Consider the following 111,855-nt stretch of genomic DNA (forward strand, 5'->3'; position numbering starts at 1 on the left):
TGAACACGCTCAGTGACCTATGCGGGGTTCTTTGAGGGCGATGGGCAGGGTGATCTCCGGGACTTTGCCGGTCTCTTCCTGTTTGCGCTTGAGGTAATCCAGGGCCACCGCAGCCGCGGCGCGTACGTGGTCGACGCAGGCCTGGTGGGCAGCGAGCGGGTCGCCGCTCTTGATCGCCTGGACCATGCGTTCCATTTCCTGGTTGCTGGTGCCGCGACGGTTTTCCTGGGACACCGAGGTCGCGCGCAGGTAGCTGATGCGCGCCTGCAACTGGCGCAACTGCGTGGCGGCCACGTGGTTGCCAGAGCCTTCGAGCAACACGTCGTAGAAGCCCTGCACCGAATCGATCACCTGTTGCAGCTCGCCGTCCTTGAGGGCCTTGCGGTTTTCCTCGAGGGCTTTTTCCAGGGCCTTGATGTCCTTGGCCTTGGCGCGCAGGGTGAACAGCTGCACGATCAAGCCTTCGAGCACGCAGCGCAGTTCATAGATATCGACGGCATCCGCCAGGGTGATGATTGCGACCTGCGGGCCCTTGGCATCGGCGAATTCCACCAGGCCTTCGGACTCCAGGTGACGCAAGGCTTCGCGCACCGAGGTGCGGCTGACGCCGAGGCGGTCGCACAGGTCGCGCTCCACCAGGCGGTCACCCGGCAACAGCTGGAAGTTCATGATGGCGCTGCGCAGTTTCTCCAACACGATTTCGCGCAGGGTGACCGGGTTGTGATTGACCTTGAAGCTGTCGTCGAGTGGCAGGCGTTTCATGGGGTCTGCTCTGAATGTAGCGGTTAACTGGAGGCCTCGGCATCGGCGTCGGCGAACGCTTCCCGGGCCAGTCGGAAACTGTCCACGGCGGCGGGAACCCCGCAATAAATGCCGACCTGAAGCAGAATTTCGCGTATTTGTTCACGACTCAGCCCGTTACGCAAGGCGCCGCGCACATGCAGCTTGAGTTCGTGGGGCCGATTGAGGGCCGAAATCATTGCCAAGTTTATCATGCTGCGTTCTTTAAGCGACAAACCCTCACGGCCCCACACGTGGCCCCAGCAGTACTCGGTGACCATCTCCTGCAGCGGCCGGGTGAAATCATCGGCGTTGTCGATCGAACGCTGCACGTAGGCCTCGCCCAGCACCTGGGTGCGGATCTTCAGGCCCTGCTGGTATTTTTCAGTGCTCATCAATCAGCTCCTCAGGCCAGGGTGGGCAGCGGGCCCAGCTTGCCTTTGTGATAGATCATCGGCGTGACCGGCTGCGCGGGCAGGATCAGGTTCTTCACCGCGCCGACAATGATTGCGTGGTCGCCGCCGTCGTATTCGCGCCACAACTCGCATTCGATGATCGCCGTGGCCTTGGCCAGCAGCGGGTTGCCCAGCTCGCTGAGATGCCACTCGATGCCCTTGGCCTTCTCCTTGCCTTTGCCGGCGAAGGCATAGGCCTCGGCGGTCTGGTCGGCGGACAGCAGATGAATCGCGAAACGCTTGCTGTCGCGCAGGATCGGGTAGGTGTCCGACGCATAGTTGGGGCAGAACAGCACCAGGGCCGGGTCGATCGACAGCGCGCTGAACGCGCTGGCGGTGATGCCGACGATGCCGCCGTCCGGGTCGAGGGTGGTGACCACCGTGACGCCGGATGGGAAGGAGCTCATGACGTCTTTGTAAATGCCGGGTTCGATCATGGTCGGGGTCTCTTAACGCATCACAAAAGGATCAGGCATCGGCGCCTGGGAGAGGTTGATCCACACCGTTTTCAGCTCGGTGTAGGCCAGCACCGAATCGATGCCGCTTTCGCGTCCGTAGCCGCTGTTCTTGAAACCGCCGATGGGCGCCATGGCCGAGACCGCGCGGTAGGTGTTGACCCAGATGATCCCCGAGCGCACATCCCGCGCCAGGCGATGGGCGCGGCCGAGGTCGCGGGTCCAGATGCCGGCGGCGAGGCCGAACTGCGAGTCGTTGGCGATCGCCAATGCCTCGGCTTCGTCCTTGAAACGGATGACCGAGGCCACCGGGCCGAAGACTTCTTCCTGCATGATCTTCATCGAGTTGCGGTCGCATTCGAACAGCGTCGGCTCATAGAACCAGCCTTCACCAAGATTCTGCGGGCGCTTGCCACCGGTGCGCAGGCGCGCGCCTTCGGCGATGGCATCGGCCACCAGGCCTTCGACCACGGCCAGTTGCTGCGCGGTGGCCATGGGGCCCATTTCGCTGGCGTCGTCCTGCGGGTTACCGATGCGGATGCGTTGGGCGCGCGCCACCAGGCGCTCGACGAACTCATCGTAGATTTCATCCTGCACCAGCAGGCGCGAACCCGACACGCAACTCTGCCCGGACGCCGCGTAGATGCCGGCAATCGCGCCATTGATGGCGCTGTCGAGGTCGGCGTCGGCAAAGATGATATTTGGTGACTTGCCGCCCAATTCCAAAGACAGCTTGGCGAAATTCTCCGCGCTGCTGCGCACCACATGCCGGGCCGTGGCCGCGCCGCCGGTAAAGGCAATCTTGCGCACCAGCGGGTGGCGGGTGAGGGCGGCGCCGGTGCTGGGGCCGTAGCCGGTGACCACGTTGACCACGCCCGGCGGAATCCCGGCTTCGAGGGCCAGGCGCGCGAGTTCGAGGATGGTCGCCGAGGCGTGCTCCGACGGCTTGATCACGATGGTATTGCCCGCCGCCAGGGCCGGTGCGAGCTTGATCGCGGTCAGGTACAGCGGGCTGTTCCAGGGGATGATTGCTGCGACCACGCCCATGGCTTCGTGCACGGTGTAGGCGAACAGGTCGGGCTTGTCGAGGGGCAGGGTGCCGCCTTCGAGTTTGTCGGCGAGGCCGGCGGTGTAGTGGAAGAACTCCGGCAGGTAGCTGACCTGGCCGCGCGTCTCGCGGATCAGCTTGCCGTTGTCGCGGCTTTCCAGCTGGGCCAGTTGCTCTTTGTTCTCGGCAATCAAATCGCCCAGGCGACGCAGCAACTTGCCGCGCGCGGTGGCGGTGAGGCCACGCCAGGCCGGGCTGTCGAAGGCAGTCTGCGCCGCTTGCACGGCGCGCTCCACATCCGCTTCGTCGGCGTCGGGCAGTTGCGCCCAGGGCTCGGCCAGGGCCGGGTTGAGGCTGTCGAAAGTCTTGCCGGACAGGGCATCGACCCATTCACCGCCGATGCACATCTGGAAGCGTGCGAGTGTCATGCAACGATCCCCTTGATTGGATTGTTTTGGGCGTACACCGTGTCGAGGAAGCCCAGCAGCAGCTGGTTGACCAGGCGTGGCGATTCTACCGGCATCATATGCCGTTGTTCGGCCAGCACCGCAACGGTGGCGCCGGGAATACGATCGGCCAGTTGCCGGGCCATTTCCGGGGTCGAGCCCGGGTCGAGTTCGCCGGTGGCGACCAGGGTCGGCACGCGCAACCCCTTGAGGTCGTCGGCGCGGTACATGTCCTGGGTCGCGAACAGTTCGTAGGTGGTCAGGTAGCCCTGGGGGTCGTTGCCCGCCAGGGTTTCACGCAGCGCGGCGATCTGCGCCGGGTTGGCCGCCTGGTATTCGCGGCTGAACCAGCGCGACAGCGCGGCCTCGGCATTGGCGTCCGGGCCATGTTCGGCGGCCTGGGCGGTGCGTGCGATCACGCCGGCGCGCTGTTCCGGGCTGCGGTTGAACACACTGTTGAGCACCACCAGGCCTTGCAGGCGCTGCGGGTAATGCAGGGCAAACGCCCGGGCGACCAGGCCGCCCATGGAAAAACCGATCACCGTGGCCTGAGGCAATTGCAGGTGGTCGAGCAGTTCCAGCAACTGGTCGGCATAACCCAGCAGCGGCGTGCCGGCGGCCGGGCGCGGGCTGGCGCCATGGCCGAGCATGTCATAGGTGATCACGCGGTAATTCGTGGCCAGGCCAACGACTTGCCCGCCCCACATTTCTTTGTTCAGGCCCACGCCGTGGATCAAAACCACAGGCTGGCCTTGGCCGGTCGCCAGATAACTGGTGCCAGCCGGGGTGCGTTCAGCGGTGAGCCGAATCATGGAGCGCTCCTGCATACCTTTTTATTAGGGTGTTAGCCGCCGGGATTACTGGGCCTTTTCGGCGGCCAGTTCTTCCAGGTCGATATAACGGTTGCCGATCCGTGGGTGCAGGCGGCCGCCATCGGCGCAGCCCAGCACCACGACGATTTCGTCGGCACGCGGGGCGTCTTCGATCTGCATTTCCAGGGTGATGTAGTGCGAGCGCAGGCCTTCGTCGTCCTTGTGCATCATCGGGATCTGGATCGAGGTGCCAGGGCCGCCGCGCTTGTTGGTGAAGCTCAGGTAGCTCTTGGCCTTGACCGCTTCACGGTAGTGATTGCCGAAGCGCAGGGTATGGATGATTGCGCTCGCGTGTTCGATCTCGCCATCGGCGCCCACGACGGCGGCCTTGCCATACGCTTCGATCTTCTCGGCGCCGCCGATGATGCCCACCAGGCGCTCGACCATCAGTGCGCCAAGGTCGGAGCAATTGGCGCGGATCTCCGGCTTGAGGTCTTCGACGAAACCGCGACCCAGCCACGGGTTTTTCAACACGACGGCCAGACCGACCATGGTCACCGGCGTGTCCGAGGCCTTGCCGCCTTCAATGAAGGTTTCTTCTACGTAACTGACGATCTTGCGGATTTCGAAACTCATGGGCTGCTCCGTCTGAGGTAAGTGGATCTGTGTATGATGGTATACCATAATATGACAAGTGCAAGCGCCACAAGATCGGGTCGGCAAACGGTACAGCTGGGTGATGCGTTTTTTTGATCTGGATCAATCGTTGCGAGATGCTCATCTGGTAAAAACGCCCCCTTTTTTAAACTTGGCGCCGCTTCTAGCCTGGCAAGGCGAACTTGCCGTGTTACGCCATACTCACCTCCAGCTGTGGCATACAGCGCCTGGCTCTATGCCGCTACCACCGTGCCGTCTTACGAGACCGGACTTTGAACCTATGCCCGAACGCAACTACAGCTTGATTCGCAAGCTCGCCAGCACGTCCCTGCGCCTGAATACCGTGCTGATCTGCGCGCTTTTTCTTAACCTGTTAATGCTGGCCGCCTGCTATTGGGCGTTGAGCAAGGTGGTTGCCGAAGAGCGCAACAAGGTGATGCTGCATTTCAACCGATTGGTGGGTGATATCCATCAGCACGAAAAATTCATCGACAGGATTGCGCAACACGGCAACCAGGCCTCGCAGAACCAACCGACGTCGGGTCTGACGGTACAGAGCCAAATGCGTGTCGACACGCCAGGCGTGCGGATCTTTGAGGCGGCGCAATATACGTTTTCGATGCCGTTTACCCTGGCGCAGCAGCACGTAACGTCCGGCCCGCATCCGGGCAATTTCGCCTTGGGGGTGATGCTGGCGAATTTTTACAGCCGTTTCTGGAGTACCTCGGTGTACCCGGCACCGCAGGTGTTCGTCATCGGCGCGCTGGGCAACACCAGCATGGCTGTGCCTGCCATCGACCGGTTTCCGGGGCGTGCGCTGCTGACAACGGAGAACTACCTGGCGGCAGTCGAGCGGATTTACACCGCGCTGCCAGTCGGTAAAGACTCGACGGGGGGAGTCCACGTGCGCTGGGCGCCAGCGCAGCATTTCATTGCCGGCGAGTCCCGTGAGCTGTTGGGTTATCTGGATTTCAGGCTGCCCGATGCGCTCTGGTGGACACCTGAGGTCAAGCGTCGGATCTTCATCGTGACCCTGTTGGATCTGGAGCGCATCAATGATCCCGAGCAATTGTTCGAGCGGCCGATCTACGACCGCTTGCAACTGTTGTCTCCCCAGGGCGACTCGTTGATAGATGCAGTCGGTGTAGCGCAGAGCTATCGGCAGGGCCTGAATTTCACTGCGCAAGGCCTGCTGTTCAAGATGGGCGGCCCCAGTGCCGGTGGTTGGGTCGCGTTGTACGAACTGAATTATCAAAGCTTTTTCGGCTACGCCAAGTGGCAGTTGCTTGGCGGCATTGGGCTGCTGCTGGCCAGTATGTTGAGCAGTTGGGTGGCGATTCGCTGGTACGCGCGCAAGGTGGTTTCGCCCGCGCGCCAGGCCCATTTTGAGATCGTCGAAAGCGACACTTTCAGCCGTACGGTAATCCAGACTGCCCCTGTGGCACTGTGTGTGCTCAGGCGCGCGGATCGGCACCTGATCATGCAAAACCCACTGGCCGAACGAATGCTGGGGGATGCCCAGGCGGTGACGCAGTTGAGTGAGCATTGGGGGCTCAATCCTGCCCCGGCGCAACCCGACGGCGATGTGATTTTCCACAGCCGCCACGGCCACACATTGCACGGCAGTTTCGCCTCAGCCCGCTATCGCGGCGAGGCGGTGGTGCTCTGCGCGTTCAGCGACATCAGCGCACACAAGGCGGTGGAGCAGAAGCTCGCCGAGGCCAGCGCCGCCAAGTCGCGGTTCCTGGCGACCATCAGCCATGAGATCCGCACGCCACTCTATGGCGCGTTGGGTACCCTGGAGTTGCTGGGGCTCACACAGTTGACCGAGCAACAAAGCAACTATCTGCACATTATCGAGCGCTCCTCTTCAATGCTTCTGCAACTGGTCAGCGATGTGCTGGACATGTCCAAGATCGAAGCGGGGGAGATGGCGCTGGAGTCGGCGGATTTCAGCCCCCTCGCGCTGGCCGAGGAGGTCGTCGCCGAATACAGCGGCACCGCACAGGGCAAGGGCGTGCAGTTGCGCTTGAATGTCGATGCCGGTGTACCGGTTGGGGTGCATGGGGATGCGCGGCGTATCCGGCAGGTGCTCACCAATCTGCTCAGCAATGCCCTCAAGTTCACCGAGCACGGCGGTGTAACGCTGCAGTTGAGCGCCGCGATTAGCGACGACAGGGCTACGCTGACGTGGCAAGTCACCGACACCGGCGTGGGTATTGCGGCCGAGCAGCAGGTTCATCTGTTCGAGCCGTTCTACCAGGCGCACCGACATGCGCATACCGTTGCTGGCACCGGGCTTGGCCTGTCCATATGCGCGCAACTGGCCCAACTGATGGGCGGTCGATTGAGCGTGGCCAGCGAACCCGGGGTGGGTAGCTGCTTCAGTTTCAGTGCCAGCTTTGCCTTGGGGCAGCAGGCACCGCCGACCGCCGTGCGGGCCCGCTTGTCTCGGCATCCCGGTAAGTTGGGCCTGAACCTGCTGGTCGCCGACGACAACCCGATGAACCAGGCATTGATCAAGGAGCAACTCGAGCAGCTCGGCTGTCGCGTCACCCTGGCAAGTCACGGTCTTGACGCATTGGCGCGCTGGTCGCCGGATTTCGATGCGCTACTGACCGACATCAACATGCCGCAGATGGATGGGTTCGAGTTATTGAGTGCGCTGCGTCAGCAGGGCGTAACGCTTCCGATCATCGCCATCACCGCCAGCGCCCTGCAGGAAGAAACCCTACGCTTCGTCGCAGCCGGCATGGATGCCTGGCTGGTAAAGCCCGTGAGCCTGAGCGATTTGTACGCAGTGTTGCGACGCTGCTGCCCGCCCGCGCAAATACTTGAGCCGCAGGAGGAAGAACTGCCGGCGTTCGTGGCGCTCTCACCGCGACTGCATGAACTGTTTGTGAATATCACGCGCGCAGACCTGAAAATCCTGCGCGATGCCAGCCAGCAACACAACGTAGCTGCCATGGTGCCGCAGTTGCATCGGCTGCGCGGCTCGCTGGCGGCGGTGCAGGCGAAGCAGCTGGCAGACGCGTGCAAAGCGCTGGAGCAGCAACTGATCGCCACGCACAAAATTCCCAAGGGCGTTATTGAACTCATGGACGGTATAGAGCGACTACTGGCGGGCCTCGCGCCGAATACGGACGGCGAGCCCCCTACATCCAACGACTGAGACTGGAATACAAACCATGAAAAAGACCACTGTGTTGATAGCCGACGACCATCCGATTGTGGCGATGGCGGTGCAGGAAATAGTCGAGCGCGATGACCGCTTTGAAGTGGTGGGTATCGCCAAGGGGCCTACTGAATTGGTGCAGATGCACCAGCAGTTTTCGCCCGATGTCGTGATTGCCGACTACAGCATGCCCGGCGACGGAATTCATGGCGATGGATTGCAGATGATCGAGTTGCTGTGCCGGCGCTTTGGTGACACCCGCATCCTGGTATTCACCATGCTGTCCAATCCCCTGATTCTCAGCGGTCTCTATCACCTGGGTGTGTGGGGCGTAATATTGAAAAGTGGTGATTTCAATGAGATTGCGGTAGCACTGCAGGCGTTGTCGCAGGGACGCAAATACCAGCCACCAGTGCAAGCGCTGTCGAACAGTGACAGCCAGATGCAAGCCAGGGCCGCTCGGCTGACGATGCGCGAATACGAAGTGCTGCGGCATTTTGTATCGGGCTTGAGTGGTCGTGAAATCGCGGCACTTTTGCATAGAAGCACCAAGACAGTGAGCGCACAAAAGGTCTCGGCGATGCGCAAGTTGGGCGTCGAAAATGATCAAGCGTTGTTGGCCTTCTGTGCGGACGCGCAGCTTTTCCTGTAAGTCGTGCCAGCGGTTTACGTGGGCTGAACCGAAAGACAGTTCTCGCCCTGGGCCTATTTTCAGTTTGATCTTAAAGACAGCCACCGAGTCGGCTCGCATAATAGCGCCCACAGCGTCAGCCCGCACCTCAATAGACTAAGTCACGCCACCTACCTGTAGCCGTGCTGGTTGAGTTGCACTAGAAAAGAACCGTTTCTTATTGCAGTTGTGCGCAACAGTGCACTTCAAGGCAGCGGGTCACTGTGCGCCCGAAAAAGGATTAATTACGAAGTCAGGAGGTGGATACCCAGCAACTCGTGAAGTGAAGTGCGGCCCTGTGATGCGTTATTAAAGTAACGCCAATGAATATAAACTTGAGAGATGATGAAGTATGAAGAAACAACGTTTACTGCCTGTGCAGGCGGCGCTCCTGAGTGTGTGTGGTGGCCTGATGTTGTCCACTACTGTCAACGCCGCGGAAGCCGGTACTATTACTTTTAACGGTAAAGTTACGGATGAAACTTGCCAGGTAACCACCGGCTCGTCGGGCGATTTTACCGTGGACCTGGCCACCGCCAAAGTGGCTGACCTGGCCCAGGCCGGTGCTACCGCGATGCCGTCCAACTTCCGTATTGCGGTCAATCAATGCTCGCCGACCGTGACCAATGTACGCGCGCAGTTTCTCTACGATGCCAACCTGGTCGACGTCAGTTCGGGCGTGCTGAAAAACCAGTTGAGCGGCGATACCTCCGCCACCAATGTGGGCCTGCAGCTTTACAACTACGCAGACAACTCCGTGATCAAGCCAGGCGACGCTGGCGCTGCCAAGAGCTTCACCGTGCAAGACGGTGCGGCTGAAATGATCTACGGCGTGCAGTACTACGCGACCGGCAAGTCCACGGCGGGCCTGGTGAAGAGCCAGGTCAAATACCAATTGAGCTATAACTGAGAACGTCCCTCTGCGCGGACATCGCGCAGAGGGGACTACCCTGACTATGCGGATATATCGTCTATTAACAGGTTGCCTGCTCATTTATTTAATGAGCTTCGATGCTCGCGCCAATATCGTTTTGGGCGGCACTCGGTTGATCTATCCAGGCGGCGAACGTGAAGTCACGCTGCCCCTGTCGAACAAGGGCGCGACCCCGGCACTGGTGCAATCGTGGATGGATGACGGCGCCACCGACTCTACGCCGGAGAACAGCTCCGCGCCGTTCCTGATCATGCCGCCGCTGACCCGTATCGAAGGCCAGGCCTCGCAGACCCTGCGGATCCTGTTCAATGGAACAGCATTGCCGCCAGACCGTGAATCGCTGTTCTGGCTGAATGTACTTGAAGTACCACCGGTGCCGGAAAAGTCGAGAAACAAGAATAACTTGTTATTGGCTGTTCAAAGTCGAATTAAAGTGTTCTATCGACCCGCGACACTCCGCAGCTCCTTGCATGACGCCGCGAAGCATTTGACGTGGCAGGTGTTCGGCGACGGCGCACAGTTGAAGTTGCGCTGCACGAATACTTCGCCATTGCATGTCTCGTTTGCCGATATACAGGTGAAGTGGGCGGGCAAGACACTCAGTAATACTGACGGTAATCATATGGTTGCCCCGGGCGGCGAAGCCGTGTTTGAACTGCACCCGCAGACCGCGCGCCTGCCTGAACTAAAAGCCCAGGGCATACAGTTTAATTATATTAACGACTATGGCGCCTTGAAAACCGTGAACGCGCAGTTCGACTAAGTTCAATTACCCTTTCGTTAAAAGTCTATGAACCGTTTTGATCGATCGATATTACGCAGAAAAGTGTTTCTGGCGGCACCGTCATGCTCAATCGTTCGTTTCTGGGCGGTCGTGTGCCTCGTGTTCAGCACGGCAGATGACAACGTGATGGCGGATGAGCCGGTGCTGCCGGCGGCCGCTGCACAGGTGGACTTCCAGGATGCCGAGTTCACCAGTTCGTTTCTGGTGGGCAATGCCAAGCGTACGGATATGTCGCGTTACCAGAAGGGCAACCCGGTATTGCCAGGAAATTACGATTTGGACGTTTACATCAATGGCAAGCAGGTGACGCGCGCCAAGGTCGAGTTTGCAGATGAGGCCAACAGCAATATCGCGCAAGCCTGTTTCACGCTCGCAGCGCTGAAACGGCTGGGCATCGATACACAGCCATTGGTGCCGTTCAACGGTTGTCGCAAGCTCAAGGCGGTGCTGCCCAACACGGTCTCCTATGCCGACATCGGTGAGCAGAAGCTCTACCTGCAAATCCCCCAGGCCAACTTGCGGCGTACCCCGCGTGGTTATGTAGAGCCCGAGTACTGGGACGCGGGCATTACCGCGGCGAAACTTGATTACAATCTGAACTATTTCAGCACACAGAACGACCACTACGGCAGCACCGACTCTGCCTACCTGGGCTTGCGTGGCGGGTTCAATTTTGGCCTTTGGCAGTTCCGACATAACGCAAATGTGAACTGGACCCAGGGGGGCAAAGCCGAATGGACCCGCATGTCCACCTACCTTCAGCGGCCAGTGGCGCAGCTCAAGAGCCAGGTGACCCTGGGCGAGATCAATACCAAAGGCGTGGGGTTCGACAGCATCGCTGTGCGCGGTGTCAGCCTGGCCTCGGACGAGCGCATGTTTCCCGATTCACAGATCGGTTTCGCGCCGGTGATCCGCAGTTTCGCGCGCAGCAATGCGCGAGTGGAGGTGTGGCAGAACGATATAAAGCTCTATCAGACCACGGTCACGCCCGGCAACTTCGTGATCGACGATCTGTACCCCACAGGCTATGGCGGCAACCTGAATGTCGTGGTTACCGAGGCCGACGGAAGTGAGCGGCGCTTCGATGTGCCTTATTCGTCGATCACCAACCTGATGCGTCCGGGGCGCGCCAAATACGACCTGGTGGCTGGCCGGCTGTATAACCAGAACCTGGCCAGCGATGCCCATCTGTTCCAGGGCACGTTGTTCTATGGTCTGAACAACAGCCTGACCGGCTACGGCGGGTTCCAGGTCAGCGAAGGCTTTCACGCGGGGCTCGCGGGTGTCGGACTGAACACCTCGCTGGGGGCGTTTTCGGTCGACCTGACCCAGGAGACCACCCAACTGGGCGCTCGTAGCGGTTCGGCTTCGGGGCACAGCGTCAAGGTGGCGTACAGCAAGTTGCTGAGCGAAACCCGCACTAACTTTACCCTCGCTGCCTACCGCTACTCGTCGTCCAAATACATGACGCTTTCCCAGGCGGTCGATGCGCGTGAGCGGGTCAAGACCCCGGGCTATCAGGATGAATGGCTGTGGTATGGCAATGAGCGTGACCGCTTCGATATCAGCATCGATCAGCCGGTAAGCACTTATGGCTCGCTGTTCCTGACCGGTAGCACCAGCAAGACCTGGGGGGGCTCGGGATCCTCGAGCCGGCAGTTTGAAGTGGGCTTCAACGGCAGCGTCGGAGATGTCAGCTACAGCCTTTCCGCCAGTCGCAATAACGATGAGTTCGTCGGCGCCCAGACCCAGTACTTCCTGAGCCTGAATATTCCATTGGGCAGCGGCGCCAAGTCACCGACGCTGAGCACGCAGTACACCGGCGGGCGCGGGCAAGGCAGCACGCTGCGCAACTACTTGAGCGGGGTGGCCGATGACGAGGGGCGCCTGAGCTACGGGGTCGCCCACGCGGCGGACACCAACACCTCAAGCTCGGGCAGCGTCAATGCTCAATACCGCGGCGACCGCAGCACCGTTCGCGCGTCGTACGAACAGGGTGGGGACTACAAATCCACCTCGCTGGGCAGCGATGGCAGCCTGGTGGTGCACAGCGGCGGGGTGACGCTATCGCCGAATACCGGCGACACCATTGCACTGGTCTCCGCACCGGGCGGCGAGGGCGCGAGCATTGGTGGATTGTCCGGCCTGGTCATCGATAAAAACGGCTATGGCGTGATGCCGTATTTATCGCCCTATCGCATGAACAATATCAACCTGGACCCCAAGGGCAGCTCGATGGATGTCACGTTCCAGAACACCACGCAACAGGTCGCACCCTTTGCCGGCGCAATTGTCCGCGTCGATTTCCAGACCCGGGTCGGGCGGTCGGCGGTGATCCATATCACCAATGGCAGCAACCTCAAGTTGCCGTTCGGCGCGGATGTACGCGACGAGCGTGGCAATGTGGTCGGTGTGGTCGGCCAGGGCAACAACCTGTTTGTCCAGGGCGTTGAAAACAACGGCGCACTGAGCGTGAACCTGCCGGACGAATCAACCTGTCAGGTTGCATATCGATTCGGCGAGAAAACGGCGAGCGGCACCAAGGGGCTGCTACAAACGCAAGCGCCGTGCCTGCTGCGCGAAGGTACCCGTCTGAGCAGTCGATGAAAATGACCAGACTTATTTATGCAGTGTTTCAGGTGTGTGCCTGGCTAATGGTTTCAACGTCGGCTTATGCGGTGTGCGGGATGATGCCCAACTATCAGGAAGGCGCGGTAGTCGATATAACCATGGGCCGCATATCGGTACCTTCGGGGGTTGCCGTGGGTGACGTGTTTTACAGTAAGGAGTTTCCTATTGTTGGCAGTTTTTTCGCCATTGTTTCTTGCAAGCCGGGTGATACAACGCAATGGCGAGTCGTACAAGGCACTGCCACTACTATCACTAACGTCTACACAACTAACATTGCCGGTGTCGGCATGCGTACCAGTTGGATACCCGCACAATCGGCTTCACCGTTTTATGCTGGAGAACAGACCACCTGGAAACTTGGGATGCCCGGTGTCAGTGGCTCGGCGGCGCAAAACACCTTGGTCTTCAATGTCGGCGGAACAGTTGTCGTTGAGTTGATCAAGCTGAGCGACACCGTCGGTTCCGGTGCATTGGCGGGTGGTACCTACACCAACAACACGGCGCAGAGTGTTTACCCGTTCAACAGTGGTGTGTTCCTGACCACGCGCATCACCGGTGGCGGCAGTGAAATCGTGCCGGAAACGGGTACCTGCTCGATCGGCGACCTGAGTGTGGATCTGGCTCCGGCGCCATTCGGCCGCTTCACCGGGCAGGGCTCCACCACGGGCGACACACCTTTCAACGTGCCGTTTACCTGTTCCGGAGCCAACGGCGCAGTCACCCTGACCCTGGACGCAGACAAGTTCATGCCCGACGGCAGCCTGGGCCTGATCAAACCGCAGGCCGGCGTGAACAATGCCTCTTGCGTGGCGCTGCAAGTACTCGATGCCTCCAGCGGGCTGCCCGCGATACTCGGGGCGACTCAAGTCGTGGGCACGGTGTTTAACAATTCGACAAGTTTCAACTTGCCCTATTTAGTGCGTTATTACCAAAGTTCTGGCGGCACTAATTGCGTCACACCCGGGCTTGTAAAAGGTACCGCAACGGTCACTGTGAAGTATCAATAAAAGGCGCTTTAAAGGGTTTGCTACGCCCTCTCTGACTGGGGGCATGGCGGGCATTCTGTTGCCGAGCGCTTTTGTTGGATGACAACTAACGTCAAGGATTGGATTAATGAACTCTGCGAAGAAACCCCTCAGTTTTGCAATCAGTTATGCCCTCTTCGTTGCACTGGCGCCGGTGCAGGCGGCCACTATCGGGCCTGTTGACGTATCGTCCGAGGCGGGTGACCTGCTGGTACTGGATAATGACCAGGTTTCGTTCACCGGCAAAGGTGCGGCCGTTCGCGTTGTGGGGGGGCAAAATGAATTCATCGGCACGACCATGGATATCCACGCGACCGCCGGCGGGCCTAACGATGCCGTGACGGGGCTGCAAGCGCAGGGCGGTGGGCGGGGCACACTGCAGGGCTCAACCATCAAGGCCAGCGGCTATTTCGGCGACGGTGCCAGCGCCAGCGGTGCAGGCTCGCATGTGCAACTGGGGCAGACCGACATCACCACCGACGGCGCCCGTGGCCGTGGGGTCATGGTCAATCAGGGCTCCAGCGCGCAGATCATCGGCGGCACGGTCACCACTACAGGGCTTATGGCCGACGGGCTCTCTGCCATGGGCGCCGGTTCGACCATCAGCGCCAGTGGCACGAGCGTATCGACCGCCGGCAATGCGGCCTACGCAGTGCGGGCGCAACAGGGGGCGCGCATCAAGTTGAACAACGTCAGCGCCACCGCCCATGGCCAGACTGCCGCGATCGCCATCACCGGTACGGACAGCGTGGTCACCGCCGACGGCGTGACCGCACAATCCGACGGCGCCCAGGGCGTGGAGATGCAAGAAGGACGTCTGGAGTTCAGCAATGGCAGCATCCAGGCCAAGACTGACGGCATCCTGATCCGGCCGAGTTCTCCCAACGGTGGGGGGACGGCGGTAGTACGCAATTCCCAGGTCCTCTCTCAAACCGGCAACGGCATCAACCTTGATGCCAAAGGTGCGTCCCTGGAACTGTACGAGTCCCAGATCAGCGCCAAAGGGGATAATGGTTCGGCGATCTGGATGCCCGGCAGCGACAGCCACGCCGACGTGCACGACAGTCATCTGGAAACATGGGGCACACAGGCGGCCGCGGTGGACAATCGCGCCGGTATTTTCCAGATGGACGGCGGCCGCGTGGTCACCCACGGTGACTCGTCCCACGGGCTCTATGCATCAACCGACGTGATCGGTGGCCAGTCGGGGGCGCCCAGGGCGACGTTCGATGTGACGAACGTGGTGATCGAGACCTTTGGCGTCGGGTCGGTCGGCGCCTTAGCCCGGCTGGGCGGGACACGGATGGTGTTGTCCGACAGCCAGCTGTTGACCCACGGTGATCTCAGTCATGGCCTACTGGTTTCAGGCGATGATGCCAGCTTGCAGACGACTCGCACGAATGTGGTCACCGAAGGTAACTCGGCGTATGGCCTGTCGGTCAGCAACAATGCCACGGCAGACCTGACCGACACCCACATCGAGACCGCTGGAGAGAAAGCCTACGGGCTGGTGAGCCAGGCAACCATCGCGGGTATCACCAACCAACTCGATCTCACTGACAGTACGGTACTGGCCCACGACAGCAGTGCCTTGCGCGTCTCCGGCGGCAGCTTGCTCAGTCATCTGACCCACAGCAGCCTGGTGGGGCGCAGCGCCGATCAGCCCGCGACGGCAGTATGGATTACCGACGGCGCCAATGGGCTGGCCGCCGACCTCGTCCGGCTGGACAGCGATCACTCGTTCATCGATGGCGATGTCCTGGTCGAGGGTGGCGCGCTGCAGTTGAGCCTGAACAATCAGTCACGCCTCGAAGGTGCGGTGAACGATACCCCTGGCCATTCCAGCCTCAGTCTGGACGACAGCAGCACCTGGCTGATGCGGGGCGACTCCAGTGTCGGCCAACTGACAAATAAGGGCAGCGTGGAATTCGCCACGCCGGCAGCGAGCGATTTCATGCGCCTGAAAGTCGCCGGCGACCTTCAGGGCGACGGGCAGTACATCATGAATACTGATCTGGGCGCGCTGCGCGGCGACCGGCTTGAGGTGGGCGGCCAGGTGACCGGTAATAACCAGTTGCTGGTGCGCAACAGCGGCACCGAGCCGTCGGGCGGTGGGCAGAAATTGCTGTTGATCGACAGCCAGGGGGGCGTCGGCGACTTCACGCTGGCCAACCGTGGCCAGGAGGTGGATGTGGGCACCTACCGCTACACCTTGCAACGTGACGACAGTGCGAGCGGCCAATCGCAGTGGAGCCTGGTCAACATCACCGAGCAACTGTCCACCGCCGCCAGCGCGGCGATCAACAGCAGCGCGTTGGCGACCCTGCGTGACACCTGGGATGCTGAACGCGGCAGCCTGATCCAGCGCCTGGGCGATGTGCGCGGCGATGGCCACGACGAAGGGGTGTGGATGCGCAGCTATGGTCAGGAGCAGCAACTGGATAACGGCGCAGGGCGGCACTTCACGCAGAACCTCAACGGCGTCCAGGTGGGTGTGGATGGCCGGATGGCGCGCAGCAACGGTTCGCTGATCCTCGGCGGCCTTGCCGGTTACAGTCACGCCAATCGCAGCTTCAATGGCGAGGGCAGCGGTAAGCTCGAAAGTTACTACATCGGTGCCTACGCCACTTACCTGGACGATTCGGGTTGGTACACCGACAGCCTGCTGACACTCAATCGCTGGTCCACTCGGTTCGACGTGGACGCTACCGACGGCAAACGCGTCAGCGGTAAAACCCACAGCAACGGCGCTGGCCTCTCGGTGGAAACCGGCAAGCGCCTGGATTTCTCCCATGGCTGGTTTGTCGAGCCCCAAGCGCAGTTGTCGGCGTTGTACGGTGGCGGTGATCGTTACCGGTTGAGCAACGACATGCGCGTCGACGCCGACGATGGCATTTCAACCCAGTTGCGCGGCGGCGCGCTGGTTGGGCGCCAGATGCGGTTGGAGGGTGATTTTGCGATCCAGCCGTACCTCAAGGCTGGCTGGATCCAGGACCTGTCAGCGCGCAACCAGGTCAAGACCAACGACGTCAGCAGCCACCCCGACGGCAATGGCGGTGGCTGGTATGCCGGGGCAGGTATTACTGCGGCCATGGGCAGGAGCCAGCATCTATATGCCGATGTCGAGACCAGTGACAGTTCTACCCAAAAGCGCCCGTGGGCTTTGAACATTGGTTACCGGCTGGCGTGGTAAATCGGCGGCGACCAATGTTAATAAATGTTAAATCGAAAAATAACTTCACATAATCCGTTCATTGGTGGATGATCGACTGCAATTCCAATGCGGCTCGCCGGTGTAGCGCGAGCCGCCGTTTACCCCTGGAGTACCCCATGAATAATAAGAATGTCGGTGTGATCGGTCTGGGCGCGATGGGGCTGGGCATTGCCCGTTCGCTGTTGCGCGCAGGCTTTAATGTGCATGCCTGTGATGTGCGCGACGCGGTGACCCAGCAGTTCGCCAGCGAAGGCGGGGTGGCGTGCGCGTCGCCGGCGCTGATGGCGGATGCCTGTGATGTGATCATTACCGTGGTGGTCAACGCCGAGCAGACCGAAACCGTCCTGTTCGGTGAAGGCGGCGCGGTGGCGGCATTACGCCCGGCGAGCCTGGTGATCGGCTGCGCCACCGTGGCCCCGACCTACGCCGTCGAGCTTGGCCAGCGCCTGGCGGACCAGGGCCTGCTGTACCTGGATGCGCCGATCTCCGGTGGCGCGGCCAAGGCGGCGGCCGGCGAAATGACCATGATGACCTCCGGCCCGCAAGCGGCCTACGCCAAGGCCGAAGCCGTGCTGGCTGGCATGGCGGGCAAGGTCTACCGCTTGGGCGATGTGCATGGCCTGGGCTCCAAGGTGAAAATCATCAACCAGTTGCTCGCCGGGGTGCACATTGCCGCCTCTGCCGAAGCCATGGCCCTGGGCCTGCGCGAAGGGGTGGATGCAGACGCCTTGTACGAGGTGATCACCCACAGCGCCGGCAATTCCTGGATGTTCGAAAACCGCGTGCCGCACATTCTCAAGGCCGATTACACGCCGCTGTCGGCGGTGGATATTTTCGTCAAGGACCTCGGCCTGGTGCTGGATACTGCCCGCGCCAGCAAATTCCCGCTGCCGCTCTCGGCGACCGCGCACCAGATGTTCATGCAGGCCTCCAGTGCCGGTTTTGGCCGTGAGGACGACTCGGCGGTGATCAAGATTTTCCCCGGCATCGACCTGCCGACTGCCAAGCCTGAGCCTGTGTGAGGAACGCCGCATGACTAACCCAACGGCACGCCCCTTGCTGGGCTGCATCGCTGACGATTTCACCGGCGCCACCGACCTCGCCAACATGCTCGTGCGTGGCGGCATGCGCACGGTGCAAAGCATCGGCATTCCCAGTCGTGAAGTCGCGGCCGGGCTGGATGCGGACGCGATTGTGATCGCGCTCAAGTCACGCACGACACCGGTCGCCGAGGCGGTCGAGGAGTCCCTGGCCGCACTGGCCTGGCTGCGCGAGCAGGGCTGCGAGCAGATTTTCTTCAAGTACTGCTCGACCTTCGACTCTACCGCCGCCGGCAATATCGGCCAGGTCAGCGAAGCTTTGCTCAAGGCGCTGGGCAGTGATTTCACCTTGGCTTGCCCGGCGTTCCCGGAAAACGGCCGCACGATTTTTCGCGGGCATCTGTTTGTGCAGGACCAACTGCTCAACGAGTCGGGCATGCAGCATCACCCGCTGACGCCGATGGGCGACGCGAATCTGGTGCGCGTGCTGCAAAGCCAGACCCAACTGCCGGTCGGGCTGCTGCGCTATGACAGCATCGCTGCCGGCGTCGAGACCACGCGCAACAAGATTGCCGAACTGCGCGCGCAAGGCGTGGGCATTGCCATCGCCGACGCGCTGTCGGACCAGGATCTCTACACCCTCGGCAGTGCCTGCGCCGACTTGCCATTGCTCACCGGCGGCTCGGGCCTGGCGTTGGGCTTGCCGGGCAATTTCCGTCGCGCCGGCAAACTGCGTGACTTCGACGCGGCGGCGTTGCCAAGCATCAGCGGCGGCGAGGTTGTGCTGGCTGGCAGTGCATCGGTGGCGACCCTCGGCCAGGTTGCCGCCTGGTGCGAAGCGGGGCGCCCGGCGCTGCGCATCGACCCGCTGGCGCTGGCCGCCGGTGAGCCGGTAGTGGCTCAGGCGCTGGCGTTTGCCCAGGGCAGTGCACACACCGTATTGATCTACGCCACCAGCACCCCGGACGAGGTCAAGGCGGTGCAACAGCAGCTCGGCGTCGAACGCGCCGGCGCGCTGGTGGAGAATGCCTTGGGGGCGATTGCGGCGGGCTTGCGCGAGCAAGGCGTGCGACGCTTTGTGATTGCCGGCGGCGAAACCTCCGGCGCGGTGGTCAAGGCGCTCGGGGTCAACCTGCTGCAGATCGGCGCGCAGATTGATCCGGGCGTGCCGGCCACTGTCAGCAGTTCTGCCGAGCCGCTGGCACTCGCGCTTAAATCCGGCAACTTCGGTGGCCGCGACTTCTTCACCAAAGCCCTCGCACAATTGGCCGGAGGTGCGCAATGAGCGGCACCGACGAGCAGGCCCTGCGCGAAGAAATCTGCGACGTCGGCCATAGCCTGTACCAGCGCGGCTACACCGTGGGCAGTGCCGGCAATATCAGCGCGCGCCTCGACGATGGCTGGCTGATCACGCCGACGGATGTGTGCCTCGGTCGCCTGGCGCCTGGCGCCATTGCCAAGGTCAACCTGAAGGGCGAGTGGGTGTCCGGGGACAAGCCGTCCAAGACCCTGGCCCTGCATCGCCAGGTCTACGACCGCAACCCGAGTGTCGGCGGTGTGGTGCATACCCACTCCACTCACCTGGTGGCGTTGACCCTGGCCGGGGTGTGGCGCGCGGACGATATCTTGCCGCCGCTCACGCCATATCAGGTGATGAAAGTCGGGCACATTCCACTGATCGGCTATCAGCGCCCGGGTTCGCCCAAGGTCGCCGAGCAAGTCGCGCAACTGGCCAACCGCGTGCGCGGGGTGATGCTTGAACGCCTCGGTCCGGTGGTCTGGGAAAGCTCGGTGGCCAAGGCCAGCTACGCGCTGGAAGAGTTGGAAGAAACCGCACGGCTGTGGTTGATGAGCAACCCTCGGCCGGCGCCGCTGGATCAGGCGGCACTGGATGAATTGCGCGAGACGTTCGGCGCGCACTGGTAACCCGCAAGACACACCGCAAGTGCTGCCCGAGCGTCTGGTTTGACGCTCGACGGACCCGGCTTGCTTAAAAAAACAATAACAACAGGACTTACCCGCATGAGCCCATTGATTCTGATGTTAACCGCCGGCGCGGGCATCGCGCTGCTGCTGTTTTTGGTACTCAAATACAAATTCCAGCCGTTTGTGGCGCTGATGCTGGTCAGTATCGTGGTCGCGCTGGTGGCCGGGGTGAAACCGGCTGACCTGGTCGCGACCATCGAAGGCGGCATGGGCAAGACCCTGGGGCATATCGCGATCATCATTGCCCTGGGCGCGATGATCGGGCGGATTATCGAGCTGTCCGGCGGTGCCGAGGCCCTGGCGAAGTCGCTGATCGAGCGTTTCGGCAATAGCCGCACGCCGCTGGCCTTGACCATCGCCGGGTTCATTATTGGGGTGCCGGTGTTCTTCGAGGTCGGGGTGATTATCCTGATGCCGCTGGCCTATGGCGTGGCCCGCCGCGCGCGCAAGCCGCTGCTGGTGTTCGCCTTGCCGATGTGTGCGGCGCTGCTGACCGTGCATGCCTTCCTGCCACCCCATCCCGGTGCCGTGGCTGCCGCCAGCCAACTGGGTGCCGACCTGGGCCGCGTGCTGATGTTCGGCCTGCCGATCACCGCGTTGCTGTGCTACATCGGCTACCGCGTGGCGGGGCGCATGACCCGCCGTTTCTACCCGATGACCGACGATATCCGCGCCGAAGTGTACGGCCCGCACGTGACCAATGAAGACTTGCGCGCCTGGACCAACGGCAACTCACAGGCGGTGCAGCAGAGTGCCGTGGCCGAGTCGCACATGGGCCTGGAGGAATCCACCAGCGCCATCGCCGCCAAGCTGCCGGCGGCGCCTGCACCGGGTTTCGGCTTGATCGTCGGCCTGATTTTGCTGCCGATCGTGCTGATTCTGCTGGGCACCCTGGCGACCTCGTTGCTGCCGATCGAGTCGACCCTGCGTGGGGTCATGACCGTGCTCGGCGCGCCACTGGTGGCGCTGCTGATCGATACATTGCTGTGCGCCTGGCTGCTCGGTTCGCGCCGGGGCTGGAGCCGCAGCCAGGTGTCCGACGTGATCGGCTCGGCCTTGCCCGGTGTGGCCATGGTGATCCTGATCGCCGGTGCCGGCGGCGTGTTCGGCAAGGTGCTGGTGGACACCGGCATCGGCGCGGTAGTCTCCGACATGCTGCGCACCACCGGCCTGCCGGTGCTGGCGCTGGGCTTCTTGTTGACCATGCTGCTGCGCGCGGTGCAGGGTTCGACCACCGTGGCCCTGGTGACCACGGCGGGGATCATCAGCCCGCTGATCGTGACGCTCAACCTCACCCCCAACCACATGGCGCTGCTGTGCCTGGCCATGGGCGGTGGCGGGCTGGCGATGTCGCATATCAACGACGCCGGCTACTGGATCTTCACCAAGCTTGCCGGGCTCAACGTCGCGGACGGTTTGCGCACGTGGACGGTGATCACCACGTTGCTCGGTACTTTGGGTTTCCTGATAACCCTGCTGATCTGGCCTTTTGTCTGAATCCTGGGAGCTTTTATGCCTCGTTTTGCTGCCAACCTGAGCATGCTGTACCCGCAACATGATTTCCTCGAGCGCTTCGCTGCGGCGAAGGCCGATGGTTTTGACGCGGTGGAATATCTGTTTCCCTACGACTACAGCGCCGAGGCACTCAAGCAGCGCCTGAGCGACAACGGCCTGGAGCAGGCGCTGTTCAACGCGCCGCCAGGCGACTGGGCCGCCGGGGAGCGCGGTATCGCCACGCTGCCGGGGCGTGAGGCCGAGTTTCGCAGCGGCTTCGACCGGGCGCTGGACTATGCCGCGGTGCTGGGCAATTCCCGTGTGCATGTGATGGCCGGGCTGTTGCCGTCGGAGTCCTTGCGCGAGCGTCATCACGCCGTGTACCTGGAGAACCTGGCCTACGCCAGCGCGGCGGCGGCCAAGGTCGGCGTCACAGTGCTGCTGGAGCCGATCAACACCCGCGACATGCCGGGGTTTTTCCTCAATCGCCAGGACCAGGCGCAGGCCATCTGCCGTGAAGTTGGCGCGAGCAACCTCAAGGTGCAGTTCGACTGCTATCACTGCCAGATTGTCGAGGGTGACTTGGCCACCAAGTTGCGCCGCGACTTCGACGGCATCGGCCACATCCAGATTGCCGGTGTGCCTGACCGCCATGAGCCGGACCTGGGTGAGGTGAACTACGCGTATCTGTTCGAGCTGATGGATCAACTGGGGTATGACGGTTGGGTCGGCTGCGAGTACCGGCCGCGGGGCGATACGTCGGCGGGGCTGCAGTGGTTGCGAGACTGGAAGGTGCGTTGAGCTGGAGGGGCGGCAGGTGAGGGGGGGGAGGTAGATTTCTAGCGCCTATGCCGCCGTCTTCGCGGCCTCGCTGGGGCTCGACGGCTCCCACAAGGGGGGCGGCGGGGACTTTGGGGGTTTTTGTTTGGCAATGGAGATCACCAGGTGGGCGCTGGGTTGCTGGCGAGGGGGGTAGGGCAGGTAGATTTCTAGCGCCCATGCTGCCGTCTTCGCGGCCTCGCTGGGGCTCGACGGCTCCCACACGGGGGGGAGGGGTGACCGTGGGGATTTTTGTTTGGCGATAGAGATCACCAGGTAGGGGCTGGGTTGCCGGCGAGGGGGTGGGTCAGGCGGGCGGCGGGTCGCTGGGTAGCATCAGTTCGATGCCACGCTTGCGGATGCCATCGGCGGCAGCCGGGGCGAGGGCGTCGTCGCTGATGATGATGTCGAACGGCTCCAGCCCGGTGATGCGGTACATGCTGAAGGTGCCGTATTTGGAGCTGCTCGCCACCAGCACGACCTGGGACGCAGACTGCATCGCCACTTGCTTGACCTCGACCTTCAACGCCGAGGGCGTGGTGATGCCGCGGTGCAGGTCCCACGAGCTGGTCGACACAAACGCGATGTCCGTGACCACCTGGCGCAGGGTGGCCACCGCCAGGCCGCCGACCGAAGAATGATTGTCATGGTCGAGTTGCCCGCCGGTGTGGATCACCGTCACCTGCGGCGCGTCCATCAAGGCCTGCACGATCCCGAAATCGTTGGTCACCACGGTCATCCCCGACAGCGCCTTGATGTAGGGCACGATCTCCAGCGTGCTGGTGCCGGCATCCAGGTACACCGTCATGTCCGCGTGCAGCAGCCGCGCGGCCAGTCGCGCCATCGCCTGCTTCTGCGGCAATTCGACGACGGCCTTGGATTGATGGCTGGGCTCGCTGTGCAGCTGGCTGGCAATACGCACCCCACCGGTCACCGAATACGCGCGGCCGTCCTGTTCCAACAGGGCGATGTCGCGGCGCACGGTCATGTGCGAGCAGTCGAACATCTCCATCAACTGATGCACGCTGAGCACTTGATGCTTGCGCAACTGGCGCAGGATCAACTCACGCCGCTGCTCGGGAATCATCGGGGCGCTGCTGTCGGGGGCAGTGTCCTTGGGGTTGGGCATTGAGGCTCCGGATCGATCTGACTATGGGCGGGCAACTGCTGCACATAGTAGCGAATACGCGCGGCGTTCGCCTGCTCCCTGCAGGCGAACGCCGTGCATGGCCGGTCAGAACTTGAAGCGTCCCACCAGGCCCTTGAGCTGGCCGGAAATATCGGTCAGGCGACCCGAACCGGTCTGCGCCGAATGCGCAAAGCCTTCGACCAACTGCGCGTCGGCGTGGATCTGCGCGATGTGCCGGTTGATCTCCTCCGCGACCTGGTGCTGTTCCTCGGCGGCGGTGGCGATCTGGGTGTTCTGGTCGCGGATCGAATCCACAGAGCCACGGATCTTGTCGAAACTGTCGCGCGCCTGCTGGATGCGCTCCACGCTGGTGTGCGACACCAGCAGGCTGCCTTGCATCTGCTGGGTGACTTCCTGGGTGCGGCGGGCGAGGTTGCCCAACAGGCTGTCGATCTCGCCGGTGGAGTCGGCGGTGCGCCGCGCCAGGGCCCGCACTTCGTCGGCAACCACCGCGAAACCACGGCCCTGGTCACCGGCGCGCGCGGCTTCAATCGCGGCGTTCAGCGCCAGCAGGTTGGTCTGTTCGGCAATCGAGCGAATGGTGTCGAGGATGGTGTTGATGTTTTTGCTGTCCTGCTCCAGCTGCTGCATGGTCTGGGTCGAGCGCTGCAGGTCTTCGCTGAGCTTGAGCACGCTGCCGGTCGCTTCGCCGATATGCTGCTGGCCGTCGTGCACGTCGCGATAGCCTTCATCGGCGCTGGTGGCGGCGGCGCTGCAGGAGCGCGCGACTTCGTTGGCGGTGGCCACCATCTCGTTGAAAGCGGTGCTGACCAGCTCCACCGCTTCGCGTTGACGGCCGGCGGCCTGGTTCATGTTGTGCGCGACTTCGCTGGTGTCGGCGGCGGCGGTCTGCAGGTCGGAGGAGGCATTGCCGATACGCTGCACCAACTGCGCGATCATGCCCAGGAATTGGTTGAACCAGCCCGCCAGGGTGGCGGTTTCGTCCTTGCCCTGCACCGTGAGCTGGCGTGTCAGGTCGCCTTCACCTTCGGCGATCTCCTGCAGGCCGTTGGCGACCCCGCGAATCGGGCGCACGATCACGCTGGCAAAGCTGGCGCCGACAATGGCGAAGATCACGGCGAGTGCTGCCGCAATCGCAGCGATCAACCACGTGAGGCTCGTCGCACCGGCCATCACTTCGTCGCGCTTGATCAGGCCAATGAAGCGCCAGCCCAGGTCCTTGGAGCTGACCACGTTGGCCATGTAGGCCACGCCATCGATGTCGATCTGGGTCACGCCGTCGCCGCGCTTGGCCAGTTCGGCGTAGTTGGCGCCGAGATCGGCGAGGGGCTTGAAGTTGTGCTTGGCGTCGCTGGGGTCCACCAGCACGTTGCCGTTGGCTTCCACCAGCATCAGATAGCCGCTGTCGCCCAGCTTGATGTTGCGCACCAGTTCGGTGAGCTGCTTGAGCGACACGTCCAGGCCGACCACGCCGAGGATGTTGCCGGTGGCATCGGCCACGGTGTGCACGGTGCCGATCAATACCACGTCGTCCGGCGCCCAGTAATACGCACCGGTGCGCACGGTTTTGCCCGGCGCGGCGATGGCCGCCTTGTACCAGGGGCGCACGCGCGGGTCGTAATTGTTCAGTTTGGTGTCGTCCGGCCAGCTGGCGTAGCCGCCGTCGCTCAGGCCCAGGGACAGGTAGGCGGTGCTGGGATGGCTTTTGGCGAACTGGTCGAAAATATCCAGCAGGTCTTTGTTCGTGGGGGTGAGGGGGATTTGCGCGGCGTCGGCGCCGGCGTAGTTCTTGAGGTCCTTGGCCGCGACAACGCGCGGGTCCTTGGCCACATAATCGACGTTCTGGCTGATGCCATCGAAGAACTGCTGCATGCCATTGTCGATCTGGCGGATCTCGCGGCCGCTGCTGTCGAGGAAATTGGCCAGGGCCCCCTCGCGCACATTCAGCACCACCAGGACGGCCACCAGGATGACCGGCAGGCACGCGATGGCCGCAAAGGCCCAGGTCAGCTTCTGCTTGATATTCATGACTTCACCCGCGGGTATTTATAGTTTTGGCAAGGGGAAAACAGTAGCGTCGAGCGTCGCATGTGTTGTTATCGGGGAGGTGCTGCCCATGCGTACCCCCTGTATATCGACTGCGCGGGCACGCACTTGAGGACGAAGTGGGCGGTCAACCGATCCGGTCGCCACCCAGCGCATCACGCTGCATGGACTGCAGGTTTTTCTCGATGGTTTCGCAGATGGTTTCCATCTGGATCTGGTGCTCGCTGGAGTTGAATGGGCTTTGCAGGTCGGTGCCGATGCGCTCGATGGCCAGCAGCATGAAGCCCACCACCGTGGAGGCCAGCGGTGTGAACCAGCCCAGGGATTCGACCAGGCCCACCGGCACGATCAGGCAGAACAGCGAGATAAACAGGCGCGGAAAATACACGTATGGGTAGGGCAGGGGCGTGTTGGCGATCCGTTCCATGCCGCCCTGGGCGTTGGACAAGTCCACCAGGGTCGATTCCAGCCGCGCCAGGCGGATGCTGTCCAGGTGCCCGGCCTTGTATTCCCTGGCCAGCAGCGCCGCCGAGCCGGTCAGGATGTCATTGGCAAAATTGTTGGTGGCGCCGTTGCGCGCGAACTCTTCGGACGGGATAAACGCGCGTACTTCTTCAGGGCACGGCTCGCCCTTGAGGTGCGCGGCCAGGCAGTTCACGTAAGCCACATGGCGACGCAACAGCGTTGCTTTGACCGGATTCACTTCGCCGTCGGGGTCGTCCAGCAGGGTCAGCACCTGGCGGGCGAAACTGCGCGAATTGTTGACCATCGCCCCCCACAACGTGCGGGCTTCCCACCAGCGATTGTAGGCGCTGCTGTTTCGAAAACTGATCAGCACCACCAGCGCCGAACCCAGCAACGTCAACGGCATCAGCGGCAGGTTGATCTTGGTGGTCAGGAACAGCATGAAGTCCACGGTGACGGCAACGTCCCACAGCAACAGCCAGAACAGGGCCCAGCCCACGTAGCCCATGGTCTTGATGATCAGGCGGTACTTTTTGATGATGGCGGCTTTCAAACGAGAACCTCGCGGCGGCGGTCGGCAACAGTGCCTTAGCTCGGACGCCGGCAGGGGGGTAAGGTTCGCACGGGGACTGAAACGTTTAAGCCGGCTCGGGCTGATTCGGCCTGCCTGGCCGCGGTTTTCGAGCGTGCTATCGCTTTTTGGGTAAATGTCACAAGAGTTGTCCACCCCATCCAGCGGTTGGAACAATTTTGGTAGGAATGCGGTCCGGTACTTCATTCAGGATAAATTGCGACCGAGGCAAAACGCCATTACTGGTATCTATTCTGTCGTGAGTTGTTGTGAGACCTGGTTGCAGAAAGTCTGCAATTGAAATCAGTGAATTCAGGTTGTTTGATCAGGGCTCTTTCTCATGTGCAGTCGTTCGTTGAAGTTGGCGCTGGATGATTCGGCGCGCGTGGTTGAAAGTCATGTTGAGTTTGAGGTGTGCATTCGCACGCATTACGCCTTGTTGCTCGAACCCTATTCAAAGCGACCGTTTTTTTACAAGACGGCGTTGAAGTTCAACCGCTTGATGGTGTCTTTTGCGCTACTGAGCGCCTATTTTTCCCAGGCGGTGCCGTTACTCTCCAAAGTCAAGGCGCTGTGCGTGGCGCGCGGGTTTTGTTCGCGCAATGGCTTGGAATCAATATTCCTGCTGTTCAGGGCGCTGGGGTTCATGAAGGTAGCGGGGCATCCGGACGACAGCCGTCTGCGGGTCTTCAGCCCGTCGTCCCAGGCATGCCGGGAGGTCAGGTCGATGCTCGCGTGCGTCGTCGAGCCATTGGGCATGCTGTACCCGCAAAACAGCCTGATTCGGCAACTGGGCGAGTTGGATGACCGCGCGTTCCTGGCGGTTTATTTCAAGGGGTTTGCGAGAATGTTCGAGGCTAACGTGACCCTCGATCAACTCCTGCCTGAATGTTATTGGCTGGTGAATCGGGATGCCGGGCACCTGTTGATGTTGGCTATCTATAACGACGCGTGTGCGCTGGACAAGACCGGGGCCGGTTTTCGCTCTTCTTCCTATCTTTCATTGGCCGAGCAATTGTCGGTGTCCAAGACGCATGTCATTCGTTTGGTTCGTGAAGGGGCGGACAGGGGCTACTTTAAGATTCATTCCAAGACCCAGCTTGAAGTGCTGCCGCCGTTTGTCGTGTTGGTCCGACGTTTTATGGCTTATTCATTCGCGATCAGCCTGCACAGCCTGCAATCGGACCAGGCTGCTGGCCTATAGGCAATTCATGCACAGGGAATGAAAGGATGCCGGCTAATTTGAAGCTGCGGCCACGGATGCAAAGGCTACTGTCACCGGCGATCTCACAGGCCGAAGTCATCGGCGTTATCGCCTGGTTGGGCGTGTTGATGGCTGACCCACTGGTGACGTTCGGCCTGGATAAACTGCTGATCACGCTGTGCCTGCTGGTGGTCTGCAGGCTTCACAGCGTGGTGTCCAATTTTTACTTGTGGCGACTGCTCGGCGTTGCCTACATGGTGTTGCTGAGCGTTGGCTTTGCCTATGTGATGCGCGCCAACCTTGAGCTGCAAGTGTTTGCCTTGCCGCTGGCACTGACCCTGGTGCTCAGCAGCGCCATACTGTTTATCACGGCCCAGGACTTTCTGACGTGCGCAGCCCTGGTCTGGATCGTGATCTGGCCCACTGTGCCCGTGGGGTTGTACGCGGGCATCGAGATTTACCTGTTGATTTTTTGCCTGTCATCCGTGTCTGTTGGCTTCATCCTGAGCTACTCATACTTGAATAATCTGCGTTCGGTGCTGCTGGTCGAGAGTGAGTTTCGCGAACTCGCACACACCGATTACCTGACGTCTCTGTTGAACCGACGCGCCTTTATGGAGAGCTTCGCCAAAGTGCTGGCAGCCGGTGAGACCGGTTACTTCATGATGTTGGATATCGACAGTTTCAAGTTGAAGAATGACCAGTTCGGCCATGACGTGGGCGACCGGATCCTCTGCGCGATGGCCACCTGCCTGAAATCCACCCGTGGCAGCCACAGTTTTGGCAGGATTGGCGGCGAGGAGTTTGGCGTCTTGCTGGTCGGCGATGATCCTTATATCGCCACTGACTATGCCCTGCGCCTGCTGCAGGCCATTCGCGACAGTGTCGCGCCGCCCCATGACTACACGTGCAGTGCGGGCATGACGCGCTTTACCGCCGGCGCCGATCTGTCGGCGGTGCTCAAGTGCGCCGACCACAATCTGTATGCCTCCAAGCGCAATGGCAAGGACTGCGTGCACCTGGATGGCATGCCTGTTTGCCACGCATCATGGCTGTCCAACCCCCAGGAGGTTCCATGAAAGTTGGCGTGATTTCCGATACCCACGGCCTGTTGCGCCCTGAAGCCGTGGCGGCGTTGCAGGGATGCGGGCAGATCCTCCATGCCGGTGATATCGGCAGCCCCGAAATTCTCGCGCAACTGGCGCGCATCGCGCCGGTTCATGGGGTGCGCGGCAACAATGACCAGGACGCAGCGTGGGCGGCGCAGGTGCCCGACCATCTGGTTATCGACTTGCTGGGCTGGCAGACGCTGGTGGTGCATGACATCGCCGACGTCCCCGCGTTGCTCGAGGCCCACACGCGGCTGGTGATCACCGGCCACTCGCACAAACCGTTGATCGAATGGCGTGGCACAACGCTGTATGTGAATCCGGGCAGCGCCGGGCGACGGCGGTTCAAGTTGCCGGTGACGGTGGCGGTGCTGGAGGTCGGGGTGGCGGCTATCGAGCCGCGGTTGATCGCCTTGCTGGAGTGACCGGCGCTTAACGCTGCGCGAGGATGCACTCAAGCAGGCCGGGGAAGCGGCTTTCCAGCACATCCCCGCGCAGTGAGTTCATGTGGGTGGTGCCGACGCTGCGGGTCTGCACCAGGCCGGCATCGCGCAACACGCGAAAGTGATGGGACATGCTCGACTTCGGCCGCCCGCCGTCCAATTCACCGCAGGTAGCCTCCGGCACACTGGCCAGGCACCGCACGATTTCCAGGCGCACCGGATCACTCAGCGCGTAGAGCAGGCGCTCGAGTGTCAGGTCTTCAAGGGTGGGGTGTTTAAAGGCTCGCATGAAACGAAGCATAACAGGGGGGTATCATCGAATACCATAGTTCGATTACCATCGAACTATCGAATCACTCACTCACTCGCTCCTGGAGTTCCCCATGTCCGCCTTGTTCGAACCCTACACCCTCAAAGACGTCACCCTGCGCAATCGCATCGCCATTCCGCCGATGTGCCAGTACATGGCCGAAGACGGCATCGTCAATGACTGGCACCACGTGCACCTGGCCAGCATGGCCCGTGGCGGTGCCGGCCTGCTGGTGGTCGAAGCCACGGCAGTCGCGCCGGAAGGCCGCATCACCCCCGGCTGCGCCGGCCTGTGGAGCGACGCCCACGCCGAGGCTTTCGTGCCGATGGTCAAGGCCATCAAGGCCGCCGGTTCCGTGCCGGGCATCCAGATCGGCCACGCCGGCCGCAAGGCCAGCGCCAACCGCCCATGGGAAGGCGATGACCACATCCCGGCATCCGATGCCCGCAGCTGGGAAACCATCGCGCCGTCGGCCATCGCGTTCGGTGCCAACCTGCCTCAGGTCCCACGCGCCATGACCCTGGACGACATCGCCCGGGTGCGCCAGGACTTCGTCGACGCCGCGCGCCGTGCCCGTGATGCTGGCTTTGAATGGATCGAACTGCACTTCGCCCACGGCTACCTGGGCCAGAGCTTCTTCTCCGAGCACTCCAACCAGCGTACCGACGCCTACGGTGGCAGCTTCGACAACCGCAGCCGTTTCCTCCTGGAAACCCTCGCGGCGGTGCGTGAAGTCTGGCCGGAAAACCTGCCGCTGACCGCGCGTTTCGGCGTGATCGAATACGACGGCCGTGACGAACAGACCCTCACCGAGTCCATCGAACTGGCCCGTCGTTTCAAGGCCGGTGGCCTGGACCTGCTGAGCGTCAGCGTGGGCTTCTCGACCCCGGACGCCAACATCCCGTGGGGGCCTGCGTTCATGGGCCCGATCGCCGAGCGCGTTCGCCGCGAAGCCGGTATCCCGGTGACCTCGGCCTGGGGCTTTGGCACCCCGCAACTGGCAGACGGCGCATTGCAGGCCGGCCAACTGGACCTGGTGTCGGTCGGCCGTGCACACTTGGCTGATCCCCATTGGGCCTACTTTGCCGCCAAGGAACTGGGCGTAGAGAAGTCGTCCTGGACCTTGCCTGCGCCATACGCGCATTGGCTGGAACGCTATCGCTGAGGCGAGCCGCCTAGCCGGCGACGGGCTCAATCAAGCCGGGCCCGTCGTTGCGTGTATTGCCCACCGCAGTGCCGACCTTGAACCATTCAAACACTTCGCTGGGTTCGCCCTGGAACAACAGCAACTGCTCGGCACGCGCTCGCGGCGTTGCCGGGTCGAGCCATTCACGCGCCAGCGCCGGATTGAGCACCACCGGCCGCCGGTCGTGAATATCGACCATGCCGCCGGCGCTGTCGGCGGTGATGATCACAAACCCGTCGTGCTCGCCCGCGCCTTCATCGGCGTCGGGCAGTTGGCCGATGGCGGCGCACAATACCGGCGCGCCGTCCCGGCGACGGATCAGGTATGGCTGCTTTTTCGGGCCGCCTTCGTCCACCCATTCAAACCAGTTGTCTACCGGCGCAATGGCGCGGTGCGGCCAGATCGCGCGGAAGAAAGCCCCCTGGGCGACTTTTTCCACGCGAGCATTGATGGGCGCCGCACGGTCCCTGGCCCAATGCGGGCGCCAGCCCCAGCGCACCCGGTCGGCGTGCAGCACATCCTGCTCCAGGTGCAACAGCGCGACCGGCGTCGACGGCGCGACGTTGTAGCGCGCCTGGTCGCCTGCGTTATCGACCCAGGCATTGGGCATGCTCAAGGCCGCGACAAAGTCATGAATGCCCCGGTACTGCGTCAATCGTCCGCACATGGCTGAACCCTCCGGCTAAGCCTTGAGCGTAGACGCTGACGGTGTAACGGCCCACCGGGTGTCAGCCCTCGAACACCGGCCGCGAGGAGCGCTCGATTGCGGCCATGGCCTCGGCCTGGCTCATCAGCCCGGACGCTTCCAGGATCGACAGCAGTGAACGCCCCTGTGCCACCGATTGGCGTGCCAGCTGGCTGACACGGGCGTAGCCCAGCTGCGGCACCAAGGCGGTGGCGACGGCCATCGATGCGGTCAGGTGCTGCTCGTTGCGCGACGTATCGGCGGTGATCCCGCTGATGCACTTTTCGCGAAACCGCTGGATGCCCTGGGTCAGCAGCGCAATGCTGTCGAACACGCGGGACGCCACCAGCGGCTCATAGTGGTTGATCTCCAGCTGGCCTGCCTGCACCGCCTGCGCCACTGCCGCATCGTTGCCGATCACTGCAAAGCTCAGTTGGATCATTGCCATCGGCAGTACCGGGTTGACCTTGCCGGGCATGATCGAGGAGCCGGCCTGGGCCTCGGGCAGTTTCAATTCGCCGATCCCGCCCACCGGCCCGGACGACAGCAGGGTCAGGTCCGAAGCGATCTTGGCCAGGGATGCCGAGCACGTGCGCAGTTCGGCGGAGACCCGCGAAAACACATCCATGTTCTGCATGGCATCGAAGGCATTCTCCGGGGCCTGGTACTCGATGCCCGTGATCTGCACCAGATGCTGATAAACCGACGCGCGATACGCCGCCGGCGCGCCGAACCCGGTGCCAATGGCGGTGCCGCCCAGAGGCAGGGTCCGCAGTTTTTCGCGCACGGCCGCCAGCTCCGCACCGAGGCGATGGGTGAGGGCGGCATACCCGGAAAACAGCTGGCCCAGGCGCATCGGCTGGGCGTCCTGCAGGCAGGTGCGGCCCAGGTGCAGGACATCGGCAAATTGCTCGGATTTCTGGTCGAAGCGGGCCGCCAACTGGGCCACTTCATCGATCAGCGGCCCGAGCATCGCGTGGGTGGCGATCTTCAGGGCCGCCGGATAGACATCATTGGTCGATTGCGAGGCATTGACGTGGTCGTTGGGGTGCACCACCTCGTATGACCCCGCCGCGTGCCCCAGCAACTGCTGCGCGCGATTGGCGATGACTTCGTTGAAGTTCATGTTGGTGGAGGTGCCCCCGGAGCCTTCCAGCAGATCGACGATCAGCGAGTCATCGCAGCGGCCGGCGATCACTTCGCCACAGGCCTGCACAATCGCCTCGCACTGCGGTTGGGCGATAACGCCGCAGCCGCGATTGGCCAGGGCGGCTGCCCACTTGCACTGGGCAAAGGCGTCGCGAAACGCCGTGTAGTGGGCGATGGTCAACGGTGACACGCTGAGGTTGTCGAACCCGCGTACCGAGTTGACCCCATACAACTTGCCGGCGGGAATGTGCACTTCACCGACGTAATCGGTTTCCAGTCGTGCAGCGGCAGCATCAAAAGTACTCACGAGCATCACCCTCTTCTATTTGAATTAACGTCTCCACCCCTGTGCCCAGGGCCTTGAGCCTGGGCAGGAAGGAATGGAGGATCACATTGCGCGCCGTTTCGCAGGCATCGGCGAAAAAGGCGCTGTATTCATCACGTCGCGCCACCAGGTACAGCGAGCGCTCCAGGTGCAGGTCCGGGGTGAGGTGCGCGGTCACTTTGTCCACCCACGAAGCGGCCTGCAGAAAACACATCGGGCTGGTGACCGCCCAGCCGATGCCCTCGGCGACCATCGAGGTCAACGCATCGGCGTTATCCAGTTCCAGGCGGTTGGGTACCCGCACATTCAGGCTGCGCAGGTGGCGCTCGATCTGCAGGCCCACCTGGGACATGCGGTTGAAGCGCACCACCGGCAGTACGTTGGCCAGCGCGCGCACATCCTCGATCGAGTTGATCTCGCTGCGCAGCTGGTTGGGCGTGATCACAAAGTACTTCTCTGAAAACAGCCGGTAGCGAATCACGTCGTTGGCGTCCATCAGCGGGTCGCTGGTGACGATCAGGTCGAGGTCGCGGCGCAGCAGGGACTCGCCTTGTTGCGGGCTGAGCCCGGTGCGAATCGACAGTTGCGCCACCTTGCCCAGCAATTGCCGGGTGAACACCGAACCGCAGGTGGCGGCGAAGGAGTCCACCAGGCCGATGCGCAGGTCCGGATTGACGCCGCGCCCGGCGTCGATCACCTGGGCCTTGAGGTGGGACAACTCCTCGCTCAACACCGAGCCGCGATTGCGCAAGGCCACGCCGAACGCGGTCAGGGCCAGCGGGCGGGTGGTGCGGTCGACCAGCACCACGCCCAGTTCGTCTTCCAGCTGGCGCACCATCTGCGACACCCCGGACTGGGAAATACCCATGCGCGTTGCAGCGCCCGACATGCTGCCTTCCTCGGCCACCGCGATGAACACCTGGACCGCATACATGTCGATAAGCCTGTTCGCTGACATCTTCATCCTCGCTCGCTGACGCGCTTCAACGGTTACTTCGGCGTACGCCCCACGGGTGTGGACAGCGCCGGCGATAACCCTGGGTCGGTATCGGGCGTGACGCCCGACAAGTCTTCCTTGCTGGTTTCCGGTGCAAACAAATGGCAGAACACGCCGCCGACGACCAGCACGCCGACGCACACGCCCAGCGCCGCGTGCACGCCGACTTGCTGCACCGCGACGGGCAGCAGGAAGGTCGCCACCGCCGAGCCGAAGCGGCTGGCGGCCACGGCCAGACCGATCCCCGAGGCGCGCAGGTGGGTGGGGAACAATTCCGGCGGGTAGACAAATTCCAGGTTCACCGCGGCCGCCATCACGCAGGCAAAAAAGCCGAAGGCGAGGATGGTGCCCAGTGGGCCGAAGCCGGCGTAGGCAAGCACCGCCAGGCCGGCTGCGCTGAGGTAGAAGGTGCCGACCAGGAAGACCCGGCGCGACAGGCGGTCGATCACCAGCAGGCCGAGCAGGGCACCGACCAGCAACAGCACGTTATAGACCAGGCCGCCGGCAAATTTGTCCTGCACATTCAGTGCTTCCAGCACCTTGGGGGCGAAGGTGCCCAGGGCGAAGAACGGAATCACCTGGCAGGTGTAGAACACGCAACCGACCAGGGTGTTCTTGCGCCAGCGTCGGCTGAACAACTCGCCCCAGCGGCTCTGTTGTCCGGGCGTGTTGGCCTGGGCAGCCGGGGCGGGCAGGTAGACGTGCGGCCCGAACTTGCTGCGCACAATCGCCAGGGCTTCCTCGCTGCGCCCACGCGCCATCAGCCAGATGGGCGATTCCGGCACGCCCAGGCGCAGCGGCAGGATCAGCAAGGCGGGGACACCACTGAGGGCGAGCATCAGGCGCCAGGCATCCGGGCCGATATCGCGAATCGCAAACCCGACCAGGTAGGCCGCCACATAACCCGCCGCCCAGGCCGCCGCCAGGACGCTGAGCAAGCGTCCACGGTAGCGGCGGGGGGCGAACTCGGTCACCAGGGACTTGCTCACTACATAGTCGAACCCCAGCACCAGGCCGAGCAACAGGCGCAGCGCGAGCAATTGCTCGGGGGACGTGACGAAGAACTGCGAAGCGGAAATCACCGCGAACAGCAGCATGTCCCAGGCGAAAATCGTGCGTCGGCCAAACCTGTCGGCGATCGGCCCGGCGCACAGGCTGCCCAGGAACAGCCCCGCCAGCGAGGCGGCGCCGAGCAAGCCCATCCAGAGCGCCGTCAACTGCAGCGGCCCCGCCGCCATGCTCACGGCGATGCCGATGATACCCAGCACGAACCCGTCACTGAACTGACCGCCTGTGCCGCTGAACACCGTTCGGATATGGAAGCGGCTCAGCGGAAGGTCTTCGAACGCTACTTGACCACTCATTCGTCTCTCCCCTTGCATTTTTATAGGTGTGGGATCCGGTGCCTGGGCATCGGTTGAGCAGGAGTCTAGGGCGGTCACTTCACGAAATCAGCAGACGCTGAATGAGTATCACGATAGCTGATACTGGGCGCCGGGATTCTTGAAACTCTGGCCTGCGCGGCGTTGGCGGCGCGGTCGAGCGGGGGGGCTTTTGGCCAGGTAAAAAGGGCGCAGATCGCTCGCGCCCTCGTAGGGGCGCGTGCGGTATCTGGAAAGGGGGGTTAAAGCGGGGTCAGCACATTCATGACCGTGTCCAGCGCCACACGGGTGTCATCCAGTTGCACCAGCGAGGCATGCCGCGCGCCAAGTGCGTCGCGGTTCTGGATTGCGGTGAGAATCGCCTTGTGCCGGGGCAGGCTGAGGCCCTGGATATCCGGGCGGCGGTTGGTGATGTTGATCGACTCGCGCAGCGGCAACGAGAGCATGTTGCACATGTAGGCGAGCAGGTCGTTGCGGGTGGCGTCGGCGATGGCGCGGTGGAAGTCCAGGTCAGCCTGCAGCAGCTGTTCGTGGGTCTGCGCGGTTTCCATGCCCCGGTAGGCTTTTTCGATGGTGGCGATGTCTTCAGCGGTGGCGGTGGTCGCGGCCATGGCGGCGATTTCCGGTTCGAGAATGCGCCGCACGCCCGCCAGGGTGTTGAAGAACTCACTGTGCGGCGTGGTCTGCATCAGCCAGGACAGCACATCCGGGTCGAGCAGGTGCCATTTCAACCGCGGCCGCACCACTGCGCCGACCCGTGGCTTGGAATACACCAGGCCCTTGGCGCTGAGCACGCGGGTCGCCTCACGCAAGACCGACCGGCTGACCTTGTATTCCTCGCAGAGCGTGGCCTCCATGGGCAGCCGTTCTTCGGGCTTGAAGCGACCGGAAACGATGTGCATGCCCAAGTCCTGGACGATCTGGGCATGCATGCTCTTGCGCGGCTTGGACGGCTGGTGATCCATAACTGGGAAGATGCTCTGGCTAAATAGGCGGCATCATAGCATCCCAATTAGTGGGAATGCCGGGGGACTTCCGCGCCTCGGCAGCCCACCAGGAAGTCAAAGTCGCAACCCTGGTCAGCCTGCAACACATGGTCGATGTACAGCTGGCGATAGCCGCCGACGATGAGATTCTGCGGCGGCGCCAGGTCCGCCATGCGCGCCGCCAGCTCGGCATCGGGGATGTCCAGGTGCAGGCGGCCGTTGGCGCAGTCGAGTTCGATCCAGTCGCCTTCCTGCACCGTGGCCAGCGGCCCGCCGGCAGCGGCTTCCGGCGCAACGTGCAACACCACCGTGCCGTAGGCGGTGCCGCTCATGCGCGCATCGGAAATCCGCACCATGTCGGTCACGCCCTGGGCCAGCAGCTTGGCTGGCAGGCCCATGTTGCCGACCTCGGCCATGCCCGGATAACCCTTGGGCCCGCAGTTTTTCATGACCAGGATCGAGTTGGCATCCACCTCCAGCTCCGGGTCGTTGATGCGCGCCTTGTACATGTCGAAGTTCTCGAACACCACCGCGCGACCCCGGTGCTGCATCAGCTCGGGGCTCGCCGCCGACGGCTTGAGCACCGCACCGAGGGGCGCCAGGTTGCCGCGCAGCACGCAGATGCCGCCGTCCGCGCGGATCGGGTTGTCGAGGGTGCGGATTACTTCGTCCTGGCCGTAGATCGGCGAGTCCTTGGTGTTCTCGCCAAGGGACTTGCCGTTGACGGTCAGCGCATTCGGGTGCGGGATCAGGTTGGCTTCGCCCAGGCGGCGCAGCACCGCGGGCAGGCCGCCGGCGTAGTAGAACTCCTCCATCAGGAACCGCCCGGACGGCTGCAGGTCGACGATGGTCGGCACGCCCCGGCCCATGCGGGTCCAGTCATCCAGGTCAAGCTCGACGCCGATGCGCCCGGCGATGGCCTTGAGGTGGATCACCGCGTTGGTCGAGCCGCCGATGGCCGCGTTGACGCGAATGGCGTTTTCAAACGCTGCCTTGGTGAGGATCTTCGACAGCTTCAAGTCTTCGCGCACCATCTCCACCGCGCGCATGCCGGACATATGCGCCAGCACATAGCGGCGCGCATCCACCGCCGGAATCGCCGCGTTGTGCGGCAGCGACGTGCCCAGCGCCTCGGCCATGCAGGCCATGGTCGACGCGGTGCCCATGGTGTTGCAGGTGCCCGCCGAACGCGACATGCCGCCCTCGGCTGCGAGGAAATCATCCAGGGTAATGGTGCCGGCCTTGACCTGTTCGCTGAGCTGCCACACCACCGTGCCCGAGCCGATGTCCTGGCCCTTGTGCTTGCCGTTGAGCATCGGCCCGCCGGTGACCACGATGGCCGGCACGTCGCAACTGGCGGCGCCCATGAGCAGGGCGGGGGTGGTCTTGTCGCAGCCGGTCAGCAGCACCACGCCGTCGATGGGGTTGCCGCGAATCGCTTCCTCCACGTCCATGCTCGCCAGGTTGCGAGTGAGCATGGCCGTGGGGCGCAGGTTCGATTCGCCGTTGGAGAACACCGGGAATTCCACCGGGAAGCCACCGGCCTCGATCACACCGCGTTTGACGTGCTCGGCGATCTGGCGGAAGTGCGCGTTGCACGGCGTCAGCTCCGACCAGGTGTTGCAGATACCGATGATCGGCTTGCCCTGGAACTGATGGTCGGCGATGCCTTGGTTCTTCATCCAGCTGCGGTACATGAAGCCGTTTTTGTCGGCGGTACCAAACCACTGGGCAGAGCGTAGGCCGGGCTTTTTGTCAGGCATGATCGATTCTCTTATTGTATGACTATATGTTCTAGGCTGGCTTAAACATAAGCGCAAATACCCGGCTTTGGAAGTGTTGTTTTGCAAATAGTCATACTATATAGTCGGTCCAACTGAGGTATGGCCCTGGCGGATTTTCGCGAGAGGCGTCCCCCGAGCTTCTATAAAAACAACAATCGGAGATCGACCCCATGAGCCAGGAGCTGCGGCTTATTCGGCGCATCACGCTGAAACTGATTCCCTTCCTGATCCTGCTGTACCTGATCGCCTACGTGGACCGTTCCGCCGTGGGCTTCGCCAAGTTGCACATGGGCGCCGACGTCGGCATCGGTGACGCCGCCTATGGCCTGGGCGCGGGGTTGTTCTTCATTGGCTACTTCCTGTTCGAGATTCCCAGCAACCTGATGCTCGACCGCTTCGGTGCGCGGCGCTGGTTCGCGCGGATCATGATCACCTGGGGCGCAATCACCATCGGCATGGCATTCGTGCAAGGCCCGCACAGTTTCTATGTGATGCGTTTCCTGCTTGGCGCGGCGGAGGCGGGGTTCTTTCCGGGCGTGCTGTACTACATCACCCAGTGGTTCCCGGTGCGCCATCGCGGCAAGATCCTCGGGCTGTTCATCCTGTCCCAGCCGATTGCGATGATGATCACCGGCCCGGTGTCCGGCGGCCTGCTGGGCATGGACGGCATCCTCGGCCTGCACGGCTGGCAGTGGCTGTTCATCGTGATCGGCACCCCGGCGATCCTGCTCACCTGGCCGGTGTTGCGCTACTTGCCGGACGGCCCCCAGCAGGTCAAGTGGATGAGCGAGGAGGAAAAAACCTGGCTCACCGGTGAACTGGCCAAGGACCTGCAGGCCTACGGCCAGACCCGCCATGGCAATCCGCTGCACGCGCTCAAGGACAAACGCGTGTTGCTGCTGGCGCTGTTCTACCTGCCCGTGACCCTGAGCATCTATGGCCTGGGCCTGTGGCTGCCGACCCTGATCAAGCAGTTCGGCGGCAGCGACCTGGTCACCGGTTTCATCTCGGCGGTGCCGTACATTTTCGGGATCATCGGCCTGCTGATCATCCCGCGCAGTTCCGACCGCCTGAACGACCGCTACGGCCACCTGGCGGTGCTCTACGTGCTCGGTGCCATCGGTTTGTTCTGCAGCGCCTGGCTGAGTGCGCCGGTGCTGCAAATGGCAGCGCTGAGCCTGGCGGCATTCGCGCTGTTTTCCTGCACGGCGGTGTTCTGGACCTTGCCGGGGCGCTTCTTCGCCGGCGCGAGTGCAGCGGCGGGGATCGCCTTGATCAACTCCGTGGGCAACCTCGGCGGCTACATCGGCCCATTCGTGATCGGCGCGCTCAAGGAGTACACCGGCAACCTGGCGTCGGGCCTGTATTTCTTGTCTGCGGTGATGGTGTTCGGGCTGTTCTTGACCGGCGTGGTCTACCGCGTGCTGGAGCGCAAGCATGCGCTGCCCGCCGACCAGTTCGCCGCCAGTGCGCGTGGCGCCACACGTACTTAATCGAGGAGAAGCTTCATGCGTTTAGTTCAGTTCGAGTTGCACAACGGTGAGCGCCGTGTCGGCGTGGTGGAAGGCGCCAACGTGCGCGAAGTGAATACCGCGCGCAGCGTGCGTGAGGTGGCGTTGGCCGCCATCGACGCTGGCGTGGGCCTCGCGCAACAGGTGGATAGCCTGGGCCTGGGTGAGCGTTACGACTACGCCACCCTGCTGGCCGAGCTGAAGATTTTGCCGCCACTGGATCATCCCGATCCCGCGCACATGCTGATCAGCGGCACCGGCCTGACTCACCTGGGCAGCGCCGCCGCGCGTGACAAGATGCACCAGGCCGGCGACGAGAGCACCTTGACCGACACCATGCGCATCTTCAAATGGGGCGTGGAGGGCGGCAAGCCAGCGGCCGGCGAGGTGGGCGTGCAGCCCGAGTGGTTCTACAAGGGCGACGGCAGCATTGTCGTGCGCCCCGGCCAGGCGTTCCCGGTGCCGCCGTTTGCCGACGACGCCGGCGAAGAGCCGGAAATCGGCGGCCTCTACTTGATCGGCCCGGACCGCAAGCCTTATCGCCTGGGGTTTGCGGTGGGCAACGAGTTCTCCGACCACGTGATGGAGCGCAAGAACTACCTGTACCTCGCCCATTCCAAACTGCGCAGTTGCAGCTTCGGTCCCGAGCTGCGCGTGGGCGAGTTGCCCCAGCACCTGGCGGGCACCAGTCGCCTGCTGCGCGACGGCGAGGTGATCTGGCAGAACGAATTCCTCAGTGGCGAAGCGAATATGTGCCACAGCCTCGACAATCTTGAGTATCACCACTTCAAATACCGTCAATTCCTCACGCCGGGCGATGTGCACATTCATTTCTTCGGCACCGCCACGCTGTCATTCGCCGACGGTATACGTACCCGACCGGGCGATGTGTTCGAGATCAGCCAGGCCGAGTTCGGCGCGCCGCTGGTCAACAGTGTCGGCAGCGCCGACGCGGCATTCGAACCCGGCCACGTCATCAGTCTTTAAGGAGAGTTTCATGACCCTGTTCCTCGGCCACAACTACATCGGCGGCCAGCGCAGCGCCCTCGGCAGCATCACGCTGCAAAGCCTGGATGCAACCACCGGCGAAGCCTTGCCGCAGGATTTCTACCAGGCCACGCCGCAGGAAGTCGACGCCGCCGCCAAGGCCGCTGCGGCCGCTTACCCGGCGTACCGTGGGTTGAGTGCCGCGCGCCGCGCGCAGTTCCTGGAGGCGGTGGCCGACGAGCTGGACGCGTTGGGCGATGACTTTGTGGCGCTGGTGTGCCGTGAAACGGCATTGCCCGCCGCGCGGATCAACGGCGAACGCGGGCGGACCAGCGGGCAGATGCGCCTGTTCGCCACCGTGCTGCGTCGCGGCGATTTCTACGGCGCGCGTATAGACAAGGCCTTGCCGCAGCGCCAGCCTTTGCCGCGCCCGGATTTGCGCCAGTACCGCATCGGACTGGGCCCGGTGGCAGTGTTTGGCGCGAGCAATTTCCCCCTGGCGTTTTCCACCGCAGGCGGTGACACCGCCGCGGCGTTGGCGGCGGGATGCCCGGTGGTGTTCAAAGCCCACAGCGGGCATATGGCGACGGCCGAGCGCGTCGCCGATGCCATCCTCCGCGCGGCCGAGGCCACCGAGATGCCGGCGGGGGTGTTCAATATGATCTTCGGCGGCGGCGTCGGTGAAGCGCTGGTCAAGCACCCGGCAATCCAGGCGGTGGGCTTTACCGGCTCGCTCAAGGGCGGGCGCGCCTTGTGTGATATGGCGGCGGCGCGCCCGCAGCCGATCCCGGTGTTTGCCGAGATGTCGAGCATCAACCCGGTAATCGTGCTGCCGCAGGCGTTGCACGCCAGGGCGGACAGCATCGCCCGCGACCTGACCGCCTCGGTGGTCCAAGGCTGCGGCCAGTTCTGCACCAATCCGGGCCTGGTGATTGGCATTGCTTCGCCCGCGTTCACCGCGTTCACCCAGCAGGTCGCGCAGTTGATCGACGCTCAGCCGGCGCAAACCATGCTCAACGCCGGCACCTTGAGCAGCTACGGCAACGGCCTGGCCAAGCTCCTGGCGCACCCCGGCATCCAGCACCTGGCCGGCAGTGCCCAGGCGGGCAATCAGGCCCAGCCGCAGTTGTTCAAGGCTGATGTGCGCCTGCTGATTGACGGTGACGAAGTGCTGCAGGAAGAGGTCTTCGGCCCCACCACGGTGTTCGTCGAAGTCGCGGACCAGGTCCAACTCAGCGCCGCCCTGCAAGGCCTGCACGGCCAGCTCACCGCGACGATCATTGGCGAGCCGCACGACCTGCAACAGTTCGCCGAACTCACGCCTTTGCTGGAACAGAAGGTCGGCCGCATCCTGCTCAACGGCTACCCGACCGGCGTCGAAGTCTGCGATTCGATGGTGCACGGCGGCCCGTACCCGGCGACTTCGGACGCGCGGGGCACCTCGGTCGGCACCTTGGCCATCGAGCGTTTCCTGCGCCCGGTGTGCTTCCAGAACTACCCTGATAGCCTGCTGCCCGACGCGTTGAAAAACGCCAACCCGTTGCGTATCCAGCGCTTGGTGGATGGCACGCCATCACGCGAGTCGCTGTAAAACCCTGATCAGGAGGTTTCATGTCGTTGAGCGCAGTGACCGCGCACCGTGCGCAATTGGGCGAAGCGCCGTTCTGGGATGCACCAACCCAGGCGCTGTATTGGGTCAACATCGCCGGCAAACAGGCCTTGCGCCTGATGGGCGGGCAGCTGCAGGTGTGGCAGTTGCCCGAGCATGTCTCGGCCTTTATCCCGTGTGAACGCGGCGATGCACTGGTGACCTTGAGCAGTGGGGTCTACCGCCTCGACCTGGCCACCGAGGCCCTGACCCTACTGTGCGTGGCCGACCCGCAGGCGGGCAACCGTGGCAATGAAGCGCGCTGTGATGCCCAGGGCCGGCTCTGGCTGGGCACCATGCAGAACAATATCGGCGAGCAGGGTGAAGACCTGCCGATCACCCGCCGCTCCGGTGGCCTGTTTCGCATCGACGCCGATGGGCAGGTCACGCCGCTGCTGCACGGCCTGGGTATTCCCAACACCTTGCTGTGGAGCGACGACGGTCGCCAGGTGCATTTTGGCGACAGCATGGACGGCACCCTGTACCGGCACGCGATCCAGGCCGATGGCCAACTCGACCCGGGCCAGGTGTGGTTCGGCCCGCACACGCGCGGTGGGCCGGACGGCTCGGCGATGGATGTCGAAGGCTATCTGTGGAACGCCCGCTGGGACGGCAGCTGCCTGCTGCGCCTGACGCCGGACGGGCAGGTGGACCGCGTCATCGAGCTGCCCGTCAGCCGCCCGACCAGTTGCGTGTTCGGTGGCCCGGACCTGACCACGCTGTACATCACCAGCGCCGCCAGCCCCTTGGATCATCCCCTCGATGGCGCGGTACTCGCCATCGAGGTCGACGTGCCAGGCAAGCCCTGTCACCGCTTTGCCGGTTAACCCCAGACATTCAAAAACAACAACAAGGAGTCACCGTATGAATCGTCGTCGTGGTTTGCGTTCCCTGTGCTGCGCCGCTGTGGCGGTCTCGGCCCTGAGCTTGAGCGGGCTGTTGCTGGCCGCTGAAGAGGTGAAGATCGGTTTTCTGGTCAAGCAGGCTGAAGAACCGTGGTTCCAGACCGAATGGGCCTTCGCCGAAAAAGCCGGCAAGGAACACGGCTTCACCGTGATCAAGATCGCCGTGCCCGATGGCGAGAAGACCCTGTCGGCCATCGACAGCCTGGCGGCCAACGGCGCCAAGGGCTTTGTGATCTGCCCGCCGGACGTGTCCCTGGGCCCGGCCATCGTCGCCAAGGCCAAGGCCAATGGCCTGAAAGTGATTGCCGTGGATGACCGCTTTGTCGATGCCAAGGGCAACTTCATGGAGGACGTGCCGTACCTCGGCATGGCGGCCTTCGAAGTCGGCCAGAAGCAGGGTGCGGCCATGGCCGCCGAGGCGAAAAAACGCGGTTGGGACTGGAAGGACACCTATGCGGTGATCAACACCTTCAATGAACTCGACACCGGCAAGAAGCGCACCGACGGCTCGGTCAAGTCTCTTGAAGATGCCGGCATGCCCAAGGATCACATCCTGTTCACCGCCGCCAAGACCCTCGACGTCCCAGGCAGCATGGACGCCACCAACTCGGCCCTGGTCAAGCTGCCCGGCGGCGCGAAAAACCTGATCATCGGCGGCATGAACGACAACACCGTACTCGGCGGCGTGCGCGCCACCGAAAGCGCCGGCTTCAAGGCCGCCAACGTGATCGGCATCGGTATCAATGGCACCGACGCGATCGGCGAACTGAAGAAGGCCGAGAGCGGTTTCTTCGGCTCGATGCTGCCCAGCCCGCACATTGAGGGCTACAACACTGCGCTGATGATGTACGAGTGGGTGACCAAAGGCACCGAGCCGCCGAAGTACACCGCGATGGACGAGGTGACCCTGATCACCCGCGAGAACTTCAAGCAGGAACTGGAAAAAATCGGCTTGTGGAACTGAGGCTGGGCGGCACCGTGTGACGATCAACAGTGGCAGCGGGCTGGCTTGCGAAGGCGTGGATGACTGACACCACGCTTTCGCGAGCCGGCCCGCTTGCTGCGGTTAATCGGCGGAGAATTTGAACACGGTGTGCTGGGTGTAGGTTTGCCCCGGGTCCAGGCGCGTCGAGGCAAAGCCCGGCTGGTTCGGCGCATCGGGAAAGTGCTGGGTTTCCAGGGTGAAACCGCTCCAGTGCGCGTAGGTCTTGCCCGCTTTGCCCTTCACCGTCCCATCCAGGAAATTGCTGGTATAGAACTGCACGCCGGGCTCGGTGGTGTACAGCTGCAGACGCCGACCCGACGCCGGGTCATGCACGTCGGCCGCCAGCTGTTTGATGTCGCCCCGGGTATCCAGCGCCCAGTTGAAATCAAACCCGCCTTGTTTTGGCTCGGCGAACTTGAGCTGCGGGTGATCGTCCTTGAGGTGCTGGCCGATCGGCGTGGGTTTCAGGAAGTCCATCGGCGTGCCTTTGACCGGTGCCAGTTCGCCGGTGGGGATCAGGGTGGCGTTGACGGGCGTGTAGTGGCTGGCATGCAAGGTGGCGATGTGCTTGAGGATGTCACCGTTGCCGGCGCCGGCCAGGTTGAAGTAGCTGTGGTTGGTCAGGTTGAGCACCGTGGGTTTGTCGGTGGTGGCCTGGTAGTCGATGTGCAGCTCGTTGTTGTCGTTGAGGCGGTAGGTGACCTCGGTTTTCAGGTTGCCGGGGAAGCCCATTTCACCGTCCTTGGACAGGTAGCTCAGCTTCACCCCGACAGAGCCCTTGTCGTTGACCGGCTCGGCCTTCCATACGTGCTTGTCGAAACCCTGGGCGCCACCGTGCAGCGAGTTGGGGCCATCGTTGAGCGGCACCTGGTAACGCGTGCCGTCGAGTTCAAAGGTGCCCCCGGCCAGGCGGTTGCCGAAGCGCCCGATGGTCGCGCCGAAAAACGCCGTGCCGGCCTGATAGCCCTGGACGCTGTCGAAGCCGAGCACCACGTCTTCGACCTTGCCGTGTTTGTCCGGCACTTTCAGCGACTGCAGCACGCCGCCGTAGGTGATCACCGTGGCCTGCATGCCGTGGCTGTTGCGCAGGATGTACTGTTCGACGGCGGTGCCGTCGTTGGTTTTGCCGAAGGGTTTGTGTTCGCTGCTGAGCCCTGCGGCCTGGGCGCCACCGCTGGCAACCAGCAGGGACATGGCCAGGCCCGAGAGCAGGTATCGAGGGTGCTTCATGGTCGAACTTCCTTTTGTTGTTTTGTCGGAATAGTTCTACTAATGTGCGATATTTCGTGGTTTAGACAGCAGATTTATAGCCTTTAACCACGTATTTGCAAAATAAAATAAGACTAATTAGGCGAGGCAAGCGCGATATGAGTATCCAGCAGGCTGTTTATCCCGACCTCAGGGACAAGGTCGTACTGATCTCCGGAGGGGCTTCGGGGATCGGCGAGTCCATGGTGCGCGCCTTCGCTGCACAGGGCGCCCGGGTCGGGTTTGTCGACCGCGCCCAAAGCCAGGGCGAGCGCCTGGCGGCGCTGCTCGTTTCACAGGGGCACAACGTCGAATTCGGCCATTGCGATATCACTGACGAGATCGCCTACAAGGCGGCCATCGCGCGTTTCGAGCACTCGCTGGGGCCAATCACCGTGCTGGTAAACAACGCGGCGAATGACGTGCGTCACACCCTGGAGGAGGTCGATTCGGATACCTTCGACAAACTGATTTCCGTCAACCTCAAGCACGCCTTTTTCGCCGCCAAGGCCGTGGTGCCGATGATGAAAGCCGCAGGCTTCGGGTCGATCATCAACCTCGGGTCGGTCGGCTGGATGATGGCCTCGGCCGGCTACCCGGTGTACGCCGCCAGCAAGGCCGCCGCGCATGGCATGACCCGCGCCCTGGCGCGCGAGCTGGGGCCGAGCCGGATTCGCGTCAACACGTTGGTGCCCGGCTGGGTGATGACCGAAAAGCAGCTGGCGATGTGGGTGGACGATGCGGCCAGGGACCTGATCAGTCGCAGCCAGTGCCTGCCGGGCAGCGTGCTGCCGGAGCATATCGCCAACATGGCGTTGTTCCTGGCCTCGGACGCGTCGGCGATGTGCTCGGCGCAGAACTTCATCGTCGACGGCGGCTGGGTCTGATGCCAGGCCTCGGAGGGCTTACTCGATCGGGTATTGCTTGAAGGCGGGATGCTGTTCCAGCCGCTCGGCGTGACGTCGCACATGGGGAAAGGCATCCGCCTTCACCACCGACGCCACGGTGAGCTGGCTGAAAGACCAGGCCACTGCCGCCGTCAGCGAGGCCTGGGTCAGTGCCTCACTGTCGTTGTCGGCCAAGTGCTTGTCGAGCAGCGAATAGGCGGCAAGCAATTGGCCGCTGATGCGCTCAAGCCAGGGAGCATGCAACTTCTCGGCTGGCCGCAGGTTGTGCTCGTAGACGATCTGCACGCTTTTCTCGCAGGCCGCCAGCGCCAGGCCCAGCGCATGCAAGTCCCGGGCGAGTGCCGTGGGCTGCTCGGGCAGCAGCTTTTTCCCGGCCGGGGCCAGCGCTTCCAGGTAATCGAGGATCAGGTTGGAGTCCATCAACACCGTGCCGTCGTCCAGCACCAGCGTAGGAGCCTTGACCACCGGGTTGACCTGCGCAAACTCGTCGAAGGTGCGGAACACCGACAAGGATTCATGCACGAAGTCGATTCCGTACAACTCCAGGGAAATGGCCACGCGGCGAACGTAGGGCGAGTCCAGCATGCCGATCAGTTTCATTGAGCCTCCATTGCTACCAGGGTGATGGACCGAAGAGATTAAGGGCAATCGCTTGCCCTGCGCAATTGCTGATACGCCTGCACCAACTGCTCCAGGCTGAACGCCAGGTTGCGCCCACTCGGGTTGGGCAACACCCACACCGACGCACCGCCCAGCAGCTGCGGCTGCAACCCCCAGGCAATCTCGCGCTGAGCGGACAAGGCGCTGTAGCCGGCCTTGCCGAGGAAGGCGACGACACGTGGTGCATACCGGCGGATTTTTTCCTCGAAGGCCGCCGCCGCATCGGTGAATTCATGCCGGGCCAGCTCGCCTGCGCTGGCGGTGGGGCGCTCGACCACGGTGGTCAGGCCGCAGCGGTAGTGCAGCAGCGTGGGGCCGTCTTCGGGGCGGATTTCATGCGGGGTGAAACCGGCCAGGTGCAAGGTGCGCCAGAAGCGGTTGCTGCGGTTGGCAAAGTGCAGGCCGAGGGCGGCGGAGCCTTTGCCGGGGTTGATGCCGCAGAACACCACGTCCAGGTGGTCGGCGAGAATGTCTTCGAGCCGCTCGTTCATGCCGGGCTCCGCAAGCCTTGGCGGCTGGCGCCGGGCGGTTGCCCGGTGATGCGTTTATAGGCGCGGCTGAACGCCGCCTGGGAGGTGTAGCCGAGCCGCAACGCGACGGCTTCGATGGGCAAGCGCTCCAGGGTCAACCATTGGGCGGCCAGGCGCATGCGCAACTCGGTCACGTAGCGCAGCGGCGGGATGCCGAGGGTGGCCTGGAACCGATCGGCAAACACCGAGCGCGAGGTATGACAGTGCGCCGCCAACTCGGCCACGCTCCAGTCACGCCCCGGTTGCTGATGCAGGGCGAGCAGGGCGCCAGCCAGGCGCGGGTCACGCAACGCAGCGACCAGCCCCGAGGCATTGCCGCAGGCACATTCGACCCAGCCGCGCACGATCATCGCCGCCACCACATCGGCCAGGCGCGCGAGAATTCCCGCGTAACCGATACGCGCGCTGGAGACTTCGCGCTCCATCACCGCCAGGATCGGCATCAGGCCAGGGTAACGCTGGCCGCCGGCATCGATCAGCATCAAGGCCGGCATCAGGCTGCCGAGGCCTTGCAGGCTGTCGAGTTCGAACGCCATGCAGGCGCTGAACAGCAGAGTGCAGGAGGGCGTCTCCGGCGAGGCATTCACCGCGCAGACGCTATCGCCCAGCGGCGCGGCGTCGAAGTCGGTGATGTCCTGCACGCAAGCCTGCGGGCTGGAGACCAGCGCGTGTGCGCCACCGTGAGCGATAAACACGGCATTGCCCGCCGACAGCTCGTAGAGACTGCCGTCTTCCAGGCGCAAGGTGGCGCACCCGGCGGCCAGAAAGTGGAAATACGCATGCCCGGGCTTGGCCGCAAAGCTCACCCCGAACACCGGCCCGGCCTGGATGCGCCGGTACTGCACGCCGCTCAGGCGCATGCTGCGCAGCAGTTCATTGATCAGCTCGGAGGACACGTCAAAAGCGTTCTGGGCAGTCATGTTCGGGGTTTCGATCAAAAACTCAAGGGTTTGCATCATAGATCATCCTGATGGCCACACCTAGACTGGCCGCCACGCTAATAGCTTGAGGATGTCTGTGATGAACGAATGTGTGTCCCATGCCCCTGTCGACAGCAGGGCCGAGCCGGCCACCCCGGCGTGGATGGCGGTGTTTTCCCTGGCGATGGGCGTGTTCGGCCTGTTGACCGCCGAATACCTGCCCGCCAGCCTGCTGACGCCGATGGCGCTGGACCTTGGCGTATCCGAAGCCCTGGCCGGGCAGGCAGTGACGGTGACGGCGGTGGTGGCGTTGTTCGCCGGCCTGCTGGTGCCGGGCCTGACCCGTGGCATCGACCGACGCGTGGTGTTGCTGGGGTTTTCCACGCTGATGATCGCGTCCAACCTGCTGGTGGCGTGCTCGTCCAGCCTGTGGGTGCTACTGGTGATGCGCGTGCTGCTCGGCATTGCCCTCGGAGGTTTCTGGAGCATGGCGGCGGCCGTCGCGATGCGGCTGGTGCCGGCGGCGCTGTTGGCGCGTGCGCTGTCGATCATTTTCAGTGGCATTGCGCTGGGCACCGTGGTTGCCGTGCCGCTGGGCAGCTACCTCGGCGGTCTCTACGGGTGGCGCAGTGCGTTTCTCGCCGCAGCGGCGGTGGGGGGAGTGACGCTGGCCTTCCAACTGCTGACGTTGCCGCGCCTGGCGCCGACTGGCACGGCGCGCCTGCGCACCGTGCTGGAGGTGCTGCTGCGTCCGGTTATCGCCATCGGCATGTTCGGTTGCGTGCTGGTGCACACCGCGCATTTCGCGCTCTTCACCTATATCCGGCCGTTCCTGGAAAGCACCACCGGGGTTGGCAGCGAAGGGCTGGCGCTGATGCTGCTCGGGTTCGGCGTGGCGAACTTTGCCGGCACGTTACTGGCCGGTTGGCTGCTGGTGCGCCATCCCCGTACCACCCTGGTGTTGATGCCCTTGCTGGTGGGCGTGGCCGCGCTGGCGCTGGTGCTGCTGCCGGCATCACTGCCGGGGCAGGCGCTGCTGCTGGCGCTGTGGGGCATGGCGTTTGGTGGCGTGCCGGTGGCGTGGTCGAACTGGGTGGCCAGCGCCGTGCCGGATCAGGCCGAAAGCGCCGGCGGCATGGTGGTGGCATCGGTGCAATCGGCGATTGCCGCCGGGGCGGCAGGAGGAGGGGTGATGTTCAGTCTCAGCGGGATCAACGGGGTGTTTATCGCCGCCGGCGTGCTGATGGTGGTGGCGGCCGGGTTGATCGCGCTGCGGGTACAGGTGCCTGGGCACGCCGGCGCCGCAGGTGTGGCGCTGCACGTCTAGGCCGAGGTCGTCAGTCGTCTGCCTGGGCCAGCAAGGCCTGGGCAAACGCGTCAGAGGCAATCAGGTCCAGGGTCTGGCGCAGCTGGGCCGCGGCTTCACGGCCGAAGGCGAGGTCAAAGCGCTCGGCCATTTTGTTCGAAATGCGCTTGGCGGCCGCATGGGTCTGCACGCCTTGCTCGGTCAGCAGCACGCGCCGCGTGCGGCGGTCGAGTTCGTCCACGCGCAACTCCACCAGCCCATCGCGTACCAGCGGCTTGAGTGTGTGGCCGAGTGCCGAGAGGTCCATCACCAGGGTTTGCGCCAACTCGCCCATCTTCGGCGTGCCGGCCTTGGCGATATGGTTGAGCACCGCGTATTGGGTGGCTTTCAACCCGCAGGGCGCGTAGGCCTCGTCATAGATCTGGCCCAGGCGCCGCGAGGTGCGGCGCACGGCACCGTTTACGCAGGCGCTGGGGTTGTCTGTGCAAGGCTTGGCGGATTTCAAGGGCGGATACTCTCTGATACAAAACTCGACGCTGGCGATTATGCCTGCCAGACCTCTCAGGACAAGGCCTTTCAGACCGGAGATGCCCTTTAGATGAATACTGAGACAGCTTGAAACAAATTAGTTGCGTACGCCACTAAATTCGATATTGTGGCGTATGCCTCTTTGTGACCTGGATGTCGCTGAAAACTCCCCAGGATCCACATGGGGCGAGGCGGGAAAACGGCATGGCAACGCCTGCTGGCTCATCCAACCCCCTGTCCGGATCACCTTCTATGCTGAGCCTCGTGCGCATCGCATTGCGGCGCCCCTATACCTTCCTGGTATTGGCTATTTTCATCCTGATCATCGGCCCGCTCGCGGCCTGGCGCACGCCCACGGATATCTTCCCGGAGATCCGCATCCCGGTGATCGCGGTGATCTGGCAGTACACCGGCCTGCCGCCCGACCAGATGGCGGGGCGCATCACCTCGCCGTTCGAGCGGGTGCTGACCACCACCGTGAACGACATCCGCCATATCGAGGCGCAGTCGATGAACGGCTACGGGATCGTCAAGATCTTCTTCCAACCGGGCGTCAACATCAGCACCGCCAACGCCCAGGTGACGTCGGTGTCCCAGGCGATCCTACGCCAACTGCCGCCCAGTACCGTTCCGCCGCTGGTGCTCAACTACAGCGCTTCTACCGTGCCCATCGTGCAACTGGCGCTGTCGGGCCCCGGCCTGAGCGAGCAGCGCCTCGGGGATATCGGCCTCAACCAGGTGCGCCTGATGCTCACCAGCGTGCCCGGTGCAGCCTTGCCTTACCCGTTCGGCGGCAAGAGTCGCCAGGTGCAGATCGACCTCGATTCGGCGCGCATGCAAGCCCGTGGCCTGTCGGCGCAGGATGTCGCCACGGCGCTGGCCACGCAGAACCTGATCACCCCGGTGGGCACGCAGAAGATCGGCAGCTACGAGTTCAACCTGCAACTGAATAACGCCCCGTCGGATTTCCATGACCTGGAAAACCTGCCGATCAAGACCGCCGACGGCACCACGGTGTTGATCCGCGACGTGGCCACCGTGCGCGACGGCAACCCGCCGCAAACCAACATCGTGCACGTCAACGGCAACCGCTCGGTGCTGCTGCCGGTGCTCAAGACCGGTTCGGCGTCGACCCTGGGCGTGGTCGCCGGGATCAAGGAAAAACTCGCCGACAACAAGGCCGCCTTGCCGCCCAACCTGAATATCGACCTGATCGGCGACCAGTCGCTGTTCGTGCGCTCGGCCATCAGCGGCGTGGCGCGTGAAGGCCTGATCGCGGCGGCGTTGACCAGCCTGATGATCCTGCTGTTTCTCGGCAGCTGGCGCTCGACGGTGATCATCGCCACCTCGATCCCGCTGGCGATCCTGGCCTCGATCGCTACGCTCTCGGCCCTCGGCGAAACCCTGAATATCATGACCCTGGGTGGCCTGGCGCTGGCGGTGGGGATCCTGGTGGACGACGCCACGGTGACCATCGAGAACATCAACTGGCACCTGGAGCAGGGCAAGCCGGTGGAGACCGCGATTCTCGACGGTGCCGCGCAGATCGTCACCCCGGCATTCGTGTCGCTGTTGTGTATCTGCATCGTGTTCGTGCCGATGTTCTTCCTCGACGGCGTGGCGCGCTTCCTGTTTGTGCCGATGGCCGAAGCGGTGATCTTCGCCATGATTGCCTCGTTCATCCTGTCGCGAACCCTGGTGCCCACCCTCGCCAACTACCTGCTCAAGCCGCATGTGCATGGCGAAGCCGGGCCTGCGCCGTCACGCAATCCGCTGGTGAATTTCCAGCGCGGTTTCGAACGGCGTTTCGAAGCGTTTCGCGAGCGTTACCACGGTGTCCTCGACAGCGCCTTGCACCATCGCCGCACGGTGGTGATCGGCCTGCTGGCGTTTGTCGCGGTGTCGTTCGCGCTGGTGCCGTTCCTTGGGCGCAACTTCTTCCCCGAGGTCGATTCCGGGCTGATCCTGCTGCATGTGCGGGCGCCGGTCGGCACGCGGGTGGAAAGCAATGCGCGCCTGATCGCCGATATTGAAAACGCGATCCGGCGCAAGATTCCCGCCACCGAACTCAAGGCCCTGGTCGACAATATCGGCCTGTCCATCAGCGGCATCAACGTGGTGTACAACAACACCGGCACCGTGGGTTCCCAGGACAGCGATATCCAGATCAGCCTCAACGAAGACCATCGCCCGACCGCCGAATACATGCGCGAACTGCGCGAAACCCTGCCACGGGAATTCCCCAGCGCGGTGTTCTCGTTCCCGGCCTCGGACATCGTCGGGCAGATCCTCAACTTCGGCTCGTCGGCGCCTATCGACCTGCAGATAACCGGCAATAACCTTGCGGGCAACTTCACCTATGCGAGCGCCTTGCTGCGCGATATTCGCCGGGTGCCGGGCGTGGTGGATGCGCGCATCCAGCAGTCGCGGCAATTGCCGACTTTCAATATCGACGTCGACCGCACCCGCGCGCAGTTGGTCGGGCTGACCGAGCGCGATGTGACCAACAGCCTGGTGGTCAACCTCGCCGGTTCCAGCCAGGTGGCGCCGACATTCTGGTTGAACCCGGCCAACGGGATTTCCTATCCGATCGTCATGCAGACCCCGCAATACAGCCTCGACACCCTGGCGGCGCTGCACAACCTGCCGTTGAGCGGCAGCGCCGGGGCAGCCACCGACCAGACCCTTGGCGGCCTGGCGAACATCCAGCGCAGCCACGGCAACTCGGTGTTCACCCAGTCGGATATCCAGCCGGTGGTCGAGGTGCTCACGGCGATCCAGGACCGTGACCTGGGGGGCGTCGCGGCGGATATCCAGAAGATCATTGCGGCCCACGCCGGTGAAGTGCCGACCGGCTCCAAAGTGATCCTGCAGGGCCAGGTGCAGACCATGAACGCGGCGTTCAGCGGCTTGCTGTTCGGGCTGCTCGGCGCGGTGGTGCTGATCTACCTGCTGATCGTGGTCAACTTCCAGTCCTGGGCCGATCCGTTTGTGATCATCACCGCGTTGCCGGCGGCGCTGGCGGGCATCGTGTGGATGCTGTTCGTGACGCACACGCCGCTGTCGGTGCCGGCGCTGACGGGGGCGATCATGTGCATGGGCGTGGCCACTGCCAACGCCATCCTGGTGGTGAGCTTCTGCCGTGAACGCCTGGCGGTGCACGGCGATGCGGTACAGGCCGCCTTGGAGGCCGGCTTCACCCGTCTGCGCCCGGTGCTGATGACCGCCATCTCGATGATCATCGGCATGGCGCCGATGGCCCTGGGCCTGGGCGAGGGCGGCGAGCAGAACGCGCCACTGGGCCGTGCGGTGATCGGTGGCCTGGCGTTTGCCACCGTCGCCACGTTGATTCTGGTTCCGCTGATTTTCAGTCTGGTCCACGGGCGTCGCCAGCACGCCCGGGTTGCGACCACCGTTACCCAAGGGGTTTGACATGTCCGTTGCTCTTTCCAAACCAAAGTCTTCCCGTGGCCTGCTGTGGCTGATCGTGGGCGGGGTGGTCGTGGTGCTTATCGTTGGGGTCGGCATCGGCGTGCGCGCCAGTGAGTCGCGGGACCTCAAGACCTGGACCGACGCCCAGGCCTTGCCCAGCGTGACCCTGATCAAACCGGTGGTCATCGCCCAGGGCCCGGTGCTCAATCTGCCGGGGCGCATGGAGGCATATTCGCGCGCGTCGATCTTTGCGCGGGTCAATGGCTACCTGAAATCCTGGAACGTCGACATCGGTACTCGCGTCAAGGCCGGGCAGGTGCTCGCTGAAATCGACACCCCCGAACTCGACCAACAGTTGCTGCAGGCCCGCGCCACGCTGGCGTCGGCCCAGGCCGATGCGAACCTGGCCCAGACCACCGCCAAGCGCTGGCAGGCCATGCTGTCGACCGATTCGGTGTCGCGCCAGGACGTCGATGAGCGCACCGGTGACCTGACCGCCAAGCAGGCCAAGGTGGCGGCGGCCAAGGCGAACGTCGACCAATTGGTCGCGACCAAGGGCTTCCAGCGCCTGGTGGCACCCTTTGCCGGGGTGGTCACCGCGCGCAGTACGGATGTCGGCGCGTTGATCAGCGCCGGCGGCACGGCCGGCAAGGAGCTGTTCGCGGTGGCCGATGTCAGCCGCCTGCGCGTCTACGTGCAAGTGCCGCAGACCTTCTCACCGCAGATCCGCGAAGGCACCACTGCGCGCTTGAGTGTGCCGGAATACCGTGGCGAAACCTTCACCGGCAAGGTGATCGCCACCGCCGATGCGGTGAACGCGGCGTCCGGCAGCACCCTCGTGCAGCTGCTGGTCGACAACCCCGGGGGACGGCTCTTGCCCGGCGGCTACACCAGCGTGCAGTTTGACCTGCCGGTGCAGGCCGACGTGGTGCGCGTGCCGTCCAGCGCGTTGGTGTTCGATGACAAGGGCATGCGCGTCGCGACCCTGGATGCGCAGGACCACGTGCGTTTCAAGACCGTGAGCATCGCCCGCGACTTTGGCGACAGCGTGGAAATCGCCAGTGGCCTGCAGGCCGCCGACCGCGTGATCGACACGCCGCCGGATGGCCTTGCCGATGATGATGCGGTGCAATTGGCCGCCGCGCCGGTCGAGGTCAAACCCCATGGCTAAGCCTACGTTGCTGGCCCTGGCCGCCTGCCTGGGCCTGGGCGCCTGTTCCCTCGCACCACCACTCAAGGTGCCGCCCACGCCGGTGGCGGCGCAGTTCCGCACCCAAGGGCCATGGACCGTCGCCAGCCCCGACGACCAGGCCAACCGTGACGGCTGGTGGCGCCTCTACAACGACCCGCAGCTGGAGACGATGGAGCAACAGTTGCTGCGCAATAACCCGGACCTCAGCGCGGCGCTGGCGCACTATCAGCAAGCCCAGGGCTATGTGGCCCAGGCGCGCTCGGGGCTGTTCCCGACGGTGTCGGCGATTGGCAACGGCCAGCGCATTCGCCAGTCGGACACCAAGCCGCTGCGCTCGGCGACCTCGCCGGATATCTACAACTCCGCGACCCTGGGCCTGGAGGTCGACTATGAAGTCGACTTGTGGGGCCGCGTGCGCGACACCGTTGCCGCCGGCACCAGTGATTCCGAAGCGGCCAAGGCCGACCTCGCCTCGGTGCGCCTGAGCCTGCAGGCGCAACTGGCCGACAGTTACCTGCACCTGCGCGGCATCGACTGGCAGAACCAACTGCTGGAGCAGAGCCGCGACGCCTACGCCAAGGCCTTGAGCCTGACCGAAGGCCTGCACGGCGGCGGCATCGTCTCCGGGCTGGATGTAGCGCGGGCGCGCACGCAGCTGTCGACGGTCAAGTCGCAGTTGAGCCAGAGCCAGGTACAACGCGCGCTGCTCGAGCATTCGATCGCGGCGATGCTCGGCGAGTCGGCGTCGACCTATAGCGTGGCGGTGAATGTCGCGCCGATAGCCTTGCCGACGGTGCCGACCGGCGTGCCGTCCAGCCTGTTGCAACGGCGCCCGGATATCGCCGCTGCCGAGCGCCGGATCGCGGCCGCCAATGCGCGTATCGGCGTGGCCAAGGCCGCGTGGTTTCCGCAGATCACCCTGAGTGCGCAGGGCGGTTATCAAAGTGACGAGTTTGCCCGCCTGCTGAGTGCGCCGAACCTGTTCTGGGCGATTGGCCCGTCGCTGGTGGGCACGCTGTTCGATGGCGGCGCGCGCCAGGCGCAGGTGGACATTGCCAAGGCTGCCACCGATGAAGCGGCGGCCAAATACCGCGGCGTGGTGTTGGCGGCGTTCGAGCAGGTCGAAGACAACCTGTCGCAGCTCGCCGGCCTGGGCGCGGCCCTGGAGGATCAACGTGATGCTGCCGCTTCGGCGCAATACGCCGAGGACCTGTCTACCTCGCGTTACCGCCAGGGCGCGGTGGCCTATCTGGACGTGGTGACCGCCCAGGTGGCGGCGCTGGACGCCAAGCGCAGCGTATTGCAACTGCAAACCCAGCAATTGAGCGCTAATGTGGGCCTGATCAAGGCCCTGGGCGGCGGATGGAACGTGGCCCAACTGGCGACATCGAACAGTACTGAAACCAAGGAGAAGTAAGCATGACCGACTACGTACCCCCGAAGGTCTGGACCTGGGACACCGAAAGTGGCGGCACCTTCGCCAGTATCAACCGGCCCATCGCCGGCGCGACGCACGAAAAGGTCTTGCCGGTGGGCAAGCACCCGCTGCAGCTGTACTCCCTGGCCACGCCCAACGGGCAGAAGGTCACCATCCTGCTGGAAGAGCTGCTGGCCCTGGGGCACACCGGCGCGGAATACGACGCCTGGCTGATCAAGATCGGCGACGGCGACCAGTTCGGCAGCGGCTTTGTCGCGGTCAACCCGAACTCGAAGATTCCGGCCTTGATGGATCACAGCGGTGCGCAGCCGATCCGCGTGTTCGAGTCCGGCGCGATCCTGCAGTACCTGGCGGAGAAGTTCGGGGCATTCTTCCCGACAGAGCCCGCCGCGCGTGCCGAGTGCCTGTCGTGGCTGTTCTGGCAGATGGGCAGCGCGCCGTACCTGGGCGGTGGTTTCGGGCATTTCTATGCCTATGCGCCGAGCAAGATGGAATACGCGATCAACCGCTTTGCCATGGAAACCAAGCGGCAGCTGGATGTGCTGGACCAGCGCCTGGCGGTGAGCGAGTACATTGCCGGGGATGAATACACCATCGCCGACATTGCGATCTGGCCCTGGTATGGCGGGTTGGTCAAAGGCCGCTTGTACGGGGAATCGGCGGAGTTCTTGTCGGTGCACGAGTACAAGCACGTACTGCGCTGGGCCGAGGCGATCGAAGCGCGACCTGCCGTGCAGCGCGGGCGGCGGGTGAACCGAGTTTCAGGGGCGCCCGAAGAGCAACTGGCAGAGCGGCACGATGCGAGTGATCTGGACTGACAGCCGGTAAACGTGTGGCAGGCCTGGCTCTTGTGCCTGGCTCAGTTCCCACAGTTTTTGGAGGGGCTGGCCTGATTCCTGTGCCTGGCACAGTTCCACTGTGGGAGCGGGCTTGCCCGCGAAGGCGGTGGGTCAGTCAACCATGATGTGGCTGATCGACCGCTTTCGCAGGCAAGCCCGCTCCCACACTTATTTGTGGCTGGGCTGAATTCTGTGGCTGGCTCAGTTCCCACAGTTTGTGGAGGGCTGGCCTGATTCCTTTGCCTCACACAGTTCCACTGTGGGAGCGGGCTTGCCCGCGAAGGCGGTGTGTCAGTCAACCATGATGCAGCTGATCCACCACCTTCGCAGGCAAGCCAGCTCCCACACTGATTTGTGGCTGGACTGAATTCTGTGCCTGGCTCAGTTCCCACAGTTTGTGGAGGGGGTTGCCTGATTCCTGTGCCTGGCACAGTTCCATTGTGGGAGCGGGCTTGCTCGCGAATGCGGTGGGTCAGCCAACCATGATGTAGCTGACCCACCGCCTTCGCAGGCAAGCCAGCTCCCACACTGATTTGTGGCTGGACTGAATTCTGTGCCTGGCTCAGTTCCCACAGTTTGTGAAGGGGCAGGCCTGATTCCTGTGCCTGGCTCACCTCCCACAGTTTGTGGAGGGCTGGCCTAATTCCTTTGCCTCACACAGTTCCACTGTGGGAGCGGGCTTGCTCGCGAAGGCGGTGGGTCAGTCAACCATGATGCAGTTGACCCACCGCCTTTGCAGGCAAGCCAGCTCCCACACTGATTTGTGGCTGGACTGAATTCTATGCCTGGCTCAGTTCCCACAGTTTTTGGAGGGGCTGGCCTGATTTCTGTGCCTGGCTCACCTCCCACAGTTTGTGGAGGGCTGGCCTAATTCCTTTGCCTCACACAGTTCCACTGTGGGAGCGGGCTTGCTCGCGAAAGCGATGTGTCAGTCAACCATGATGCAGCTGACCCACCGCCTTCGCAGGCAAGCCAGCTCCCACACTGATTTGTGGCGGGACTGAATTCTATGCCTGGCTCAGCTCCCACAGTTTGTGGAGGGGCTGGCCTGATTCCTGTGCCTGGCACAGTTCCACTGTGGGAGCGGGCTTGCCCGCGAAGGCGGTGTGTCAGTCAACCATGATTCAGCTGACCCACCGCCTCCGCATGTGGATCTTCATGTACCCGCCTATTTGTAGCGCTGTTCGAACACCGCCACCTGCTCGGGCTTGATCAGTTCGAACGGCACCCACACTTCCGATTCAATCGGTTCACCCTTGATCATCCGGATCGCCGATTGCACCGCTTGGGTGGCCTGGGCCTTGGGGTCCTGGAACACCGAGGCAGTGAGCAACCCGCGCTTGATCGCGGCCAAGCCATCGGGCAAGCCGTCGATGCCGACGATCGCAATCTCGCCCTTGGCCTTGCCCGCCTGCTGCAATGCCATGGCGGCGCCGATCGCCATTTCATCGTTGTTCGCCACGATCGCGTCGAACGGCGTGCCCGCCAGCAGCCAGTTGCTGGTCAGGTCCATGCCTTTGCTGCGTTGCCATTCGGCGCTCTGCTGCTCGACGATGTTGATACCGGGAAAGTCCTTGAGTACCTGCTTGACGCCTTCGGTGCGGTCATGGGTGGCGTTCTGCGCGAGGTCGCCCATGATAATCGCCACATTGCCCTTGCCACCGAGTTTTTCCGCCAGGTAGCGCATCTGCAGTTGCCCGGCCTCGATATCGTTGGAGGCCACGGTGACCACGCCCTTGGGCAGCGTGCGTTCGTCCGGGTGACGGTTGACGTACACCAGCGGGATTTTGCTGGCGACGGCGGCGCGGGTCATGTTGGCGGTGGCCGAGGTGTCGACCGGCAGCACGATCACCGCATCGACTTTCTGGTTGAGGAAGCCTTCGACCTGGTTGAGTTGGCGCACCACATCACCCTGGGCGTCCTCGAACTGGATCTGCACGTCCTGTTGTTTGGCGGCGGCTTCCAGGCCGGTGCGCACGTAGGTCATGAAGTTATCGTCGACCCGCGCGATGCTCACGCCGATGCGGTACGCGGCGAAGCTCCATTGGCTGAACAGCAGTAGAAACGCGGCAACGATCAATGAATAGCGATGCATGAGAATGTTCCTTTTATTGTTATAGGGTGAACGCTTGACGGAACCGCTCCAGGGCCAGTTCGCTGTCGCCGCTGGCCCAGCCTTCGAGGCCTACCACGCCGGTGTAACCCATGGCGTGCAAGGCCCTGGCGATGGCCGGGTAGTGGATCTCGCCGGTGCCCGGCTCCTGGCGCCCGGGCACGTCGGCTACCTGGATTTCACCGATGGCGCTGCCGGCACGCTGGATCAGTTCGATCAGGTTGCCTTCGCCGATCTGCGCGTGGTACAGGTCCAGGTTCATCTTCAAGTGCGGGCTGCCCACGGCTTCGATCAGCGCCAGGGTCTCGTCGGCGCGGGCGAACGGCACACCGGGGTGGTCGACCTCGGTGTTGAGGTTTTCCAGCAGGAACACACGACCGGCGTCTTCGCCCAGGCGTGCGATTTTTTCCAGGGTCTTGCACGCGCTCAGCCACATGCGCCCGGTGGTCTGGGTGACGGGCCGCACCGGCAGGCCGCCTTCACCCAGTCCGGTACCGTGCAGGTTGAGGCTCGGGCAGTTCAGCTGCGCGGCCACGCCCAGGGACTCGCGTGCGCTGTCGAGCAATGACCGGATGCCGTCGGGGTCGGTGAGGGTGCCGCTGATATAGCCGGTCATGGAGGTGAAGTCGGCGCCGGTGGCCGCCAGTGCGGCGATATCCTTGTCGGTCCAGCCCCAGATTTCGGCGCTGAAACCCAGTGCATGAATGCGCTGTACGCGCTCGACAAACGGCAGGTCGAGAAACACCATCTCCGCGCTGATCGCCAGTTTGAACGGGATCATCGGCGGGCTCCCTGCACGGCCACGGCCTTGCCGGTTTCGAACGACTCGATGCAGGCGCGGGCAATTGCCAGGGCTGCGCGCGCGTCTTCGCCGCTGGCCAGGGGCTGGGCGCCGGTGCGCAGGCAGTCGACAAAATGGTTGAGCTCGGCGATGTAGGCGTCGCGCAACAGGTCAGTGTCCATGCGCTGCGTGTCGGCCTGGATGCCCTCGGCGAGGTAGCGCACCAGGTCCGACTCGTTGAGGCTGCCCATGCTCAGCATGCCCGCGCTGCCGAACACTTCGCCGCGCACGTCGTAGCCATACACCGCCTGGAAGTTGGCTTCGGCGGTGGCAATCGCACCGTTGTCAAAGCGGATCGCAACCACGGCGGTGTCGAGGAACCCTTTGCTTTTGTATTCCGGGGCGATCAGCGCATCGGCCATCACATACACCTGCAGCGCTTCGGCGCCGGGGTTGAGGTAGCGCAGGGTGTCGAAGTCGTGGATCAGGGTTTCCAGGAAGATCACCCACTGTGGCGAGTTGGCCGGGTTGTTCAGCGCCGGGTCGCGGGTCAACGAGCGCAACAGCTGCGGCGTGCCGATACGGCCGGCCGCCACGTCGAGGTGCGCGGTGCGAAAGCTCTTGGCGAATCGTCGGTTGAACCCGACCTGCAGCGGAACCTGCGCATCGGCAGCGGCGGCGATGGCGCGGTCGGCTTCATCGAGGGTGATGGCCATGGGTTTTTCACAGAAGATGCCCTTGCCGGCGCGCGCGGCGCGGATCACCAGTTCGGCATGGCTGCGGGCCGGGGCGGCGATGAGCACGCCGTCGATGTCCGGGTCGTCGAGCAACTGCTGTGGGTCGGTGTAGACCTTCTCCACCCCCAGTTCCGCCGCCAGGCGTGCGGCTTGGCCTGGGGTCGGGTCGGCAATGGCGGCCAGGCAGGCGCCGGGGATATGCCGGGCGGCGGTAAGGCCGTGAAAGCTGCCCATGCGACCGGCACCGATCAAACCCAGGCGGATGTTCTGTGTACTCATGCAGTAACCCCTTTTTTATTGTTGGCTCCAGGACGGTCCTGGCAGGCATAGGGGCAGGAGCAAAGCCTGTGCCAATTCACAAGTTATTGATATGTAAGGATTAATTAATCTACATAAACAAAATGTGTTCATTTCAATGACATGTCTATACTGACATGTCAAAAATCTACACATGGATAATCCGATGAGCATGGCGTTCAGCGTGCAAGACCTCGACTACCTCACGGCTCTGGGCCCGGCGGCGCTCAACGACGGCCCGGTGGCCGCGCTGGAGCACGCGTGGCAGGCTTGCCGGAGTGGCCAGGTCGAACGCCCGGTGGCGGTCCGCCAGGTGATTTGGGATTCATGGCGGCGCAGCGTCGAGGCCGGGATCGACCCGGCAGACAACGCCTACCGCTTTGCCAGCGCCGATACGCTTGCCGCCACCCTGGCCAGCCATCGCGTGCTGATCGCCGCAGCAGCGCAAGTCATGCATGGGCTGTTGGCCTACAACCCGCGCGGCCATATCAACCTCACCGATGCCGATGGCACCACCCTGTATTTCTGTGGGCTGGATATCACCCCCGTTGGCAGTCGCCTGCTCGAGTCGGTCCAGGGCACCAACTGCACCGGCCTGGCGCTGGCCGAGGACCATCTGGTGTACGTGCTGGCCGAGGAAAACTTCGCCAGCGGCCTGCGCCAGCGCCGCATGCACTGCGCCGCTGCACCGATCAAAAACGCCCAGGGCCAGACGCTGGCCATGCTGACCCTGACCGCCGAACCCGGCTGGTTTCACTTTCATACCCTGGGCACGGTGCAGGCGGCGGCCGAGGCAGTGTCGCGGCAAATGGCCCTGCAAGGGTTGTTGGAAGAACAGCAAACAGTGCTCGAAGTGCTCAACGAAGGCTTGGTGGTACTGGATGAGCGCGGCTGTATCAAGGCCCTCAACCGTTATGCCCGGCAGTTGTTCGGCGTGGGGCTGGAACTGCTCGGCCAGCCGTTCCAGCGCCTGGGCCGTAGTGAATTGAGCGACGCGCTGGGTGAGGCGGTTCGCGATCTCGACTGCACCTTTCACCTGCACAACCGCAGCCAACTTGCGTGCCTGGTCTCGGTGTGCCCGCTGGAGCAGGGCGGGGTGATCGTGTCCCTGCGTGAAAACCGGCGCATCCGCGAGATTACCCGGCGCATCGTCGGCACCCAGGCGAGCTACACCTTCGACACCATCCAGGGCAACTCGCGGGCCATCCAGGACGCACTGCACCTGGGGCGCATCGCCAGTCGCAGTGAGTCCACCACACTGATCCTCGGCGAAAGCGGCACCGGCAAGGAGCTGTTCGCCCAGGCCATCCACAATGCCAGCGACCGTGCCAATGGCCCGTTTGTGGCGGTCAATTGCGGCGCGATCCCACGGGACCTGGTGCAAAGCGAACTGTTTGGCCACGTCGAAGGGGCCTTCACCGGCTCGGCCCGTGGCGGCTCGGCGGGCAAGTTCGAATTGGCGGATGGCGGCACGATTTTTCTCGACGAAATCGGCGACATGTCCTTCGACGCCCAAGTCAGCCTGTTGCGAGTGTTGCAGGAGGGCGAAATCACCCGCGTCGGTGCAAAGAACTCGCGGCAGGTGGACGTGCGCATCATCGCCGCCACCCACCGCAACCTCAGCCAGGCAGTGGCCGAGGGTGCATTCCGTGAAGACCTCTACTACCGCCTCAATGTGCTGAACCTGACCGTGCCGCCCCTGCGCATGCGCCGTGAAGATATCCCGCTGCTGGCGCGGCACTTTCTTGCGCGCTGTGCGCGTTCGCAGCGTAAGACGGTGCAGGGCTTTTCCCCCGAAGCGCTGGAAATGCTCTCGACCTACGCCTGGCCGGGCAATGTGCGTGAGCTGGAAAACAGCGTCGAGCGCGCCACCAACCTGGCGACGGGCGAACTGATCCAGGCGGCCGATTTACCGTTGGAAACCAGACCGCGCGCCACGCTGCGCCACTACGAACCGCAGCCCGCCCAGGACCTGAGCAGCCACGAAATGCACGCCATCGTCGCCGCACTCACCACCACCCGCGGCAACATCCGCCTGGCCGCGCGGCAACTGAACGTGTCGCGGGGTGGGCTGTACAACAAGATGAGCCGGTTTGGCCTGAGTGCCGCACATTTTCGCAGCCCCGTATAGCCGGCGCCTTCATAGTAGGGGTGGGCAGGTAAGGATCGATGGCGCGGTCTTTGGCTGAACTGCGGGCCACCGATTCCAGCAGCGGCGAGGACTGTCCCAGATGGCTTTGCTGACCCCTTACAAACCATGAAAAAACGCTCCTCACCGATCGTTCCCGCGCTCTGCGTGGGAATGCCTCCACGGACGCTCTGCGTCCCGCAAGCACCAGCCCTCAAACCCCCATGTTCTCCGACGTCACGATCTGCGGCGCTATATGCACCCGATGCCGCAGCGGATCAAACCCTTCGCCACTCTGCAATTGCACCAGCAACTGCACCAGTGCGTACGCCGTCTGCCGGGGCTGTGAGTCCATCACCACATCGATCAGGCCCTGGCTCAGTGCCTGGCGGGACAGCGCGGTGGACTCCTGCAGGATGCTGCACAGCGTCGGGCGCTTGGGCAGTTGCGCCAGGGCGTTGATCACGCCGTCGCCGCCACCGCCGACCACGCACAGGCCGCGCAGGTCGGTGTGGCGGGTGAGCAGGTCGAGGGTGGCTTCTTCGGTGATATCGCAGTTGTCGAGGTTGATCAGCGGCTCAAGCGGCTTGAGGCCCGGCGCGTGTTCGGCGAGGTAGCTGTGCAGGCCTTCGACCCGCGCCTGGTGACCGAGGAAACGGTGGCCACCCAACAGGATCCCGACGCTGCCTTTGCGCGCGCCGCAGGTGCGGGCGAGCAGCCAGCCCATGGTGCGTCCGACCACGTGATTGTCCTGGCCGACATAGGGCTCGACGCCGTGTTCATGGATATCCGAGAGCAACGCAACCACCGGCACGCCGGCCGCACGGATTTGCGCCAGGCAGGCGTTGATCAGCGGATGGGCAAAGCTGACCACCGCGAGCGCATCGCATTGCACGGCGAGTTGCTCGATCTGCGCGACGATGGCGCTGGGTGTGCGGTCGTTGATGTAGTCGAACTGACAGGTCAGGTTGGCCGTGGCGTGGTGCTGCGCGGCGTCGCTGATCGAGTGTGCGAGGTTGGCGTAGAACGCCTGGGCGGTGCCCAGCAGCAGGATGCCGAAGCGGTAGGTGGGACGGCGTTCGCGAATGCGTTGGCCGATCAGTCGCGCGGCGAAATAGCCCACGGCTTCGGCGGCCTGGAACACCTGTTCGGCAGTGTCCGGGTTGACCGGCGCGCGGGCGTTCAGGACCCGGTCGACGGTGGCCACACTGAGGCCTGCCTGGGCGGCCACGGTGGCGATGGTCGGGCGTTTATTGTTGTTCATGACAGGCCCCTTGAGCGTCTTGATAGAAAACTATCAAGCCCCGCTGGGCCTGGATGATAGCTTGATAGGGAATGGATTCAAGGCCTTGAGGGTGATTTACCCAGGCTCTATGGTTTCTTTCGCAAGGCACCTGAACACCCACGCTTGCGGAGAACAATAACAATGCCTGGACACACCGCTCACCCCACCCGTCGTGACTACAGCCTGACCGGCCCTGAGGCTGCCCGCGCGGCGGAAAAAGGCCTGGTCTCGGCCAGTTGGTACCAATCGCCGATTTCGCGTAAACGCATGAAAGAATTGATGCAGCGCCGCGACGGCCCGGCCTTGCTCGACACTGCTCTCTGGATCTCGGCGCTGCTGGTCACCGGCTTTGGCGGCTACTGGTTCTGGGGCTCATGGGCCTGCGTACCGTTCTTCATGGCCTACGGCGTGCTCTACGGCACGGCGTCCAACCCGCGCTGGCATGAAACCGGCCACGGTACCGCGTTCAAGACTCGCTGGATGAACGACGCGCTGTACCAGGTGGCGAGCTTCATGTGCATCTTCGAACCCCATGTGTGGCGCTGGAGCCATGCCCGGCATCACACCGACACCATCGTTGTCGGCCGCGACCCGGAGATCGTCGAGCCGCGCCCGCCCAGCCTGTGGATGATGTTTCTCAGCCTGTTCAACCTGCCGCTGGCCTGGAAAACCTTCAGTGGCGTGGCCCGCCATGCCATCGGCCAGATGAGTGCGCAGGAGCAGGACTTCATCCCCGAATCCGAGTGGCCCAAAGTGTTTCGCGCCGCGCGTATCTGGGTCGGCATTTATGCGCTGGTCATTGGCACTGCGCTGTACCTGCACAGCTGGCTGCCGCTGATGCTGGTGGGCCTGCCGAGCCTCTATGGGGCCTGGCTTGGCTACCTGTTCGGCCTTACCCAGCACGTGGGCCTGGCCGAAGATGTGCTGGACCACCGCAGCAACTGCCGCACCATCTACATGAACCGCGTGCTGCGCTTTATCTACATGGACATGAACTACCACCTCGAGCACCACATGTATCCGATGGTGCCGTACCACGCCCTGGCGCAGCTGCATGAAGAGATTCGCGGCGACTGCCCGCCGCCGTACGCGAATATCCTCGAGGCGTACAAAGAGATCCTGCCGACGATCTGGAAGCAGCGCAGCGATCCCACGTACTTCGTGCAACGCCCGATTGGCCAGCGCACCCAGCCCGCCGCCACGACCGCCGTGCATGCAGAAGCCACTGCAGGCTGAGCCCCTTAAAAAACAAGAGATAATCGCCATGAACGATCAATGGATCGACGTCTGCGCCGTGGGCGAAATAGACGAAGAAGACGTGATGCGCTTCGACCACGGGCCACACACCTATGCGGTGTATCGCTCGGCCGAGAATGAGTTTTTCGCCACCGCCGGCCTGTGCACCCACGAAAAAATCCACCTCGCCGACGGCCTGGTGATGGACCACGTGATCGAGTGCCCCAAGCACAACGGGCGTTTCGACTACCGCTCCGGCAAGGCCCTCGGCGCGCCGGTCTGCGTCAATCTCAAGACTTATCCGGTGCGGGTCGAAGCGGGGCGGGTGTTGCTCGCCGTCACGGCCGCAGGATGAACGACGCCCTGATCATCGTCGGCGCCGGCCATGCCGGTGGCCGTGCGGCGCTGACCCTGCGCGAAGAAGGCTACACCGGGCGCCTGATCCTGATCGGCGATGAAGCGCATTTGCCCTACGAGCGCCCGCCGCTGTCCAAGGGCTTGTTGCAAGGCAGCATCGACCTGGCGGGGTGCAGCCTGTGCGACGAGGCGCGGCTGGCCGAGTTGGACATTGAACACATTACCGGCAACCCGGTGCGCCAATTGGACCCCGCGCAGCAGCGCCTGCAATTGGCCGACGGCCAGTGGCTGGCCTATGCCGGGTTGCTGCTGGCCACCGGGGGCAGGGCGCGCCGCCTGCCCCAGGCCCAGGCGAATGTGTTGTACCTGCGCACCCACGATGAAGCGCTGGCCTTGAAAGCCGCGTTGCGCCCTGGCGCTCGGCTGGTAGTGGTCGGTGGTGGCTTTATCGGCCTCGAAGTGGCGGCAACGGCGCGCAGCCTCGGGTGCGACGTCACCTTGCTGGAGGCCGGTCCACGCCTGGCCGGGCGCGTGCTGCCGCCGGTTATCTCTGAAGCCCTGCTGGACGTGCACCGCCTTCACGGCGTGGAGGTGCGCTTGAATGTGGCCCTGGAGTCCATCGACGCTGACGCGGTAGTGCTGGTCGATGGGCAACGGTTGCCCTGCGACCTGGTGGTGGTCGGTATCGGCATGCAGCCCAATATCGAATTGGCTGCAGCGGCGGGCTTGGACGTCGGGCAGGGCATTCGTGTCGACGCACACTTGCGCACCAGCGCGCCGAATATCTACGCGGCCGGCGATGTCTGCGAGTTCCGCCTGGACGGCGAGTATCAGCGCCAGGAAACCTGGCGCAATGCCGAGGCCCAGGGCCGGCACGCCGCGCTGAACCTGCTGGGGCGCGAGCTGGCGTTCGAGTCGCTTCCCGGTTTCTGGTCCGACCAGTACGACTGGGGCTTGCAGACGGTCGGCGTGAGCACCGCGCTGACCGTCAGCCGACCCTTGCCCACGGGCGGCCTGCTGCTGTTCTACCTGGATGCCGAGCACCACCTGCAAGGCGCCTGCGGCTGGGCGCCGGGCAACAGCGTGGCCAAGGACATCAAGCTCTGCGAACGGCTGATCAGTGCACGCGTCCCGCTCAACCCCACCAGCCTGGCCGACCCCGACCTGTCGCTTAAACAATTGCTGCGAGGCTGATATGCGCCAATTTCTGGTATTTCAATCGCTGTGGGCCATGCAAACCGAGCCCGGCCCCCTGGAAGCACAGCTGGAGCGCATCGCCGCCGCGGGCTTCGATGGCGTCACCGACCATTACTGGAAAGCCTCGGATGTCGCGCGCCTGCACGCCGCCGCCAGCGCACGCGGCTTGCAGATCGAAGGCCAGTTGTTCCCGCAGACCGTGGATGATCTGGCGGCGGCGCTGGATGTCATCAGCCGTCATGGCTGCCATCACCTGACCCTGCAAGCCGATGTGCGGCCGCGCAGCCAGGCCGAGGCCGCCAGGCTGGTCGAAGGCTGGCAGCGCCTCGCCGAGCAGGTGGACTTTCCGGTGCTGCTGGAAACCCACCGTTATCGCCTCACCAATGACCTGTTGTTCACTCTCGACCTGCTGGCGCAGATGCCCGACCTGAAGCTGCTGGCGGACCTGTCGCACTACGTGGTCGGCCGCGAGTTGCCCGAGCCGGGGGCCGTCGAGGATGATCAACAGATACGCACGATCCTGCGTCACAGCTGGGGCTTTCATGGCCGCGTGGCGAGCAGCGAGCAGGTGCAGGTGTCGCTCGAATTTCCCCAGCATCAAGCGTGGGTCGAGCGGTTTACCGGCTGGTGGCGCTACGGCATCGAGGACTGGCTGGCGCGTCCCGACACCCCGCAGAGCCTGTCTTTCACCTGCGAACTCGGCCCGCCGCCCTATGCGATCACCGGCGCCGACGGTCGCGAGATCAGTGATCGCTGGGCCGAGGCGCTGAAGCTCAAGGCGTTGATTCGCGATGTGTGGCAGGAGTGTCAGAAATGATCTGCTAATCTGCGCGGGTTCACTCTCGCCCTTAGCCTGGATTTGCCCCATGCCGACTTCCTCCGTTCAGCCGCCTCTTGAGCCGCAGTCCGTCTGCCACCCGATCACCAGCAGCGCAATCTTCATGGTCGCCACCGTCACCCCAGGCGGTGAAGACCACGTGCGTGCCTGGTGCGCGGACATCGCCGGGCTGGTGCGTTCGGTGGGCAAGCGTGTGCCGGCGGGCAACTTGACCTGTGTCTGCGGGTTTGGCGCGGATGCCTGGGATCGATTGTTCGGCGCACCACGCCCGGCGGCGCTGCACCCGTTCCGGGAGTTCGGTGTGGAAGGGCGCATGGCGGTGTCGACGCCCGGCGATATCCTGCTGCATATCCGCGCCGAGCAGATGGACCTGTGCTTTGAACTCGCCACCCACGTGATGGCTGCGCTGGGCGACAGTGTCAAGGTGGTGGATGAAGTCCAGGGGTTCCGCTACTTCGACATGCGCAGCATCATCGGGTTTGTCGACGGCACGGAAAACCCGGTAGGCCGCAAGGCCGTGGGGTTCACCATCGTCGGCGCCGAAGACCCGGAATTCGAGGGCGGCAGCTATGTGCTGGTGCAGAAGTACCTGCACAACATGACGGCCTGGAACGGCCTGACAGTCGAAGCCCAGGAGAAGGTGATCGGGCGCACCAAACTCTCGGATATCGAGTTGGATGAGGAGACCAAGCCGAGCAACTCCCACAGCGCATTGACGGTCATCACCGACAAGAACGGCGAGGAAGTGAAAATCCTGCGCGACAACATGCCCTTCGGCCGCCCGGGTGCCGGCGAGTTCGGCACCTACTTCATTGGCTACGCGCGCTCGCCGGAGCCTCTGGAGTTGATGCTGGAGAACATGTTCGTCGGCCGCCCGGTGGGCAACTATGACCGTTTGCTGGACTTCAGCACGGCGGTCACCGGCGGCCTGTTCTTCGTGCCCTCGGCCGACCTGCTGGAAGAGCTGGCCGACCGAACGATCGGGCAATAGCACGACCCAGGAAGCACGCATCCCAACTGCAGGCGCCGGCAAGCCGGCTACTACAGGGGGGGGGGTTAGCTCAGCAAGCCGGTGCTGACTGCGACGATCAGGAACACCCCGAGCAACGCGCGGTAAATCACAAACGGCCAGGTGGAGAACCGTTCCAAAAACTTCATCAGGCCCCAGATCGCAAAGAATGCCGAGACGCTGGCCACTACCAGGCCAAAGAGCAGGTGCGGCCAGGCGTGCACGGGCATGTCGGCGTGCAGCAGCACCCACAGCTCTTTCAAGCCGGCAAGGGCGATGGCGGGCAGGCCGAGGAGGAACGAAAATCGCGCGGCTTCCTCGCGTTTGAAGTTGAGGAACAACGCGGCCGTCAGCGTCGAACCGGAGCGCGACACGCCGGGGATCAGCGCGCCGATCTGCGCAATGCCAACGATCAGTGCATCGCGCAGGCGCATCTGGCTCATGTCGCGGGTATGCCGGGCACGCACTTCGGCCACCGCCAGCAGCACGGCCATCACCACGCAGGAAATGCCGATCACCATCAGCCCGCGCAACGGCGAGTTGCAGGCGTTCAACGTCGAGGACAGGGCCAGGCCGGCAATGCCGATCGGAATGGTCGCCAGCACAATCGCCACCGCCAGCTTGAACCACTGATTGTTATAGTCGCCCTGGCGCACCGCACCGATGCTGCCGGTGACCACCTGGCGCACATCACGCCAGAAATAACTGACCACCGCCGCCAGCGCCGCCAGCTGCATCGCCGCCGAAAACGCCGAGCCGGGATCCTGCCAGCCGAGCAGGGCGGGCACCACCCGCATGTGGGCGGTGGACGACACCGGCAGCAGCTCGGTAATGCCCTGGATCACGCCCAGGATAAAGATCTGCAGGTAATCCAGGGAGGCAAAGCCTACATCCAGGCCGGCGGAACAGACGTTTGTCAAAATGCATGTCCTTGGAGAAAAAGGGGAGGGCTGGCGGAGTTTATTCCAAATGTTTCAAAGTTTTAGGCCGCGCCAGACAAATCCGCATTCGGTTCAGCAAGCAGAAAGGTTAGACAATGTATTGGCCTGGCGAGAGGATTTGTGAACAATGGCGCCCTGCGTTTTTTCACCGAGACCCCCATGCCTGAAACCACTGTTGAACTGATCCAGACCGGGCCCGAAGACGCCGAGCTGATCCGCAATCTCTACCAGTACTACGCCTACGAGTCGTCGGACTGGGAGCAGGAAGACGTCGAGGCCGATGGCCGCTTCTACATCCACGACGAACACCTGACCCGTTACTGGCAGGATCCGCAGTGGAGCGCCAACCTGCTGCTGGTCGATGGCTATATCGCCGGCTTCCTGCTGATCGAAGGCAGTGAGTTGCCGGGCCTCGACGCCCTGGAACTGGCCGACCTGTTTATCCTCAAGCGCTATCGCCGCAAAGGCATTGGCCGCGCCATCGCCACGCAGGTGTTGTGCAGTGGTCACGCCAATTGGCTGGTGCGCTTCTATGACCAGGACGAAGTGTCCCAGGCGTTCTGGCGCACGGTGCTGGATAACCTGCCACGCCCGGTGCAAACCCTTGAGCTGGACGATGACCCGCAACTGGTGAGCTACCTGATTACCCGCGCGGCGCTGCACTGAACACAGGGTTGAACGCAAGGCGGCCAAGCCGCTCCTAGCCTCGTCGGCCACCCTGGCCCTGAATTTCACAAGGATGCGAAATACCTATGTCTGCTTCGATCAAGTACCTGGCGGCGGCTGCCGCACTGCTGATGCTCGGCGGTTGCGTGACCCTTTCGGGTGACTACAACGTCACGGCCGTCGACGTCTCCGGCGCGCCGATCCCGATGGTCATCACCAGCCACGGCAGTGCCATCTACTCGTCGCGCAACATGTTCTGCCAGAACTTCCCGAAAGCCACGGTGACCATCCGTGACCTCAACACCGGCGAAGAGCTCAAGAGCGAAAGTCCTTACCACTGCCGCTAGGGCAGGCGCGGGTTTGCCCCAAAAGAGGCTTCGGCCTCTTTTTTGTTGCCTGGAGAAAAACACCGCTTAGCCAACAATGTTTTTATATGTACAAAAAAACATTTACAAGCCGAGCTTGTACTGTGAATATGTCCCGGCGAATTTAAAAAAACAAAAACCATCCGCGGCACTGACCTCAGGCCAGGCCATAACAACAACGACCTAACACAGGCTTGAAGCCGGCTCCTGCCCCAGGCCGGTCTCTTCAGCGAAGGAGAACATCTCCCGTGAATCGCTTACTCAATGGCACGCTGTGCGTCACCCTCGCACTCGGCGCCGGCCTTGCGCAGGCCCAGACCACCTTGCGCGTCGGCTTGAATGCCGACATCCGCAGCACCGAGCCGGGCGTCAACCGTGACGAAAACACCGACACGGTGATGCTGCACATCGTCGAAGGCCTGGTGGCCCACCGTGAAGACGCCTCCGTCGGCCCGTTGCTGGCCCGTGAGGTGCAACGCTCCGCTGACGGCATGACCTACACCTTCAAGTTGCGCGACGGCGTGCACTTCCAGAATGGCGCGACCTTGACCGCCGCCGACGTGAAGTGGACCTGGGAGCGCTACCTCGACCCGAAAACCCAGTGGCGCTGCCTGGCCGAATTCGATGGCCGTGGCGGGGCAAAAATCACCGGCATCGATGCGCCGGACCCGCTGACCGTGGTGTTCCACCTCGACCAGCCCAGCGGCCTGTTCCTGGCTTCCATGGCGCGCCCCGATTGCGGCGGCAGCGGCATCCTGCACCGCGATTCGCTGGCGGCGGACGGCAGCTGGAAGGCGCCGATCGGCACCGGCCCGTTCAGCCTCGATGAATGGAAACCCGGCCAATACGTGGTGCTCTCGCGCTTCAAGGACTACAGCCCGCGCGACGAGGCCGGCCCGGATGGCTTTACCGGCAAGAAGACCGCATTGGTCGACGCCGTACGCTTCATGGTGATCCCCGACCCGTCATCGGCCAAGGCCGCGTTGATGTCCAACAACATCGACCTGCTGCCCAATGTCAGCGCCAGCGATGCCCAGGAGTTGAAAACCACGCCGGGCGTGCAGATCTCGTTCAGCCCGATCATGGCGATCTGTGGCTTGCTGTTCCAGACCAACGACCCACTGCTCAAGGATGTGCGCATCCGCCAGGCCATCGCCCATTCCCTGGACTACGGGCAAATGGTCAACGCCCTGTCCAACGGCACTTCGGAGCCGAACAACTCGGCCATCCCCCAGACCAGCCCGTTCTACAGCGCCACCGCCAGGCAGGGTTATCGCTATGACCCGCAGGAAGCGCAGCGCCTGCTCAGCGAGGCCGGCTACCACGGCCAGCCGATCAAGATGATCGTCAACAAACGCTATTCGCAGATGTTCGACATGGGCCTGCTCAGCCAGGCGATGGCGGTGGCCAGCGGCCTGAATATCCAGATGGAAACCCTGGAGTGGGGCACGCAGCTGGAGCGCTACCAGAGCGGCAACTACCAGATGATGGCGTTCTCTTATTCGTCGCGCCTCGACCCGGCCACCAGCTTCGATTCGCTGATGGGCGACAAGAGCAAGGAGCCGCGCAAGGTCTGGGACAACCCCCAGGCGCAGGCGGTGCTGCGCGAAGCGGTGCGCGAGAGTGACACGGCCAGGCGCCAGGCGCTGTTCGACCAATTGCACACGATGATGATCCATGACACGCCAATGGTGATCATCTACAACGGCACGGTCGCCGCAGCGCTGCGGGACAGCGTCAAGGGCTTCCATTCGTGGCCGGTGTCGTCGCCACGGTTGTGGGGCGTCAGCCTCGCTGCCCATTAACGAGGCCTGAGCATGTTGCGTTTTATCCTGCAAAAACTCGGGATGGCGATCCCGACGCTGTTGCTGATTTCGGTGATGGTCTTCGCGTTGATTCGCCTGATCCCGGGCGACCCGGCGCTGCTGATGCTCGGCGATATGGCCGACCCCCAGAGCCTGGCCGAGATGCGCCACACCCTGGGCCTGGATCACTCGTTGGTGACGCAGTTCCTGATCTGGTTCAAGGCGGTGTTGAGCTTTGACCTGGGCTTTTCCATCAGCACCAAGCAGGCGGTGTTGCCGCTGATCCTGGACCGCTTCAGCGTCAGCGCGACCATCGTGCTGGTGGCGGTGTTGTTCGCCACGCTGATCGCGGTGCCCATCGGCCTGATCGCCGCCTGGAAACAGAACACTGCGCTCGACCTCGGCCTGGTGTCGGTGGCGACGTTGCTGCTGTCGATCCCCAGCTTCTGGCTCGGCCTGCTGTTGCTGCATGCCTTTGGCATCCAGCTCGGCTGGCTGCCGGTGGTGGGCTACGTCAGTTTCGCCCAGGCGCCGTGGCAGGCGATCAGCTACATGGTGCTGCCGGTGGTGACCCTGACGCTGGTGGAAGTCGGCGCGATCACCCGCATGGCACGGGCCAGCACCATTGAAGTGCTGCGCCTGGAGTACATCGCCCATGCCCGCGCCAAGGGCTTGTCGGAGCGCGCGGTGCTGTGGAAACACGCACTGCCCAACGCCTTCGCCCCGACCTGGACCCTGGTGGGGCTGATCCTCGGCAACCTGCTGGGCGGCATCGCGGTGCTGGAAACCGTGTTCACCCTGCCAGGCATCGGCCGCTTGATGGTGGATGCGATTTTCGCCCGCGACTACCCGGTGCTGCAGGGCTGCCTGTTGCTGATCACCTTTATCTACGTGCTGGTCAACCTGTGTGTGGATCTGCTCTATCCGCTGTTCGATCCAAGGGTGAAGTTATGAGTTCGAGTATTGCCGTGCCCGTGCAGGCCAGGCGTCGACGCGGGTGGGCGCCGGCCAATGCCCTGATCGGCGGCGGGCTGCTGGTGGCCTTGATTGCGCTGGCGTTGATGGGCCTGGTGTGGTCACCGTTCGACCCGCTGAAAATTGACCTGATGTCACGCTTCCAGGCGCCCTCGGCCACGCACTGGCTGGGCACCGACGAGTTCGGTCGCGACGTGTTCAGCCGCCTGTTGATCGGCGCGCGCACCAGCCTGTGGGTGAGCCTGCTGACGGTCAGCGTGGCCGTGCTGGCCGGCACCCTGATCGGCATGCTCGCCGGTTACCTGCGCGGCTGGACCGACCGCGTGCTGATGATGTTCAACGATGCCTTGCTGGCGTTTCCGGGCATCCTCATGGCCCTGGGCATCATGGCGATCATCGGTGCGAGCAAATACGGGATCGTGCTCGCCTTGGGCATCGCCTACACGCCGTCGGTGGTGCGCGTGGTGCGCGGCACGGTGCTGTCCCTGCGCGAGCTGGAGTACATCGAAGCTTCGCGGGTGATCGGCAACTCCGAGCTGTACACCATGCTGCGGCACATCGCGCCGAACTGCCTGGCGCCGTTGTGTGTACTGGCCACCAGCATGTTCGGCTGGGCGCTGCTGTCGGAAAGCGCCTTGAGCTTCCTCGGCCTGGGCGTGCCGCCACCGGCAGCGACCTGGGGCAACATGCTCGCGAGCAGCCGGCCGTATATCGCCTCGGCGCCGTGGCTGGGTGTGTTCCCCGGGCTGTTTATCTGCCTGACGCTGCTGGCGATCAACCTGTTTGGCGATGCCCTGCGCGATCGTCTCGACCCCCGGATGAGGAAGTGAAGATGTCCGCCAATCCTGTTTTGCTGAACGTCGAACACTTGCAGATCCGCGTGGGCGAACACGGCCCGCTGGCAGTCGACGACCTGAGTTTCAGCATCGCGCCCGGTGAAATCGTCGCGCTGGTGGGCGAGTCCGGCAGCGGCAAGACCATGGCCGCGCGCGCCGCCATCGGCCTGCTGCCGTTGCCCATGCAAGTGTGCGGCGGGCGCCTGGATTTCCAGGGCCGTGACCTGGCCAGCGTCAGCCCCGAGGAGCTGCGGGCGATTCGGGGCGCGAGCATCGGCATGGTGTTCCAGGAGCCGATGGTGTCGCTCAATCCGGCGCTGAAGATCGGCCAGCAGATGAGCGAAGCGCTGAGGCTGCACACCGACCTCGACCCGCCGCAGATCCGCGAGCGTTGCCTGACCATGCTGCGGCGCATCGGCATCAAGGCTGCCGAGCGTTGCCTGGAATCCTATCCGCACCAGTTTTCCGGCGGCATGCGCCAACGCATCATGCTGGCCTCGGTGATGCTGCTGCGTCCGGCGCTGTTGATTGCCGACGAGCCCACCACCGCGCTGGACTGCCTGGCGCAGCTGGATGTGATCGAGCTGATGCTGGAACTGACCCGCGAGCAGGGCACGGCCATTCTGTTTATCAGCCATGACCTGTCCCTGGTCGCCCGTTATGCGCACAAGGTGGTGGTGATGCGTCACGGCCAGGCGGTGGAGCAGGGCACGATTGAAGATATCCTGCTGGCGCCCAAGGCCGAGTACACCCGCCAGTTGCTGGAGGCATTGCCACGGCGCGGCGTGCTGGCGCCATTGCCGACCAGCAACGGGCCGTTGGTGGAAGTGGACCAGGTGTGCATCGAGCACCCGGGGCCGACCTCGTTCTGGGGCAAGCGCCAGCACACCCGTGTGGTGCACTCCGCGAGCCTGGTGATTGCCCCCGGCGAAACCCTGGCGCTGGTGGGCGGCAGCGGCTCGGGCAAGACCACCCTCGGGCGCTCGCTGGTAGGCCTGATCAAACCATGCGCCGGTGCGATCCGCTTCAAGGGCGTGGACATCCTCAAGGCCGCCAACCGCACGCACCGCCTGCAATGCCAGATGATCTTCCAGGACCCGTATTCGTCCCTGAACCCACGGATGAAAATCGGCGACATCCTCGCCGAACCGCTGCGTCACGAACCCGGCCTCAACGCCGCCCAGCGACGTGAGCGGGTGGCGCAGACCCTCCAGGACATCGGCCTGGGCGCGCAGTTTGTCGAGCGTTTCCCCCATCAGCTCTCCGGCGGCCAGCGCCAGCGCGTCGCCATCGGCCGCGCGCTGGTGCGCCACCCGCAACTGGTGATCGCCGACGAGCCGATTTCGGCGCTGGACATGACTATCCAGAAGCAGATTCTCGAGCTGTTCGAACGCCTGCAGGCGCAGTACGGCTTTGCCTGCCTGTTCATTTCCCATGACCTCGCGGCGGTGGAGCGTATCGCCCATCGGGTGGCAGTGATGCACCAGGGCACTGTGGTGGAAGTAGGGGCGCGCGAACAGATCTTCGACCATCCGCAGCACCCGTACACCCGGCAGTTGCTGGCTGCCGCCAGCCCACTGGAGAAACTGCCGGACGGCGGCTACCGAATACGACCGGCGATTTAACCCCCTGATTTCACCCGGCGTGCAGGCCTTCAAACCCTGCGCGATGGGGAATGTCGTGCCCAGAAAAACAATAAGACCTACTCACCGATAACGACTGCCAGGAGCCAAGAACATGCATAACAACAACCTCAACCTGATCCTGAAGGGCGTCGGCCTCATGAGCGGGGGCCTACTGTGCGTCCCGGCCCAGGCGGACTTCATCAAGGACAGCAAGGCTGATCTGGAACTGAAGAACTACTACTTCAACCGTGATTATCGCGAGGACGCCGGGCAATCCAAACGCGAGGAATGGGCCCAGGGTTTTATCCTCAACCTGAAGTCGGGCTTCACCGAAGGTACCGTGGGCTTTGGGGTGGACGTGGTCGGCATGCTCGGCCTGAAACTCGATTCCAGCCCGGACCGCTCGGGCTCCGGCCTGTTGTCGCGGGACAACGACGCGACGCCGGGCAAGCCGAGTTATGCCAAGCGTGCCCACGATGAATATTCCAAGTATGGCGTGACCGGCAAGGTGCGCTTTGCCCAGAGCGAACTGCGCAGCGGCTACCTGCTGCCGGACCTGCCGACCTTGCAACCGAACACCAGCCGGCTGTTCCCGCAGACGTTTCGTGGCACCCAGGTGACCTCGACGGACATCGCCGGGCTGGCGTTGATCGGTGGGCAGATCGACCAGACCAAACAGCGCGAGTCCACCGACTACGAAGACATGGCGCTGACCAGCCAGAGCGGCGCCTACAAAAGCTCCGGCAAGAGTGACCGCTTCCGCTTTGCCGGCGGCGACTACAAGCTCACGCCGGGCATGACCCTCAGCTATCACTTTGCGCAACTGGAGGACATCTACCAGCAGCATTTCGTCGGGGTGAAAAACAGTTTCGCCCTGGGCGGCGGCACCCTCAAGACCGACATCCGCTACTTCGATGCGGACAAGTCGGGTGCGGGCCTTGCAGGCAAGGTCGACAACCGCGCGCTGAGTACGCGGGCGATGTTCAGCTACAAGGGCCACAGTGTTGGCGGGGGGTATCAGGAGCAGTATGGCGAGACGCCGTTTACCTATGTGGACGGGACGAACACCTACCTGTTTTCCGAGTACCAGTTGAGCAACTTCTCGCAGACCAACGAGCGCGTCTGGCATGCGCGGTATGACTTCGACTTTGCCGCGTTGGGCGTGCCGGGGCTGACGTTTTCGACGCGTTGGGCCAAGGGCGACCAGGCCGAGGTGAAGGGGTTCGTGGGGGAGGGGCGTGAGTGGGAGCGCGATATTGACCTGGGCTATGTGTTTCAGTCCGGGGCGCTCAAAGGGGTGTCGTTGCGCTGGCGCAATGGGTTGAGCAAGGCTAACTATCTCCGGGATATGAACGAGAACCGGGTGATTGTTGGCTATACCGTGGCGCTCTGGTGATGCGAGTGGGGGCGACTCGGTCTGAATGTGGGAGCTGGCTTGCCTGCGAGGGCGGTAAGTCGGCGTACCGCTCCATTCCTGCGTCTGGGTTTGCGGTCTGGGACCGTGCGCCTAGGCGAAACAGGGATGCCCACCGGGGCAACCCGTCATCCCTTGTTGCGCGCCACCCGCAACTTGCTGGCCACATCCAGGTGTCGATGCAGCAGCGTCGACGCCCACTCGTTATCGCCTTGCTCCAGCGCATCGAGGATCGCCAGGTGTTCCTGGCACGAGACTTTCACGCGTTCCACGTTGTTCACCGTGTGGAACTCGGTCAGCCGGCGCAAGCGGTTCTGTTGCTGGATCGCCTGGAGGATGTAGCCGTTGCCGGAGGCTGCTGCGAGCAGTTCGTGGAATTCGGCGTTGCATTCGATGAAGCGCTGCCCGTCGACCTTGCCTTCGAGCAGTTCCATCTGGCGCTCGCGGCAGCGGCGGAAGTGTTCCGGGTGGATCTTGAAGGTCGGTTCCAGCAGCCCGGCCGGCTCCAGCAGCATGCGGAAGCGGTAGCTTTCGAAGCGCGTCTGCGGGCTGTTCAGCGTCGGCAGGAATTGCCAGCCATGCCCGTGCTTGCGCTGCATCACGCCTTCATCCGAGAGCCGCAGCAGGCAGCGGCGCAACACACTTTTGCCAACGCCGTAGCGGCGCAGCAAATCACTTTCGGAAATCTGGTCGGGCAGCACCTGGTTCAGCCGGTCGTCGATCAGCCGCGTGTACAGCTGGTCCTCTTCGTTGTGCAACTCACTGAATTGCTGCGCCAGGCCATCGGTTGCCTGCAGCGGGACGCGATAGCCCTGCTGCGGCAACGGCTCGATGGCCTGCTGTTCGGCCAGGTAGGAAAGCGCACTGCGGATCGGCGAGCGCGATACGCCCAGGCGCTGCGCCAGTTCCACTTCCTTGAGGTGCATACCGGGTTGCAGGTCGCCGCTGGCGATGGCGGCAAGGATCTGCCCGGCGACTTTGGTCTGCAGCGAAGTGAGTGGGGCCATGGTGCGAAGTCTTTCCTGTGACAGGGGAGGCAAGGATACCCGGAAAAGCTGAATTATAGGCGGCTCAAATACATCAGCGCCGCGTCGATCAAATCTTTATCTGCATTATTTGAAATATAAAAACATCCAGAGGACCCATCATGACTTACATCCCGCTGCCCCGGGCCCTGCCCACCGAACGCGGCGTCGACCCGGCCGGCATTCTCGATTTTCTCCGGGCCGTGGCCGAGGCCGGCCTGGAGCTGCACAGCTTCATGCTGTATCGCCAGGGCGCAGTGGTGGCCGAGGCCTTCTGGCGGCCTTATTCGGCGCATCGCCCCCACGTGCAGCATTCGGCAACCAAGAGCTGGACCGCCACCGCCGTCGGCCTGTTGATCGATGACGGGCGCCTGAGCCTCGACGCCAAGGTCGTGAGCTTCTTCCCCGAGCTGTGCCCGCAACCTGTCAGTGCGAACCTCGCGGCGATGACGGTCGAGGATCTGCTGACCATGCGCACCGGCCACACCCGCGGTATTTCCGGCGGTGACTGGCGCAACCTGCAAAGCAGCTGGGTCGAGGCGTTTCTGAAGGAGCCGGTGGACGAGCCGCCGGGCCAGTCGTTTATCTACAGCAGTGCCTCGAGTTTCATGCTCTCGGCCATCGTCACCCAGGTCACCGGGCAGACCCTGCACGCGTTGTTGCAGGCGCGCGTCCTCGATCACCTGGGTCTGGACCGTCTGGAGTGGGACCTGGCGCCAGGCGGTTTCAACGCCGGGGGCAATGGCTTGAGCTGCACCAGCGAAGACTCGCTGAAGTTCGGCGTGCTGCACCTCAACCGTGGCCAATGGCAGGGCCGCCAGTTGCTCTCGCCACAGTGGGTCGACGATGCCACGCGCAACCAGGTGCAGGATGTGTGGATGGGCGAATTCGACGGCAAGCAGTACCTGCCGCGCGACAAGAACAAGGCCAACGAAGCCCAGCGCGAAGGCTATGGCTACCAGTGGTGGATGACCGAGCACGGTGGCTACTACGCCTCTGGCGTGTTTGGCCAGCAGTGCATCGTGCTGCCGGCACAGGACACGGTCATCGTGTTCACCTGCGGCCTGCGCCTGGGTGAAAAGCGCTTGCACCAGGCGCTGTGGCAACACCTGTTCCCGGCGCTGGGCCGCGCGAGTGCGGATGCCCAGGGCAGCCAGGCGCAATTGGACGCGCTGATTGACGAGCTGCACCTGCCGACGTTGCAAGGCCTGAAAAGCTCGCCCGCCAGTACCACCCTGCAAGGCCGTTTCAGCATCGAGCCCAATGAAGACGGCGTGCGCGAACTGGCTTTTGATTTCCATCCCGATCACTGCGATTTCACCCTCGTCGACCACCGTGGCACCCATCACCTGCGCGCGGGTTTCCAGCAGCCGTTGGAGTCGATCACCAGCCTCACCGGCAATTACCTGCACCACCAATACCAGCCGGAGCAGACCCCGGTAGTCGCCCAGGCCTGCTGGACTGCCGAGGGCGAGTTGCGCATGGACTGGCGCTTTGTCGAAACCGCCTTCGGCGACCACGTCAGTTGCCGCTTGCATCACGGCCGCGTGCACTTCGCGCGCGGCGTCAATACCAATGCCGGCGCCTTGCAGCGCCCGACCCTGATCGGCACGCGCATCGCGTCTTAAGGAGTACACCCATGACCTCTTCCTTGTGGGCGCCATTTACCGCCATGCGCCCGTTCAACCGCGCGCCGATGCTGTTTGATCGCGCCGCCGGCATGCACTACACCACCACGGATGGGCGCCAGGTGCTCGATGCCATGGCCGGGCTCTGGTGCGTCAACGCCGGTCACGGCCAGGCGCGGATTGTCGAGGCGATTCGCGAAGCGGCGGGGCGCCTGGACTTTGTGTCCTCGTTCAAGATGAGCCATCCAGCCGCACTGACCCTGGCCGACCGGCTGGTGGCCAGCGCCCCGGACGGCCTGGATAAAGTGTTCTTTACCAACTCCGGCTCGGAAGCGGTGGACACCGCGCTGAAGATCGCCCGTGCCTACCATCAGGCCCGTGGCGATTGCCGCCGCACCAAACTGATCGGCCGCGCCAAAGGTTATCACGGCATGGGCTTTGGCGGGCTGTCGGTGTCGGGCATTGGCCGGCAGAAACGCGACTTCGGGCCGCTGCTCGGCGACGTCGCGCACCTGCCGCTGCCCTATGATGCCGGCTCGCGTTTCAGCCTCGGCCAACCGGAGCAAGGCGTGCAGTATGCGGACGCCTTGCTGCACCTGCTGGAGATTCACGACCCGGCCACGGTGGCGGCGGTGATCGTCGAGCCGGTGACCGGTTCCGGCGGCGTGTATGCGCCGCCACTCGGCTACCTGCAGCGCCTGCGCGAGCTGTGTGATCGGCATGGCGTGCTGCTGATTTTCGACGAGGTGATCACCGGTTTCGGCCGTGTCGGCCACAGCTTCGCTGCCCAGGCGTTTGGCGTGACCCCGGACCTGATGACCCTGGCCAAGGGCCTCACCAACGGTGCGGTGCCGATGGGCGGCGTGCTGGTCAGTGGCGCCGTGTATGAGGCCTTCATGCAAGGCCCGGAACAGGCGATTGAATTGATGCACGGCTACACCTATTCCGCCCATCCGCTGGCGTGCGCCGCAGGTCTCGCGACCCTTGAGGTGCATGAAGAGTTGGGCATCAACGCCCATGTGCAGCAGATCGCCCCGCTGTGGCAAACCACTGCGCTGGCCCTGCGCGAACAGCCGCTGGTGCTTGATGTGCGTGCGATTGGCCTGCTGTGCGCCGTCGAACTCAAGCCCCGCGACGGGGCGCCGGGGGCACGCGCGGCCGAGGTGGCCCAGCGCTGTTTCGATGCAGGCGTGCTGGTGCGCGCGTCCGGAGAAAATATCGTGCTGTCGCCGCCGCTGATCCTCGACCAGGAACAACTTGCGCTGATCTTCCACACCCTGGCGCAGGCCCTTGAGGCGACGCGATGAACCACCGGGATTTCTATATCGACGGGCAGTGGGTCAAGCCCTTGGGCACCGAGACCCTGGCAGTGATCGACCCGTCCACCGAGTGCGCGCTCGCGACCATCAGCCTGGGCACGCTTGGCGACCTCGACCGGGCAGTGGCTGCCGCCCGGCGCGCCTTCGATCACTACAGCCAGTGGACGCGGGAGCAGCGCCTGGCGTTGCTGGCGGCGATCATCGAGGGCTATCGCGAACACAGCGAGGCCCTGGCGCAGTGCGTGCACCAGGAGATGGGCGCGCCCTTGTCACTGGCGCGCAGTGCCCACGTGCCGGCCGGGCTGGGTCACTTGCAGCGGGCCTATGCGGTGCTCGAAGACTACGCGTTCGACCGCGCCCACGGCAGCACGCTGATCAGTCGCGAGCCGATCGGCGTGTGCGGCCTGATCACGCCCTGGAACTGGCCGCTCAACCAGCTCACCTGCAAGCTCGCCCCGGCCTTGGCGGCGGGCTGCACGATGGTGCTCAAGCCCAGTGAAAAGGCGCCGCTGTCGGCCATGCTGCTGGCCGATATCCTGCACCGCGCCGGGGTGCCCAAGGGCGTGTTCAACCTGGTCAACGGTGACGGGCCGACGGTCGGCGACGGCATGGCGCGGCATGCCGGTATCGACATGCTGTCCTTCACCGGCTCCACCGGCGCAGGCATCGCGGTGGCCAAGGCGGCAGCGGACACGGTCAAGCGCGTGTCGCAGGAACTGGGCGGCAAGTCGGCCAACCTGATCCTGGCCGATGCCGACCTTGAGGCGGCAGTGCGCCATGGCGTCAGCAGCTGTTTTCGCAACAGCGGGCAATCGTGCAATGCGCCGACGCGAATGTTGGTGCCACGGGCGTTGCAGGCGAGGGCGGTGGCGATTGCACAGGCAGTCGCCGGGCAGATCTGCTTCGACGACAGCCACCCGGCCACGGCCATGGGACCCTTGGCCAATCAGGCGCAGTTCGAGCGGGTGCAGGCGTTGCTCGCAGCCGTCGACAGCCCGCCCGTCTGCGGAGGCGTGGGCCGCCCGCATGGGGTGAAGACGGGTTTCTACGCCAGGCCCACGATCTTCGCCGATGTCGATCCAGACACGCCGATTGCCCGCGAGGAAGTGTTCGGCCCGGTGCTGGTGATCATCCCCTACGACAGCGAAGACCAGGCGATTGCCATCGCCAATGACAGCCCTTACGGGCTCTCTGGCTATGTCACCGCCGGCAGCCTGGCGCGTGCACGTGCCGTGGCCCGGCGCCTGCGCACCGGCATGGTCCATCTCAACGGCAGCAAGGCTGACAACGGCGCGCCGTTCGGCGGCTACAAGCAGTCGGGCAATGGCCGCGAATGGGGCGTGTTCGGGCTGGAGGACTATCTGGAAGTGAAGTCGCTGTTCGGCTACCAGCCTAGCCCGGATTGAACAACGCCTGTTGCATCGCCTGCGGCGGCTGGCCGAAGGCGCGCAGGAAGGCCTGGCGCATGCGCTCGCGGTCGCCGAAGCCGGTTTCGCGGGCGACGACTTCCACCGGGTGGCGGCTGGTCTCCATCATTGCCCGCGCGGCTTCCACGCGCAGCGACTCGATGGCCTTGGCCGGCGTCTGCCCGGTTTCCTCGCGAAACACGCGGCTGAACTGGCGCGGGCTGAGCCGGGCGACCTCGGCCAGGGCTTCCACCGACAGGTCGTGGGTGAGGTTTTCGCGGGCGTAGGCCAGGGCCAGTTGCACGCGGTCGGACTTGGGGTCCAGTTCCAGCAAGGCCGACAGCTGCGACTGCTCGCTGCCCCGGCGCTGGGCAATCACCAGCTTGCGTGCGATGCGCCGCGCAAGATCGCTGCCCAGGTCGTTCTCGACCATCGCCAGCGCGAGGTCGACCCCGGCACTCATGCCGGCGCCGGTCCAGATCTGGCCGTCGACCACGAACAGCTTGTCTTCTTCCAGGTGGATAGCCGGGTAACGCTTGCGAAAGGCCGGTGCGTGAATCCAGTGGGTGGTGGTGCGCTTGCCCTCCAGCAGGCCGGCTTCGGCCAGTACAAAGATGCCCATGCACAACGAGGCGATCCGCCGCGATTGCGCGGACGCGGCCTTGACCAATTCCAGCAGGCTCAGCTCCGGCAGGCGAAACTCCATGTAGCCGCTGACAATCAGCGTGTCATAGCCTTCGGCGCGCACCTGGGTGGTGTTCACCGAGAAACCCTGGGACGCCATCACCGCACCGCCATTCTCCGACACCAGATGAAACTCATAAGCCGGTTCGCCGCGCAGCAGGTTCGCGCACTCGAACACCGACCCGACGCTGAGACTCAGGCATTCGAAGTTCGGGTAAACCATCAGCGCAACGCTGTGCATCGCATCTCTCCAGGAGCGTGGGAGAGGCGATTGTCGGCGGCCGCCGGGAAAACGGCAACCGCCTTTGCGGCGTGTCCGGAATCCTTGCGGATATGACATTGTGAGCGCCTGGCCCCATCCCTAACATTCACCCAACGACAAGACGACTGGTCTAATCGGACGGGATGAAGACATGAGCAGCGAAACCAGAAGTGCACGGCAGATCATTCTTGACAGTGCACGACCCATTGTCGGCGCCAAGGGATTTTCTGCGGTCGGCCTGAGCGAAATACTGCAAGCCGCCGAAGTGCCTAAAGGCTCGTTCTATCACTACTTCACGTCCAAGGACGCGTTTGGCGTGGTCCTGCTCGACACCTACTTCGACCAGTACGTGCAGGGCATGGAACAGCTGTTCAACCAGTCGGGTTTGTCCCAGCACACCAAATTGATGCGCTACTGGCAGTGCTGGATCGACAACCAGACGGGCTGCACCGATGCCGGCAAATGCCTTGCCGTCAAACTCGGCGCGGAGGTGTCAGACCTATCAGAGCCCATGCGCCTGGCATTGCAGCGGGGCACCTCACGCACCATCGATTTACTCGCCGTGGCCATGCAGCGCGGCGTGCAGGACGGCTCGCTGTTGCTCGAATGCAGCCCGCAGGTCCTGGCCCGGCAGCTGTACGCGTTATGGCTGGGCGCCAGCGTCATGAGCAAGATCACCCGCACACCTGCGCCTTTTGACGAGGCGTTGTTGCTGACCCGACAGCTGTTGGGTCGCCCTGAAAACCCTGACATTCACATCGATCGAGGCACTGGAAAATGAAAGTATTAATGGTACTGACCTCTCACGACCAGCTTGGCGACACCGGCCGCAAGACCGGCTTCTGGCTCGAAGAATTTGCTGCACCGTATTACGTGTTCAAGGACGCCGGTGCCGAACTGGTGCTGGCTTCCCCGGCCGGCGGCCAGCCGCCGCTCGACCCGGTGAGTGATCAGCCGGATGCGCAAACCGAGCAGACCCGCCGCTTCGCCGCCGACCCGGCTGCACAGCAGGCGCTGGCTACTACCGTCAAGCTGGACACGGTCAACGCGGACGACTTCGACACGGTGTTCTACCCAGGTGGGCACGGCCCGCTGTGGGACCTGGCGGAATCGCCGACCTCCATCGCGCTGATCGAGGCGTTCGAACGTGCTGGCAAGCCCATCGGCTTTGTCTGCCATGCACCGGGGGCCTTGCGTCACGTCAAGGCGGTGAATGGCGAGCCGCTGGTCAAGGGCCGTCGCGTCACCGGCTTCTCCAATTCGGAAGAAGCGGCGGTGGGCCTCACCGACGTGGTGCCGTTCCTGATCGAAGATGATTTCAAGAAACTCGGCGGCCACTATGAGAAGGGTGCTGATTGGGCCTCTTTTGTCCTCGAAGATGGTTTGTTGATCACCGGGCAGAACCCTGCCAGTTCCAGCGATGTGGCCAGGGCCCTGCTGAAACTCACCGCCTGAGCTAATTAACTGCAGTCACTCCTTGGCGACGCGCAAGCGTCGCCAACGCTTTTGTTCGTCCTGAATTTGGAAAATTTCACATGACCCAGCCTGTTTTAAGTACGCCGGTCACCCTCGGCCACCACACATTGAACAACCGGGTCGTACTGCCGCCCCTGACCCGCCAGCGCAGTGCGCAACCTGGCGATATCGCCACCGCGCTGATGGCCGAGTACTACCGCCAGCGTGCCGGTGCCGGTTTCATGGTCAGCGAGGGCACGCAGATCGAGCCCCGTGGCCAGGGCTACGCGTGGACGCCGGGGATTTATTCGGCGGCGCAGATTGATGGCTGGCGCACGGTCACCGATGCCGTGCACGCCGACGGCGGGGTGATCTTTGCCCAGCTGTGGCACGTCGGCCGTGTGTCGCACAACGCGTTGCAGCCTGAGGGCGCGGCGCCGGTCGCACCCTCGGCGATTGCCGCGCTGCAGGCCAAGGCCTTTATCGAAACCGGGCCTGGCGTCGGCGAGCTGAAGCAACCGCCGGTGCCGCGCGCCTTGACCACGCTTGAGGTCAAGGCATTGGTCGCGCAGTACGCCCAGGCCGCCCGCAATGCGCTGGACGCCGGGTTTGACGGGGTGGAAATCCACTCGGCGAACGGTTACCTGGTCAACCAGTTCATCTCGGCGCATGCCAACCAGCGTGATGACGAATACGGTGGCTCGCTGGATAACCGCCTGCGGTTCCTGCGCGAGATTGTAGAAGCGGTGTGCCAGGTGGTCGGCCCGGAACGCCTCGGCGTGCGGTTTTCGCCGTTGTTCAGCGGCACCGACCAGGACCGCGTGTACATCGGCCTGGTCGAGGAAGACCCGCATCACACCTATATCGAGGCGATCAAGGTGCTGGAGGCGTCGGGTATTGCTTACCTGTCCATCGCCGAAGCCGACTGGGACAACGCGCCCGACCTGCCCGACAGCTTCCGTCAGGCCGTGCGCGAGACGTTCAGCGGGCGGATCATCTACGCCGGGCGCTACACCGCCGAACGCGGCGCGCGCCTGGTCGAGGCGGGGCTGGCGGACTTGATTGCCTTCGGTCGTCCGTTCATTGCCAACCCGGACCTGCCGCAGCGGATCTTCAAGGGCTGGCCGTTGAATCCGCTGCGCGAAGAGGGGATGTACGGTGGGGGAGAAGCAGGTTATATCGACTACCCCACCTACCTCGGGTAATCACCCCGCCAATCCGGGAGGGGTTGCCTGCTGATTACTCCACCCGCAACACGATCTTGCCGATGTGGTCCCCACCTTCCATGCGCGCATGGGCCTGGGCCGCGTCGGTGTATTCGTAGACTTTGTCGATGATCGGCAGGCAGCGCCCGGCGGCCAGTACCGGCCACACGTGCTCGCGCAGCTGCGCGGCAATCGCGGCCTTTTCGTCCTTGGTCCGCGAGCGCAGCAGCGAACCGGTGATGATCGCGCGCTTGGCCATGATGGTCAGCAGGTCGACGTCATTGCCCTTGCCGCCACCGAGGAAGCCGAGCATCACCAGGCGACCCTCCATGGCCAAGGCCTTGAGGTTATTGCTCAGGTACGAGCCGCCCATGATATCCAGCACCACGTTGACGCCCTTGTCGGCGGTTTTTTCGGCGATGACCTGGGCAAAATCCTGCTCGCGGTAATTGATCGGCTCGCCGCCCAGCTTGGCAATGGCGGCGCACTTGTCGGCACTGCCGGCCGTGGCAAACGCCTGGAGGCCAAACTCGCGGCAGAGCATCAGCGCGGTGGTGCCGATGCCGCTGGTGCCACCGTGGATCAGCGCACGCTGGCCTTTGTGGGCGCCGCCCAGGCCGAACAGGTTGGCCCACACGGTGAAGAAGGTTTCCGGCACGGCGGCGGCTTGAATCCAGTCCATGCCTTGCGGGATCGGCAGCGCCTGGCTGGCCGGCACGCTGCAAAACTGTGCATAGCCGCCGCCATTGGTCAGGGCGCAGACCTTGTCGCCCACGGCGTATTCGCTGACACCGTCACCCAGCGCCACCACTTCACCGGCGATTTCCAGGCCGGGGATCGGGCTCATGCCGGGTTTCATCGGGTACTTGCCGGCGCGTTGCAACGCATCCGGGCGATTGACGCCGGCGGCATGCACGCGGATCAGGATCTCGCCGGCGCCTGCCACCGGCACATCGGCGCGGCGCGGTTGCAGCACTTCAGGGCCGCCGGGGGCGGTGATTTCGATCAGGGTCATTTCTTTGGGAAGTGTCATTTGAGCCTACCTGCAGCGATGAACGTATGGGTTGGGACCGTGGCGAGGGGGCGGCGGTTCAGCACGATCGTGCCCGGCGACCGCGCGGGATTCGGGCGCGTAAAAAAAGGCCGGGCAAGCCCGGCCGATAAAGTCAGACATTAACTCAGCGTTTCAGGAACGCCAACAGGTCTTCGTTCAACTGCTGGGCGTGGGTCACCGCGAACCCGTGCGGCGCGTCCTTGTACACCTTCAGTTCGGCGCCCTTGATCAACTCCGCCGCCACTTTGCCGGTGGTCTCGAACGGCACGATCTGGTCGCCATCGCCATGGATCACCAGGGTGGGTACGTCGATCTTGGCCATGTCCGGGCGGAAGTCGGTTTCGGCGAACGCGGTGACGCAATCCACCGTGGCCTTGAGCGAGGCCAGCAGGGCGATTTGCAGGGTCTGGGTCTGCACGCCTTGGGAGACGACCTGGCCCTTGTTGATACCATAGAACGGTGCGTTGAAATCGCTGATGAACTGCGCGCGATCCTTCAGCAGCTCGGTCTTGAACCCTGCGAACACATCGAGCGGGACACCCTGCGGATAGTCGGGCTTCTGGCCGAACAGCGGGGTGACGGCGCCCAGCAGCACCAGGCCGGCCACCCGTGCACTGCCGTGGCGGGCGATGTAGCGGGCCACATCGCCGCCGCCCATGGAGAAGCCCACCAGGGTCACCTCCTTGAGGTCCAGGTGTTCGATCAACTGGGCGATGTCGTCGGCGAAGGTGTCGTAGTCGTTGCCGGTCCAGGGTTGGTCCGAGCGGCCAAAGCCGCGGCGGTCAAAGGCGATGGTGCGATAACCGCGGCTGCTGAGGTATTCCATCTGGTATTCCCACATGTCGGCGTCCAGTGGCCAACCGTGGCTGAACAACACCGGTTTACCGCTGCCCCAGTCCTTGAAATAGATCTGGGTACCGTCTTTTGCAACAAATGTGCTCATGCAAAAACTCCTGGTTGAGGGGGCTGAAAGACTCTAGCGCACTATTGCGTGAAACCGGACGAAGGGCTTGTACCGGTGTGCTCGGTTGAACGGTTCAGCGTCTATGCTGGTCCACTGACCTCTACCGTCAGATCACACAGGTGAACGAAATGGCCAAGACTTACAGCTACGCCGCCCAGAACGCCAAGGATGCCCTCAAGCCCTTCACCTTCGAGCGCCGCGCGCCGGGGGCCGAGGACGTCCAGATCGACATTCTGTATTGCGGCGTCTGCCACTCCGACCTGCACACCGCACGCAACGAGTGGAACAACACCCTGTATCCCTCGGTGCCCGGCCACGAAATCGTCGGCCGTGTGACAGCGGTGGGCGCCAACGTGAAAAAATTCAAGGTCGGCGACCTCGCCGGCGTCGGCTGCATGGTCGACAGCTGCCAGCACTGTGCGTCCTGCGCCGAGGGCGAGGAGCAATACTGCGAGAACGGGTTTACCGGCACCTACAACGGCCCGGTGTTCGGCGGTGAAAACACCTTTGGCGGTTATTCGGACAGCATCGTGGTCAAGGAGAAGTTCGTGCTGCGCATCTCCCACGATGATTCGAACCTGGCAGCGGTGGCGCCGCTGCTGTGCGCTGGCATCACCACCTACTCGCCGCTGCACCACTGGAAGGTCGGCCCCGGCAAGAAAGTCGGCGTGGTCGGCCTGGGTGGCCTGGGGCATATGGCGGTGAAGATCGCCCATGCGATGGGCGCACACGTCACGCTGTTCACCACCTCACCCAACAAGCGCGAAGACGGCCTGCGCCTGGGGGCCGATCAGGTGGTGGTGTCGAAGAACGCGGATGAAATGGCCAAGGTCGCCAACAGCCTGGACTTCATCCTCAACACCGTCGCTGCACCGCATAACCTGGATGTGTTTCTCAACCTGCTCAAGCGTGACGGCACCATGACCCTGGTCGGCGCGCCCGACAGTCCGCACCCGTCGCCGGCGGTATTCGGCCTGATCTTCAAGCGCCGCAGCCTGGCTGGCTCGTTGATCGGCGGGATTCAGGAGACCCAGGACATGCTCGACTTCTGCGCCAAGCACGGGATTGTCTCGGACATCGAGATGATCGATATCCAGGGGATCAACGAGGCGTATGAACGGATGCTCAAGGGCGATGTGAAGTATCGATTCGTGATCGATATGGACAGCCTGAAGAAAGCAAGCCACGCGGCCTGAGGCCCGTCCCTGCAGGAGCCGGCAAGCCGGCTCCTGCAGTTTTGTATTTAGGCTGAGAGGTGTTCGTACAGGATTGTCGCACCCACCAGCATCAGCACCACGCCGCCGACGATCTCGGCACGTTTGCCCACCACGGTGCCCAGCACCCGGCCCAGCATCATGCCGATGGTCACCATGGTCATGGTCGCGAGGCCGATCGCGGCGGACGCCACCAGGATATTCACGTCGACAAACGCCAGGCCCACGCCCACCGCCAGCGCGTCGATGCTGGTCGCAAATGCCGTGACCGCCAGGATCATGAACGAATGCTGGGTCGGTTTTTCGGCCTCGTCATCATCGGCCTTGAGCCCGTTGTAGATCATGTGCAGGCCCAGCACCGCGAGCAGGGTGAAGGCGATCCAGTGGTCCCAGTTCTCCACCCAACGCGTCGCAGCATGGCCGATGGCCCAGCCGATCATCGGGGTAATGGCTTCGATCACGCCGAAGATCAGGCCGGCGCGCAGGGCTTGGGTCAGGCGTGGCTTGTGCAGGCTGGAGCCTTTGCCGATGGCCGCCGCGAAGGCGTCCGTGGACATGGCAAGGGCGAGAAGGATCAGGGAAATGGGGTTCACGGTCAGGCTTCCAGTCGGGCTATATGAGACAACGACACACCCACACGCCCGACTTTGGGCATGGATGTGTCGCTGGTCTCACCAACCGAAAAGACGGTGTTCGCACCACGGCAGGTTGCCGAATATGTTGATACGAACGCTTCCGACAGGATCAGAAGCAGGTTACTCCCCAACGAGGTGGGCGATCTTAGGCGAGCGTAGATGAAAAATTTGTCAAAAGGCCTTATTGCAGTTCGCGGATGATCCGGCAGAACACCGGGTCATCCAGGTAAGCCACGTTCAGGCGCGTCCACGGTACTGTGTTCTTCGGTTGTGTGGAAAAGATCGCCCCCGGCGCGAGCATCACGCCCTGGGCCAGGCACAGGCGGGTGAGGGCGTTGGCATCCTCGACAGTCGGGAAGCGGGCCCACAGGTACAGGCTCTGCTCGGGCCGGCAGAACACCTCGGCGCCGAGTTCGTCGAGCAGCGCCAGGCCTCGGGCGGTGGCGTGGCGCAGGCGATCCTGCAGGCGCGAAAGGTGGCGCAGGAAGTGCCCTTCGCCGAGGATCACGTCAATGGTGCGCTCGCTGTACTCGGCGCCGCTGTTGTGCAGGATCATCTTGATGTCCGCCAGTTCCTCGACGCGCTGCTTGCTGCCAGCGATAAAGCCCACGCGCAGGGCTGCCGACACCGATTTGGAAAAGCTGCCGACGTACAAGGTGCGGTTGAGCTGGTCGAGGGCCGACAGCTTGATCGCCGAACTGGGCTTGAAGTCGGCCATCGCATCGTTTTCCACCAGCAGCAGGTCGTAGGTCTCGGCGATGCGCAGCAACTGGTGCGCCTTGGCCGGGGACAGGTCCGAGCCGGTGGGATTGTGGCCGATCGACTGCAGGAAAAACAGGCGCGGGCGATGGGTCTTGATCAACTGCTCCAGCGCCTGCAGGTTCGGCCCGTCGGGTTCGCGCGGCACGCCGAACATGCGCGCGCCCTGCAACTGCAGTTTGCCGAACAGCGGGTAGTAGCCGGGATCTTCGACCAGCACCGGGTCGCCGGGGTTGAGGTAGCGCCGGATGATCAAGTCCATCGCATGGTTGGCACCCAAGGTGGTCACCAGTTGGCGCGGCGACACCGGCAGCGCGTAGTCCGCCAGCTTTTGCACCAGGCGTGCGCGTAGCCCGGCGTTGCCCAGGCGTGTGCCGTAGCGAAACAGCGTGGTCACCCCGGCGCGCACCACCTGGCGGTGGAACTTGTCCAGGCGCATGTCCATCAGCCATTCCACCGGCGGGAAGCCTTCGCCCAGGTGCGAGTGGCCCGGGTCGCGCACAAATTGCTGGCGCATCATCCAGATGGTGTCGAGGGCGCGGTTGTAGGGTTGGCTCTCTTCGTCTTCGCTGGTGTGGGCCACGCGCTTGATCACGAAAAAGCCCTGGCCATGGCGCGCCTCCACCAGCCCGTCGGCGGCCAGGTGCTCGTAGGCGGTGATCACGGTGTTCTTGGAATGCCCATGCAGGCGCATGTATTCGCGCAGCGATGGCAGCTTCTCGCCGGCCTTGAGGGCGCCGTCGGTGATTTGCTGGGCGATGGCGCTGGCCACCTGTTGCGCGAGGGTCGGGCGCGACATGCTGCAATTCCTCGTGGGTTCTTGTTATGGGTACAGTGGCTGAACTGTCCGGCAAAACTGTACCTTCTTTCAAGGCTACAGATGGGGCAATTTGGCGGCATCCAATAACAAACGACTCCTTGAGGAGCCCCTGAATGCCCATCGATTCCCGCTTGCCCAACTTCCGCAGCCTGTCCCCACGCCAGCGTCTTGAACACCTGCAACCCTTGCTCGGCTTGAGCAACGACGATGTGGCGCTGCTGCGTGACGCCGGTGCGCTGCCCCTGGAAATCGCCGACGGCATGATCGAAAACGTCATCGGCAAATTCGAATTGCCGTACGCCGTGGCCAGCAACTTCCGCATCAACGGTCGCGACGTGGTGATCCCGCTGGTGGTGGAAGAGCCGTCGGTGGTGGCTGCCGCTTCGTTCATGGCCAAGCTGACGCGCCCGGCCGGCGGTTTCCAGACTTCCAGCAGCGCGCCACTGATGCGCGCGCAGGTGCAGATCATCGGCATCAGCGACCCGTTCAATGCGCGGCTGAGCCTGCTGCGCAACAAAGATGAAATCATCGCCCTGGCCAACAGCAAGGATCAGTTGCTCAACACCCTGGGCGGCGGCTGCCGCGATATCGAGGTGCACACCTTCGCCGACAGCCCGCGCGGGCCGATGCTGGTGGCGCACCTGATCGTCGACGTGCGCGACGCCATGGGCGCCAACACGGTCAACACCATGGCCGAGGCCGTGGCGCCGCTGATGGAGCGTCTTACCGGCGGCAAGGTGCGCCTGCGCATCCTGTCGAACCTGGCCGATTTGCGTTTGTGCCGTGCCCAGTTGCGCATTGCCCCGCAGCACCTGGCCACCGCCGAGTACAGCGGTGAAGAGGTGATCGAAGGGGTGATCGACGCCTACACCTTCGCCGCCATCGACCCGTACCGCGCCGCCACCCATAACAAGGGCATCATGAATGGCATCGACCCGCTGGTAGTCGCCACCGGCAATGACTGGCGCGCGGTAGAGGCGGGGGCGCACGCGTACGCCTGCCGCAGCGGGCACTATGGTTCGCTGACCACGTGGGAGAAAGACCGCGAGGGCCACCTGGTCGGCACCCTGGAAATGCCCATGCCGCTCGGCCTGGTCGGCGGCGCCACCAAGACCCACCCACTGGCGCAGTTGTCCCTGCGCATCCTTGGGGTGAAAAGCGCCCAGGAACTCGGTGAAATCGCCGTGGCGGTCGGCCTGGCGCAGAACCTCGGCGCGTTGCGCGCGCTGGCCACCGAAGGCATTCAGCGCGGGCACATGGCATTGCACGCGCGCAATGTGGCGCTGTCCGCTGGTGCTCGTGGGGACGAAGTGCAGTGGCTGGTCGAGCGCATGGTCGCCACCCATGACGTGCGTGCCGACAGTGCCCGGGCGCTGTTGCTCGACAAGCGCGGGCAGTGAGCATGAACAGCGTTCGGCTGGTGGAAGTGGGCGCGCGCGACGGCTTGCAGAATGAAGCGCGCAGCCTGTCGGTGGAGACCCGCATCGCGCTGGTGGAATGCCTCGCCGATGCTGGCTTGCGCACCATTGAGGCGGGGGCCTTCGTGTCGCCGCGCTGGGTGCCGCAGATGGCCGATTCCGCTGCCGTGCTGCGTGGCCTGGGCGAGCGCCATGGCGTGACCTACACCGCGCTGGTGCCCAACCTGCAAGGCCTGGACATGGCCCTGGCCGCCGGTTGCCGCGAGGTGGCGGTATTTGCGGCGGCGTCCGAAGCGTTTTCGCAGAAGAACATCAACTGTTCGATTGCCCAGAGCCTGGAGCGCTTCGAACCGGTGCTGGCCAAGGCCCTGGAAGCCGGCGTGGCGGTGCGTGGCTACGTATCCTGCGTACTCGGCTGCCCGTTCAGCGGCGCAGTACCGGTGCCGCAGGTGGTCGCGGTGACCCAGGCGCTGTACGCCATGGGCTGCTACGAAGTCAGCCTCGGCGACACTATCGGCACCGGCACGCCGGGCGCGACTACGCGGTTGATCGAGGCCTGTGCCGACGCAGTCCCGCTGAGTGCCCTGGCCGGGCATTTCCATGACACCTACGGCATGGCCGTGGCCAATGTGCAGGCGGCGTGGCAGGCCGGGGTGCGGGTGTTCGACAGCTCGGTCTCGGGGCTGGGCGGCTGCCCTTATTCTCCGGGGGCCACCGGCAACGTCGCGACCGAGGAACTGGTGTATCTATTTGAGGGGCAGGGCATCGCCACCGGCGTCGACCTTGCAAAACTGCTGGAGGTAGCCGTCTTTATTGATAACCGGCTGCAACGCACCGGCGAATCGCGGGTGGCCAAGGCGCTGCGTGCACGTCCCCAATAACAATAAGTGGAGAACCCATGAACCCTCTTACCGACACCCTGGCCGGCTTCGGCCCGCTCAAGGGCGTGACTATCCTCGATCTCACCCGTGTAGTGGCGGGGCCGTACTGCGCCATGCTGCTGGCGGACATGGGCGCCACGGTGATCAAGATCGAGCACCCCACCGACCCCGACCTGACCCGTGAATTCCCGCCCATGAGCCGCAGCACCCACGCGCCGGTCAGCGGTTTTTTCGCCCAGTTCAACCGCAACAAACAGGCGGTGTGCCTGGACCTCAAGCACGCCGACGGCAAGGCGACGTTCCTCGACATGGTGCGCAAGGCCGATATCGTCATCGAGAACTTCCGCCCCGGCACCATGGACAAGCTGGGCCTGGGCTACAAGGTGCTCAAGGCGGTCAACCCGGCGCTGGTGTTCACCGCCATCAGCGGCTTCGGCCAGCATGGGCCGAACTCGTCGCGCCCGGCGTTCGACAGCAGCGCCCAGGCCGCCGGCGGGCTGTGGTCGATGAATGGCACCGTGGAAGAGCCGATGCGCGTCGGCACCGTGCTGGGGGATCTGTCCGCTGCCCTGTATGCCGCGATTGGCACCCTCGGTGCCTTGCGTGAAGCCGAGCGCAGCGGCCAGGGGCAACTGGTGGACGTATCCCAGCAGGACTCGATCATCTCGCTGACCGAAAACGCCCTGGTCACCTACACCGAGACCGGCGCAGTGGTCGGTCCGACGGGCAACGGCCATCCGTTCGTCAAACCCTACGGGCGCTATGCGTGCAAGGACGGCTTTGTGTTTTTCGGCGCCTACACCGACAAGTTCTGGCGCGAGGCCTGCCATGCCTTCGGTGATGCGGCGTTGGCCAGCGATCCGGAAATCGACACCATGGCCAAGCGTTTCGAGCAGGCCACTTACCTGCGGCGGGTCAAGCCCATCGTCGAAGGCTGGTGCGCGGCGCACACCAAGGCCGAGCTGGAAGCCCTGACCGGCGATCGCTTCCCGTTGTCGCCGATCAAGAGCATGGATGAAGTGGTCGCCGACCCGCATGTGCGCGAGCGTGACATGGTGGTCAGCGTCGAATGCCAGGGCGCGCATTTCGAGGTGTTCGGCAACCCGGTGAAGCTCTCCGGCGGCACCTTGGAGAAGGGTGCCAGCGCGCCGGGTGTCGGCCAGCATAACCAGCAGGTCTACCGCGATTGGCTGGGCCTGGACGCAGCGCAGTACGAGGACCTGGTCCGGCGAGGTGTGATTTGAGCCTGCTTACCGCCGAAATCACAGGCTGCATCGGCCAGGCATTGGCGCCGGTGCGTTTTCAAGTCAACCGCCAGGATATCCGTAAATACGCGGTCGCCACCGGGCAGCGCCAGGCGCGGTTCCTCGCCGGTGATGAAGCGCCGCTGATGTTTTTGTTCAGCGTGCTGATGCCGGTGCTGCCCCTCGACCACCTGCGCGAAGACGGCCATTGCCCGGACAGCCCGTTGCTGCCCGAGCTGCCGCTCAAGCGCATCCTCGCCGGCGGCAGCCGCTATGAGGTGCATCGGCGCATTTACCCCGGGGATGTGCTGGTGTGCCGCCAGACCCTGGTGGACATCCACGAAAAACAGGGCGCCGAAGGGCCGCTGATTTTCCTGGTGTTCGAAAACCGTTTCGAGAACGAGGCGGGCGAGCCGCTGGTGACCGAGTACCTGACCCGGATAGCGAGATAATCATGCCCACCCTCGACATCGGCCAGGCCTTGCCGTCACGGCAATACACGCCGGGCACCGTGCAACTGTTCCTGTACAACGCGGCGATCTGGAATGCCCACCGCATTCACTATGACCTGCTGTACGCGCAGCATCAGGAAGGCCATCCGGCGCTGCTGGTCGATGGCCCGTTGCAGGGCGATTGGCTGACGCAGTTGCTCTACGACTGGATGGAGGACAGCGACGAACTGCTGGCCTTCGAGTACAGCAATCGGCGCGCCGCCTACGTCGGTGACGTGTTGACCGCCCACGGTGAAATCCAGGCCGTGGAGGGCGAACGCATCACGCTGGCGTTGCAGATCGTCAATCAACAGGGCCAGGCCACCACCGTGGGGCGCGCCACGCTGCGCCGACCCTGAACGTTTCACCCCCCTATAAAAACAACAAGCCCGAAAGGGCCGGAGGGCACCATGCAGCAACGTTTACCGCCGAAAAGGCAAAACCTCTACGAGGTCTGGGGCGACACCATTGATGGCCGTGACCTGGCGATGTCCATCGGCATTGGCGCGGTGGTCAGCCTGGGCGCCTACTTCGCCGCGCAGCAAGTGCTGCACCACCTGGTGGAGTCGGCGCAGATGGCGCGAGCCTACGCCATGCTGATCGGCATTCTCGGCTGCCTGGCCGGTGGCGCCATCAGTGCCAGGCTGTTTGCACCCAAGCGCGACGTGCAGGAAAACGTCGCCGACCAGAGCTTTCGCGAACAAGTGGTGGCTGACCTGCTCAAGGAATACGGCAGCCTCGGGCGCCTCGAGGACTTGTCCGCCGAGGTGATCGCCGAATTGCGCGAGCTGGAGTTGTATGAGCTGTTCCGGGAAGCCCAGGCCCGCGAAGAAAACGTGCCGGTCGCCCAGGCTCCGGCACTGACTCCCAGCCTCAGCGGAGGGCGCGGGTGATGGAAGTCTTGTTGCATGAAATCATGATGGCCTTCGCCCTCGGGCTGCTCGGCGCGGTGGTGTTCGCGGCCATCGGCCTGGTCTCCGGCACGGATGAGACCACCACCCTCGCACCGCTGACCATGCTGGTGGTGCTGCTGGGCGCGCCGCCGGCTGGAGTGTTGACGTTCTTCCTGGCCGGCGCCGTGGCCAAGCACATGACGCATGCCGTGCCGACCGCGCTGCTGGGGATTCCCGGCGACACCTCGGCCACGGCCCTGTTGGCGGATGCCAATTACTTGCGCAAACTCGGCGTGCCGCATATTGCCCTGCGCAAGATGATCTCCGGTGGCGCGGTGGCGGCGTTGATCGCGGTGCCGTTGTCGGTGCTGTTCGCGGTGCTGCTGGCGCCGTTCGGTGCGGTGATCAAGCAGTTCGCGCCGTGGGTGTTCCTGTGCGCGGCGTTCACCATTGCCTATTTCTCTGCCGGGCGTTGGGCCGCCGTGCTGGCGCTGGTGCCGTTTGTGGTGGTGATCGTCGCGTTGCAGGCGTTGACCGGGCAATACGGGGTCAAGCTGTCGGTGAGTTACTTCCTCGGCATCGCCGTGGCGCCGTTGATTGCCTCGCTGTTCTCGCTGTTGGCACCCAGTGAGCGCCAGCGCATGCGTCGGGACAACTACCGGGTGTTTTCGCTGGCCCCGGACGTGAAGGGCTGGAGCGGCTACTTTCCCAACCCGTTCAAGGTCATCAACCCGCGCCAGGTGCGCGTCACGGCCATGGCTGCCAGCGTTTCCAGCGCCACCTTCGTGTTCAGCCCGGTGGCGATGACGGTGATCATGGGCGAAGTGATCGGCTCGCGGATCAAGCAGGCCTATGACCGCCTGACCACGGTGATCACCGCGCGCAACGGCGTAACCGAGTCGACCTACATCGCCGAAACCCTGATCCCGCTGATGGCCTTCGGGCTGCCGCTGAGCCCGGTGGCCGCCGGCCCGGCCGCGCCGCTGTTCAACGCACCGCCGCGCTTCTTCGTCGACAACGCCACCGGCGAGATCAACAACCTGCACAACCTGCTCAACACCTGGGAATTCCTCGGCTACGGCATGCTCGCGGTGATCGTGGCGATCCTGGTCGCGTACCCGTTCACGATGAACTTTGCCCACGGCGCCGCCGCCTTTGTGGTGCGCAAGATCAGCCATGAAGCGGTGATCGCGACCTTTATCGGCCTGGTGCTGGTGATCGGTATCTGGGAAGGCGGGCTGCTGGGGTTGATGGTGATTGTCACCGTGGGCCTGCTCGGCGGCTTCCTCGCACGCTTCCTGGGTTTCAACATCGGTGTGCAGTTCATGGGCTATTACACCGCCGTGCTGACGGTGCCGGCGATCATTGCGTTGACCGGCAACTAAACCGCTCCACCTCACCTTATCTCTCAAGCCAACAGATACCCGTTATCTGCGACGGGAGGCGTTCGCCTCCCGAAAAGGAATAATAACAATGAAGATCCTTTTACGTGCCAACCCTGTGGTGCTCACCTGCCTGGTCTTCACGGCCGGCAGCAGCTATGCCGACGGCTTTATCGACGACAGCAAGGCCTCGCTGAACCTGCGCAATTTTTACCTCAACCGCAACTTCGTCAATGGCGCCTACCCGCAGGCCAAGGCCGAGGAGTGGACCCAGAGCTTTATCCTCGACGCGCGCTCGGGCTACACCGCCGGCGTGGTCGGCTTGGGTGTCGACGTGCTGGGCCTGTACTCGGTGAAGCTCGACGGCGGCAAGGGCACGGCCAATACCCAGCTGTTGCCGGTGCACGATGACGGGCGTCCGGCGGATGATTTCGGACGGCTCGGGGTGGCGCTCAAGGCCAAGCTGTCGAACACCGAACTCAAGGCCGGTGAGTGGGCGCCGGCCTTGCCGGTGCTGCGGTCCGACGACGGCCGTTCGCTGACCCAGACTTTCCGTGGCGCGCAGTTGACGTCCAGGGAGATCAGCGGCCTGAGCCTGTACGGCGGCCAGTTTCGCGCCAACAGCCCGCGCAACGACGCGAGCATGGACGACATGTTCATGGCCGGGCGCCCCGATGCCACCTCCGACCGCTTCAACTTCGGCGGTGCCGAATACCAGTTCAACGACAAGAAAACCCAGCTCGGCGTGTGGTACTCGGAACTGGCGGATATCTACCAGCAGCGCTACTTCAACCTGACCCACAGCCAACCGGTGGGCAGCTGGGTACTGGGCGCCAACCTCGGCTATTTCTCCGGTGAAGAAAACGCCAAGGCCCTGGCCGGCAACCTGGACAACCGCGCGATGTCGGCGATACTCTCGGCGCGCACTGGCGCACACACCTTTTACCTGGGTGCCCAGCGCATGTCCGGCGACAACGGCTGGATGCGCGTCAACGGCACGGCCGGCACCAGCCTGGCCAACGACAGCTACAACTCCAGCTACGACGCGGCCAAGGAGCGCTCGTGGCAGGTACGCTACGACTATGATTTCGCCGCCCAGGGCCTGCCGGGCCTGACCTTGATGACCCGCTATATCCGTGGCGACAACGCGCATGTCGGCGCGATCACCGATGGCAAGGAGTGGGGGCGCGAGTCCGAACTGGCCTATGTGGTGCAGAGCGGGCCGGCTCGCAACCTCAACGTGCGCTGGCGCAATTCGACCCTGCGCCGGGACTTCAGCACCAATGAGTTCGATGAGAACCGGTTGATCATCAGCTACCCGTTGTCGTTGCTCTAAGCCACTGATCGGCAGGCACGCCGCCCGGCGTGCCTGCCGATATCCGCCCCCAGACAATCCGAGCCCGGTGCTAACTGTCTGCGCGCGCCGGATCGACGCGGATATCGAGGAAGACGAAGCGCTTTTTCGGGTCCGCAGCGGCCATCTCCAGTTGCTCATCGATCAGTTCGCGCGCCTGGTCTACCGACAGTTCATGCTCGTTGCCCAGGGCGTCGGCGCAGCGCAAGGGCACGTGGCAGATCTGTGCGATGTCACACGCCGCATAGCCGTCGACACGCTTGGCGCCGGGGGTAGGGGCCGCGAGGGCGCTCCAGGCGATTTGGGTATCGACATATTCCTGCAGCACGCGAAATCGGTGCTGGCGCTGTTGCAGGCGCTGGAATCCATGGAGCACGGTGGGCAGATACTCATCGTTGAACGCTGTGGTCAGGTCCGGTCGGCCGGGGAACTGCCAGCGGCCATCGAAACGGATCCAGTCGCGCTCGTCCAGCGGTCGCCCGCGTCGGTTCGGCACCAGTTCGGCCAATAGCGTACCGGTGCAACTGGCGAGGATGTCGTTGCGCGGCCACTGCTCCCACTCGACGCTGAAATGGCCCAAGCCCTGGCGCGCAAAGTCGCGAATGGCGGTGGCCAGAAAGAACGCGGCCTGACGGTGATGCAGCACATTCCAAGGCTGTACCCCTAAATGCGCATAGACATCGCCGTAGGGTCCGTGCGCTTTGTAGAACACCAGCAAGGGCACGTCCCGTGCCCCCGGCGACGTGTCGTGGAAGCAGTCGAAGGGGGTGTCGATGTCGTCGGCAATCACGATATGGAAGTGCGCGCTGCGGTAGCGTTCGGCGATCATTGCCAGCAGCCCCATGACATCGCCCGAGGTGCGCCAGGGTGAGCTGTCGTAATAATCGCCCGTGCGCTCGTCGGCGCCGTCCAGCCAGCTCGGCGGCACATTGAATTGCTCGGCGATGGTCGCGCAATTGGCCGGTGTCAGCCAGGGTTGCAGGGCCTCGGGAGTGGTCAGGCGGGGCGGCGCGACCCAGGGGTCAATGTCGAGCAGCTCATTGAACGCCGGTCCTCGCACCCCGTGAGCCAGGAGCACCTGCAGGACGCGGTCGGCATTTTTGTTGAAACTGCCCAGCAGGCTCAGCGCGCGGTGGCCCATTTCTTTTTCGAGTCGCTGTATGGCTTTGTCTATGTGCGCCTGACTGTTGTGCCTGGCCATTTCAAACAACCCCTCCAGATCGAGAATATCGGTCTTGGGGTCGAAGCAGATGCCGGCAGCATGAGCGTGTTGAGCGATCGAAGCCGCCCGGTAGTTTTTCTGCCGGCCACAGACCATCACGAGGTAGAGCTTTTGAAGCGTGGCGGGCAGGGACGGGACGTGGTCGAGGGTGTCTTTGACTTTGCGCGGAGTGCGCGTCACGGTGACTTGCACCCCCACAGTGCCATCGTCGGACAACAGGTCTATGCCAGGGTGGTTGGGGTAGTCCTTGTTCAGGTCGATGAAGTCGCCCATGCCGCACAAGTGCGACATCAGCTCAGCGATCACCGATTCGGCGAGCCGGGCGGTGTCCAGAAGCTGGGCATTTTTTTTCATCTCGACGTAGTGCTTGAACACCACAAGCATCAGGGCCAGTTGATCAAGTTGTGCATTGCGAGAATCAAGTGTGTCGTTCATGGCGGGCCGTGCTGCTGCAAGTGGAACGTGGAGTGTGCCAGCAGTGGTGGCTCAGGGCCATGATCTCGGGTATTGTCCCGCCTTCGTCTGGCGGCCACGGGCACTGCGCGGGGGGGCCAGGAAAGAAATGGACGGTATTGGCCGGTGCCCAGAGAGGACGGCCCGATAGGAGATCAGATGATTGGCGAAACGTTTACAGCTTCCTGGCCGGATTATTTCGACGTCAATGTCGACATTGCCTGGACACCCCCCGCGCCCCACGACCTGCTGTTTTCCAACGGCATCCCGGAAAATGACTACGCCTATTTCTATGCCATCGTCGCGAGGGTCGACCGAGAATGGTGGCCTTACTACATCGGGATGACCTACAAGCAAACCGCCGCCGTGCGTCATCGGCAGGCCGACCACGTGCAGCGCCTGGCCAGGCTGCGCGCCAACCATCCAGGCGTCACGTTCAGCCTGTGCCTGGGTGTGCCGACGTTTCTAGTGGGCCAGGATGACCCGCAAACCATCGAAGATATCGAAGGCATGCTGATCTATGCGAATTGGCACGAGGACATGGTGAATATTCGCGGGATCGAGAAGTTTCGCTCGCACCAGCAGATCTACGTGCACAACTCAGGGTGGACCGACCACCTGTACAAGGAAGTTTCCTGCGGCGTGTTCTATCGAAGGTGATCCCTCACGGTCGCTGCGGCTTCACCGACGTACCGAAGGTGTTGCCCATGCGCACGCTGGTCGCCGCCGGAGTGGCCAGGCCGACCTTGTTCGGCTGGCGCCGCTCTACCGGGATGTTCTGCGCCTCGCGATTTTTCTGCGCGGCCTTGGTTGCATTCGTCTCGCTGCCCATCTGCTGGTTCAGGCACCCGTAGTCCGGCGCCTTGTAGCCATCCACCGCGACTTCGGCGCAGCCACCTGGGGCATTGTCGGCCTGGGCGAGCAAGGGCAGGGCGGCGCACAGCAACAGGCTGGCGAGGGTCGGTAAATGCTTCATCAGTGCCTCCTGGCGGGCCCGGGATGTGGGCCGTTGTGCCTGGCAAGTCTAGTGCAGCGGGCCTCTCGTCACCGTGATGTTTTTTTTGCTATCACCGTAACATCAGGTTCATAAACTGGCCTCAGGATGACGGTTTTCTAGGGCGCGTCGGCCGTGCAGCGATGCAGAGCAGGGGGTGAACAGGGAGCCTGGAGGCGCGCCGGATGCGTCCTGGTCTTGCTGTTGCTGCTGGCGGGAGGCGGCGCGGCGCGGGCCGAGACACCGCCGCTGGCGCTGAACCTGCCGGCACAAGACCTCGAGCACGCCCTGCAAGCCTACAGCCGCGCCACGGGCATGGCGGTGCTGGTCGACCGCGAGTTGACCCGGGGCCGGCGTTCCATTGGCGTGCGCGGGCGCTTCACAGCGCCTGAGGCGCTGGCGATGTTGCTGACAGGGAGCGGGCTGATGGCGCGTTACGCACGCAGCGATGCGTTTACCTTGCAGGTGCCGCAGGTCAGCCAGCCGCCGGCAGCGCGTGGCGCGGCGGCCCGTCAGGCGGCGCGGATCAACAGCAGTTATGCCACCGCCGTGCAGCAGGCCATCGAAGCCAGCCTGTGCCGGTCGCCGGTGACCCGCCCCGGCAGTTTTCGCGCGCTGGTGCAGGTCTGGGTCAATCCTGACGGGGTCATCGAACACAGCCGGCTGGTCAGCTCCACCGGCGATGAACAACGCGATGAAGCACTGGTCCGCAGTCTGGGCACGGCGCGGGTGGAACGCCCGGCGCCAAGCTCGCTGCGCCAGCCGGTGACTTTACTTTTGATGCCCGACACAACAGGAATGCGCATGGAATGCACAGCAGTCAAAGGAGCCTCGGGCGGATGAAAAATACCGGGCAGAGCACGATGGTCAGCTTGTTCCTGGCCTCCTACGAAGACTTCAAGGTGCGTTTGCGCAAGCGCCTGGGGTCGGAGGACCTGGCCAATGACGTCCTGCACGAAACCTATCTGCGGGTCGACCGCATGGACGTGCCGCCGAACCTGCAACAACCCAACGCCTACCTCTACCGCATGGCCTTGAACATCGCCGCCGACCGCCGCCAGGCCGATGCGCGCCTGCTCACCGGCAGTGAAGTGGAAGAGCTGCTGCAAAGCGCCGATGAAGCCCAGGACCCCTCGCGCGTGGTCGGCGGCCAGAAAGAAATCCAGTCTCTGGTCAAGGCGCTCTACGAGCTGCCGGCGCGTCGTCGCAAGATCCTCATCGCCGCGCGCCTGGAAGAGGCGCCGCACCTGGAAATCTCCCAGCGTTTCGGCATTTCCACGCGCATGGTCGAGAAGGAAATCAAGGCCGCCCTCGGCCACTGCGCCAAGCGCCTCGAAAGAAAAGTGATCCAGCGGTTCGGTCCCGGGGCCGGAAAACCGTCTTAGTGTCGAGTCCCTGATAAATCCGTGAGTATGTGCGCGCTTGAATATTTTTAGCCTCTCCACCGCCCGGGAAACCGCCGCCAGCCCCCTGCACGATGAAGCCCGCGACTGGCTGGTCCTGCTGACCTCGGGCCGCGCCACCGTGGCCGACGCCAAGGCGCTCAAGGCGTGGTGCGCGCAAAGCCCCGAGCACGCCCAGGCATTCGAGCAGGCCAAGGTGGTGTGGCAGCAACTGGCCCCGGCCGCCGCGCAAGTGGCGCAGCCGCGTCATTTCGGCCGGCGCGCTTTCCTCGGCGGCGCGATAGCCGCATCGGCAGCCGTGGTCATGGTGCATGTCGGCTCCCCCGGCGGCTTCGCTGGCCTGACGGCGGACTACCGCACCGAGGTCGGCGAGCAGCGACAAGTGCTGTTGAGCGACGGCATCAGCCTGGAACTCAACACTCAGACCCGCATCAGCCGAGTGGGGCAGGGCATCGAACTGCTCGAAGGCGAAGTCGAAGTGCTCGCCCATACCGCGCAGCCGCTCCAGGTCCTGGCCGGCACAGGCGCAGTGAGTGCGGCACAGGCACGCTTCAACCTGCGCAACACCGATCAGACCGTCTGCGTGACCTGTGTCGAAGGCTGGCTCTCGGTGGACGTCGCCGGCCGCAGCGTGCGCCTGGAAGGTGGACGGCAACTCACCTACAGCGCCGCCGGCATGGGCGAACCCGTGGTGGTGGATACCCAGGCGGTGGTGGCCTGGCGTGAACAGGTGCTGGTGTTCAACAACGCCACACTGGCGACGGTGGTGGACGAGATCAACCGCTACCGCCCCGGCATGCTGGTGCTGCTCAACAAGCAACTCGGCCAACGCCGCGTGCAGGCACGGTTCAGCCTGCAGCAGTTGGCGGGGGTGGCGTTGTTGATTCGGCATGCGTATGGGGCCAAGTGCACGGAGTTGCCGGGTGGGGTGGTGTTGTTGAGTTAGGTTGTGCCATCTAGCGCCGGTCCAACGGGTTGCTGTAGCAGACTTCGTTGGGCGGGTAGGGCGGTGTGTTTGCATCAAGCGCATGGTGAATTTCATTGCCCATGGCGTCTTGCCAGAAGGCATCGATTTACACGCCGCCGTTCTCGCCTTGCTGCAGCAGCAGTTCGGCTGGGCTGACGCCTGCTGTCAGGCGGAGGTTGGACGAAGACGCTGATCGCGTGCATCCGCAGAGGTCATAGCGATAGCGTTTGTCCTAGAAAACATGCCCGCGGTTGTGCTTGATGTAGCCACCCATGCGGTCAGTGGGCAGCAGGTTGGCGGCGGCGTCGTAGTTGTAGGTTTCGCGGTGAAACTCAGGGTTGTGCGGATTGCTTTGGCGGTGGTCGCGCAGGCGTTCGGTAGCGTCGTAGGTGTAGTGCTCGTTGCCCTCAACGCTTTTGCCGTGGCTCTGGCCGAGGAATCGCCCGAGCAGGCCGTCATCCAGCAGCGACTGGCGTGGATCGCTGCCGCCCCGGCGCTGGGTCTGGGTCAGGCGCTCGATGATCAGGTTGTCGCTGGCGTCGTATTGGTAGCGTTTATCCAGCAGCGGCAACTCTTCGCGGGCAGCGTTGCGGTAGTACAGGGCTTTCTGGCTGAGGCGGCCGCTGCGGTCGTAGCGGGTGCGGGTCAGCAGGCTGCCTTGGGTGCGCAGGACTTCGTCGTGCAGTTGATCGCGCTCGAAGTCGCAGATCACTCGGCCATTGAGGTTGAGTTGATGCAGATGGCCGCTGCCGTAGTACAGGTGGTTGAGTTGACGCTGATCGGGCAGGGTCAGGGTTTCCAGGTTGCCCAAGGCGTCGTAAGCGTATTGCAGGTCACCGGCATCACTGGTTTCGCTGAGTAGTTGGCCGAGGGCATCCGATGGAGTGCCGCTATCGCCGATTGATTTCCAGCCGTTCCTGAGTATCAAGCAGGGACTGAAAAGAAATACCTGGCGACAGAGAGTCGGGAGATGGGAGTCAATTGTCCTACCGCAGACTGAGCCTGCGGCGGGAACATCGAACTCAGGTGACGAGCGTTGTTTGCGCCCTCTCGCAGTTGACGTCAGGCACTAAGCCAAAGCCAGCTTTGCCCTTCGCTCGCTCAGATCTTTGCGCCACTTTACTAGGCTCTCGATATCGACTTTGAGCGCATCTGCTTCAGGGATGATGACCGGGGCCTCACCTGACTGGCTGTGTTCGAAGCAGCTGTACCGTGTCATGAGGTTATCAATCAGCTTGCACTCATCTGGTAGGATTCCATGCAACTGCGCCAAGCGTCCTTCCGTCGTCACGCTACGCCGGTGCCTCAAAACCACCTTGTTCAGAAGATCCTCCTCGACAGAGCGTTCAATGAGTTTGCGGAAATCACTGCAAATGCCCTGTGCCAAGGCACGGTATGCTGCGGCACCGCCAGCTTCGCCTGCCTTGTGGGCGTCATTCAGGCGAGTCAAGAGAATGTTGTTTGCCGTCTTGGTGTTGTTATTCCATACCTCCTGATCCGCGGGTTGGCCCGATGTTCCGGCATAGGATTCGATGCACATAGGGCGGTAGTGGGCTTTCTGCCAAGCCTCGCCTTCTTTCTTGGATACGTCGTCCATGGCGCCATACAGCGAAAGGCGGTGGGTGAATATCAGCACCTGGCGTTGTTTCGCCAACTGGACCAGCCGGCAGGCAACATGCCACTCAAAGTCATGGTCAAGTGAGGAAATGGGGTCGTCGAAGATAAACGGTGACGACCCTGGCTTGTCGGCAACGTCAGCGAGGAAAGCGGCCAGCGAGATGATACGGCGCTCACCTTCGCTGAGTACGGTCTCTGGCGTCCCTTGTGGGTTTTTGACGCCTTTCAGTCGCAGTTGGTGAAGAACCTTTGCGCTTTTGGTTCGGGTTTTGATCAGCTCAACCTGAATTCTTGAGGCGCCGAGAGTTTGGAGTTCTCGATTGAAGCGGCCCACATAGGCTTCCGTTACAACCTTCTCGGCCACATCGGTCGCCTTCAGCGAGATGCTTCGGGAGTTTGCCAATGCCTTCCAGCCTTCATAGGCCTTGACCTTCTCGAGTCGATCGACCTCTGCACGAACGGCGGCCGATTGCTGTACTACCCATTTCTTTGTTTCCAGTTCCAGCTTTTCGCTATTGGCTTTGACTCTGTCAAACTCGAGGGCGTCTGCATCGAGCTGGATCGCAGAGGCTTCAAGTTGGTCTCGATAGGTTCTAAGAACGAGAATATTGTCCTTCGTGTCATCGACAGGTGCCGCGTCCTCAATCAATTCAAAATTGATGAGAGCGGTTCGGGCGGCGGACGCCTTGCTCCAAAAGGCAAGGAGATACTCTTTCCACTTTACGTCGGTCAGTCCAGCAGCTTCGCATTGGGTTTGTACCTGTTGCTCGGTAGGAATGGCCGGAAGCTCATCCAGTGCCGACGTGTGTTGTGCCTCTGCCTGTTTGGCATCCCGCTCCAATTGTCCTTGAACAAACTTTTCAAAGTCGAGCAGACGAAGTTGAGCGTCTGGCTGGAGTTCCTGGTGGCATAGCACGCAACGTGCATCTTCAGTCACTGGGAAGGGGTACGCAGGGTAAGGGGTTGCAGAGTACTTTCGTGCAGCTTCCCACAGTGCGCGCCAGGTCTCTGAACCGACACCATCAATTACGGCAGACTTGACCTGGGCTGCTTCATTGGCGATTTTTCTTTTGGTGTCCGCAGTCTCTCGCAACTTTCGGACGGCATTCAGATTGATAATGCTGTAGGCGTTCGAGGCCTTCGATAAGCCGGTAATGATCTGTTCGACCTGCGTCTTCGTTCTGCGCTTCTGCTTCGACAAGGTGTCCGGGTCGTCTGCTTTGAGTCGCTCTACGAGGGCATCGAGGTTTTGTGTGTGCTGATCGCTCCACTCCAGTAACTTGTCGAGATCGCCGGCTTTGCGAAGGGTATGAAGTGCGGCATAGGTCTGTGCTAGGTGGGTCTGTTGGTAGACGGCTGGTATCGCAGGTAACGCACTGGTGAGCTTTGCTTGTTCCGCCTGGAGCAACTCTTTGATTTTGTCAGTCGCTACAGCAAGCTTTTCAAATAAGCCAACTACCGGCGGCGTATAGGATGCCGCGCTTTCGCCGCGTAGGTAGTGGCCTGCTTCATCACTATCAAAGATGTCTATCTGCCGTAGCGCATCTATCGGGGGGGAGCCCACCAGCCATTCCGGAGAGTGGCTCTGGGCATCGTGGTTGTAGCTGATCTGGCACTTGCTCTCGGCGGGAAGGTCCTGAAATACGTTGGGCTTCAAATCAAGGGCCCGAGGTTTGCCCGATACCTTCTTCAAGATGCGGGTGTAGCTGGATTTTCCTGAGCCGTTGTGGCCATAAATGACGGTTAGGTTACCATTCCCAAAATCCAGGGGCTTGCGAAGGCCCAGGCTTTCGATGCCGGTTACCCCATCTATTCGCGCCAGTCGAACCACGCTGAGATCTTGCGGGTCGTGCATCAGTTCATCAAAAGGCCTGTGCTTGCTAACAGCCTGTGCACCTGCTGTTTTCACATGAGACGCCAGCTCTCCAATATCGTCCTGTGTGAGGAGGCCGTTCTTAAGTAGGCGGTCTGCAGCTTCCTGGAGCCAATCCTGTTGTTTGAGTAGCCAGACTCGAATATCTCCATGTATGTCCATGCGCGCGTCCTTGTTTGTATTATGGTTATTGTGAGCAGGCTGGCAGAGTGCCATTGGCGGGGCCATGGTTGTCAAGGGGGAATCGATGCGTTGGCGCCGCTGGCGATCAACGTCGCACCGCAAGCGGTACTTATGCCCTCCAGGACCACCATTCACAGAGTAGGTGCTGCTGCTCTTCATGATCGGGAACGGGACAAGTCATCATGTGGCCTCTACTCGCCATCGGCTTGCGGATCAAGCGGTCGATGGCGATGCGTTCGGAGTGATGTTGCAGCAAGCTGTGGTAATGGGGGGCTGTTACTCAATAAATGAAATCCTAATCCAGTGAAAAGTTGAAGTCCGAAACGTCTTTGTGATTGCCGAACGTCGGTAGTTCATCCCTTGGGGTAAGTTTTAATTCGTATCCGTAGCTAGAAAGTGGCTTTGGTAAGTTAGTATAGCCTGAGATGTCCATAGAGTAGCGGCCAGGCTTTATTTGAAGGTAGTCGTTATTGTCAAGTCTGTTTTTGTAGTTTTCTATGTAGTTTGTGAAAAATATCTCATCCCAGTCGATAAGGGCGTTGAGGTCGGCCGTAATTAATATACCGGAGGTTATTTCTATCGGCAGGTTGGAATGGTGGCATACTTTGGTAGCACCTTGGGTTAAGGTATGAGTTGGGTTGTTTGTGAAAATTGAATATTCTCTTTCGGGAATTTCATAGATTGGAAATATGACGCCCGTAGCAACTGCTTTTTTTCCGATTTCTTCATTATTAATGAAGAAATCGAAAACATCTTTGATGTCTAGTTGGAATTGATTTAAGTAATCAGCAAGCTGGCTTGGATCAAATAGAACTATTCCTGGTTCATACAGTGAGATGTTTGCCACGGTTTTCATAAGTCGCATCCTGAGCCAGATTTTGGGTTGGACCCTTTGCCAACAATTTTTAAGAAAGCCTCTCTGATTGTAATGTTTTTTGCCAGGATTTCACCTGTTCTTGGTATTTTTAACACTCCTTTCTCAGGGAAGTTTTCATATGCTTTGGAGATTTTGTTAATTAAGTCTTTGGACGACCCATCAAATTTTGTGCTGAAAGGAACGCCTTGTTTACTTATTTCTGCATGAAATTTTTTGTGTAGTGTGTCGGATCCTTCAATTTTGTTGGGATACCAAGAAGGGGAGTCTAGTTTACTGGCTAGTTCTGGATAACCATGCGAGTTGGCATGTGCTCTCGGAAACGGATGATGACCCATTCCGTCGTGCTTTAAGGGTTTCCAAAAGGACATCCAGCCGAGTGGATCAACCCACCCAATCGGATTCGGCGCGTACTCATAAAGGTTCAGTCCGCCCGCCAACCCAATCGGATCCGGCTGAGTAAACCGCCCCACATCCGGATCAAAAAACCTGAAGGTGTTGTAGTGCAGCCCGGTTTCGCGGTCAAGGTACTGCCCCTGAAAGCGCAGGTTCTGTTCATTTCCAACCTGCCGATCATGCCACTCGTCCCGCGTCCTGCCCCAGGCTTGGTATTCGCTGTGCCACACCGTGTTGCCGTCAGTGTCGGTGAGTTGTTCTGGCAGCCCAGCCAGATTGGTATGGAAGTAGAAGATCGCCTCGCTGCCTGGCTTACCATCGATGCGGGCCAAGGGTTCGTAGCTGCCCGGATCGGCATACACGTACAGGCTGGGCCTCCCGTCATGCACTTCTTCCAGCAGTCGCAAACCTTGCCAATGAAACAGCGTGCGGTTGCTCGGCTCGCTGACGCCGTCGTGATACACCTGCTTGCTGATGCGCCGGCCCAGCGGGTCGTAGCCGAACACGATGCGTTGGGCCATTGATCCCTGCTGCTGGCGGATACAGATCAGCCTGTGCTCAGCGTCATACTCGAAACGCTGGATGCGGTTGCTGCCAATGCGCTTTTCGCTCAGCCGCCCAAAGCGGTCATAGCGATAACGCTTGTCCTGATACACATGCACCCGGTTGTGCTTGATCAGGCCATTGACCCGGTAGCCGTCGAACAGGTTGCCGGCCGCGTCGTAGTTGAGGCTTTCGATAGACGGGCCCCGATGTACGCTCTGGATCTGCTCGACGGGGTTGTAGCCATAGCGGGCGCTGCCTTGGTAGGACTTGCCGGTTGTTGTCTGATTGTGAAATCGACCAATCAAGCTGTCTTCATTGGCCACTGTGGTCGGGCGGTTGCCGCTCGTGCGTTGGGTCTGGGTCAGTATTTCAGCCACCAGGTTGTCGCTGGCATCGTACTGATAGTCCTTCTGCAGCAGCGGTAGCACCTCGCGGGCGACCTGCTGATAGTGCAGTGCCTTTTGGCTGAAGCGGCCATTGCGGTCGTAACGCGTGCGGGTGTGCAGGGTGCCCTGGGTCCGCAGCACTTCCTCGTGTAGTGAGTCGCGCTCGAAATCGCTGATCACCCGGCCGCCCAGGTTGATCTGATGCAGGTGACCGCTGCCGTAGTACAGGTGGTTGAGTTGGCGCTGGTCGGGCAGGGTCAGGGTTTCAAGGTTGCCTAATTCGTCGTAAGCGTATTTCACTTCTCCGGCACTATTGGTTTCGCTGAGCAGTTGGCCGAGGGCGTCGTAGCTGTAGTCGAGCCGCTGCTGATCACCTTGGTTGTCGGTAAAACTGATCGCCAGCAGGTTGTCGGCGGTGTCATAGGCATACTCGGTGACGCCGTCGTCGGTACGTTTACGGATCAGGCGGCCGACGGCGTCGCGCTCGAAATGATGTTGCAGCGGGGCGTGCGGTGCGGCGCTGTCCTTGCCGTCCAGATCGGGCTCGTCATTCGGCGCGGGGATGTGGTGGATGCCGGTGACATCGCCCAGCCGGTTGTACTGGTAAATACGTCCGCTGCCATCCAGGTCCTGCTGGGCCAACAGGCGGTCCAGCGCATCCCACTCGAAGCGGTAGCGTTCGTGGTTTTCATTGCTCAGGTGCTGTAAGCGACCATAGGCGTCGTAGCCAAACTCGACGCTGTGGCCGAGGGCGTCAACCCGCTGGATCAGTCGGCCACTGGGGTCGTAGCGCAGACGGGTGACGCGCTGGGCCGGGTCGGTGTAGGTGGTCAGTTGGCCGGCGGCGTTGATGTCGTAGCGGTCGATGCGGCCGTCGGGGCGTTCGCTTTCGATCAAATAGCCGTGGGCGTCATACCGATACAGGGTGGTCTCACCACGTGCATTAGTGCTGGCGCTCAGATAACCACGCTCGTCATAGCGATAGTGAC

97 protein-coding genes and 2 pseudogenes (1 of these 99 running past the window's edge) are annotated in these 111,855 nt (G+C 63.1%); 59 read left to right on the forward strand and 40 right to left on the reverse strand.

Annotated elements, in window-relative coordinates:
* The 7 genes in view from NTD80_RS22120 to NTD80_RS22150 are tightly spaced (at most 45 nt apart) and all read right to left on the reverse strand, a layout consistent with a single transcriptional unit that may run on beyond the window.
* Window positions 1–7 carry the beginning of an NUDIX hydrolase gene (locus NTD80_RS22120; RefSeq protein WP_065905743.1) on the reverse strand. 557 nt of this gene lie to the left of the window's left edge, so 7 of the gene's 564 nt are visible here — the first part of the coding sequence; the start codon lies at window positions 5–7; its stop codon lies off the left edge, out of view.
* A 2-nt stretch (window positions 8–9) separates the two neighbouring features.
* Window positions 10–762, reverse strand: a complete 753-nt coding sequence (locus NTD80_RS22125) for a GntR family transcriptional regulator (protein ID WP_065905745.1) — start codon at window positions 760–762, stop codon at window positions 10–12.
* 23 nt (window positions 763–785) lie between these two features.
* On the reverse strand, window positions 786–1,175 hold the full coding sequence (locus NTD80_RS22130; RefSeq protein WP_065905747.1) for a carboxymuconolactone decarboxylase family protein: 390 nt from the start codon (window positions 1,173–1,175) through the stop codon (window positions 786–788).
* A gap of 11 nt (window positions 1,176–1,186) precedes the next feature.
* On the reverse strand, window positions 1,187–1,672 hold the full coding sequence (locus tag NTD80_RS22135; protein ID WP_065905749.1) for a flavin reductase family protein: 486 nt from the start codon (window positions 1,670–1,672) through the stop codon (window positions 1,187–1,189).
* A gap of 12 nt (window positions 1,673–1,684) precedes the next feature.
* Entirely contained in the window at window positions 1,685–3,166 is a 1,482-nt protein-coding gene (locus NTD80_RS22140; RefSeq protein ID WP_106804429.1) for an aldehyde dehydrogenase, read from the reverse strand.
* Complete coding sequence (locus tag NTD80_RS22145) at window positions 3,163–3,996, reverse strand: alpha/beta fold hydrolase (RefSeq protein ID WP_065905753.1); 834 nt, start codon at window positions 3,994–3,996, stop codon at window positions 3,163–3,165. The genes NTD80_RS22140 and NTD80_RS22145 overlap by 4 nt, the downstream gene beginning before the upstream one ends.
* Window positions 3,997–4,041: 45 nt before the next feature.
* Window positions 4,042–4,632: an amino acid synthesis family protein gene (locus NTD80_RS22150; protein ID WP_065905755.1), complete on the reverse strand. Its 591-nt coding sequence runs from the start codon at window positions 4,630–4,632 to the stop codon at window positions 4,042–4,044.
* Between the two features lie 301 nt (window positions 4,633–4,933).
* On the opposite strand from NTD80_RS22150, the gene NTD80_RS22155 reads away from it, so the two are divergent.
* The 12 genes from NTD80_RS22155 to otnI all read left to right on the forward strand — a co-directional run bounded on the left by NTD80_RS22155 (window position 4,934) and on the right by otnI (window position 22,407).
* Window positions 4,934–7,825, forward strand: a complete 2,892-nt coding sequence (locus tag NTD80_RS22155; RefSeq protein ID WP_262135018.1) for an ATP-binding protein — start codon at window positions 4,934–4,936, stop codon at window positions 7,823–7,825.
* 16 nt (window positions 7,826–7,841) lie between these two features.
* Window positions 7,842–8,480 (forward strand): response regulator transcription factor, encoded by a 639-nt coding sequence (locus tag NTD80_RS22160; protein ID WP_065905760.1) that lies wholly within the window; start codon window positions 7,842–7,844, stop codon window positions 8,478–8,480.
* A 430-nt stretch (window positions 8,481–8,910) separates the two neighbouring features.
* Window positions 8,911–9,408 carry a fimbrial protein gene (locus NTD80_RS22165; RefSeq protein ID WP_262135019.1) on the forward strand — a complete coding sequence of 166 codons (498 nt, stop codon included), beginning with the start codon at window positions 8,911–8,913 and terminating at the stop codon, window positions 9,406–9,408.
* A gap of 91 nt (window positions 9,409–9,499) precedes the next feature.
* On the forward strand, window positions 9,500–10,195 hold the full coding sequence (locus NTD80_RS22170; protein WP_177410344.1) for a molecular chaperone: 696 nt from the start codon (window positions 9,500–9,502) through the stop codon (window positions 10,193–10,195).
* A gap of 120 nt (window positions 10,196–10,315) precedes the next feature.
* A complete protein-coding gene (locus NTD80_RS22175) occupies window positions 10,316–12,823 on the forward strand; it encodes a fimbria/pilus outer membrane usher protein (protein ID WP_177410343.1) in 2,508 nt (835 codons plus the stop codon).
* On the forward strand, window positions 12,820–13,854 hold the full coding sequence (locus tag NTD80_RS22180) for a fimbrial protein (RefSeq protein WP_083221431.1): 1,035 nt from the start codon (window positions 12,820–12,822) through the stop codon (window positions 13,852–13,854). The genes NTD80_RS22175 and NTD80_RS22180 overlap by 4 nt, the downstream gene beginning before the upstream one ends.
* A gap of 106 nt (window positions 13,855–13,960) precedes the next feature.
* Complete coding sequence (locus NTD80_RS22185) at window positions 13,961–17,065, forward strand: autotransporter outer membrane beta-barrel domain-containing protein (protein WP_262135021.1); 3,105 nt, start codon at window positions 13,961–13,963, stop codon at window positions 17,063–17,065.
* A 68-nt stretch (window positions 17,066–17,133) separates the two neighbouring features.
* Window positions 17,134–18,108: an L-threonate dehydrogenase gene (gene ltnD, locus NTD80_RS22190; protein WP_342389437.1), complete on the forward strand. Its 975-nt coding sequence runs from the start codon at window positions 17,134–17,136 to the stop codon at window positions 18,106–18,108.
* Window positions 18,109–18,118: 10 nt separating this feature from the next.
* Entirely contained in the window at window positions 18,119–19,411 is a 1,293-nt protein-coding gene (gene otnK, locus NTD80_RS22195) for a 3-oxo-tetronate kinase (protein WP_262135022.1), read from the forward strand.
* A complete protein-coding gene (locus NTD80_RS22200) occupies window positions 19,408–20,052 on the forward strand; it encodes an aldolase (RefSeq protein ID WP_065905772.1) in 645 nt (214 codons plus the stop codon). Before otnK ends, NTD80_RS22200 begins: the two co-directional genes overlap by 4 nt.
* A gap of 96 nt (window positions 20,053–20,148) precedes the next feature.
* Window positions 20,149–21,609 (forward strand): SLC13 family permease, encoded by a 1,461-nt coding sequence (locus NTD80_RS22205; RefSeq protein ID WP_106804421.1) that lies wholly within the window; start codon window positions 20,149–20,151, stop codon window positions 21,607–21,609.
* 15 nt (window positions 21,610–21,624) lie between these two features.
* On the forward strand, window positions 21,625–22,407 hold the full coding sequence (gene otnI, locus NTD80_RS22210) for a 2-oxo-tetronate isomerase (RefSeq protein WP_262135023.1): 783 nt from the start codon (window positions 21,625–21,627) through the stop codon (window positions 22,405–22,407).
* Window positions 22,408–22,732: 325 nt separating this feature from the next.
* Here the strand turns inward: otnI and NTD80_RS22215 are convergent, their stop codons facing one another.
* The 4 genes and pseudogenes from NTD80_RS22215 to NTD80_RS22225 form a co-directional block, all read right to left on the reverse strand.
* The gene (locus NTD80_RS22215; RefSeq protein WP_065905775.1) at window positions 22,733–23,554 is read right to left on the reverse strand and encodes a DeoR/GlpR family DNA-binding transcription regulator; all 822 of its coding nucleotides are present in this window, start codon (window positions 23,552–23,554) and stop codon (window positions 22,733–22,735) included.
* Window positions 23,555–23,659: 105 nt separating this feature from the next.
* Window positions 23,660–24,202 (reverse strand): annotated as a pseudogene (locus NTD80_RS31430) (methyl-accepting chemotaxis protein); the annotation flags it as partial.
* A gap of 318 nt (window positions 24,203–24,520) precedes the next feature.
* Window positions 24,521–25,603: pseudogene (locus NTD80_RS31435) on the reverse strand (cache domain-containing protein); the annotation flags it as partial.
* 145 nt (window positions 25,604–25,748) lie between these two features.
* A complete protein-coding gene (locus NTD80_RS22225) occupies window positions 25,749–26,639 on the reverse strand; it encodes a bestrophin family protein (protein WP_106804418.1) in 891 nt (296 codons plus the stop codon).
* A gap of 358 nt (window positions 26,640–26,997) precedes the next feature.
* Here NTD80_RS22225 and NTD80_RS22230 point away from each other — a divergent pair, with 358 nt between their 5' ends.
* Genes NTD80_RS22230 through NTD80_RS22240 form a run of 3 tightly spaced genes read left to right on the forward strand, consistent with a single transcriptional unit; the run spans window position 26,998 to window position 29,395 of the window.
* On the forward strand, window positions 26,998–27,861 hold the full coding sequence (locus NTD80_RS22230) for a hypothetical protein (RefSeq protein WP_262135025.1): 864 nt from the start codon (window positions 26,998–27,000) through the stop codon (window positions 27,859–27,861).
* Between the two features lie 26 nt (window positions 27,862–27,887).
* Window positions 27,888–28,940, forward strand: coding sequence for a GGDEF domain-containing protein (locus NTD80_RS22235; RefSeq protein ID WP_262135026.1), 1,053 nt, complete (start codon window positions 27,888–27,890; stop codon window positions 28,938–28,940).
* Window positions 28,937–29,395 carry a metallophosphoesterase family protein gene (locus NTD80_RS22240; protein ID WP_120448181.1) on the forward strand — a complete coding sequence of 153 codons (459 nt, stop codon included), beginning with the start codon at window positions 28,937–28,939 and terminating at the stop codon, window positions 29,393–29,395. Before NTD80_RS22235 ends, NTD80_RS22240 begins: the two co-directional genes overlap by 4 nt.
* Window positions 29,396–29,402: 7 nt before the next feature.
* On the opposite strand, the gene NTD80_RS22245 is transcribed toward NTD80_RS22240, so the two are convergent.
* Window positions 29,403–29,714, reverse strand: a complete 312-nt coding sequence (locus NTD80_RS22245) for an ArsR/SmtB family transcription factor (protein ID WP_120448182.1) — start codon at window positions 29,712–29,714, stop codon at window positions 29,403–29,405.
* A gap of 82 nt (window positions 29,715–29,796) precedes the next feature.
* Here NTD80_RS22245 and NTD80_RS22250 point away from each other — a divergent pair, with 82 nt between their 5' ends.
* Window positions 29,797–30,888 (forward strand): NADH:flavin oxidoreductase/NADH oxidase, encoded by a 1,092-nt coding sequence (locus NTD80_RS22250; RefSeq protein ID WP_201144010.1) that lies wholly within the window; start codon window positions 29,797–29,799, stop codon window positions 30,886–30,888.
* Window positions 30,889–30,898: 10 nt separating this feature from the next.
* Here NTD80_RS22250 and NTD80_RS22255 read toward each other — a convergent pair whose 3' ends face one another.
* The 6 genes from NTD80_RS22255 to NTD80_RS22280 form a co-directional block, all read right to left on the reverse strand.
* Window positions 30,899–31,576, reverse strand: coding sequence for an SOS response-associated peptidase (locus NTD80_RS22255; protein WP_262135027.1), 678 nt, complete (start codon window positions 31,574–31,576; stop codon window positions 30,899–30,901).
* Window positions 31,577–31,637: 61 nt separating this feature from the next.
* The gene (locus NTD80_RS22260; RefSeq protein ID WP_262135028.1) at window positions 31,638–33,050 is read right to left on the reverse strand and encodes an aspartate ammonia-lyase; all 1,413 of its coding nucleotides are present in this window, start codon (window positions 33,048–33,050) and stop codon (window positions 31,638–31,640) included.
* Window positions 33,037–34,002, reverse strand: coding sequence for a LysR family transcriptional regulator (locus NTD80_RS22265; RefSeq protein ID WP_262135029.1), 966 nt, complete (start codon window positions 34,000–34,002; stop codon window positions 33,037–33,039). Before NTD80_RS22265 ends, NTD80_RS22260 begins: the two co-directional genes overlap by 14 nt.
* A gap of 56 nt (window positions 34,003–34,058) precedes the next feature.
* Window positions 34,059–35,429 carry an MFS transporter gene (locus NTD80_RS22270; RefSeq protein ID WP_262135030.1) on the reverse strand — a complete coding sequence of 457 codons (1,371 nt, stop codon included), beginning with the start codon at window positions 35,427–35,429 and terminating at the stop codon, window positions 34,059–34,061.
* A gap of 260 nt (window positions 35,430–35,689) precedes the next feature.
* Window positions 35,690–36,412: a FadR/GntR family transcriptional regulator gene (locus NTD80_RS22275; protein WP_065905797.1), complete on the reverse strand. Its 723-nt coding sequence runs from the start codon at window positions 36,410–36,412 to the stop codon at window positions 35,690–35,692.
* A 47-nt stretch (window positions 36,413–36,459) separates the two neighbouring features.
* The gene (locus NTD80_RS22280) at window positions 36,460–38,196 is read right to left on the reverse strand and encodes an IlvD/Edd family dehydratase (protein WP_262135031.1); all 1,737 of its coding nucleotides are present in this window, start codon (window positions 38,194–38,196) and stop codon (window positions 36,460–36,462) included.
* Window positions 38,197–38,387: 191 nt separating this feature from the next.
* Between NTD80_RS22280 and NTD80_RS22285 the strand changes: the two genes are divergently transcribed.
* Genes NTD80_RS22285 through NTD80_RS22305 form a run of 5 tightly spaced genes read left to right on the forward strand, consistent with a single transcriptional unit; the run spans window position 38,388 to window position 44,232 of the window.
* Window positions 38,388–39,710: an MFS transporter gene (locus tag NTD80_RS22285; RefSeq protein ID WP_262135032.1), complete on the forward strand. Its 1,323-nt coding sequence runs from the start codon at window positions 38,388–38,390 to the stop codon at window positions 39,708–39,710.
* A gap of 15 nt (window positions 39,711–39,725) precedes the next feature.
* Window positions 39,726–40,715: an AraD1 family protein gene (gene araD1 / locus NTD80_RS22290; RefSeq protein WP_262135033.1), complete on the forward strand. Its 990-nt coding sequence runs from the start codon at window positions 39,726–39,728 to the stop codon at window positions 40,713–40,715.
* A 10-nt stretch (window positions 40,716–40,725) separates the two neighbouring features.
* Complete coding sequence (locus NTD80_RS22295; RefSeq protein WP_262135034.1) at window positions 40,726–42,306, forward strand: aldehyde dehydrogenase (NADP(+)); 1,581 nt, start codon at window positions 40,726–40,728, stop codon at window positions 42,304–42,306.
* A gap of 20 nt (window positions 42,307–42,326) precedes the next feature.
* A complete protein-coding gene (locus tag NTD80_RS22300) occupies window positions 42,327–43,190 on the forward strand; it encodes an SMP-30/gluconolactonase/LRE family protein (RefSeq protein WP_262135035.1) in 864 nt (287 codons plus the stop codon).
* Between the two features lie 37 nt (window positions 43,191–43,227).
* On the forward strand, window positions 43,228–44,232 hold the full coding sequence (locus NTD80_RS22305) for a substrate-binding domain-containing protein (protein ID WP_065905809.1): 1,005 nt from the start codon (window positions 43,228–43,230) through the stop codon (window positions 44,230–44,232).
* 102 nt (window positions 44,233–44,334) lie between these two features.
* On the opposite strand, the gene NTD80_RS22310 is transcribed toward NTD80_RS22305, so the two are convergent.
* Entirely contained in the window at window positions 44,335–45,483 is a 1,149-nt protein-coding gene (locus NTD80_RS22310) for an aldose epimerase family protein (RefSeq protein ID WP_262135036.1), read from the reverse strand.
* Between the two features lie 137 nt (window positions 45,484–45,620).
* Between NTD80_RS22310 and NTD80_RS22315 the strand changes: the two genes are divergently transcribed.
* The gene (locus tag NTD80_RS22315) at window positions 45,621–46,388 is read left to right on the forward strand and encodes an SDR family NAD(P)-dependent oxidoreductase (protein WP_065905815.1); all 768 of its coding nucleotides are present in this window, start codon (window positions 45,621–45,623) and stop codon (window positions 46,386–46,388) included.
* Between the two features lie 18 nt (window positions 46,389–46,406).
* On the opposite strand, the gene NTD80_RS22320 is transcribed toward NTD80_RS22315, so the two are convergent.
* From NTD80_RS22320 to NTD80_RS22330, 3 genes are read right to left on the reverse strand one after another with little or no spacing between them, the layout of a single operon-like run.
* Window positions 46,407–47,009, reverse strand: a complete 603-nt coding sequence (locus NTD80_RS22320) for a glutathione S-transferase family protein (protein ID WP_213552572.1) — start codon at window positions 47,007–47,009, stop codon at window positions 46,407–46,409.
* Between the two features lie 38 nt (window positions 47,010–47,047).
* A complete protein-coding gene (gene mug, locus NTD80_RS22325; protein ID WP_065905818.1) occupies window positions 47,048–47,560 on the reverse strand; it encodes a G/U mismatch-specific DNA glycosylase in 513 nt (170 codons plus the stop codon).
* Entirely contained in the window at window positions 47,557–48,555 is a 999-nt protein-coding gene (locus NTD80_RS22330; RefSeq protein ID WP_201146368.1) for an AraC family transcriptional regulator, read from the reverse strand. The genes mug and NTD80_RS22330 overlap by 4 nt, the downstream gene beginning before the upstream one ends.
* A gap of 64 nt (window positions 48,556–48,619) precedes the next feature.
* Here NTD80_RS22330 and NTD80_RS22335 point away from each other — a divergent pair, with 64 nt between their 5' ends.
* Complete coding sequence (locus tag NTD80_RS22335; protein ID WP_262135037.1) at window positions 48,620–49,846, forward strand: MFS transporter; 1,227 nt, start codon at window positions 48,620–48,622, stop codon at window positions 49,844–49,846.
* A gap of 10 nt (window positions 49,847–49,856) precedes the next feature.
* Here NTD80_RS22335 and NTD80_RS22340 read toward each other — a convergent pair whose 3' ends face one another.
* Window positions 49,857–50,330, reverse strand: coding sequence for a MarR family winged helix-turn-helix transcriptional regulator (locus NTD80_RS22340; RefSeq protein WP_207200648.1), 474 nt, complete (start codon window positions 50,328–50,330; stop codon window positions 49,857–49,859).
* 275 nt (window positions 50,331–50,605) lie between these two features.
* On the opposite strand from NTD80_RS22340, the gene NTD80_RS22345 reads away from it, so the two are divergent.
* From NTD80_RS22345 to yghU, 4 genes are read left to right on the forward strand one after another with little or no spacing between them, the layout of a single operon-like run.
* Window positions 50,606–53,785: an efflux RND transporter permease subunit gene (locus NTD80_RS22345; RefSeq protein ID WP_262135038.1), complete on the forward strand. Its 3,180-nt coding sequence runs from the start codon at window positions 50,606–50,608 to the stop codon at window positions 53,783–53,785.
* 1 nt (window position 53,786) lies between these two features.
* Window positions 53,787–54,956, forward strand: coding sequence for an efflux RND transporter periplasmic adaptor subunit (locus NTD80_RS22350; protein ID WP_106804400.1), 1,170 nt, complete (start codon window positions 53,787–53,789; stop codon window positions 54,954–54,956).
* Complete coding sequence (locus NTD80_RS22355; RefSeq protein WP_262135039.1) at window positions 54,949–56,394, forward strand: efflux transporter outer membrane subunit; 1,446 nt, start codon at window positions 54,949–54,951, stop codon at window positions 56,392–56,394. Before NTD80_RS22350 ends, NTD80_RS22355 begins: the two co-directional genes overlap by 8 nt.
* 2 nt (window positions 56,395–56,396) lie before the next feature.
* Window positions 56,397–57,233, forward strand: a complete 837-nt coding sequence (gene yghU, locus NTD80_RS22360) for a glutathione-dependent disulfide-bond oxidoreductase (RefSeq protein WP_120448197.1) — start codon at window positions 56,397–56,399, stop codon at window positions 57,231–57,233.
* Window positions 57,234–58,422: 1,189 nt separating this feature from the next.
* On the opposite strand, the gene NTD80_RS22365 is transcribed toward yghU, so the two are convergent.
* Genes NTD80_RS22365 through NTD80_RS22375 form a run of 3 tightly spaced genes read right to left on the reverse strand, consistent with a single transcriptional unit; the run spans window position 58,423 to window position 61,164 of the window.
* Complete coding sequence (locus NTD80_RS22365; RefSeq protein ID WP_065905828.1) at window positions 58,423–59,349, reverse strand: sugar ABC transporter substrate-binding protein; 927 nt, start codon at window positions 59,347–59,349, stop codon at window positions 58,423–58,425.
* A gap of 19 nt (window positions 59,350–59,368) precedes the next feature.
* Window positions 59,369–60,148 (reverse strand): TIM barrel protein, encoded by a 780-nt coding sequence (locus NTD80_RS22370; RefSeq protein WP_262135040.1) that lies wholly within the window; start codon window positions 60,146–60,148, stop codon window positions 59,369–59,371.
* A complete protein-coding gene (locus NTD80_RS22375; protein ID WP_106804395.1) occupies window positions 60,145–61,164 on the reverse strand; it encodes a Gfo/Idh/MocA family oxidoreductase in 1,020 nt (339 codons plus the stop codon). The genes NTD80_RS22370 and NTD80_RS22375 overlap by 4 nt, the downstream gene beginning before the upstream one ends.
* Window positions 61,165–61,348: 184 nt before the next feature.
* Here NTD80_RS22375 and NTD80_RS22380 point away from each other — a divergent pair, with 184 nt between their 5' ends.
* A complete protein-coding gene (locus NTD80_RS22380; protein ID WP_262135073.1) occupies window positions 61,349–63,313 on the forward strand; it encodes a sigma-54 interaction domain-containing protein in 1,965 nt (654 codons plus the stop codon).
* Window positions 63,314–63,524: 211 nt separating this feature from the next.
* Here NTD80_RS22380 and NTD80_RS22385 read toward each other — a convergent pair whose 3' ends face one another.
* Window positions 63,525–64,574 carry a LacI family DNA-binding transcriptional regulator gene (locus NTD80_RS22385; RefSeq protein ID WP_262135041.1) on the reverse strand — a complete coding sequence of 350 codons (1,050 nt, stop codon included), beginning with the start codon at window positions 64,572–64,574 and terminating at the stop codon, window positions 63,525–63,527.
* 162 nt (window positions 64,575–64,736) lie between these two features.
* On the opposite strand from NTD80_RS22385, the gene NTD80_RS22390 reads away from it, so the two are divergent.
* Genes NTD80_RS22390 through NTD80_RS22410 form a run of 5 tightly spaced genes read left to right on the forward strand, consistent with a single transcriptional unit; the run spans window position 64,737 to window position 69,214 of the window.
* Window positions 64,737–65,831: a fatty acid desaturase family protein gene (locus tag NTD80_RS22390; protein ID WP_065905837.1), complete on the forward strand. Its 1,095-nt coding sequence runs from the start codon at window positions 64,737–64,739 to the stop codon at window positions 65,829–65,831.
* Between the two features lie 28 nt (window positions 65,832–65,859).
* Window positions 65,860–66,186: a MocE family 2Fe-2S type ferredoxin gene (locus NTD80_RS22395; protein ID WP_065905839.1), complete on the forward strand. Its 327-nt coding sequence runs from the start codon at window positions 65,860–65,862 to the stop codon at window positions 66,184–66,186.
* Entirely contained in the window at window positions 66,183–67,382 is a 1,200-nt protein-coding gene (locus tag NTD80_RS22400; RefSeq protein WP_262135042.1) for an NAD(P)/FAD-dependent oxidoreductase, read from the forward strand. Before NTD80_RS22395 ends, NTD80_RS22400 begins: the two co-directional genes overlap by 4 nt.
* Window position 67,383: 1 nt before the next feature.
* A complete protein-coding gene (locus NTD80_RS22405) occupies window positions 67,384–68,202 on the forward strand; it encodes a sugar phosphate isomerase/epimerase family protein (protein WP_262135043.1) in 819 nt (272 codons plus the stop codon).
* Window positions 68,203–68,251: 49 nt separating this feature from the next.
* A complete protein-coding gene (locus tag NTD80_RS22410) occupies window positions 68,252–69,214 on the forward strand; it encodes a Dyp-type peroxidase (RefSeq protein ID WP_262135044.1) in 963 nt (320 codons plus the stop codon).
* 65 nt (window positions 69,215–69,279) lie between these two features.
* Here the strand turns inward: NTD80_RS22410 and NTD80_RS22415 are convergent, their stop codons facing one another.
* Window positions 69,280–70,152, reverse strand: coding sequence for an undecaprenyl-diphosphate phosphatase (locus tag NTD80_RS22415; protein WP_106804390.1), 873 nt, complete (start codon window positions 70,150–70,152; stop codon window positions 69,280–69,282).
* A gap of 180 nt (window positions 70,153–70,332) precedes the next feature.
* On the opposite strand from NTD80_RS22415, the gene NTD80_RS22420 reads away from it, so the two are divergent.
* The 7 genes from NTD80_RS22420 (at window position 70,333) to NTD80_RS22450 (ending at window position 77,841) form a co-directional block, all read left to right on the forward strand.
* Window positions 70,333–70,839, forward strand: a complete 507-nt coding sequence (locus NTD80_RS22420; RefSeq protein WP_065906117.1) for a GNAT family N-acetyltransferase — start codon at window positions 70,333–70,335, stop codon at window positions 70,837–70,839.
* Window positions 70,840–70,925: 86 nt separating this feature from the next.
* A complete protein-coding gene (locus tag NTD80_RS22425) occupies window positions 70,926–71,186 on the forward strand; it encodes a hypothetical protein (RefSeq protein ID WP_107339021.1) in 261 nt (86 codons plus the stop codon).
* A 266-nt stretch (window positions 71,187–71,452) separates the two neighbouring features.
* Window positions 71,453–73,009, forward strand: coding sequence for an ABC transporter substrate-binding protein (locus tag NTD80_RS22430; RefSeq protein ID WP_065905851.1), 1,557 nt, complete (start codon window positions 71,453–71,455; stop codon window positions 73,007–73,009).
* A 12-nt stretch (window positions 73,010–73,021) separates the two neighbouring features.
* Window positions 73,022–73,963, forward strand: a complete 942-nt coding sequence (locus NTD80_RS22435; RefSeq protein WP_065905853.1) for an ABC transporter permease — start codon at window positions 73,022–73,024, stop codon at window positions 73,961–73,963.
* Window positions 73,960–74,814, forward strand: a complete 855-nt coding sequence (locus NTD80_RS22440; RefSeq protein ID WP_262135045.1) for an ABC transporter permease — start codon at window positions 73,960–73,962, stop codon at window positions 74,812–74,814. Before NTD80_RS22435 ends, NTD80_RS22440 begins: the two co-directional genes overlap by 4 nt.
* A gap of 2 nt (window positions 74,815–74,816) precedes the next feature.
* Window positions 74,817–76,445: an ABC transporter ATP-binding protein gene (locus NTD80_RS22445; protein WP_262135046.1), complete on the forward strand. Its 1,629-nt coding sequence runs from the start codon at window positions 74,817–74,819 to the stop codon at window positions 76,443–76,445.
* A gap of 157 nt (window positions 76,446–76,602) precedes the next feature.
* A complete protein-coding gene (locus NTD80_RS22450) occupies window positions 76,603–77,841 on the forward strand; it encodes an OprD family porin (RefSeq protein ID WP_371920704.1) in 1,239 nt (412 codons plus the stop codon).
* A 146-nt stretch (window positions 77,842–77,987) separates the two neighbouring features.
* Here NTD80_RS22450 and NTD80_RS22455 read toward each other — a convergent pair whose 3' ends face one another.
* Window positions 77,988–78,866, reverse strand: a complete 879-nt coding sequence (locus NTD80_RS22455; protein WP_065905861.1) for a GntR family transcriptional regulator — start codon at window positions 78,864–78,866, stop codon at window positions 77,988–77,990.
* A gap of 140 nt (window positions 78,867–79,006) precedes the next feature.
* On the opposite strand from NTD80_RS22455, the gene NTD80_RS22460 reads away from it, so the two are divergent.
* The 3 genes from NTD80_RS22460 to NTD80_RS22470 are packed head-to-tail and all read left to right on the forward strand — an operon-like array spanning window position 79,007 to window position 83,237.
* Window positions 79,007–80,512: a serine hydrolase domain-containing protein gene (locus NTD80_RS22460; protein WP_262135047.1), complete on the forward strand. Its 1,506-nt coding sequence runs from the start codon at window positions 79,007–79,009 to the stop codon at window positions 80,510–80,512.
* Between the two features lie 11 nt (window positions 80,513–80,523).
* Window positions 80,524–81,819, forward strand: a complete 1,296-nt coding sequence (locus NTD80_RS22465) for an aminotransferase class III-fold pyridoxal phosphate-dependent enzyme (RefSeq protein ID WP_262135048.1) — start codon at window positions 80,524–80,526, stop codon at window positions 81,817–81,819.
* Window positions 81,816–83,237 carry an aldehyde dehydrogenase family protein gene (locus tag NTD80_RS22470; RefSeq protein WP_262135049.1) on the forward strand — a complete coding sequence of 474 codons (1,422 nt, stop codon included), beginning with the start codon at window positions 81,816–81,818 and terminating at the stop codon, window positions 83,235–83,237. The genes NTD80_RS22465 and NTD80_RS22470 overlap by 4 nt, the downstream gene beginning before the upstream one ends.
* Here NTD80_RS22470 and NTD80_RS22475 read toward each other — a convergent pair.
* Window positions 83,224–84,162, reverse strand: a complete 939-nt coding sequence (locus NTD80_RS22475) for a GlxA family transcriptional regulator (RefSeq protein WP_065905870.1) — start codon at window positions 84,160–84,162, stop codon at window positions 83,224–83,226. The genes NTD80_RS22470 and NTD80_RS22475 overlap by 14 nt on opposite strands.
* 172 nt (window positions 84,163–84,334) lie before the next feature.
* Between NTD80_RS22475 and NTD80_RS22480 the strand changes: the two genes are divergently transcribed.
* The 3 genes from NTD80_RS22480 to NTD80_RS22490 all read left to right on the forward strand — a co-directional run bounded on the left by NTD80_RS22480 (window position 84,335) and on the right by NTD80_RS22490 (window position 86,843).
* Complete coding sequence (locus NTD80_RS22480; RefSeq protein WP_262135050.1) at window positions 84,335–84,964, forward strand: TetR/AcrR family transcriptional regulator; 630 nt, start codon at window positions 84,335–84,337, stop codon at window positions 84,962–84,964.
* The gene (locus NTD80_RS22485; protein WP_262135051.1) at window positions 84,961–85,638 is read left to right on the forward strand and encodes a type 1 glutamine amidotransferase domain-containing protein; all 678 of its coding nucleotides are present in this window, start codon (window positions 84,961–84,963) and stop codon (window positions 85,636–85,638) included. The genes NTD80_RS22480 and NTD80_RS22485 overlap by 4 nt, the downstream gene beginning before the upstream one ends.
* An 80-nt stretch (window positions 85,639–85,718) precedes the next feature.
* Window positions 85,719–86,843, forward strand: coding sequence for an alkene reductase (locus tag NTD80_RS22490; protein ID WP_065905880.1), 1,125 nt, complete (start codon window positions 85,719–85,721; stop codon window positions 86,841–86,843).
* A gap of 34 nt (window positions 86,844–86,877) precedes the next feature.
* Here NTD80_RS22490 and NTD80_RS22495 read toward each other — a convergent pair whose 3' ends face one another.
* Window positions 86,878–87,876, reverse strand: a complete 999-nt coding sequence (locus NTD80_RS22495; RefSeq protein ID WP_262135052.1) for an NAD(P)H-quinone oxidoreductase — start codon at window positions 87,874–87,876, stop codon at window positions 86,878–86,880.
* 145 nt (window positions 87,877–88,021) lie between these two features.
* Entirely contained in the window at window positions 88,022–88,840 is an 819-nt protein-coding gene (locus NTD80_RS22500) for an alpha/beta fold hydrolase (protein WP_262135053.1), read from the reverse strand.
* Window positions 88,841–88,989: 149 nt separating this feature from the next.
* Here NTD80_RS22500 and NTD80_RS22505 point away from each other — a divergent pair, with 149 nt between their 5' ends.
* A complete protein-coding gene (locus tag NTD80_RS22505; protein WP_065905886.1) occupies window positions 88,990–90,057 on the forward strand; it encodes an NAD(P)-dependent alcohol dehydrogenase in 1,068 nt (355 codons plus the stop codon).
* Between the two features lie 47 nt (window positions 90,058–90,104).
* Here NTD80_RS22505 and mntP read toward each other — a convergent pair whose 3' ends face one another.
* Together mntP and NTD80_RS22515 are read right to left on the reverse strand one after the other, a co-directional pair.
* Complete coding sequence (mntP, locus tag NTD80_RS22510; protein ID WP_120448210.1) at window positions 90,105–90,668, reverse strand: manganese efflux pump MntP; 564 nt, start codon at window positions 90,666–90,668, stop codon at window positions 90,105–90,107.
* Window positions 90,669–90,891: 223 nt separating this feature from the next.
* Entirely contained in the window at window positions 90,892–92,268 is a 1,377-nt protein-coding gene (locus NTD80_RS22515) for a PLP-dependent aminotransferase family protein (RefSeq protein ID WP_262135054.1), read from the reverse strand.
* 134 nt (window positions 92,269–92,402) lie between these two features.
* Between NTD80_RS22515 and NTD80_RS22520 the strand changes: the two genes are divergently transcribed.
* The 8 genes from NTD80_RS22520 (at window position 92,403) to NTD80_RS22555 (ending at window position 99,934) form a co-directional block, all read left to right on the forward strand.
* Window positions 92,403–93,689 (forward strand): hydroxymethylglutaryl-CoA reductase, degradative, encoded by a 1,287-nt coding sequence (locus NTD80_RS22520; protein ID WP_065905891.1) that lies wholly within the window; start codon window positions 92,403–92,405, stop codon window positions 93,687–93,689.
* A gap of 2 nt (window positions 93,690–93,691) precedes the next feature.
* Entirely contained in the window at window positions 93,692–94,588 is an 897-nt protein-coding gene (locus NTD80_RS22525) for a hydroxymethylglutaryl-CoA lyase (RefSeq protein ID WP_262135055.1), read from the forward strand.
* A gap of 17 nt (window positions 94,589–94,605) precedes the next feature.
* Window positions 94,606–95,832: a CaiB/BaiF CoA transferase family protein gene (locus NTD80_RS22530; RefSeq protein ID WP_262135056.1), complete on the forward strand. Its 1,227-nt coding sequence runs from the start codon at window positions 94,606–94,608 to the stop codon at window positions 95,830–95,832.
* Complete coding sequence (locus NTD80_RS22535; RefSeq protein WP_106804375.1) at window positions 95,829–96,284, forward strand: MaoC family dehydratase N-terminal domain-containing protein; 456 nt, start codon at window positions 95,829–95,831, stop codon at window positions 96,282–96,284. Before NTD80_RS22530 ends, NTD80_RS22535 begins: the two co-directional genes overlap by 4 nt.
* A gap of 2 nt (window positions 96,285–96,286) precedes the next feature.
* Window positions 96,287–96,682: a hypothetical protein gene (locus tag NTD80_RS22540; RefSeq protein ID WP_065905899.1), complete on the forward strand. Its 396-nt coding sequence runs from the start codon at window positions 96,287–96,289 to the stop codon at window positions 96,680–96,682.
* Window positions 96,683–96,733: 51 nt separating this feature from the next.
* The gene (locus NTD80_RS22545) at window positions 96,734–97,216 is read left to right on the forward strand and encodes a hypothetical protein (protein WP_201144042.1); all 483 of its coding nucleotides are present in this window, start codon (window positions 96,734–96,736) and stop codon (window positions 97,214–97,216) included.
* On the forward strand, window positions 97,216–98,601 hold the full coding sequence (locus tag NTD80_RS22550) for a tripartite tricarboxylate transporter permease (RefSeq protein WP_262135057.1): 1,386 nt from the start codon (window positions 97,216–97,218) through the stop codon (window positions 98,599–98,601). The genes NTD80_RS22545 and NTD80_RS22550 overlap by 1 nt, the downstream gene beginning before the upstream one ends.
* An 88-nt stretch (window positions 98,602–98,689) precedes the next feature.
* The gene (locus tag NTD80_RS22555) at window positions 98,690–99,934 is read left to right on the forward strand and encodes an OprD family porin (protein WP_262135058.1); all 1,245 of its coding nucleotides are present in this window, start codon (window positions 98,690–98,692) and stop codon (window positions 99,932–99,934) included.
* Between the two features lie 70 nt (window positions 99,935–100,004).
* On the opposite strand, the gene NTD80_RS22560 is transcribed toward NTD80_RS22555, so the two are convergent.
* On the reverse strand, window positions 100,005–101,609 hold the full coding sequence (locus tag NTD80_RS22560; RefSeq protein ID WP_262135059.1) for an SMEK domain-containing protein: 1,605 nt from the start codon (window positions 101,607–101,609) through the stop codon (window positions 100,005–100,007).
* Window positions 101,610–101,786: 177 nt separating this feature from the next.
* On the opposite strand from NTD80_RS22560, the gene NTD80_RS22565 reads away from it, so the two are divergent.
* A complete protein-coding gene (locus NTD80_RS22565; RefSeq protein ID WP_213552536.1) occupies window positions 101,787–102,287 on the forward strand; it encodes a hypothetical protein in 501 nt (166 codons plus the stop codon).
* 4 nt (window positions 102,288–102,291) lie between these two features.
* Here the strand turns inward: NTD80_RS22565 and NTD80_RS22570 are convergent, their stop codons facing one another.
* Window positions 102,292–102,603: a hypothetical protein gene (locus NTD80_RS22570; protein ID WP_262135060.1), complete on the reverse strand. Its 312-nt coding sequence runs from the start codon at window positions 102,601–102,603 to the stop codon at window positions 102,292–102,294.
* A 216-nt stretch (window positions 102,604–102,819) separates the two neighbouring features.
* On the opposite strand from NTD80_RS22570, the gene NTD80_RS22575 reads away from it, so the two are divergent.
* From NTD80_RS22575 to NTD80_RS22585, 3 genes are read left to right on the forward strand one after another with little or no spacing between them, the layout of a single operon-like run.
* Window positions 102,820–103,464: a secretin and TonB N-terminal domain-containing protein gene (locus NTD80_RS22575; RefSeq protein ID WP_065905909.1), complete on the forward strand. Its 645-nt coding sequence runs from the start codon at window positions 102,820–102,822 to the stop codon at window positions 103,462–103,464.
* Window positions 103,461–104,006, forward strand: a complete 546-nt coding sequence (locus NTD80_RS22580) for an RNA polymerase sigma factor (RefSeq protein WP_262135061.1) — start codon at window positions 103,461–103,463, stop codon at window positions 104,004–104,006. Before NTD80_RS22575 ends, NTD80_RS22580 begins: the two co-directional genes overlap by 4 nt.
* A gap of 37 nt (window positions 104,007–104,043) precedes the next feature.
* Window positions 104,044–104,970: a FecR family protein gene (locus NTD80_RS22585; RefSeq protein ID WP_262135062.1), complete on the forward strand. Its 927-nt coding sequence runs from the start codon at window positions 104,044–104,046 to the stop codon at window positions 104,968–104,970.
* Window positions 104,971–105,223: 253 nt separating this feature from the next.
* On the opposite strand, the gene NTD80_RS22590 is transcribed toward NTD80_RS22585, so the two are convergent.
* The 4 genes from NTD80_RS22590 to NTD80_RS22605 form a co-directional block, all read right to left on the reverse strand.
* On the reverse strand, window positions 105,224–105,919 hold the full coding sequence (locus NTD80_RS22590) for a hypothetical protein (RefSeq protein ID WP_262135063.1): 696 nt from the start codon (window positions 105,917–105,919) through the stop codon (window positions 105,224–105,226).
* Between the two features lie 141 nt (window positions 105,920–106,060).
* A complete protein-coding gene (locus tag NTD80_RS22595; RefSeq protein ID WP_262135064.1) occupies window positions 106,061–108,643 on the reverse strand; it encodes an AAA family ATPase in 2,583 nt (860 codons plus the stop codon).
* A 316-nt stretch (window positions 108,644–108,959) separates the two neighbouring features.
* A complete protein-coding gene (locus NTD80_RS22600) occupies window positions 108,960–109,520 on the reverse strand; it encodes a hypothetical protein (RefSeq protein ID WP_262135065.1) in 561 nt (186 codons plus the stop codon).
* Window positions 109,517–111,855, reverse strand: a 2,339-nt coding sequence (locus tag NTD80_RS22605; RefSeq protein ID WP_262135066.1) for an RHS repeat-associated core domain-containing protein, incomplete at its 5' end; no start/stop codon positions are given. The genes NTD80_RS22600 and NTD80_RS22605, both read right to left, overlap by 4 nt.

The organism is Pseudomonas sp. 13B_2.1_Bac1, from assembly GCF_025466155.1.
GTDB classification, from domain to species: domain Bacteria; phylum Pseudomonadota; class Gammaproteobacteria; order Pseudomonadales; family Pseudomonadaceae; genus Aquipseudomonas; species Aquipseudomonas aylmerensis.

Bases quoted from the DNA above. Each gene is read 5' to 3' on its own strand.
- NTD80_RS22125 (WP_065905745.1), bottom strand. From the start codon at position 762: ATGAAACGCCTGCCACTCGACGACAGCTTCAAGGTCAATCACAACCCG.
- NTD80_RS22130 (WP_065905747.1), bottom strand. From the start codon at position 1,175: ATGAGCACTGAAAAATACCAGCAGGGCCTGAAGATCCGCACCCAGGTG.
- NTD80_RS22135 (WP_065905749.1), bottom strand. From the start codon at position 1,672: ATGATCGAACCCGGCATTTACAAAGACGTCATGAGCTCCTTCCCATCC.
- NTD80_RS22140 (WP_106804429.1), bottom strand. From the start codon at position 3,166: ATGACACTCGCACGCTTCCAGATGTGCATCGGCGGTGAATGGGTCGAT.
- NTD80_RS22145 (WP_065905753.1), bottom strand. From the start codon at position 3,996: ATGATTCGGCTCACCGCTGAACGCACCCCGGCTGGCACCAGTTATCTG.
- NTD80_RS22150 (WP_065905755.1), bottom strand. From the start codon at position 4,632: ATGAGTTTCGAAATCCGCAAGATCGTCAGTTACGTAGAAGAAACCTTC.
- NTD80_RS22155 (WP_262135018.1), top strand. From the start codon at position 4,934: ATGCCCGAACGCAACTACAGCTTGATTCGCAAGCTCGCCAGCACGTCC.
- NTD80_RS22160 (WP_065905760.1), top strand. From the start codon at position 7,842: ATGAAAAAGACCACTGTGTTGATAGCCGACGACCATCCGATTGTGGCG.
- NTD80_RS22165 (WP_262135019.1), top strand. From the start codon at position 8,911: ATGTTGTCCACTACTGTCAACGCCGCGGAAGCCGGTACTATTACTTTT.
- NTD80_RS22170 (WP_177410344.1), top strand. From the start codon at position 9,500: ATGAGCTTCGATGCTCGCGCCAATATCGTTTTGGGCGGCACTCGGTTG.
- NTD80_RS22180 (WP_083221431.1), top strand. From the start codon at position 12,820: ATGAAAATGACCAGACTTATTTATGCAGTGTTTCAGGTGTGTGCCTGG.
- NTD80_RS22185 (WP_262135021.1), top strand. From the start codon at position 13,961: ATGAACTCTGCGAAGAAACCCCTCAGTTTTGCAATCAGTTATGCCCTC.
- ltnD (WP_342389437.1), top strand. From the start codon at position 17,134: ATGATCGACTGCAATTCCAATGCGGCTCGCCGGTGTAGCGCGAGCCGC.
- otnK (WP_262135022.1), top strand. From the start codon at position 18,119: ATGACTAACCCAACGGCACGCCCCTTGCTGGGCTGCATCGCTGACGAT.
- NTD80_RS22200 (WP_065905772.1), top strand. From the start codon at position 19,408: ATGAGCGGCACCGACGAGCAGGCCCTGCGCGAAGAAATCTGCGACGTC.
- NTD80_RS22205 (WP_106804421.1), top strand. From the start codon at position 20,149: ATGAGCCCATTGATTCTGATGTTAACCGCCGGCGCGGGCATCGCGCTG.
- otnI (WP_262135023.1), top strand. From the start codon at position 21,625: ATGCCTCGTTTTGCTGCCAACCTGAGCATGCTGTACCCGCAACATGAT.
- NTD80_RS22215 (WP_065905775.1), bottom strand. From the start codon at position 23,554: ATGCCCAACCCCAAGGACACTGCCCCCGACAGCAGCGCCCCGATGATT.
- NTD80_RS22230 (WP_262135025.1), top strand. From the start codon at position 26,998: ATGTGCAGTCGTTCGTTGAAGTTGGCGCTGGATGATTCGGCGCGCGTG.
- NTD80_RS22235 (WP_262135026.1), top strand. From the start codon at position 27,888: ATGCCGGCTAATTTGAAGCTGCGGCCACGGATGCAAAGGCTACTGTCA.
- NTD80_RS22240 (WP_120448181.1), top strand. From the start codon at position 28,937: ATGAAAGTTGGCGTGATTTCCGATACCCACGGCCTGTTGCGCCCTGAA.
- NTD80_RS22245 (WP_120448182.1), bottom strand. From the start codon at position 29,714: ATGCTTCGTTTCATGCGAGCCTTTAAACACCCCACCCTTGAAGACCTG.
- NTD80_RS22250 (WP_201144010.1), top strand. From the start codon at position 29,797: ATGTCCGCCTTGTTCGAACCCTACACCCTCAAAGACGTCACCCTGCGC.
- NTD80_RS22255 (WP_262135027.1), bottom strand. From the start codon at position 31,576: ATGTGCGGACGATTGACGCAGTACCGGGGCATTCATGACTTTGTCGCG.
- NTD80_RS22265 (WP_262135029.1), bottom strand. From the start codon at position 34,002: ATGTATGCGGTCCAGGTGTTCATCGCGGTGGCCGAGGAAGGCAGCATG.
- NTD80_RS22270 (WP_262135030.1), bottom strand. From the start codon at position 35,429: ATGAGTGGTCAAGTAGCGTTCGAAGACCTTCCGCTGAGCCGCTTCCAT.
- NTD80_RS22275 (WP_065905797.1), bottom strand. From the start codon at position 36,412: ATGGATCACCAGCCGTCCAAGCCGCGCAAGAGCATGCATGCCCAGATC.
- NTD80_RS22280 (WP_262135031.1), bottom strand. From the start codon at position 38,196: ATGCCTGACAAAAAGCCCGGCCTACGCTCTGCCCAGTGGTTTGGTACC.
- NTD80_RS22285 (WP_262135032.1), top strand. From the start codon at position 38,388: ATGAGCCAGGAGCTGCGGCTTATTCGGCGCATCACGCTGAAACTGATT.
- araD1 (WP_262135033.1), top strand. From the start codon at position 39,726: ATGCGTTTAGTTCAGTTCGAGTTGCACAACGGTGAGCGCCGTGTCGGC.
- NTD80_RS22295 (WP_262135034.1), top strand. From the start codon at position 40,726: ATGACCCTGTTCCTCGGCCACAACTACATCGGCGGCCAGCGCAGCGCC.
- NTD80_RS22300 (WP_262135035.1), top strand. From the start codon at position 42,327: ATGTCGTTGAGCGCAGTGACCGCGCACCGTGCGCAATTGGGCGAAGCG.
- NTD80_RS22305 (WP_065905809.1), top strand. From the start codon at position 43,228: ATGAATCGTCGTCGTGGTTTGCGTTCCCTGTGCTGCGCCGCTGTGGCG.
- NTD80_RS22310 (WP_262135036.1), bottom strand. From the start codon at position 45,483: ATGAAGCACCCTCGATACCTGCTCTCGGGCCTGGCCATGTCCCTGCTG.
- NTD80_RS22315 (WP_065905815.1), top strand. From the start codon at position 45,621: ATGAGTATCCAGCAGGCTGTTTATCCCGACCTCAGGGACAAGGTCGTA.
- NTD80_RS22320 (WP_213552572.1), bottom strand. From the start codon at position 47,009: ATGAAACTGATCGGCATGCTGGACTCGCCCTACGTTCGCCGCGTGGCC.
- mug (WP_065905818.1), bottom strand. From the start codon at position 47,560: ATGAACGAGCGGCTCGAAGACATTCTCGCCGACCACCTGGACGTGGTG.
- NTD80_RS22330 (WP_201146368.1), bottom strand. From the start codon at position 48,555: ATGCAAACCCTTGAGTTTTTGATCGAAACCCCGAACATGACTGCCCAG.
- NTD80_RS22335 (WP_262135037.1), top strand. From the start codon at position 48,620: ATGAACGAATGTGTGTCCCATGCCCCTGTCGACAGCAGGGCCGAGCCG.
- NTD80_RS22345 (WP_262135038.1), top strand. From the start codon at position 50,606: ATGCTGAGCCTCGTGCGCATCGCATTGCGGCGCCCCTATACCTTCCTG.
- NTD80_RS22350 (WP_106804400.1), top strand. From the start codon at position 53,787: ATGTCCGTTGCTCTTTCCAAACCAAAGTCTTCCCGTGGCCTGCTGTGG.
- NTD80_RS22355 (WP_262135039.1), top strand. From the start codon at position 54,949: ATGGCTAAGCCTACGTTGCTGGCCCTGGCCGCCTGCCTGGGCCTGGGC.
- yghU (WP_120448197.1), top strand. From the start codon at position 56,397: ATGACCGACTACGTACCCCCGAAGGTCTGGACCTGGGACACCGAAAGT.
- NTD80_RS22365 (WP_065905828.1), bottom strand. From the start codon at position 59,349: ATGCATCGCTATTCATTGATCGTTGCCGCGTTTCTACTGCTGTTCAGC.
- NTD80_RS22370 (WP_262135040.1), bottom strand. From the start codon at position 60,148: ATGATCCCGTTCAAACTGGCGATCAGCGCGGAGATGGTGTTTCTCGAC.
- NTD80_RS22375 (WP_106804395.1), bottom strand. From the start codon at position 61,164: ATGAGTACACAGAACATCCGCCTGGGTTTGATCGGTGCCGGTCGCATG.
- NTD80_RS22380 (WP_262135073.1), top strand. From the start codon at position 61,349: ATGAGCATGGCGTTCAGCGTGCAAGACCTCGACTACCTCACGGCTCTG.
- NTD80_RS22385 (WP_262135041.1), bottom strand. From the start codon at position 64,574: ATGAACAACAATAAACGCCCGACCATCGCCACCGTGGCCGCCCAGGCA.
- NTD80_RS22390 (WP_065905837.1), top strand. From the start codon at position 64,737: ATGCCTGGACACACCGCTCACCCCACCCGTCGTGACTACAGCCTGACC.
- NTD80_RS22395 (WP_065905839.1), top strand. From the start codon at position 65,860: ATGAACGATCAATGGATCGACGTCTGCGCCGTGGGCGAAATAGACGAA.
- NTD80_RS22400 (WP_262135042.1), top strand. From the start codon at position 66,183: ATGAACGACGCCCTGATCATCGTCGGCGCCGGCCATGCCGGTGGCCGT.
- NTD80_RS22405 (WP_262135043.1), top strand. From the start codon at position 67,384: ATGCGCCAATTTCTGGTATTTCAATCGCTGTGGGCCATGCAAACCGAG.
- NTD80_RS22410 (WP_262135044.1), top strand. From the start codon at position 68,252: ATGCCGACTTCCTCCGTTCAGCCGCCTCTTGAGCCGCAGTCCGTCTGC.
- NTD80_RS22420 (WP_065906117.1), top strand. From the start codon at position 70,333: ATGCCTGAAACCACTGTTGAACTGATCCAGACCGGGCCCGAAGACGCC.
- NTD80_RS22425 (WP_107339021.1), top strand. From the start codon at position 70,926: ATGTCTGCTTCGATCAAGTACCTGGCGGCGGCTGCCGCACTGCTGATG.
- NTD80_RS22435 (WP_065905853.1), top strand. From the start codon at position 73,022: ATGTTGCGTTTTATCCTGCAAAAACTCGGGATGGCGATCCCGACGCTG.
- NTD80_RS22440 (WP_262135045.1), top strand. From the start codon at position 73,960: ATGAGTTCGAGTATTGCCGTGCCCGTGCAGGCCAGGCGTCGACGCGGG.
- NTD80_RS22445 (WP_262135046.1), top strand. From the start codon at position 74,817: ATGTCCGCCAATCCTGTTTTGCTGAACGTCGAACACTTGCAGATCCGC.
- NTD80_RS22450 (WP_371920704.1), top strand. From the start codon at position 76,603: ATGAGCGGGGGCCTACTGTGCGTCCCGGCCCAGGCGGACTTCATCAAG.
- NTD80_RS22455 (WP_065905861.1), bottom strand. From the start codon at position 78,866: ATGGCCCCACTCACTTCGCTGCAGACCAAAGTCGCCGGGCAGATCCTT.
- NTD80_RS22460 (WP_262135047.1), top strand. From the start codon at position 79,007: ATGACTTACATCCCGCTGCCCCGGGCCCTGCCCACCGAACGCGGCGTC.
- NTD80_RS22465 (WP_262135048.1), top strand. From the start codon at position 80,524: ATGACCTCTTCCTTGTGGGCGCCATTTACCGCCATGCGCCCGTTCAAC.
- NTD80_RS22470 (WP_262135049.1), top strand. From the start codon at position 81,816: ATGAACCACCGGGATTTCTATATCGACGGGCAGTGGGTCAAGCCCTTG.
- NTD80_RS22475 (WP_065905870.1), bottom strand. From the start codon at position 84,162: ATGCACAGCGTTGCGCTGATGGTTTACCCGAACTTCGAATGCCTGAGT.
- NTD80_RS22480 (WP_262135050.1), top strand. From the start codon at position 84,335: ATGAGCAGCGAAACCAGAAGTGCACGGCAGATCATTCTTGACAGTGCA.
- NTD80_RS22485 (WP_262135051.1), top strand. From the start codon at position 84,961: ATGAAAGTATTAATGGTACTGACCTCTCACGACCAGCTTGGCGACACC.
- NTD80_RS22490 (WP_065905880.1), top strand. From the start codon at position 85,719: ATGACCCAGCCTGTTTTAAGTACGCCGGTCACCCTCGGCCACCACACA.
- NTD80_RS22495 (WP_262135052.1), bottom strand. From the start codon at position 87,876: ATGACACTTCCCAAAGAAATGACCCTGATCGAAATCACCGCCCCCGGC.
- NTD80_RS22500 (WP_262135053.1), bottom strand. From the start codon at position 88,840: ATGAGCACATTTGTTGCAAAAGACGGTACCCAGATCTATTTCAAGGAC.
- NTD80_RS22505 (WP_065905886.1), top strand. From the start codon at position 88,990: ATGGCCAAGACTTACAGCTACGCCGCCCAGAACGCCAAGGATGCCCTC.
- NTD80_RS22515 (WP_262135054.1), bottom strand. From the start codon at position 92,268: ATGTCGCGCCCGACCCTCGCGCAACAGGTGGCCAGCGCCATCGCCCAG.
- NTD80_RS22520 (WP_065905891.1), top strand. From the start codon at position 92,403: ATGCCCATCGATTCCCGCTTGCCCAACTTCCGCAGCCTGTCCCCACGC.
- NTD80_RS22525 (WP_262135055.1), top strand. From the start codon at position 93,692: ATGAACAGCGTTCGGCTGGTGGAAGTGGGCGCGCGCGACGGCTTGCAG.
- NTD80_RS22530 (WP_262135056.1), top strand. From the start codon at position 94,606: ATGAACCCTCTTACCGACACCCTGGCCGGCTTCGGCCCGCTCAAGGGC.
- NTD80_RS22540 (WP_065905899.1), top strand. From the start codon at position 96,287: ATGCCCACCCTCGACATCGGCCAGGCCTTGCCGTCACGGCAATACACG.
- NTD80_RS22545 (WP_201144042.1), top strand. From the start codon at position 96,734: ATGCAGCAACGTTTACCGCCGAAAAGGCAAAACCTCTACGAGGTCTGG.
- NTD80_RS22550 (WP_262135057.1), top strand. From the start codon at position 97,216: ATGGAAGTCTTGTTGCATGAAATCATGATGGCCTTCGCCCTCGGGCTG.
- NTD80_RS22555 (WP_262135058.1), top strand. From the start codon at position 98,690: ATGAAGATCCTTTTACGTGCCAACCCTGTGGTGCTCACCTGCCTGGTC.
- NTD80_RS22560 (WP_262135059.1), bottom strand. From the start codon at position 101,609: ATGAACGACACACTTGATTCTCGCAATGCACAACTTGATCAACTGGCC.
- NTD80_RS22565 (WP_213552536.1), top strand. From the start codon at position 101,787: ATGATTGGCGAAACGTTTACAGCTTCCTGGCCGGATTATTTCGACGTC.
- NTD80_RS22570 (WP_262135060.1), bottom strand. From the start codon at position 102,603: ATGAAGCATTTACCGACCCTCGCCAGCCTGTTGCTGTGCGCCGCCCTG.
- NTD80_RS22580 (WP_262135061.1), top strand. From the start codon at position 103,461: ATGAAAAATACCGGGCAGAGCACGATGGTCAGCTTGTTCCTGGCCTCC.
- NTD80_RS22595 (WP_262135064.1), bottom strand. From the start codon at position 108,643: ATGGACATACATGGAGATATTCGAGTCTGGCTACTCAAACAACAGGAT.
- NTD80_RS22600 (WP_262135065.1), bottom strand. From the start codon at position 109,520: ATGAAAACCGTGGCAAACATCTCACTGTATGAACCAGGAATAGTTCTA.